Source organism: Nocardioides marinisabuli, from assembly GCF_013466785.1.
GTDB lineage: Bacteria > Actinomycetota > Actinomycetes > Propionibacteriales > Nocardioidaceae > Nocardioides > Nocardioides marinisabuli.
Map to the genome: position 1 here is coordinate 57,672 of NZ_CP059163.1, position 114,504 is coordinate 172,175.

97 protein-coding genes, 1 tRNA gene, 6 pseudogenes and 3 riboswitches (2 of these 107 running past the window's edge) are annotated in these 114,504 nt (G+C 73.7%); of the genes and pseudogenes, 46 read left to right on the top strand and 58 right to left on the bottom strand.

All coding sequences use genetic code 11. The annotated features are described in order from the left end of the window. The 4 genes in view from H0S66_RS00275 to H0S66_RS00290 are tightly spaced (at most 3 nt apart) and all read left to right on the top strand, a layout consistent with a single transcriptional unit that may run on beyond the window. On the top strand, positions 1–227 hold the 3' portion of the coding sequence (locus H0S66_RS00275) for an IclR family transcriptional regulator (RefSeq protein WP_179616969.1). It extends 634 nt beyond the left edge of the window; 227 of the gene's 861 nt are visible here — the last part of the coding sequence; its start codon lies off the left edge, out of view; it ends in the stop codon at positions 225–227. Continuing rightward, positions 220–1,086, top strand: coding sequence for an isocitrate lyase/PEP mutase family protein (locus tag H0S66_RS00280; protein WP_179616970.1), 867 nt, complete (start codon positions 220–222; stop codon positions 1,084–1,086). Before H0S66_RS00275 ends, H0S66_RS00280 begins: the two co-directional genes overlap by 8 nt. A 3-nt stretch (positions 1,087–1,089) precedes the next feature. Further along, positions 1,090–2,355 (top strand): 3-isopropylmalate dehydratase large subunit, encoded by a 1,266-nt coding sequence (locus H0S66_RS00285; protein WP_179616971.1) that lies wholly within the window; start codon positions 1,090–1,092, stop codon positions 2,353–2,355. Next, on the top strand, positions 2,352–2,918 hold the full coding sequence (locus H0S66_RS00290) for a 3-isopropylmalate dehydratase small subunit (protein WP_218876391.1): 567 nt from the start codon (positions 2,352–2,354) through the stop codon (positions 2,916–2,918). The genes H0S66_RS00285 and H0S66_RS00290 overlap by 4 nt, the downstream gene beginning before the upstream one ends. 122 nt (positions 2,919–3,040) lie before the next feature. Here the strand turns inward: H0S66_RS00290 and H0S66_RS00295 are convergent, their stop codons facing one another. Together H0S66_RS00295 and H0S66_RS00300 are read right to left on the bottom strand one after the other, a co-directional pair. After that, complete coding sequence (locus tag H0S66_RS00295) at positions 3,041–5,188, bottom strand: PhoX family protein (RefSeq protein WP_179616972.1); 2,148 nt, start codon at positions 5,186–5,188, stop codon at positions 3,041–3,043. A 44-nt stretch (positions 5,189–5,232) separates the two neighbouring features. After that, the gene (locus tag H0S66_RS00300) at positions 5,233–6,267 is read right to left on the bottom strand and encodes an AraC family transcriptional regulator (protein ID WP_179616973.1); all 1,035 of its coding nucleotides are present in this window, start codon (positions 6,265–6,267) and stop codon (positions 5,233–5,235) included. Positions 6,268–6,337: 70 nt separating this feature from the next. On the opposite strand from H0S66_RS00300, the gene H0S66_RS00305 reads away from it, so the two are divergent. The 4 genes from H0S66_RS00305 (at position 6,338) to H0S66_RS00320 (ending at position 11,235) form a co-directional block, all read left to right on the top strand. After that, positions 6,338–7,849, top strand: a complete 1,512-nt coding sequence (locus H0S66_RS00305) for a flavin-containing monooxygenase (protein ID WP_179616974.1) — start codon at positions 6,338–6,340, stop codon at positions 7,847–7,849. Positions 7,850–7,929: 80 nt separating this feature from the next. Further along, positions 7,930–8,069, top strand: a riboswitch (cobalamin riboswitch). Between the two features lie 72 nt (positions 8,070–8,141). Next, entirely contained in the window at positions 8,142–9,044 is a 903-nt protein-coding gene (locus tag H0S66_RS00310; protein ID WP_179616975.1) for a nitrite reductase, read from the top strand. After that, positions 9,041–9,706, top strand: a complete 666-nt coding sequence (locus H0S66_RS00315; RefSeq protein ID WP_179616976.1) for a precorrin-8X methylmutase — start codon at positions 9,041–9,043, stop codon at positions 9,704–9,706. The genes H0S66_RS00310 and H0S66_RS00315 overlap by 4 nt, the downstream gene beginning before the upstream one ends. Further along, positions 9,703–11,235 (top strand): precorrin-2 C(20)-methyltransferase, encoded by a 1,533-nt coding sequence (locus H0S66_RS00320; RefSeq protein ID WP_179616977.1) that lies wholly within the window; start codon positions 9,703–9,705, stop codon positions 11,233–11,235. The genes H0S66_RS00315 and H0S66_RS00320 overlap by 4 nt, the downstream gene beginning before the upstream one ends. Here the strand turns inward: H0S66_RS00320 and H0S66_RS00325 are convergent. Further along, a complete protein-coding gene (locus H0S66_RS00325; RefSeq protein ID WP_179616978.1) occupies positions 11,217–12,530 on the bottom strand; it encodes an HNH endonuclease in 1,314 nt (437 codons plus the stop codon). The two genes, H0S66_RS00320 and H0S66_RS00325, sit on opposite strands and share 19 nt — an antisense overlap. 268 nt (positions 12,531–12,798) lie before the next feature. Here H0S66_RS00325 and H0S66_RS00330 point away from each other — a divergent pair, with 268 nt between their 5' ends. Beyond that, positions 12,799–13,344: a hypothetical protein gene (locus tag H0S66_RS00330; RefSeq protein ID WP_218876392.1), complete on the top strand. Its 546-nt coding sequence runs from the start codon at positions 12,799–12,801 to the stop codon at positions 13,342–13,344. Positions 13,345–13,391: 47 nt separating this feature from the next. On the opposite strand, the gene H0S66_RS00335 is transcribed toward H0S66_RS00330, so the two are convergent. Continuing rightward, positions 13,392–13,565 (bottom strand): hypothetical protein, encoded by a 174-nt coding sequence (locus tag H0S66_RS00335; RefSeq protein WP_179616979.1) that lies wholly within the window; start codon positions 13,563–13,565, stop codon positions 13,392–13,394. A 743-nt stretch (positions 13,566–14,308) separates the two neighbouring features. Here H0S66_RS00335 and H0S66_RS00340 point away from each other — a divergent pair. Beyond that, positions 14,309–15,199 carry a tyrosine-type recombinase/integrase gene (locus H0S66_RS00340; RefSeq protein ID WP_258017030.1) on the top strand — a complete coding sequence of 297 codons (891 nt, stop codon included), beginning with the start codon at positions 14,309–14,311 and terminating at the stop codon, positions 15,197–15,199. 75 nt (positions 15,200–15,274) lie between these two features. After that, positions 15,275–15,769 carry an NUDIX domain-containing protein gene (locus H0S66_RS00345; RefSeq protein ID WP_179616981.1) on the top strand — a complete coding sequence of 165 codons (495 nt, stop codon included), beginning with the start codon at positions 15,275–15,277 and terminating at the stop codon, positions 15,767–15,769. An 81-nt stretch (positions 15,770–15,850) separates the two neighbouring features. Here the strand turns inward: H0S66_RS00345 and H0S66_RS00350 are convergent, their stop codons facing one another. Both H0S66_RS00350 and H0S66_RS00355 read right to left on the bottom strand, forming a co-directional pair. After that, positions 15,851–16,066 (bottom strand): hypothetical protein, encoded by a 216-nt coding sequence (locus tag H0S66_RS00350; RefSeq protein WP_179616982.1) that lies wholly within the window; start codon positions 16,064–16,066, stop codon positions 15,851–15,853. A 1,130-nt stretch (positions 16,067–17,196) separates the two neighbouring features. After that, the gene (locus H0S66_RS00355) at positions 17,197–17,346 is read right to left on the bottom strand and encodes a hypothetical protein (RefSeq protein WP_179616983.1); all 150 of its coding nucleotides are present in this window, start codon (positions 17,344–17,346) and stop codon (positions 17,197–17,199) included. Positions 17,347–18,483: 1,137 nt separating this feature from the next. On the opposite strand from H0S66_RS00355, the gene H0S66_RS00360 reads away from it, so the two are divergent. Further along, positions 18,484–18,906, top strand: a complete 423-nt coding sequence (locus H0S66_RS00360) for a hypothetical protein (RefSeq protein WP_179616984.1) — start codon at positions 18,484–18,486, stop codon at positions 18,904–18,906. Positions 18,907–18,974: 68 nt separating this feature from the next. On the opposite strand, the gene H0S66_RS00365 is transcribed toward H0S66_RS00360, so the two are convergent. Genes H0S66_RS00365 through cbiE form a run of 3 tightly spaced genes read right to left on the bottom strand, consistent with a single transcriptional unit; the run spans position 18,975 to position 21,486 of the window. Next, positions 18,975–19,445, bottom strand: coding sequence for a hypothetical protein (locus H0S66_RS00365; protein ID WP_179616985.1), 471 nt, complete (start codon positions 19,443–19,445; stop codon positions 18,975–18,977). 53 nt (positions 19,446–19,498) lie between these two features. Beyond that, the gene (locus H0S66_RS00370; RefSeq protein WP_179616986.1) at positions 19,499–20,245 is read right to left on the bottom strand and encodes a cobalt-precorrin-4/precorrin-4 C(11)-methyltransferase; all 747 of its coding nucleotides are present in this window, start codon (positions 20,243–20,245) and stop codon (positions 19,499–19,501) included. Further along, a complete protein-coding gene (cbiE, locus tag H0S66_RS00375) occupies positions 20,242–21,486 on the bottom strand; it encodes a precorrin-6y C5,15-methyltransferase (decarboxylating) subunit CbiE (RefSeq protein WP_179616987.1) in 1,245 nt (414 codons plus the stop codon). Before cbiE ends, H0S66_RS00370 begins: the two co-directional genes overlap by 4 nt. 26 nt (positions 21,487–21,512) lie before the next feature. Next, positions 21,513–21,671, top strand: a riboswitch (cobalamin riboswitch). Positions 21,672–21,694: 23 nt separating this feature from the next. On the opposite strand from cbiE, the gene H0S66_RS00380 reads away from it, so the two are divergent. The 7 genes and pseudogenes from H0S66_RS00380 (at position 21,695) to H0S66_RS00405 (ending at position 29,266) form a co-directional block, all read left to right on the top strand. Continuing rightward, entirely contained in the window at positions 21,695–23,746 is a 2,052-nt protein-coding gene (locus tag H0S66_RS00380; protein ID WP_179616988.1) for a magnesium chelatase subunit D family protein, read from the top strand. A 23-nt stretch (positions 23,747–23,769) separates the two neighbouring features. Continuing rightward, on the top strand, positions 23,770–24,390 hold the full coding sequence (gene bluB / locus H0S66_RS00385) for a 5,6-dimethylbenzimidazole synthase (protein ID WP_179616989.1): 621 nt from the start codon (positions 23,770–23,772) through the stop codon (positions 24,388–24,390). A 2-nt stretch (positions 24,391–24,392) separates the two neighbouring features. Next, a complete protein-coding gene (gene cobO, locus H0S66_RS00390) occupies positions 24,393–25,007 on the top strand; it encodes a cob(I)yrinic acid a,c-diamide adenosyltransferase (RefSeq protein ID WP_179616990.1) in 615 nt (204 codons plus the stop codon). Next, a pseudogene (locus H0S66_RS20885) lies at positions 25,001–27,446 on the top strand (cobyrinate a,c-diamide synthase). Before cobO ends, H0S66_RS20885 begins: the two are co-directional and overlap by 7 nt. After that, entirely contained in the window at positions 27,443–28,243 is an 801-nt protein-coding gene (locus tag H0S66_RS00400) for a nicotinate-nucleotide--dimethylbenzimidazole phosphoribosyltransferase (RefSeq protein WP_258017033.1), read from the top strand. Before H0S66_RS20885 ends, H0S66_RS00400 begins: the two are co-directional and overlap by 4 nt. Continuing rightward, positions 28,186–28,506, top strand: coding sequence for a nicotinate-nucleotide--dimethylbenzimidazole phosphoribosyltransferase (locus tag H0S66_RS20215; RefSeq protein ID WP_258017034.1), 321 nt, complete (start codon positions 28,186–28,188; stop codon positions 28,504–28,506). The genes H0S66_RS00400 and H0S66_RS20215 overlap by 58 nt, the downstream gene beginning before the upstream one ends. Then, positions 28,499–29,266 carry an adenosylcobinamide-GDP ribazoletransferase gene (locus tag H0S66_RS00405; protein ID WP_179616991.1) on the top strand — a complete coding sequence of 256 codons (768 nt, stop codon included), beginning with the start codon at positions 28,499–28,501 and terminating at the stop codon, positions 29,264–29,266. The genes H0S66_RS20215 and H0S66_RS00405 overlap by 8 nt, the downstream gene beginning before the upstream one ends. 5 nt (positions 29,267–29,271) lie before the next feature. Here the strand turns inward: H0S66_RS00405 and cobU are convergent, their stop codons facing one another. Further along, positions 29,272–29,808 (bottom strand): bifunctional adenosylcobinamide kinase/adenosylcobinamide-phosphate guanylyltransferase, encoded by a 537-nt coding sequence (gene cobU / locus H0S66_RS00410; protein WP_179616992.1) that lies wholly within the window; start codon positions 29,806–29,808, stop codon positions 29,272–29,274. Positions 29,809–29,840: 32 nt separating this feature from the next. Here cobU and H0S66_RS00415 point away from each other — a divergent pair, with 32 nt between their 5' ends. Next, on the top strand, positions 29,841–30,764 hold the full coding sequence (locus H0S66_RS00415; RefSeq protein ID WP_179616993.1) for a cobalamin biosynthesis protein: 924 nt from the start codon (positions 29,841–29,843) through the stop codon (positions 30,762–30,764). On the opposite strand, the gene H0S66_RS00420 is transcribed toward H0S66_RS00415, so the two are convergent. The 9 genes and pseudogenes from H0S66_RS00420 to H0S66_RS00460 form a co-directional block, all read right to left on the bottom strand. After that, complete coding sequence (locus tag H0S66_RS00420; protein WP_179616994.1) at positions 30,712–31,434, bottom strand: cobalt-precorrin-6A reductase; 723 nt, start codon at positions 31,432–31,434, stop codon at positions 30,712–30,714. The genes H0S66_RS00415 and H0S66_RS00420 overlap by 53 nt on opposite strands. Next, positions 31,431–32,885: a cobyric acid synthase gene (locus H0S66_RS00425; protein WP_179616995.1), complete on the bottom strand. Its 1,455-nt coding sequence runs from the start codon at positions 32,883–32,885 to the stop codon at positions 31,431–31,433. Before H0S66_RS00425 ends, H0S66_RS00420 begins: the two co-directional genes overlap by 4 nt. Beyond that, positions 32,885–33,466, bottom strand: coding sequence for a 2'-5' RNA ligase family protein (locus H0S66_RS00430; RefSeq protein ID WP_179616996.1), 582 nt, complete (start codon positions 33,464–33,466; stop codon positions 32,885–32,887). The genes H0S66_RS00425 and H0S66_RS00430 overlap by 1 nt, the downstream gene beginning before the upstream one ends. Next, entirely contained in the window at positions 33,463–34,239 is a 777-nt protein-coding gene (gene cobF, locus H0S66_RS00435) for a precorrin-6A synthase (deacetylating) (protein WP_258017035.1), read from the bottom strand. Before cobF ends, H0S66_RS00430 begins: the two co-directional genes overlap by 4 nt. Further along, on the bottom strand, positions 34,232–37,843 hold the full coding sequence (gene cobN / locus H0S66_RS00440) for a cobaltochelatase subunit CobN (RefSeq protein WP_179616997.1): 3,612 nt from the start codon (positions 37,841–37,843) through the stop codon (positions 34,232–34,234). The genes cobF and cobN overlap by 8 nt, the downstream gene beginning before the upstream one ends. 29 nt (positions 37,844–37,872) lie before the next feature. After that, a riboswitch (cobalamin riboswitch) is annotated at positions 37,873–38,007 on the bottom strand. A gap of 135 nt (positions 38,008–38,142) precedes the next feature. Next, positions 38,143–38,688, bottom strand: a pseudogene (locus tag H0S66_RS20890) ((2Fe-2S) ferredoxin domain-containing protein); the annotation flags it as partial. 38 nt (positions 38,689–38,726) lie between these two features. Next, positions 38,727–39,482 carry an ABC transporter ATP-binding protein gene (locus tag H0S66_RS00450; protein ID WP_180923721.1) on the bottom strand — a complete coding sequence of 252 codons (756 nt, stop codon included), beginning with the start codon at positions 39,480–39,482 and terminating at the stop codon, positions 38,727–38,729. A 58-nt stretch (positions 39,483–39,540) separates the two neighbouring features. Beyond that, a complete protein-coding gene (locus H0S66_RS00455) occupies positions 39,541–40,515 on the bottom strand; it encodes a FecCD family ABC transporter permease (protein WP_179617584.1) in 975 nt (324 codons plus the stop codon). Positions 40,516–40,580: 65 nt separating this feature from the next. Continuing rightward, positions 40,581–41,606 carry an ABC transporter substrate-binding protein gene (locus H0S66_RS00460; protein WP_180923723.1) on the bottom strand — a complete coding sequence of 342 codons (1,026 nt, stop codon included), beginning with the start codon at positions 41,604–41,606 and terminating at the stop codon, positions 40,581–40,583. 248 nt (positions 41,607–41,854) lie between these two features. On the opposite strand from H0S66_RS00460, the gene H0S66_RS00465 reads away from it, so the two are divergent. From H0S66_RS00465 to H0S66_RS20900, 3 genes and pseudogenes are all read left to right on the top strand, one after another. Continuing rightward, entirely contained in the window at positions 41,855–42,178 is a 324-nt protein-coding gene (locus H0S66_RS00465) for a putative quinol monooxygenase (RefSeq protein WP_179616999.1), read from the top strand. Positions 42,179–42,471: 293 nt separating this feature from the next. Beyond that, a pseudogene (locus H0S66_RS20895) lies at positions 42,472–42,663 on the top strand (FAD-binding oxidoreductase); the annotation flags it as partial. Between the two features lie 402 nt (positions 42,664–43,065). Next, positions 43,066–43,560 (top strand): annotated as a pseudogene (locus tag H0S66_RS20900) (FAD-linked oxidase C-terminal domain-containing protein); the annotation flags it as partial. A gap of 183 nt (positions 43,561–43,743) precedes the next feature. Here H0S66_RS20900 and H0S66_RS00475 read toward each other — a convergent pair. From H0S66_RS00475 to H0S66_RS00500, 6 genes and pseudogenes are all read right to left on the bottom strand, one after another. After that, a tRNA-Ala gene (locus H0S66_RS00475) sits at positions 43,744–43,816 on the bottom strand. A 77-nt stretch (positions 43,817–43,893) separates the two neighbouring features. Beyond that, positions 43,894–44,514 (bottom strand): histidine phosphatase family protein, encoded by a 621-nt coding sequence (locus tag H0S66_RS00480; RefSeq protein WP_179617001.1) that lies wholly within the window; start codon positions 44,512–44,514, stop codon positions 43,894–43,896. Beyond that, complete coding sequence (gene rsfS / locus H0S66_RS00485; RefSeq protein WP_179617002.1) at positions 44,511–44,903, bottom strand: ribosome silencing factor; 393 nt, start codon at positions 44,901–44,903, stop codon at positions 44,511–44,513. Before rsfS ends, H0S66_RS00480 begins: the two co-directional genes overlap by 4 nt. Beyond that, positions 44,900–45,508 carry a nicotinate-nucleotide adenylyltransferase gene (gene nadD / locus H0S66_RS00490; RefSeq protein WP_179617585.1) on the bottom strand — a complete coding sequence of 203 codons (609 nt, stop codon included), beginning with the start codon at positions 45,506–45,508 and terminating at the stop codon, positions 44,900–44,902. The genes rsfS and nadD overlap by 4 nt, the downstream gene beginning before the upstream one ends. A 37-nt stretch (positions 45,509–45,545) precedes the next feature. Next, complete coding sequence (locus H0S66_RS00495) at positions 45,546–45,710, bottom strand: hypothetical protein (protein WP_179617003.1); 165 nt, start codon at positions 45,708–45,710, stop codon at positions 45,546–45,548. 42 nt (positions 45,711–45,752) lie between these two features. Further along, positions 45,753–47,008, bottom strand: a pseudogene (locus tag H0S66_RS00500) (glutamate-5-semialdehyde dehydrogenase). A gap of 56 nt (positions 47,009–47,064) precedes the next feature. Between H0S66_RS00500 and H0S66_RS00505 the strand changes: the two are divergent. After that, the gene (locus H0S66_RS00505) at positions 47,065–47,607 is read left to right on the top strand and encodes an SGNH/GDSL hydrolase family protein (RefSeq protein ID WP_179617005.1); all 543 of its coding nucleotides are present in this window, start codon (positions 47,065–47,067) and stop codon (positions 47,605–47,607) included. 203 nt (positions 47,608–47,810) lie between these two features. Here H0S66_RS00505 and H0S66_RS00510 read toward each other — a convergent pair whose 3' ends face one another. The 4 genes from H0S66_RS00510 to H0S66_RS00525 all read right to left on the bottom strand — a co-directional run bounded on the left by H0S66_RS00510 (position 47,811) and on the right by H0S66_RS00525 (position 50,947). Beyond that, the gene (locus tag H0S66_RS00510) at positions 47,811–48,764 is read right to left on the bottom strand and encodes an electron transfer flavoprotein subunit alpha/FixB family protein (protein WP_179617006.1); all 954 of its coding nucleotides are present in this window, start codon (positions 48,762–48,764) and stop codon (positions 47,811–47,813) included. Between the two features lie 12 nt (positions 48,765–48,776). Continuing rightward, positions 48,777–49,556: an electron transfer flavoprotein subunit beta/FixA family protein gene (locus H0S66_RS00515; RefSeq protein ID WP_258017037.1), complete on the bottom strand. Its 780-nt coding sequence runs from the start codon at positions 49,554–49,556 to the stop codon at positions 48,777–48,779. A 172-nt stretch (positions 49,557–49,728) separates the two neighbouring features. Then, positions 49,729–50,127: a hypothetical protein gene (locus tag H0S66_RS00520; protein WP_218876395.1), complete on the bottom strand. Its 399-nt coding sequence runs from the start codon at positions 50,125–50,127 to the stop codon at positions 49,729–49,731. Between the two features lie 31 nt (positions 50,128–50,158). Further along, a complete protein-coding gene (locus H0S66_RS00525) occupies positions 50,159–50,947 on the bottom strand; it encodes an enoyl-CoA hydratase/isomerase family protein (protein ID WP_258017038.1) in 789 nt (262 codons plus the stop codon). Positions 50,948–51,044: 97 nt separating this feature from the next. Between H0S66_RS00525 and glgX the strand changes: the two genes are divergently transcribed. Then, positions 51,045–53,228: a glycogen debranching protein GlgX gene (glgX, locus tag H0S66_RS00530; RefSeq protein WP_258017039.1), complete on the top strand. Its 2,184-nt coding sequence runs from the start codon at positions 51,045–51,047 to the stop codon at positions 53,226–53,228. Between the two features lie 55 nt (positions 53,229–53,283). Here the strand turns inward: glgX and glgP are convergent, their stop codons facing one another. Further along, positions 53,284–55,887 (bottom strand): alpha-glucan family phosphorylase, encoded by a 2,604-nt coding sequence (gene glgP, locus H0S66_RS00535; protein ID WP_179617009.1) that lies wholly within the window; start codon positions 55,885–55,887, stop codon positions 53,284–53,286. Between the two features lie 136 nt (positions 55,888–56,023). Here glgP and H0S66_RS00540 point away from each other — a divergent pair, with 136 nt between their 5' ends. Further along, a complete protein-coding gene (locus H0S66_RS00540) occupies positions 56,024–59,485 on the top strand; it encodes a M36 family metallopeptidase (RefSeq protein ID WP_179617010.1) in 3,462 nt (1,153 codons plus the stop codon). Between the two features lie 115 nt (positions 59,486–59,600). On the opposite strand, the gene H0S66_RS00545 is transcribed toward H0S66_RS00540, so the two are convergent. Beyond that, the gene (locus H0S66_RS00545) at positions 59,601–59,936 is read right to left on the bottom strand and encodes a GIY-YIG nuclease family protein (RefSeq protein WP_258017040.1); all 336 of its coding nucleotides are present in this window, start codon (positions 59,934–59,936) and stop codon (positions 59,601–59,603) included. A 992-nt stretch (positions 59,937–60,928) separates the two neighbouring features. Between H0S66_RS00545 and H0S66_RS00550 the strand changes: the two genes are divergently transcribed. The 5 genes from H0S66_RS00550 to H0S66_RS00570 all read left to right on the top strand — a co-directional run bounded on the left by H0S66_RS00550 (position 60,929) and on the right by H0S66_RS00570 (position 69,440). Further along, on the top strand, positions 60,929–62,914 hold the full coding sequence (locus H0S66_RS00550; RefSeq protein ID WP_179617012.1) for an alpha-1,4-glucan--maltose-1-phosphate maltosyltransferase: 1,986 nt from the start codon (positions 60,929–60,931) through the stop codon (positions 62,912–62,914). A 62-nt stretch (positions 62,915–62,976) separates the two neighbouring features. Then, the gene (gene treS / locus H0S66_RS00555) at positions 62,977–64,725 is read left to right on the top strand and encodes a maltose alpha-D-glucosyltransferase (RefSeq protein ID WP_179617588.1); all 1,749 of its coding nucleotides are present in this window, start codon (positions 62,977–62,979) and stop codon (positions 64,723–64,725) included. Then, on the top strand, positions 64,722–66,224 hold the full coding sequence (locus tag H0S66_RS00560) for a maltokinase N-terminal cap-like domain-containing protein (RefSeq protein ID WP_258017042.1): 1,503 nt from the start codon (positions 64,722–64,724) through the stop codon (positions 66,222–66,224). Before treS ends, H0S66_RS00560 begins: the two co-directional genes overlap by 4 nt. Next, positions 66,221–68,437, top strand: a complete 2,217-nt coding sequence (gene glgB, locus H0S66_RS00565; protein ID WP_179617013.1) for a 1,4-alpha-glucan branching protein GlgB — start codon at positions 66,221–66,223, stop codon at positions 68,435–68,437. The genes H0S66_RS00560 and glgB overlap by 4 nt, the downstream gene beginning before the upstream one ends. A gap of 43 nt (positions 68,438–68,480) precedes the next feature. Then, positions 68,481–69,440 (top strand): NUDIX hydrolase, encoded by a 960-nt coding sequence (locus H0S66_RS00570; protein ID WP_258017044.1) that lies wholly within the window; start codon positions 68,481–68,483, stop codon positions 69,438–69,440. A 35-nt stretch (positions 69,441–69,475) separates the two neighbouring features. On the opposite strand, the gene H0S66_RS00575 is transcribed toward H0S66_RS00570, so the two are convergent. The 5 genes from H0S66_RS00575 to H0S66_RS00595 form a co-directional block, all read right to left on the bottom strand. Continuing rightward, on the bottom strand, positions 69,476–70,747 hold the full coding sequence (locus H0S66_RS00575; RefSeq protein WP_179617014.1) for a hypothetical protein: 1,272 nt from the start codon (positions 70,745–70,747) through the stop codon (positions 69,476–69,478). A 49-nt stretch (positions 70,748–70,796) separates the two neighbouring features. Further along, entirely contained in the window at positions 70,797–71,915 is a 1,119-nt protein-coding gene (locus tag H0S66_RS00580; protein WP_180923727.1) for a GNAT family N-acetyltransferase, read from the bottom strand. Further along, the gene (locus H0S66_RS00585; protein WP_179617016.1) at positions 71,908–72,993 is read right to left on the bottom strand and encodes an ATP-grasp domain-containing protein; all 1,086 of its coding nucleotides are present in this window, start codon (positions 72,991–72,993) and stop codon (positions 71,908–71,910) included. The genes H0S66_RS00580 and H0S66_RS00585 overlap by 8 nt, the downstream gene beginning before the upstream one ends. A gap of 198 nt (positions 72,994–73,191) precedes the next feature. Then, on the bottom strand, positions 73,192–73,959 hold the full coding sequence (locus H0S66_RS00590) for an EI24 domain-containing protein (protein WP_179617017.1): 768 nt from the start codon (positions 73,957–73,959) through the stop codon (positions 73,192–73,194). Between the two features lie 14 nt (positions 73,960–73,973). Further along, positions 73,974–74,945: a co-chaperone YbbN gene (locus H0S66_RS00595; RefSeq protein ID WP_179617018.1), complete on the bottom strand. Its 972-nt coding sequence runs from the start codon at positions 74,943–74,945 to the stop codon at positions 73,974–73,976. Positions 74,946–75,036: 91 nt separating this feature from the next. On the opposite strand from H0S66_RS00595, the gene H0S66_RS00600 reads away from it, so the two are divergent. Continuing rightward, on the top strand, positions 75,037–76,767 hold the full coding sequence (locus H0S66_RS00600; protein WP_180923730.1) for an AfsR/SARP family transcriptional regulator: 1,731 nt from the start codon (positions 75,037–75,039) through the stop codon (positions 76,765–76,767). A 1,402-nt stretch (positions 76,768–78,169) separates the two neighbouring features. Continuing rightward, positions 78,170–79,594 carry an FAD-binding oxidoreductase gene (locus tag H0S66_RS00605; RefSeq protein WP_179617020.1) on the top strand — a complete coding sequence of 475 codons (1,425 nt, stop codon included), beginning with the start codon at positions 78,170–78,172 and terminating at the stop codon, positions 79,592–79,594. 213 nt (positions 79,595–79,807) lie between these two features. Here the strand turns inward: H0S66_RS00605 and H0S66_RS00610 are convergent. Then, positions 79,808–80,944, bottom strand: a pseudogene (locus H0S66_RS00610) (UDP-glucose dehydrogenase family protein); the annotation flags it as partial. Between the two features lie 158 nt (positions 80,945–81,102). On the opposite strand from H0S66_RS00610, the gene mptB reads away from it, so the two are divergent. Together mptB and H0S66_RS00620 are read left to right on the top strand one after the other, a co-directional pair. Beyond that, positions 81,103–82,230: a polyprenol phosphomannose-dependent alpha 1,6 mannosyltransferase MptB gene (gene mptB, locus H0S66_RS00615; protein ID WP_180923732.1), complete on the top strand. Its 1,128-nt coding sequence runs from the start codon at positions 81,103–81,105 to the stop codon at positions 82,228–82,230. Beyond that, a complete protein-coding gene (locus tag H0S66_RS00620; protein WP_180923735.1) occupies positions 82,161–82,517 on the top strand; it encodes a hypothetical protein in 357 nt (118 codons plus the stop codon). Before mptB ends, H0S66_RS00620 begins: the two co-directional genes overlap by 70 nt. Here the strand turns inward: H0S66_RS00620 and H0S66_RS20220 are convergent. From H0S66_RS20220 to H0S66_RS00640, 5 genes are read right to left on the bottom strand one after another with little or no spacing between them, the layout of a single operon-like run. Then, complete coding sequence (locus H0S66_RS20220) at positions 82,459–82,887, bottom strand: glycosyltransferase (RefSeq protein WP_258017201.1); 429 nt, start codon at positions 82,885–82,887, stop codon at positions 82,459–82,461. The two genes, H0S66_RS00620 and H0S66_RS20220, sit on opposite strands and share 59 nt — an antisense overlap. Beyond that, the gene (locus tag H0S66_RS20225) at positions 82,857–83,615 is read right to left on the bottom strand and encodes a glycosyltransferase (RefSeq protein ID WP_258017045.1); all 759 of its coding nucleotides are present in this window, start codon (positions 83,613–83,615) and stop codon (positions 82,857–82,859) included. The genes H0S66_RS20220 and H0S66_RS20225 overlap by 31 nt, the downstream gene beginning before the upstream one ends. 2 nt (positions 83,616–83,617) lie before the next feature. Beyond that, the gene (locus tag H0S66_RS00630) at positions 83,618–84,736 is read right to left on the bottom strand and encodes a glycosyltransferase family 4 protein (protein ID WP_179617023.1); all 1,119 of its coding nucleotides are present in this window, start codon (positions 84,734–84,736) and stop codon (positions 83,618–83,620) included. Positions 84,737–84,796: 60 nt separating this feature from the next. Further along, complete coding sequence (gene meaB, locus H0S66_RS00635) at positions 84,797–85,762, bottom strand: methylmalonyl Co-A mutase-associated GTPase MeaB (protein WP_179617024.1); 966 nt, start codon at positions 85,760–85,762, stop codon at positions 84,797–84,799. Continuing rightward, complete coding sequence (locus H0S66_RS00640) at positions 85,746–86,936, bottom strand: acetyl-CoA C-acetyltransferase (RefSeq protein WP_179617025.1); 1,191 nt, start codon at positions 86,934–86,936, stop codon at positions 85,746–85,748. The genes meaB and H0S66_RS00640 overlap by 17 nt, the downstream gene beginning before the upstream one ends. A gap of 180 nt (positions 86,937–87,116) precedes the next feature. Here H0S66_RS00640 and mce point away from each other — a divergent pair, with 180 nt between their 5' ends. The 4 genes from mce to H0S66_RS00660 all read left to right on the top strand — a co-directional run bounded on the left by mce (position 87,117) and on the right by H0S66_RS00660 (position 91,688). Continuing rightward, a complete protein-coding gene (mce, locus tag H0S66_RS00645) occupies positions 87,117–87,596 on the top strand; it encodes a methylmalonyl-CoA epimerase (RefSeq protein ID WP_179617026.1) in 480 nt (159 codons plus the stop codon). Between the two features lie 128 nt (positions 87,597–87,724). After that, positions 87,725–89,062 (top strand): crotonyl-CoA carboxylase/reductase, encoded by a 1,338-nt coding sequence (ccrA, locus tag H0S66_RS00650; protein WP_179617027.1) that lies wholly within the window; start codon positions 87,725–87,727, stop codon positions 89,060–89,062. Positions 89,063–89,322: 260 nt separating this feature from the next. Further along, positions 89,323–90,555: a hypothetical protein gene (locus H0S66_RS00655; protein WP_179617028.1), complete on the top strand. Its 1,233-nt coding sequence runs from the start codon at positions 89,323–89,325 to the stop codon at positions 90,553–90,555. Then, on the top strand, positions 90,552–91,688 hold the full coding sequence (locus H0S66_RS00660; RefSeq protein ID WP_179617029.1) for an AI-2E family transporter: 1,137 nt from the start codon (positions 90,552–90,554) through the stop codon (positions 91,686–91,688). The genes H0S66_RS00655 and H0S66_RS00660 overlap by 4 nt, the downstream gene beginning before the upstream one ends. Before the next feature lie 75 nt (positions 91,689–91,763). On the opposite strand, the gene H0S66_RS00665 is transcribed toward H0S66_RS00660, so the two are convergent. The 3 genes from H0S66_RS00665 to H0S66_RS00675 are packed head-to-tail and all read right to left on the bottom strand — an operon-like array spanning position 91,764 to position 94,211. After that, positions 91,764–92,165: a GNAT family N-acetyltransferase gene (locus H0S66_RS00665; RefSeq protein WP_179617030.1), complete on the bottom strand. Its 402-nt coding sequence runs from the start codon at positions 92,163–92,165 to the stop codon at positions 91,764–91,766. A gap of 33 nt (positions 92,166–92,198) precedes the next feature. Next, positions 92,199–92,480, bottom strand: a complete 282-nt coding sequence (locus H0S66_RS00670) for a hypothetical protein (RefSeq protein ID WP_179617031.1) — start codon at positions 92,478–92,480, stop codon at positions 92,199–92,201. A 54-nt stretch (positions 92,481–92,534) separates the two neighbouring features. Next, positions 92,535–94,211 (bottom strand): insulinase family protein, encoded by a 1,677-nt coding sequence (locus H0S66_RS00675; protein WP_179617032.1) that lies wholly within the window; start codon positions 94,209–94,211, stop codon positions 92,535–92,537. 347 nt (positions 94,212–94,558) lie between these two features. Between H0S66_RS00675 and H0S66_RS00680 the strand changes: the two genes are divergently transcribed. Continuing rightward, entirely contained in the window at positions 94,559–95,839 is a 1,281-nt protein-coding gene (locus H0S66_RS00680; protein ID WP_180923737.1) for an HNH endonuclease signature motif containing protein, read from the top strand. On the opposite strand, the gene H0S66_RS00685 is transcribed toward H0S66_RS00680, so the two are convergent. After that, the gene (locus tag H0S66_RS00685; protein WP_179617034.1) at positions 95,832–96,803 is read right to left on the bottom strand and encodes an EamA family transporter; all 972 of its coding nucleotides are present in this window, start codon (positions 96,801–96,803) and stop codon (positions 95,832–95,834) included. The genes H0S66_RS00680 and H0S66_RS00685 overlap by 8 nt on opposite strands. Positions 96,804–96,866: 63 nt before the next feature. On the opposite strand from H0S66_RS00685, the gene H0S66_RS00690 reads away from it, so the two are divergent. From H0S66_RS00690 to H0S66_RS00700, 3 genes are all read left to right on the top strand, one after another. After that, complete coding sequence (locus tag H0S66_RS00690) at positions 96,867–97,382, top strand: CGNR zinc finger domain-containing protein (protein WP_218876396.1); 516 nt, start codon at positions 96,867–96,869, stop codon at positions 97,380–97,382. A gap of 65 nt (positions 97,383–97,447) precedes the next feature. Beyond that, positions 97,448–99,364: a S8 family peptidase gene (locus H0S66_RS00695; RefSeq protein ID WP_179617036.1), complete on the top strand. Its 1,917-nt coding sequence runs from the start codon at positions 97,448–97,450 to the stop codon at positions 99,362–99,364. A gap of 81 nt (positions 99,365–99,445) precedes the next feature. After that, a complete protein-coding gene (locus tag H0S66_RS00700) occupies positions 99,446–99,805 on the top strand; it encodes a response regulator (RefSeq protein WP_179617037.1) in 360 nt (119 codons plus the stop codon). Here H0S66_RS00700 and H0S66_RS00705 read toward each other — a convergent pair. The 4 genes from H0S66_RS00705 to H0S66_RS00720 all read right to left on the bottom strand — a co-directional run bounded on the left by H0S66_RS00705 (position 99,802) and on the right by H0S66_RS00720 (position 104,579). Further along, the gene (locus tag H0S66_RS00705) at positions 99,802–100,551 is read right to left on the bottom strand and encodes a hypothetical protein (RefSeq protein ID WP_179617038.1); all 750 of its coding nucleotides are present in this window, start codon (positions 100,549–100,551) and stop codon (positions 99,802–99,804) included. The genes H0S66_RS00700 and H0S66_RS00705 overlap by 4 nt on opposite strands. A gap of 78 nt (positions 100,552–100,629) precedes the next feature. Next, the gene (locus H0S66_RS00710) at positions 100,630–102,450 is read right to left on the bottom strand and encodes a 3-hydroxyacyl-CoA dehydrogenase family protein (protein ID WP_246305188.1); all 1,821 of its coding nucleotides are present in this window, start codon (positions 102,448–102,450) and stop codon (positions 100,630–100,632) included. A 90-nt stretch (positions 102,451–102,540) separates the two neighbouring features. After that, positions 102,541–103,092, bottom strand: coding sequence for a GNAT family N-acetyltransferase (locus tag H0S66_RS00715; RefSeq protein WP_218876397.1), 552 nt, complete (start codon positions 103,090–103,092; stop codon positions 102,541–102,543). Next, complete coding sequence (locus H0S66_RS00720; protein ID WP_179617039.1) at positions 103,026–104,579, bottom strand: alanine/glycine:cation symporter family protein; 1,554 nt, start codon at positions 104,577–104,579, stop codon at positions 103,026–103,028. Before H0S66_RS00720 ends, H0S66_RS00715 begins: the two co-directional genes overlap by 67 nt. Positions 104,580–104,673: 94 nt before the next feature. Here H0S66_RS00720 and nucS point away from each other — a divergent pair, with 94 nt between their 5' ends. Next, positions 104,674–105,351 (top strand): endonuclease NucS, encoded by a 678-nt coding sequence (gene nucS, locus H0S66_RS00725; RefSeq protein ID WP_179617040.1) that lies wholly within the window; start codon positions 104,674–104,676, stop codon positions 105,349–105,351. Between the two features lie 37 nt (positions 105,352–105,388). Beyond that, the gene (locus H0S66_RS00730) at positions 105,389–105,928 is read left to right on the top strand and encodes a DUF952 domain-containing protein (RefSeq protein WP_218876398.1); all 540 of its coding nucleotides are present in this window, start codon (positions 105,389–105,391) and stop codon (positions 105,926–105,928) included. On the opposite strand, the gene H0S66_RS00735 is transcribed toward H0S66_RS00730, so the two are convergent. The 8 genes from H0S66_RS00735 to H0S66_RS00770 form a co-directional block, all read right to left on the bottom strand. After that, entirely contained in the window at positions 105,925–106,389 is a 465-nt protein-coding gene (locus H0S66_RS00735; RefSeq protein WP_179617041.1) for a hypothetical protein, read from the bottom strand. The two genes, H0S66_RS00730 and H0S66_RS00735, sit on opposite strands and share 4 nt — an antisense overlap. 8 nt (positions 106,390–106,397) lie before the next feature. Next, positions 106,398–107,105, bottom strand: coding sequence for an ABC transporter ATP-binding protein (locus H0S66_RS00740; RefSeq protein ID WP_179617042.1), 708 nt, complete (start codon positions 107,103–107,105; stop codon positions 106,398–106,400). After that, positions 107,102–107,944, bottom strand: coding sequence for an ABC transporter ATP-binding protein (locus tag H0S66_RS00745; protein WP_179617043.1), 843 nt, complete (start codon positions 107,942–107,944; stop codon positions 107,102–107,104). Before H0S66_RS00745 ends, H0S66_RS00740 begins: the two co-directional genes overlap by 4 nt. Continuing rightward, positions 107,931–109,073: a branched-chain amino acid ABC transporter permease gene (locus H0S66_RS00750; RefSeq protein WP_179617044.1), complete on the bottom strand. Its 1,143-nt coding sequence runs from the start codon at positions 109,071–109,073 to the stop codon at positions 107,931–107,933. Before H0S66_RS00750 ends, H0S66_RS00745 begins: the two co-directional genes overlap by 14 nt. Beyond that, entirely contained in the window at positions 109,070–109,981 is a 912-nt protein-coding gene (locus H0S66_RS00755; protein ID WP_179617045.1) for a branched-chain amino acid ABC transporter permease, read from the bottom strand. The genes H0S66_RS00750 and H0S66_RS00755 overlap by 4 nt, the downstream gene beginning before the upstream one ends. Continuing rightward, positions 109,978–111,450, bottom strand: coding sequence for an ABC transporter substrate-binding protein (locus tag H0S66_RS00760; protein WP_179617046.1), 1,473 nt, complete (start codon positions 111,448–111,450; stop codon positions 109,978–109,980). The genes H0S66_RS00755 and H0S66_RS00760 overlap by 4 nt, the downstream gene beginning before the upstream one ends. After that, on the bottom strand, positions 111,447–112,697 hold the full coding sequence (locus tag H0S66_RS00765; protein WP_179617047.1) for a hypothetical protein: 1,251 nt from the start codon (positions 112,695–112,697) through the stop codon (positions 111,447–111,449). Before H0S66_RS00765 ends, H0S66_RS00760 begins: the two co-directional genes overlap by 4 nt. 183 nt (positions 112,698–112,880) lie before the next feature. Next, positions 112,881–113,798 (bottom strand): FAD-dependent oxidoreductase, encoded by a 918-nt coding sequence (locus H0S66_RS00770; protein WP_179617048.1) that lies wholly within the window; start codon positions 113,796–113,798, stop codon positions 112,881–112,883. Between the two features lie 111 nt (positions 113,799–113,909). Between H0S66_RS00770 and H0S66_RS00775 the strand changes: the two genes are divergently transcribed. Next, positions 113,910–114,504: the 5' portion of an alpha/beta fold hydrolase gene (locus tag H0S66_RS00775; RefSeq protein WP_179617049.1), read on the top strand. It continues 482 nt past the right edge of the window; 595 of the gene's 1,077 nt are visible here — the first part of the coding sequence; it begins with the start codon at positions 113,910–113,912; its stop codon lies beyond the right edge, outside the window.

Consider the following 114,504-nt stretch of genomic DNA (forward strand, 5'->3'; position numbering starts at 1 on the left):
TCGCCGTGGTCAGCGCCCCCGTCTTCGACCGGGGCGGCGAGCTGATCTGCACCCTCAGCCTCGGCGGTGCCGCCGCCGGCTTCGCCGGGGCGCGTCTCGACGAGGTCGTCTCGGCCATCGTCAACGCCTGCGCAGGTCTCTCCTCGCGCCTGGGCGCACCCGCCTCGCTCGTCTCAGACCTGTGGCCCGACGCCACCCATACCGACAGACAGGACTCCCATGAATGACTTCCGCCAGCAGCTCGCCGAGGACCTCGTCTTCGCGCCGGGCGTCTGGGACGGGCTGACCGCACGGCTGGCCGAGCAGGCCGGCTTCCGGGCGCTGTGCGCCAGCGGCTTCGCCATCTCGGCGAGCCTGGGCCTCCCCGACGCCGAGCTCTACTCCATGAGCGAGAACCTCGACGCCGTGCGCCGCATCCGTGGCGCCTCGCGCCTGCCTGTGGTCGCCGACATCGACACCGGGTACGGCAACGCCGTCAACGCGGCGCGCACCGCGCGGATGTTCGCCGATGCCGGGGTCTCCGCGGTGTTCATGGAGGACCAGATGGCGCCCAAGCGGTGCCCCATCTGCGTCACAGACGCCCCGGACCTCCTGCCGATGGGCGAGGCCGCCGGCAAGATCCGGGCGGTGCGCGACGAGGTCGGCGACCAGCTGGTCCTGATCGGTCGAACCGACGGGATCGGCGACGACGCCATCCGTCGGGCGGTCGCCTACGTCGAGGCCGGCGCCGAGATGATCATGCCGATCTCGCGGGGCTTCCCGGACGCCGAGTCGTGGGCCCGCCTGCGCCGCGAGTGCGGGGTCCCACTCATGTGCAGCCAGACCGCCTGGACCTGGGTCGCCGAGCAGTTCACGCCCGAGGTGATGCGCGAGATCGGGATCGGCCTGGCCCTGCTGCCCACCCAGATCCTCCTCGCGGCCACGACCGCCATGCAGGACTCGCTGCGCGCCCTGGCCGCCGGCACCCAGCCCTCGCAGGTCAGCGCCGACTACATGGAGCACCGCGAGTTCCTCGAGGTCATCGGCTTCGACGAGGTCATCAGCCGCCAGGAGAAGTACATGCCCGCCACCCTGCAGGAGGACTGAGCCATGGGCCAGACCATCACCCAGAAGATCCTCGCCCGGGTCGCCGAGCGCGAGCACGTCGGACCCGGCGAGAACCACGCCGTGCGACCCGACTACATGATCGCCTACGACTTCCCCGGCTACACCGACCGGTTCTTCCGCCAGATGGAGGAGGACTTCGGGATGACGCAGGTGGCCGAGCCGGACCGCTACGTGCTGTTCGTCGACCACATGCTCACCAACAACGACGCCCGCGAGGCGGAGGTGCACAAGGTCACCCGCGACTGGGCGCACAAGAACGGTGTGCACTTCCACGAGAACGAGGGCATCGGGCACCAGGTCGCCGCCGAGCTCGGGTACGCCCGGCCCGGCACCTTCCTCATCCACTTCGACGGCCACATCTCCAGCCTCGGCGCCTTCGGTGCCCTGGGCATGGGCGTGCGCCGCGACCTGCTCGAGGGCTGGGTCACCGGCGGCATCCACCTCGACGTGCCGGCCAGCACCCGCTTCCACCTCACCGGCGGCTTCGCGCCGGGTGTGGAGAGCCGCGACCTGATCCACCAGATCATCTCCGACATCGGCGCCGACGGCGTCGCCTTCCAGGTGATGGAGTACACCGGTCCCGGGGCGGAGTCGATGCCGCTGGGCCACCGCCAGTCGCTGTGCGGCATGGCGATGTTCGCCGGCGGGGTGTCGGCGATCTTCAACCCCGACGAGATGAGCCTGGAGTACAGCCGCGGGGTCACCGACCGCGACCTCGGGCCGCTCTACAGCGACCCCGACGCCGTCTACACTGCGCGCCACGACTACGACCTCGACCAGCTGAGCCCGCAGGTGGTGCTGCCGGGCTCCGCGCGCTCCTCGCACACCGTGCCGGTCGGCGACGTCGCCGGGCAGAGCATCAACCGGGCGTTCATCGGCTCCTGCGCGAGCGGGCGCATCGAGGACATCCGCGCGGCGGCAGAGATCCTGGAGGGCAAGAAGGTCGCGTCGGGCATCGAGCTCAACGTCGTCCCGACCTCGAAGCGGATCTACGACCAGGCCGAGTCGGAGGGCCTGCTCACCGTGCTCCGCGACGCCGGCGCCCAGGTCGTCGACTCCTCCTGCGACTTCTGCTTCGGCTACGCCAAGCCGCTGGCGGCCGGGGAGTCCTGCGTGTCCACCGGGGTGCTCAACATCTCCGGACGGATGGGCAGCCCCGACTCCGAGATCTACATGGGCTCGGCCTCGACCGTGGCCGCCAGCGCCCTGGCCGGCCGGCTCACCGACCCGCGGGAGGCAGTGCAGTGACCACCGGGACGACCACGACGTCCGGCACCCCGAGCAGCTCCGGCTCGGCCCTGCCGGACGTGATGACCGGGCGCGTCGCCTGGATCTTCGGCGACGACTTCGACATCGACCTGATGATCGGCGTCGCGAACATCAAGTACACCGACCCCGAGAAGCTGCACGCGGTGTGCATGAAGGCCTATGAGGAGGACTTCACCGACCACGTCCGAGCCGGTGACTGGCTCGTCGGCGGGCGCAACTTCGGGTACGGCCACCCGCACTACGTCGCGATGACCGCGATGCGCAACGAGGGCATCGTCGGGGTGCTGGCCGAGTCCTTCTCCCCCGGCTTCTGGCGCGGGGAGATCTCCAACGGCATGCCGCTGCTCAGCGTCCCGGGCATCTCGACCGCCGTGGAGCGCTGGGACGACCTCGAGGTCGACTGGCGCGCCGCGACCGTGCGGGTGCCGGGCAAGGACCTCGTGCTGCAGGGCGAGGTCCTCAACGAGCGCTACCTGACGATGCTCGCCGCCGGCGGCCGCTACCAGCTGCTGCTCGAGGAGCACCGGCAGCGCACCCGCTAGGTCCGGGCGCCACCGCCGGGCACGGCCGGGGGACCCGGACCGCAGGACCGGCCTGGTGGCCTTGACAGCACGCGGCGCCCGGTCTTCCCGGGCGCCGCGGCGTGTAGAGGTCGAGCCGGGGCTCAGCGGTCCCGGAAGGCGACGACGACCGAGGGCCGCGGGAAGTCGTCGCTGTGCGGCCAGGTGGAGGCCTGCTTCTCGAAGGTGGCCCCGTCGACCTCGCCCGGGTGCTGCACGGCGACCCACAGCGAGCGGTTGTCGTCGGTGACGAGCGGCCCGCAGGCCTCCGCACCCCGCGGCACCGTCAGGAACTGGGTCACCCGGCCGCGCTCGGCGCCGGCGACCGGCACCCGGAAGACGCCGTCGTTGGAGCCCAGCGCGTTGCCGTCGGTGGAGATCCACAGGTTGCCGCGGTCGTCGAAGGCCACGTTGTCGGGGCAGGAGATCGGGCTGACCTGCGACTTGTCGAAGCCCGCGAAGTAGCTCTCGGGCGCCTCCGGGTCGCCGCAGACCAGCATCAGGTCCCAGGTGAAGGCGAGGGCCGCGTGGTCACCGCCGGCGGGGGTCAGCTCGAGCACGTAGCCGTTGCGGTTGCCGGAGGCCTGGGTGAGCGGGGCCCCGATCGAGGAGCGCACCATCGAGGAGGTCAGCGGGTTCGCCTCGTCGGGCGGGAAGGTGCTGCCGCGCTGGGAGTTGTTGGTCAGCGCGACGTAGACCCGGCCGTTGACGGGGTTGGGCTCGACGTCCTCGGGCCGGTCCATGCGGGTGGGCGCGACCTGGTCGGCGGCCAGGCGGGTCCACAGCAGCACGTCGGCGACGCTCATGCCGGGCACGAACGAGGTGGTCTCGTCGCAGAGCGGGATCCACTCGCCGGTGCCGTCGTGCTGCCCGTCCTCGGTGCCGTCGCCGACGAGCTTGGCCACGGACAGGGTGCCGGCGGTGAGCAGCGTCTTGTTGTGTCGGCGCGCCTTCGCCGAGGGCCCCTTCCGCATCGCGTCGCGGGAGACGAACCGGTAGAGGTAGTCGCCGCGCTCGTCGTCGCCCATGTAGGCCACCACGTGCCCGTCGTCGGTGAGCGCGACGTTGGCGCCCTCGTGCTTGAAGCGGCCCAGCATCGTGTGCTTGACCGGCGCCTCGTCGGGCTCGTAGGGGTCGAGCTCGACGATCCACCCGAAGCGGTGCGGCTCGTGCGGGTCGGCGGCGAGGTCGAAGCGGTCGTCGACGGCGCTCCAGCCGCGCCCCGACCCGGTGATCCCGTAGCGGGCGTAGGCCTCGGTGTAGCGCGGGTCGAGGCTCTGGCCCTCGGGCAGGTCGAAGTACTGGTTGAAGTTCTCCTCGCCCGACAGCACGGTGCCCCACGGGGTGTGGCCGCCGGCGCAGTTGTTCAGCGTGCCGAGCACGGTGGTGCCGCTCGGGTCGGCGCTGGTGCGCAGCCGCTCGTCGCCGGCCGCGGGACCGGTCAGCGTGAACGGGGTGTCGATGTGGACCCGGCGGTTGTAGCGGGCCTTCTTGAGGCTCTTGACCCGGCGCCAGGAGCCGGCGCGCGAGCCGCGGCGGATCTCGACGACCGACATGCCGTGGTTGGCCATCGCGATCGCGGCGACCTCGGTGTCGCTGTAGAGGCCCGTGGGGAACATCAGGGCCTCGTCGGTGTACTCGTGGTTGACCACGAGCAGCGAGCGGTCCTTGCGGTCGCGCTTGGCGTCGCGCAGCGGCAGCACGCCCACGTAGTCGCAGTTGTAGCCGAACTGCTGCTTGGCAGCCTCGGGGGTCTGGCGGCGCACGTCGAAGGCGGGGGCGCCGGCCACGACGCCGTCGCCCCAGCGGATCACCACGTCGTGGGCGAAGCCCGAGGGGGTCACGACCGCGTCGCGCTTGTTCGGCGGCACGGGGGTGAACGCGGCGCGGGCCAGGTCGCCGGAGACCGGGCGGCCCGCGGCGGCGGGCCCGGCGGGCTCGGCGGCGGCCGGGGCCACCGCCACGGCGGCGAGGGTGCCGCCGAGCACCATCACGCCACCGCCGGCGACCGCGCCGCGCAGCACGGCGCGACGGGCGACGGCCTTGGTGATCTCGTCCTGCACGTGCCCGTGGCCGGTGCGGTTGGGCTCGGGGTGGTCGCAGGCGTTGCCGCAGCGGTACTGGCAGGTCATGAAGCTCCGGCCGCCGTGGCGCAGGCCGGTGGGGGCGAGCGGCAGCAGCGTCCGGGCGCCCGGGGAGGTGGCCGGGGAGGCGCCCGGGGAGACGGCGGGGCGGGCGGGGGTGCAGGTCATGGCGGGTGGCTCCTGGGTCGTGGGGGTCCTACGCGCCAGCGAACCTAGGGACGCTGCGGGAGCCCGCCGCGACGGTGCGGTGACGCGTCGCCGTCGGCCGGGTGAACGCCGGGTGCCGGGCCGCGGCGCGCCGCGCCGGGTGGGCGCCCGGTCCAGCGGCGGTGGGCGTGCACGAGCGCCGCGGGCTCGGCGTACCCCAGGCGCGCGGCGACCTCGGCGACCGGCAGGCCGGCGCGGAGCAGGTCGGCGCCCAGCGATCGGCGCACCTCCTCCAGCAGCGCGCGGTACGACGTGCCGCCGGCGGCGAGCTGGCGGCGCAGGGTCCGGTCGGTGCGGCCCAGCGCCGCGGCCACCACCGGCATCGGCGCCCCGTCGGCGAGCCGCTGGGTGATCAGCACCCGCACCTCCTGGGGCAGCCCGGTGGCGCTGCGCCGGTCGGCGGCCAGGTCGCGGCACACCGCCTCGGCGAGCTCGCGCCGGCGGGCGTCGCCACCGGCCAGCGGCCGGTCGAGCTCGGTGGCCGCGAAGCGCAGCACGGCCCGGTCGGGGCCGACCTCGAGGTGGGCGCCCACGCCACCGGGCACCAGCGAGTCGAGCACGGTGCGCACCGCCGTCGCGTCGCGGGCCACCAGGAAGGCGCGCACGTCGCGGGGCAGCGAGGAACCGTCGAGGAACGCCACGACCTCGTCGTCGACCAGCTCGACCCGCAGCACCACGAACGCGTAGCTGAGGTCGAAGAAACGCTGCGTCACGTCGGCCACGTCGAGCACGGTGCGGCTGGTCATCAGCGCGAAGCCCAGCGCGCCGAACGAGCCGACGTCGTACGACGCCCCGACGACCGCGCCGTCGTCGGGGACCCGGTGGCGCAGCGCCCGGACCACGCGCAGCTCCTGCGCCGCGGTCACCTCGCGCACCCCGCCGGGGCCCAGGTCGTCGAGGTGCAGGCCGGTGCCGACCAGCAGGGCGGCCGGGTCGAGGCCCCTGGCCCGCGCGTGCCGCAGCAGGTGGCGCACGCCGTCGGCCGAGCGGGGCACGTCCCAGCCGGCCAGCCGGTCGGGCGACGGCGAAGTCGACGACATGTCCGCGATTATCAAGTCTCTTGCGGCCGATGTCTCCCCCGCCCGCCTCGACCGACCTAGCGTCCAGGGCATGAGCCCGTCATCCTCCCCGGCCAGCCCGTCCCCCGCCCCCACCGCCCGGTCGCCGCGCGTCGTCGTGGTCGGCGCCGGCTTCGGGGGGCTGGGCGTCGTGCACGCCCTGCACGAGCAGGGCGTCACCGACGTGACCGTGCTCGAGCGGGCCGACGAGGTCGGCGGGGTGTGGCGCGAGAACACCTACCCCAACGCCGCCTGCGACGTGCCCTCGCCGCTCTACTCCTGGTCGTGGTCGCCCAACCTCGCCTGGGGCCGCCGCTACTCCCCGCAGCCGGAGATCCTCGGCTACATCCGGCGCACCGCTGCCGAGCACGGCCTGCTCGACGCGGTGGTCACCGGCACCACCGTCACCGGCGCGCGCCACGACGGCGAGGCCTGGCGGGTCTCGACCGAGGTCGCCGGCGCGGCGGGGCCGACGTACGACGCCGACGTGCTGGTGCTGGCCACCGGCCAGCTCTCCGAGCCGGTGGTGCCGGACCTCCCGGGCCGTGACGACTTCGCCGGGCCGGCCTTCCACTCCGCGCAGTGGCGCCACGACGTCGACCTGCGGGGCAAGCGGGTCGCGGTCGTGGGCACCGGCGCCAGCGCGATCCAGTTCGTGCCCGGCATCGCCGACGACGCCGCGGCGATCACGGTCTTCCAGCGCTCGGCGCCGTACGTCGTGCCCAAGCCCGACCAGGCCTACTCGAAGCGCCACCACGCACTCTTCCGGCGCCTGCCCGGCACCCTGGCCGCCGAGCGGCGCGCCGTCTTCTGGCTGACCGAGCAGCTCAACGGCGCCCTGGCAGGCGAGAGCCGGATGTCGAAGCCGCTGACCCGGGCGCTGGAGGCGGCCTGGCGCGCCCACCTGCGCCTCACCGTCAAGGACGCCGGCCTGCGCGCGCGGCTGGTGCCCGACTACCCGCTGGGCTGCAAGCGCCTGCTCTTCTCGAACCAGTGGTACCGCACCCTGGACCGCGACCACGTCGACGTCGTCACCGGCGCCGTCGAGCGCGTGGAGGCCGGCGGGGTGCGGACAGCCGACGGCACCCTGCACGAGGCCGACGTGCTGATCTGGGGCACCGGTTTCGCGGCCACCGACTTCCTGCGCGGCCTCGACGTCGTGGCCCCCGACGGGCGCAGCCTGGGCGAGGTGTGGGCCGACGGCGCCCGTGCCCACCTGGGCATGGGCGTGCCCGGGTTCCCGAACCTGTTCAGCATCTACGGGCCCAACACCAACCTCGGCGGCAGCTCGATCATCGCGATGATGGAGGCCCAGGCCGGGTACGTCGCGCAGGTCGCGCGCCGCCTGGCCGACGGCGGCGCCCGCGCGCTCGCGCCGCGCCCGGAGGTCTGGGAGGCCTTCGACGCCGAGATGCAGTCGCGCCTGGGCGACAGCGTGTGGGCGGGCTGCACCAGCTGGTACACCGACGGGCCGCGGATCACCACCAACTGGCCGGGCCTGGTGGCCGAGTACCAGCGCCGCACCGCCACCGTCGACTGGTCGGAGCTGGAGGAGGTCGGCTGACCGGCAGCCGAGCGGCCCGCGCACCCGCCGGTCGGGGTTGGTACGGTCCACCTGCCAGTCACGCCTCCCCCGGGAGGCTCAGGGAACCCGGTGCGACTCCGGGACTGACGCGCAGCGGTGTGGGTGACGGGCGGGACACGTGGCACCTCCGGGTGCCGCAGCCACTGGGCTCCGGCCCGGGAAGGCGTCCTGGCCCGGTCGAACCCGAGTCCGAAGACCTGCTGGCCCTCACGGCAGCCGCCGGGAGGTCACCCACGGGCTCCGCGCACGGGCCCCGACCTCGAAGGAACCGATGGTCGACGTCGCCGTCCCCCAGACCCACTCCCCCGCCTCCCCCCGCTCGCGAGCAGACCGGTGCCCCGGGGTGTCGCGCCCCTGGCCCGCCGACGACGGCGCCCTGGTGCGGGTGCGCCTGGTCGGCGGGCGCGTGCCCGCCGCCGCGCTGCGGGCGCTGAGCCGGGTCGCCCAGGAGCACGGCGACGGCCGGCTGCACCTGACCGGCCGGGCCAACCTGCAGCTGCGCGCCCTGCCGTCGTACGACGTCGGCGCGCGCCCGGCGCTGCTGCCCGAGGTCGTCCACGCGATCCGGGCGACCGGTCTGCTGCCGGCCCCCGCCCACGACCTGGTGCGCAACATCGTGGTCTCCCCGCAGACCGGGCTGGCCGGCGGCCGCGCCGACCTGCGCCCCGTGGCCGCGCGCCTCGACACCCTGCTCTGCGCCGACCCGGCCCTGGCCGCGCTGCCCGGGCGGTTCCTGCACGTGCTCGACGACGGCCGCGGCGACGTGGCCGGGCGCGGCTGCGACCTGGGGTTGGTGGCGCTCGACGACCGCACCGCCCAGCTGCGGGTCGGTGACGCGTGGGGCGAGGTGCTGCCCCTCGACGACGCCCCCGCCCGGCTCGTCGACCTGGCCCGCGCGTTCCTCGCCACCCGCGGCAGCGGCCCCCAGGCGGCCTGGCACGTCAGCGAGCTGGCGCGCCCGCTGGCCCCGCCCAGCCCGCCGGACGAGCGGGCGCTGGTGCGCAGCGCGCCGCCGGCGTACGGCGTGGTGGCCGGCGGGTGGCACCAGGAGGCGGTCGACGGCGTGCTGGGCGCCGCCGACGTCGACGCCCTGGTCGAGCGGGCGGGCGGCCCTGACTGCGAGCTGGTCATCACCCCGTGGCGCGGCGTGCTGGTGCCGGAGGTCGCGCGATGAGCCCGCTGGTCGCGCCGCCGCGGCGCTACGACTACATCAGCGACGGCCCGGCGATCTACGTCGACTCCTTCGCCACGATCCGTCGCGAGGCGGACCTGACGGGTGTGCCGGCCGACGCGGAGAAGCTGGCCGTGCGGATGGTGCACGGCAGCGGCCAGGTCGACCTGGTGCCCGACCTGGTCATCCACCCTGGCCTGGTCGCGGCCGCCCGTGACGCGCTGGCGGCGGGCGCCCCGGTGCTGTGCGACGCGCGGATGGTGGCGATGGGCGTCACCGCGAGCCGGCTGCCCGCCGGCAACGAGGTGCTGTGCCACCTCACCGACGCCGAGGTGCCCGACCTGGCGCGCCGGTGGGGCACGACGCGCACCGCCGCGGCGGTGTCGCTGTGGGAGCCGCGGCTGGAGGGGGCGGTGGTCGCGATCGGCAACGCCCCGACGGCGCTGTTCCACCTGCTCGAGATGATCCTCGACGGTGGTCCGCGGCCCGCTGCCGTGATCGGCTGCCCGGTGGGCTTCATCGGCGCCCGGGAGTCGAAGGAGGCCTTGGCCGCCTTCGGCGACGAGCACGGCATCGACCTGCCGTTCGTGACCGTCCGCGGCCGCCGCGGCGGCTCGGCGATGGCCTCCTCGGCCGTCAACGCGCTGGCCCAGGAGCAGGAGTGAGCGGGCGGCTGTACGGCGTCGGGCTGGGGCCCGGCGACCCGGAGCTGGTGACGCTGAAGGCGGCCCGGCTGATCGGGGCGGCCGACGTGGTGGCCTACCACGCGGGGGTCGGCAAGCAGTCCAACGCACGACGCATCGCCGCCGACCTGATCCCGGCGGGCGCGGTCGAGGAGGAGCTGCGCTATCCCGTCACGACCGGCGCGACGAGCCACCCGGGCGGGTACGCCGGCGCGCTGGCCGACTTCTACGCCGAGTGCGGCGAGCGGCTGGCCGCCCACCTGGAGGCCGGGCGCGACGTGGTGGTGCTCGCCGAGGGCGACCCGTTGTTCTACGGGTCGTTCATGTACCTGCACGACCAGCTCGCGGAGCGCTTCGAGACCGAGATCGTGCCGGGGGTGCCGGCGTTCGCGGCCGCCACCGCGGCCACGGCCACGCCGCTGGTGCGCCAGACCGACGTGCTCACGGTGCTGCCGGGCACGCTGCCGAAGCCCGAGCTGGCGCGCCGGCTCGCCGACACCGACGCGGCGGTGATCATGAAGCTCGGGCGCACCTTCCCGGCCGTGCGCGAGGCGCTCGCCGAGGCCGGGCGCCTCGACCACGCGCTGTACGTCGAGCGCGCGGCCATGCCCGAGCAGCGCTGGCTGCCGGTCGCCGACGTCGACCCCGCGACCGTGCCGTACTTCTCGCTCGTGGTGGTGCCCGGCGACTCGCTGTCGGGCCAGGGGCGCCGGGCGCCGCGGGTGGCGTCGGAGGTCGTGGCCGACCGTGCGGCGCCGACTGCGGAGCTGCTGGTCGTGGGCCTGGGGCCGGGGCCGGGGCGGTGGCTGACCCCGGAGGTCGAGTCGGCGCTCGCGGAGGTCGACCACGTGGTCGGCTACGCGCCGTACGTCGCCCGGGTGCCGCAGCGCCCCGGCCTGACCCGGCACGCCTCGGGCAACACCGTCGAGGTCGACCGGGCCAGGTTGGCGCTCGAGCTGGCCTGCCGCGGGGAGCGGGTGGCGGTGGTCTCGGGAGGTGACGCGGGCGTCTTCGGGATGGCCTCGGCGGTCTTCGAGGCGGTCGACGCCGACCCGGCGCTGGCCGACGTGCCGGTCAGGGTGCTGCCCGGTGTCTCGGCCGTGCAGGCCGTGGCGGCCCGCGCCGGTGCCCCGGTGGGCGCCGACTTCGCGGTCGTGAGCCTGTCGGACCGGCTCAAGCCCTGGTCCGTGGTCGAGAAGCGGCTGCGCGCGATCGCGGAGGCCGACCTGGTCCTCGCTGTCTACAACCCCGCCAGCCGATCGCGCACCGACCAGGTGGTGACGATGCAGAAGGTGCTCCTCGAGCACCGCTCACCCGACACCGTCGTGGTCGTCGGGCGCGACGTGGGCCGCGCCGAGGAGTCGCTCGAGGTGACCACCCTGGGCGCGCTCGACCCCGAGAGCATCGACATGAAGTGCCTGCTGCTCGTCGGGGCGACCTCGACCCGCGTGGGCGCCGGCGGCGCGGTCTGGACGCCCCGGTACGTCGACGATCAGGCGGCGGGCGTGTAGTCGTCGAGGACGACCTGCAGGCGCGGGTGGACGACGTCGACCCTTGGTCGTGAGGGTTCGGGTGTGACCGGTGGGTCGCCGGGTGGGAGGTCGGGTGCGCGGGAGCGGACCTGCTGTCCGGTGGGGGTGGTCGTGACGACGGCGCTGCCCACGGTGGCGGCGGTGAAGCCGGGGGCCTCCTTGGCCTGGTTGCAGGCCTCGCACAGTCCCTGTCCGTTGGTGGCGCTGGTGGGGCCGCCGGCGTGGTCGGGGACCACGTGGTCGCGGTGCCGGATGGGTGCGTCGCACCACGGGGTACGGCACGACCGGTCGCGCAGGTCGATGAAGAAACCCAGGCTGGCGGGGAAGGCGCGGGCCCGGGAGTCCATCGCCACGAGCGCCCCGGCGCTAGTGGTGTAGAGCCGCCGCAGCGTCGCCTGCGCGTCAGCGATCGCGGTGGCGACCAGCTCGCGGGCGAACCCGGCCGGCACCGGCCCGTAGCCGGTCACCCAGCCCGGCTGGTGGCCGCCGCCGAGGAGGGTGGCGTCGGAGACCGTCAGGTTCACCGCCACCGGGACCGCGGGAACTGGCGCCGGCTCGGCGGACCGGGTGAGCACGGAGGTGACGAGGGTGTCGGCCATGACCTGCCCGCGGGAGCGCTCATCACCGTCGGCGCGGGCAGAGTCGGCGGCCCGGGTCAGCGCGGCGTACGCTGCGACGCCCTGGGCGACCGGGAGCAGCGCGGTCAGCCAGGTCATCGTGTCCGGTGCCGGTCGCAGCGACACGTACCGCTCACCCTCGGCCTTCCTCGACCGCTTCAACGCGGCGTGCGGATCGAGCTCGTAGGCACGAGCCCGCGCAGCAGCCGCCAGCCGCTTGTCACCCCACCCCTCGGTGGTCTCGGGGTCGGCCATCAGCTCCGCATCGACACGGCGCCGGTCCTCCAGCGACAGGCACGCGGTCTCGCGGGCCAACAGGGTGGCACGCCACTCACCGCACCAACCCGCGCGCATCGCAGCCAGCGTGTGCGGCATCTCAGCCACCAGGACCTTCGCCAACCCCAGGTGGCGGGCACCCCGGTTCGGCGACTCCCGCCGCGCCAGCCCGACCTGCGAGGCCACCCCCGCGCCCTGCCGATCGACGGGCAGCCCGGCCGCGGCGTGCCGGCGGCGTACGACCTCGTCGAGACGAGCCGCCAGCTCCACCTGCAGCGCGTCCAGCCGGCACTTCTGCTCCTCCGCCGCCCGCAGCGCCTCGACCAGTTCGACCTCAGTGAGGTCGGCCGGGTCGAGACCGGCAGTCGGAATGGGAACCATGACGACACCTTACTCGAACACACGTTCGACATCAAGAGGTGCTGCACAGCGAGATGGGCTCCTCCCGCCGCTTGCGGCCCGCGTGGCTGACGGACACACGCGCGCCGTACAGGACCACCACCCCGACACCCTGTAGCTCGGGCCCGCTTCTAGGGGGCCGGGACATCTTGGCGCTTACTTGGCATGTCCTGTTTCCCATTCATCGAGGCCCGCGAGAAACGCACTCTCATGCCGATGTCCGGGCGGATGGAATCACTACGCTGAGGGCGTGTTCCGGGACCTCATGCGTGACAAAGCCAAGACCATGCCGACCGATCCGGATGCTGCCGACGTCACGGCGCTTCGGGTCTGGCACTGCAACTACGCGTCACTCGCGCTGGTGACGCAGTACCAACACCTGAGGACCCTCGTAGTCGCTACCTACCCTGACGCCGACCTCGAACCCGTCGCCTCGTTGGAGGACCTGGAGTACCTGAGCCTCCTGCACCTGCCGGGTGTGACCGACTTGGCCCCGCTGGCGCGGTTGACGAATCTCCGCACGCTCCGACTCTCGACACTGCCGAGTTGGGACTCGTCGGGCAAGGTGACCCAAGTGGACTCGCTGCGACCGCTCGCCATGCTTCCCAAGTTGACTCGCCTGGAGCTCTTTGGGGTACGGCCCGCGAGCAAGTCGCTAAGCGACCTGGAGGGTTCGACAAGTCTCGTCAGTGTCCGGGTCTCGAAGTACCCCAAGGCAGAGGTCGCGCGTTTCCGCGACGTGACAGGTCTTTCGGATGAGTTCGCACCGGCGCCCGGTGTCGCTGACTGGAACTGACTCGACCGGACATGCCGCATTGTGCGCGGTCGTGCCGAGGCGGTCGGCTACCGAGTTGAGGGGCGATTGGTGTACACGAAGAGTGCAGAACGGACTCCGAGCGCGACGGCGGCCACGGCGATGACGCCGCCAACAATCCGCATCCATGTCGGCCCATCCGTCTCCAATGCAGTGGCAAGGGCCAAGAAGAACACGACAGCATCGAGCACGAGCAGGGTCATGCTCGGTTCTGACCTGAGGCGGACGGGAAGCACCTGCACACGCTAGTCGAGCGGCGGGCCGATATACGCACGCTCTTGCCGCGAAGCGCTCGGCCGTGCCGAGATCCGGGCTTCTGGTCTCGTGAGTCAGGAACGCGTCTTGAACAGCCGAGAAAGGGCCACGGCAAGAGCACCCACGAGCAGCCCAACTACTGCGACGACGGCTAAGACGATTAGCACATTCCCGACGAACGCCACCGCCGACACGTCCGTTGGGTGTTCCCATGGCGAGGACAGGCCCAGCCGGTACGGCAAGGGTGAGTCCAGCGAACTCTGGTTCTGGTGAATCCAATCGAACGGCCAACCCAGATCGACGCTCCGCTGGCCCCCTCGCGTAGCGACAAGGTCCGTGTCACGAAGCGCTGCCACGAGGACGACACCGAGTGAGACCGCGAAGGCGGGGATCGCCCCGAACGCCGTCGCCATGACCGCCCAACGTCGACGGCCACGAGGAGTCGCGTCCGAGACGTCGCTGGACGAAGTCACCAGTTGCTGCACCCACGAAGTAGACCATCCGGATCTGCCGCGATCCGCGCGGTTTCGACGACCAGCGGACGGGGCAGCTATTGCTGCTGTTCAAGTACTTGCCTGCCACCAGTGTCAGATCCCACCGCCGCCAGTGACCAGCATCTGTCCGCCACGGCGTTGACGGCTTCACGATGCAGGTTCTTGCTGAAGTGATGACTGCTGACGCCGCACTCCCCGTGACTATCGACATCAACGACCAGGTCCTTCATCTGGCTGTTGCCGCACACCTCGCCCGCTACAAGGGCCAGAGCCGCACCCACACCGCCTCCGACCTGAACACCTACCTGGCGTGGTGCCGCGACCACGGCCTCTTGCCGCTGCAGGCCACTCGAGCTCACATCGAGCTCTTCCTGCGATGGATGCAAGAAGTTCGGCAGCTCAAGCCCTCCACGGTGTCCCGACGCCTGTCGGTCCTGACGGGCTTCTACCGGACCTGCGTCATCGACGGCGTCCTCGAGCACTCCCCAGCCGAGCACGTCCGCCGACCGAAGGTGACCCCCGAGTCGCCCACACTTGGGCTAAGCCACCTGCAGTTTGAGGCGATGCTCACCGCTGCTCGCGACTCCAGTAACGTCAACGACTTTGCTCTGGTCGCCATGTTGGGTTTGCTCGGACTACGCATCTTCGAGGCCACCGGTGCCGACATCGAAGCACTCAGCGAAGTCCGCGGCCACCGAGTGCTCCGCGTCCATGGCAAAGGCGACAAGGTCGTCCTGGTGCCACTCTCACCCGCGGTAAGCCGAGCCATCGATCGAGCTGCCGGACACCGCGAAAGCGGCCCGCTGCTACTCAACCGCGAAGGCCGACGCATGGACCGTCACGCCGCGACCCGTCGGCTACGAAGACTCGCCAAGACGTCTGGCATCACCATCGAGCGCATGCATCCCCACATGCTCAGACACACCTTCGTCACCACCATGCTCGACGCCGGAGTCGATCTGCGCGACGTCCAGATAGCTGCCCGCCACGCCGACCCCCGCACCACCATGCGATACGACCGAGCACGCACGAACCTCGATCGCCACCCCAACTACATCCTGGCCGCCTACATGGCCTCGGCTACCTGACCAGGTCCGTAACAAGCCTCGCGCGCTCGTGCCGAGAGCCGGACGTGCGGGCGCAGACGCGATTACCCTCGCTAGGTGCAACCGCCGAGACTGCGGCACTCTGCCCGCGCCCTACTCCTCGACGAGGACGACCGTCTTCTACTGGCAAGGCACGACCTCACGACTCGGCACATTGGCAGTGTCATTTGGGCGCCGCCCGGCGGCGGCTTGGAGGTCGGGGAGACGCCACTCGAAGCCGTCGTGCGCGAGTTGGCGGAGGAGGTGGCGCTGTCCGTGCCGATGGACGGCCCCCGCCATGTCTGGCATCAGCAGGTGGTGTCTTCGGCTTACGCGAGGGGCTGGGATGGGGCTGTCTTCGACTACTTCCTCGTCAAGTGCGACGCCTTATCTCTCCCCTCAACTTCCAACGATCGGTTGTTGAGAGACGAAGGCATAACCGAGTTTCGCTGGTGGACGATCGACCAACTTCACGACGCATCGGGCAGCGGTCTACTCCGCCCGCACCACCTGGCCGCGTTGCTCAGCGACCTACTGACTGAATCAGCAGAGTCGTATCCCATCGCCATCTGACATGCTCGGTGGCGCCGGTGAACGGCGCGTCGGCTATTGACGATCTACCCGCGTGCGCTCCTGGTGCAGCGCTACCTCGGGTCACTTCTGTCGTTGCCGCAGGGAGATCCCCGAGTTGCGCGCGCCGCGCGCGGCCCCGCGTTGGAGGGCAGTCCAGCCAGACGCCCCCATGATGATCGCAAGAACCACCATGACCGACACCCCTGGAGAGAACGGAAGCGGATCGGCCACGAGAGCGACGACAACGCCGATCAGGCAGGCTACCGCTAGGCACACGAGCCACCACTTCGCGTTCATGCGGCTCACCTTAGAGGGCGCGCAGCGTGCGCCCGCGATCATCCGGAACTGCCGCGTCAGCGCGCGAACATCTGCCGCAGGTCGCGCCTACTGACGGTCGGTGATCCGACGAACGATCAACTTCCCAACTCCGAGCGCCAGTAGCAGTGCCAGCGGCAGAACGAGTGCAGGGTGCAAGTCAACAGCGCGACCGGCCCAACTGAAGATGACGATGAGCAAGAGGGTGCATAGCCCTACCGCGACAAACGGGCTCACCGCTCGTAGGTCTGTTCGCGTGGTCACGATCTGCTCAACGAACTTCGGATCGGGTGGCTACGCGTCGGCTGCCGCGTAGCGTGCGCGTCAGCGCGCGCTCATCTGCCGCGTTGAGGGCGGAGAGATGAGCGGCAAGATCAAGTTGAGGCCGATGCGGTCCCCATCCTTCGGGACTGCTGCTCGACGCGCGCCTCAGGCTTTCGTCCTCCTAGGTCGTCACAAAGAACAAAAGGCTAGAGAGTACGCACGCGATCCCCGCCCCGTAGAGAGCCAGAGTCACCTTGGGAAGCGGCTGGTCGCCGCTCTGTAGCGCACGAAAGATGGAACGTGGAGCGTGAGTGGTTGCGTGATAGCGGGAGTTCCACGCCAGCAGTCCGAGCATCCCGACAATCGTCAGCGGCAAGCCGCCGACGAGCAGCAAGAAGGAAAGATCCCGAGTGTCCACCTGGAGCACTCTAGGCAACGCTTACTCGCTGCACCCTGCCCTCGGCTGACGAAGCCGGGACGACGCACATGGAATGCGCGCTCGTGCCGCGATCCGCGCGGTCGTGCCGATGAGCGGACGTCCCACCTATCCTCGAATCGTCGACGCGTGCCACCGCCCCGAGCAAGGGAACTGATTCTTGAAACTGAAACTTGTGAACGACGGTGAGGCCTTCCGTGACGTCTATGGAATCGTCGCTGGTGGCGCAGTAATTATTGCGGCAATCAGTGCGGTGCAGGGTGGTTGGCGCGCAGCAGTTGTCTTTGTTTGCCTCGCGCTGATTCCCGGAGCCATCTGGCTTCGCGCTCGGTCCAGTAGTCGCCACCGACGTTAGGAAGCCACGTTGAAGACTCGGGCCACCGCACGCACGTGCCGATGAGCGTGCGCACGCCTACCGGGGTCTGCCGAACCTGAACCCGCGCTTCTTCTGCCTCTCCCGTTCGGGAGAAAGGTGCGTGAGAGCGAACTCCAAAGCCAACCCCTTGGTCTGGCCATCGTCGAAGTCGATCCAGACCAAGGGCACGTCCTTGTAGGTGCCCACGCGTCCAACGCTCCCCGGCCCGAAGGTGCTGTGCAGAACTCGGGCCCCTTCGACCAGCCACGGGGGCGGCTCGACGCTGAAGTCTGGATGATCCCACTTGGGCATGGGCAGAGTATGAGTCACCAGCCTGGGGCTTGCGACCGCTCATGCCCCGTAGCGCGCCCTCAGAGACGCTCGCTCATGCCGCCGACAGCGCGCGGTCGTGCCGATGAGCGCGAGGCGCTTGTTGGCGATCTACCGGCGTGCGCTTCTGGGTGCAGCGCTACCTCGGGTCATTCCTGTCGATGCCGGAGGGGCGACCCCGAGTCGCACGCGCTCCCCGCGCTGCAGCGATCATTGCGCCGATCAGGTGTCTGGGTGACCGGGGCAGGGTCGATAGCGTGCCGCGAGCTGCGTGTTTACCGGCGGAGCTCGGTGCGTAACCTCGTCGCGAACGGCGGCCAGTGCCGTCGTGGACTGGGACGATCGAATTCTTTCCATGTCCACACAGTGAATCCCGAACCGCCCATGAGCGATAGTACTGCCAGAATCACTAGTGTTCGATATTGCAGCGTTATGGCCAGAGTGGTGAAACCCATTGCGAAGGCCATGCAAAGTGCTGACAGTGACGCAGGGAACAAGCAGAATCCCAATTTTGCCCGCCACAGCGCCTCGCGTCGACTTCTAAAATTGTCAACACCGGCTTTGCCGAAACCGCGATGAAACCATCGATGTTGAACCCACAGCACACCCGCGGCCAAAAAAAGGCCGATGGAGAGGGCCAGAGAGAACAGCATCTCGCCAAGATGCGGATTAGACATCGCCTTCACCACAGAATTTCGGCGAGCTCAAGTATGGCGAAGTTCACAAATGCCCAACTACTGGCCCCAGCCCCGAAGGGATGACGAGTAGGACTGTGTCGACTATGGCAGGTGGCAAGGTCGTGAGCAGGGACCGGCTCCTGGTCATGTCTGAGGCGTCATCCACGGCAGGACGGTATCCCGCCCGCGTAGCGTGCGCCCGCGGCCATCCGGTTCTGCCGCTAGTGGTGCGCCCTCGGAGCGAGATACGTGCGTTCCTACGCGGGCGCACGAACCTCGACCGTCGAACCTGGCTGACGTTAGTTCGTGGATCACGATCACGGGCGATACTCCGAGCATGAGCATCTCGGAACGGTCGACTATCGAAGAGACGCACGCGTCCGGGACCAGGGCAGGATGGACAACTCGACGCGTCGTTCTCGCTGCCGTTCTCGCACTGCTCCTCGTATCGCTCGGCTACGTCGGCGGTGCTCGTTCGCCGTGGATGGCTCACCATCCTTCTGTCGTCAGCGGCACCGCGGAAAGGGTTCCAGCGAACGTTCCCTACGCTTACTTCCAGCCGGACGACGGTGACAAGTTCGCCTTCCGACTCGACGACGTCGCGTGGGAATCCGGGGACAGGGTCGGCTCTGGGAACATCCCGCCCTGCCTGCGAGAAGCCGGTGAGAGCGTGGCCGTGCACGCGGGGGTCATCGAGGTGGCCCGCCCCTATGGTTCCGGTTCCTATCGGCAGGTCCTGTCAGTGACGTGCCTCGACTGACCGACTCCGCCGCGATGCGCTGAACGGATGCAGGAGGCACGCAGCCAACCCGGCGTGGGACCGCTCGCTCAGTCCCGGGCCGCCCGGTAGCCCCACTCGAGGGCGCTCTCGCGCGAGCGCGCCCGACCACGCAGCCGGATGGTCGCCCGCGGCCCGCCCTTCGTACCGCCCCCGGCGGCCCGACGGGCCCCGGCGACGACGTGCACGCGCTGCGCGAAGACCACGTAGCGAGCGTCCTCCTCGGGGCTCCCCGCCGGGGTCACGTCCACCGCGAGCCACAGCCCGTCCGGCTCGAAGCCGACGACGGCCTTGCCCGTGCCGGGGCGCTCCCTGCTCACGGCGGAGGAGGTGAGCTGCAGGTCGAACTCGACCGCCCGGGCGTGCGCCCCACGGGTCCTGCGCAGCAGCTGCGTCGCCTCGACGAACGCCCGCTCCTCCGAGGAGATGACGCCGGCCGCGATCCACGGCGCCCGTGGGCCCGCGGCGTCGATCCCGGGTCGAACCTTGTCCCCGTTGACCCAGACGTCTCCCCAGCTCATCCACGCATCCTCGCACTGGCCCCGGCCCGGTCCGGAGGAGGTGCGGTCGAGGCCTACGACGTCGTCCGCTCCCGCGCCGCGTCGTAGAGGTACGACTCCCCGCCGTCGCGCGCCAGCGCCCGCCCGACCAGGATCACCGCGGCCTGGCGCAGCCCGGCCTCCTCGACCCGGTCGGCGATGTCGCCGATCGTGCCGCGCAGCAGCAGCTCGTCGGGCTGGCTGGCCCGGTGCACCACGACGACCGGGCAGTCGCTGCCGTAGTGCCCCTCGACCTCGGCCATCAGCTCGCGGGTGCGGGTGATCGCCAGGTGCAGCACCAGCGTGGCGCCGGTGGCGGCGTAGGCGGCCAGCGACTCGCCCTCGGGCATCGCGGTCGAGCGGGCCTGGGTGCGCGTCAGCACCACCGACTGCGCGACCAGCGGCACCGTCAGCTCGCGCCCAGCCAGCGCAGCCGCGGCGGCGTACGCCGGGACGCCGGGGGTGACGTCCCACTCCACGCCGGCCGCGTCGAGACGCCGCGACTGCTCGGCCACCGCGGAGTAGAGCGACGGGTCGCCCGAGGTCAGGCGCACCACGTCGAGGCCGTCGCGGGTGGCGGCCACCATCTCGGCGACCATCGTGTCGAGGTCGAGGTGCTGGGTGTCGACCAGGCGCGCGCCGTCGCGGGCGTGGGAGAGCACGGCGGCGTCGAGGTAGGTGCCGGGGTAGAGCACCACGTCGGCCGCGCCGACCAGCGCCGCGGCGCGCAGGGTGATCAGGTCGGCGGCGCCGGGCCCGGCGCCCACGAAGTGCACGGTCACGATGGCTCCTGGCTGGTCGGGAGGGGCTTGGTCCACGCCCACTGGGTCACGGCCCGGGCGGGGGTCCAACCGGTGAACGAGCCGAGCGCAGCGGCGTGCTCGACCGAGGTGCGGGTCAGCTCACCGCCGTGCGCGGCGTACGCCGCCGCGAGCACCTGCTCGCTCTCGAGCGTCACGCCGTGCACCACCAGCCGCCCACCCGGGCGCAGCCGGTCGCGGCACAGGTCGAGCAGGCCGCGCGCGGTGGCGCCGCCACCGACGAAGACCGCGTGCGGGTCGGGGAGGTCGGCCAGCGCGTCGGGGGCCCGCCCCGGCACCACCTCGAGCCCGGGGACGCCCAGCCGCGCGGCGTTGCGCACCACCCGCTCGGCACGGGTGCCGTCGGCCTCGACCGCGAACGTGCGGCAGGTGGGGTGGGCGCGCATCCACTCGATGCCCACCGAGCCCGCGCCCGCACCGACGTCCCACAGCAGCTGGCCGGGCTGGGGCGCCAGCCGCGCCAGGGCGGCCGCCCGCAGGTCGCGCTTGGTGAGCTGGCCGTCGTGCTCGAAGGCATCGTCGGGCAGCCCCGTGGCCCACGAGCCGACCACGGGCCCGCGCAGGTCGAGGGCGACGACGTTGAGGGCCGGGACGTCCGGCGGATCGGCGGCCCAGGCCCCGACGGTGGCGTCGACCCGCGCCTCACGCTCGCCGCCGAGGTGGCTCAGCACGCTGATCCCCGAGCCGGCGTACCCCCGCTCGACCAGCAGCCGCGCCAGCACCGACGGCGTGGTGGCGTCGGAGGAGAGCACCAGCAGCCGGCGGCCGGGCGCGAGCTCGCGCAGGACGGTCTCGGGCCGGCGGCCCACCACGGAGACGACCTCGACCGTCTCGGCCGGCCACCGCATCCGGGCCCGCGCCAGCGCCACCGACGACACGGCCGGGTGCACCTCGACCGCCTCGGCGCCGAGCAGGCCGACCAGGGTGCCGGCGATGCCGGAGACGAACGGGTCGCCGGAGGCCAGCGCGACGACGCGGCGCCCGTCGTGCTGCCACAGCAGCGCGGGCAGCCCGTCGCGCAGCGGCGAGGGCCAGGCCACCCGCAGCTGGTCGACGTCGGTGGGCAGCATCGCCAGGTGGCGCTGCCCGCCCAGCACCACGTCGGCCTCCAGCACGGTGCGGCGCTGCGGCTCGGGGAGCCCCTCCCAGCCGTCGTCGCCGACGCCGATCACGACGACGGTGGACGGGCTGGGTGGACTCACGGGCGCTGACGCTATCGTGACGCCGAAGCCACGAGGTGCCCCGAGGCCCGGTCGAGACAAGCCGACGCGGAGGGGAGAATCTGGGAAGCCGGTGAAAGTCCGGCACAGGCCCGCTGCGGTGACCTGGAGGGTGCGAGAGCACCGGTCCAGGAAGTCCGAAGACCGGCCTCGAGGCGCCTATCCGATGGCGGACGAGCGGGAGCCTCCCATGCCACAGCAGTACCCCTTCTGCGCCGTTGTCGGCGCTGACGACCCCGACGGTCCCTTCGGCGAGATGGCCCTCGCCCTCCTCCTCACCACGATCTCCCCCGAGGTCGGCGGCGTGCTGGTGCGCGGCGAGAAGGGCACCGCCAAGTCCACGATCGTGCGGGCGCTGGCCGAGGTGCTGCCCCGCATCGACGTCGTCGCCGGCGACCGCTTCTCCAGCGACCCGCGCGACGACACCCACCTCTCCCCCGACGGCCCCTTCGCCGCCGACGCGCCCGTCGAGTCGCGCCCGGTGCGCCTGGTCGAGCTGCCGGTCGGCGCCACCGAGGACCGGGTGCTCGGCTCGCTGCACCTCGAGCGCGCCCTCTCCGAGGGCCGCACGGAGTACGAGCCCGGCCTGCTGGCCCGCGCCCACCGCGGCCTGCTGTACGTCGATGAGGTCAACCTCCTGCACGACCACCTCGTCGACGTGCTCCTCGACGCCGCCGCGATGGGGCGCGCCACCGTGGAGCGCGACGGCGTCTCGCTGACCCACGCCGCGCGCTTCGTGCTGGTCGGGACGATGAACCCCGAGGAGGGCGAGCTGCGCCCGCAGCTGCTCGACCGCTTCGGGCTCAGCGTCGAGGTCGCCGCGCCCCGCGACCCGGCCGTGCGCGCCGAGGTGGTGCGGCGCCGGATGGCCTTCGACGCCGACCCGGCCGGGTTCACCACGTCGTACGCCGCCGCCCAGGCCGCGCTGACCGAGCGGGTGCGCACCGCCCAGGAGCTGGTGGCCCACGTCGAGCTCACCGACGCCGGGCTGCTGAAGATCGCCGAGGTCTGCGCCGCCTTCGACGTCGACGGGCTGCGCGCCGACATCGTCACCGCCCGCACCGCCGTCGCGCACGCCGCCTGGCAGGGCCGCGACCGGGTCGTCCTCGACGACATCCGCGCCGCGGCCCGCCTGGCGCTGCCGCACCGGCGCCGCCGCAACCCCTTCGACGCGCCCGGCATGGACGACGACCTGCTCGACCAGGTGCTCGGCGACGACCTCCCCGAGCCGCCCGAGCCGCCCGAGCCCGAGCCGGACCCCGACGGCCCCGGCGACCCCGGCGACCCCGACAGCCCCGACAGCCCCGGCGGCCCCGACGGCCCCGACGGCCCCGACGGCCCCGACGGGACGTCATCCGCTGGGGACGAGGGGACGTCCCGCCCGGATGACGTCCCGCAGGACCCCGCGCCCAAGGGCGACTCCCAGGCCGGCGCCGGCTCCACCGTGGCCTCGGGCCAGCCCTACCGCACGCGCCTGCTCACCGCCCGCGGCACCGGGGCGGGCGAGGCCGGGCGTCGCAGCCGGGCCACGACCGAGCGCGGGCGCCGGGTCGGCTCCTCGACCACCGGCAGCGGGTCGGTGCACCTGCTGGAGACCCTGCGCGCCGCCGCGCCCCACCAGGCGGCCCGGGGCCGCGACGGCGGCCGGCTGCTGCTGCGCCCGCCCGACCTGCGCTTCGCGACGCGGGAGGGCAAGGAGTCCAACCTGGTGCTCTTCTGCGTCGACGCGTCGGGCTCGATGGCCGCGCGCCGCCGGATGGAGGAGGTCAAGACAGCGATCCTCTCGCTGCTCCTCGACGCCTACCGCCGCCGCGACAAGGTGGGGCTGGTGACCTTCCGTGGTGCCGCCGCCGAGCTGGCGCTGCCGCCCACGCACTCCGTCGACGTCGCCGCCCGGCGCCTGGAGGAGCTGCCCGCCGGCGGGCGGACCCCGCTGGCCGAGGGACTCCTCGAGGCCGGCCGGGTGCTCGCCGTCGAGCGGCTGCGCGACCCGCGGCGCAGGCCGCTGCTCGTGGTGGTCACCGACGGCCGCGCCACCAGCGGCCCCGACGCGGTCGACCGCTCGCGCCGGGCCGCCGACCTGCTCGCCGCCCAGGGGCTCTCGAGCGTGGTCGTCGACTGCGAGAGCGGGGCGATGCGCCTGGGCCTGGCGGGCGTGCTGGCCGGCCACCTGGGTGCCGAGCACCTGCCGGTGGGCGAGGTGAGCGCCGAGGCGCTCGCCGACGTCGCGCGCGCCGCGTGATGGCGGCGCCCGAGCCCTCCCCGATGTCGCTCTACGAGGCGATCGAGCGACGCCGCGACGTGCGGGCCGAGTTCACCGGGGAGCCGCCCGACGACGAGGCGCTGACCCGCGTGCTGGGCGCCGCGCACCGCGCCCCCAGCGTCGGGATGAGCCAGCCCTGGGACTTCGTCGTGGTCCGCGACCCCGCCACCCGCGAGCGCTTCGCGGCCCACGTCGCCGACGAGCGGGCGTCGTACGCCGCCGGGCTTGACGACAAGCGCGCCGCGACCTTCGCCGGGATCAAGGTCGAGGGCATCCGCGAGGCCGGCCTCGGCGTGGTCGTCACCCACGACCCCGACCGCGGCGGGCCACAGGTGCTCGGCCGGGCCACCATCGACGACACCGGCCTCTACTCGACCTGCCTGGCCGTCCAGAACCTCTGGCTGGCCGCCACCGCCGAGGGGCTGGGCGTCGGCTGGGTCTCCTTCTACCGCGAGCAGCACCTGCGCGACCTGCTGGGCATCCCGCCCCGGGTGCGCCCGGTCGCCTGGCTCTGCGTCGGCCGCGTCAGCGGCCTGCACGACGTCCCCGACCTCGAACGCCACCGGTGGCGCAGCCGCCGCCCGCTGGCCGAGGCCGTCCACCACGAGAGATACCGGAGCTAGACATGCCGCAGGGCCGACCCACGACCGTCCCCGACGACGGGCTCACCACCGCGCAGCGCCGCTCGCTGCCGCTGCTGATGGTGCACACCGGCGACGGCAAGGGGAAGTCGACCGCAGCGTTCGGCGTCGCGCTGCGCGCCTGGAACCAGGGCTGGGACGTCGGCGTCTTCCAGTTCGTGAAGTCCGCCAAGTGGCGCATCGGCGAGCAGACCGTCCTCGAGCGCCTCGGCGAGCTGCACGAGCAGACCGGCGAGGGCGGGCCGGTGACCTGGCACAAGATGGGCGCCGGCTGGTCGTGGAGCCGCAAGGAGGGCTCGACCGAGGACCACGCCGCCGACGCCGCCGAGGGCTGGGCCGAGGTGAAGCGGGCGATCGCCGAGGAGCGCCACGACCTCTACGTGCTCGACGAGTTCACCTACCCGATGGAGTGGGGCTGGGTCGACGTCGACGACGTCGTGTCCACGCTGCGCGACCGCCCCGGGCGCCAGTACGTCGTGGTGACCGGGCGCCGCGCGCACCCGGCGCTGGTCGAGGCCGCCGACCTGGTCACCGAGATGACGAAGGTCAAGCACCAGATGGACCGCGGCCAGAAGGGCCAGCGGGGCATCGAGTGGTGAACGAGCCCGCCTCCTCGCGCCTCCCCCGCGTCGTGGTCGCCGCCCCCGCCACCGGGGCCGGCAAGACCACGGTCGCGACCGGGCTGATGGCCGCGCTGGCCCGGGCCGGTCACGAGGTCTCGGGCCACAAGGTCGGCCCCGACTACATCGACCCCGGCTACCACGCGCTGGCCTGCGGGCGGCCCGGCCGCAACCTCGACCCGCACCTGGTCGGCGAGGACCTGCTCGCGCCGCTGCTGCTGCACGGCGCCCGGGGCGCCGACGTGGCGGTGGTCGAGGGCGTGATGGGCCTGTACGACGGCCGGGTCGGCACCGACGGCTTCGCCTCCACCGCGCACGTCGCGGGGCTGACCCGCTCCCCCATCGTGCTCGTGGTCGACATCTCGCGCTCCTCGCGCTCGATCGGGGCGGTGGTGCACGGGATGGCGACCTACGACCCGGGCGTGCAGGTGGCCGGGGTCGTCCTCAACAAGGCCGGCTCCCCGCGGCACGCCCGCGAGGTGGTCGACTCGATCGCGCCGACCGGCATCCCGGTGCTCGGCACCATCGGCCGCGACCAGGCCGTCGAGGCGCCCTCGCGCCACCTCGGGCTGGTGCCGGCGGCCGAGCGGGGCCTGGCCGCCGAGTCGCTGGACCGCCTGGCCGCCCAGGTGGCCGAGCAGGTCGACCTCGAGGCGGTGCTCGCGATCGCGCGCAGCGCCCCCGACCTCGCGGCCGCGCCCTGGGACCCCGCCGCGCAGGTCCGGCCCCCCGCGGGCGCCACACCCACCGGTCGACCGGTCGTGGCCGTGGCCGGCGGGCGCTCGTTCACCTTCCGCTACACCGAGACCGACGAGCTGCTGCGCGCCGGCGGCTGCGAGGTGGTCACCTTCGACCCCGCCACCGACACCGCGCTGCCGGACGGCACCCGCGGCCTCTACCTGGGCGGCGGCTTCCCCGAGGTGCACGCCACCGCCCTGGGTGACAACGCCGCCCTGCGCGCCGAGGTCGCGGCCGCCGTGGCCGCCGGGGTGCCGACGGTGGCGGAGTGCGCCGGGCTGCTCTACCTGTGCCAGAGCCTCGACGACGTCCCGATGGTCGGCGCGGTGCCGGCAGCCGCGTCGATGACCGAGCGGCTGACGCTGGCCTACCCCGAGATGACCGCCGCCTCCGACTCGCTGCTGACCCGCGCCGGCGAACGGGTCACCGGCCACGAGTTCCACCGCACCCACGTCGAGCCGGCCGCCGGGCCCGCGCCGGCGTGGAGCGGCGAGGGGCACACCGTCGGCTTCACCAGCGCCAGCCTGCACGCGGCGTACCTGCACGTGCACTGGGCCGGGCACCCGCACCTCGCGCAGCGCTTCGTGGACGCGGTGCACCGTGGCTGAGGCGCTGCCCACCGATCCGCTGCGCCACCACGGCGACGTGGAGGTGCGCGGCAGCGACCTGCTCGACCTGGCCGTCAACGTCTACCCCGGCCCGCGGCCGGGGTGGCTCGACGCCGCGCTGCGCGCCAGCCTCGACGACGTCGGTGCCTACCCCGACCCGACGCGCGCCGAGCGGGCCGTCGCGGCCCGGCACGCCCGCCCGGCCTCAGAGGTGCTGGCCACCGCGGGCGCCGCCGAGGCGTTCTCGCTGGTGGCCCGGCTGCGGCCCTGGCGTCGCCCGGTGGTGGTGCACCCCCAGTTCACCGAGCCGCACGCGGCGCTCGAGCAGGCCGGCCACCGGGTCACGAGCGTGCTCACCCGGGCCGCCGACGGATTCGCCCTCGACCCCGCAGCGGTGCCGGACGACGCCGACCTCGTCGTGGTCGGCAACCCCACCAACCCGACCGGGCGGCTGCACCCGGTCGACGACCTGCTCGCCCTGCGGCGCCCGGGCCGGCTGGTGCTCGTCGACGAGGCGTTCATCGACACCGTGCCCGGCGAGGCCGGGACCCTGGCCGGGGCACCGGCGGAGGGCCTCGTGGTGCTGCGCAGCCTGACCAAGCACTGGTCGATCCCGGGCGTGCGGGCCGGGTACCTCCTCGGCACGCCCGACGTGGTGGCCGCGCTGCGCCGTGGGCAGGTGCCGTGGTCGGTCTCCACCACCGCCGCGGCCGCGATCGAGGCCTGCTGCACGCCGCTCGCGCTGGCCGAGGCGGAGCGTCGGGCCCGCACGATCGCGGGCTGGCGGACCCACCTGGTCGACTCGCTCACCGCCCTGGGCACCACCACCCTGCCCTCGCGGACGTCGTTCCTGCTCGCCCGGCTCGGCGAGGGCGGGCGCGAGCGGCTGCGCGCGCAGGGTGTCGCCGTACGCCGCTGCGACACCTTCCCCGGCCTCGACGCCGGGTGGGCGCGCGTCGCGGTGCGGCCCCCCGACGTCACCGACCGGCTCGTCGCCGCCCTGCGCGCCGGCCCCGCCGCTCCAGCCCCCGCTCCAGCCCCCGTCCAGCCCCGAGTCCAGGAGGACCCGTGACCGCTTCCCTGCCCGTCCCCGCGCCGCACGCCCCGAGCGCCCGGGCCGCCGCCGAGCGGCTGGCCGGGCTGGCCGTCCCGGCCGGTGCCCTGGGCCGCCTCGGCGAGCTCGGCACCTGGCTGAGCGCCGTGCAGGGCCAGGTGCCGCCGCGCCCGCTCGACGACGTGCGCCTGGTCATCTTCGCCGGCGACCACGGCGTCGCCCGGCACGGCGTCTCGGCGTACCCGCCCGAGATCACCGCCGCGATGGTGCGCACCTTCGTGGCCGGGCGCGCCGGCGTCAACGCCCTGGCCGGCGCCCACGGGGTGCGGGTGCGGGTGCTCGACCTCGGCGTCGACGACGACCTCGACGGACTGCCCCCGGAGGTCGGCGAGCACAAGGTCCGCCGCGGCAGCGGCGCCATCCACCTCGAGGACGCCCTGACCGCCGCCGAGACCGCGCAGGCGCTGGCTGCGGGCCGGCGGGTGGCCGAGCGCGAGGTCGCCGACGGGGCGCAGCTGCTGCTCAGCGGCGACATGGGCATCGGCAACACCACCCCCGCCGCCGCGCTGGTGGCGGCCGGCCTGGGTCTCGGCGCGGGCGACGTGGCCGAGGTCGCGGGCCGGGGCACCGGCGTCGACGACGCGGGCCTGGCCCGCAAGCGCGAGGTGCTGGGTGCCGCGCTCGAGCGGGCCGGGAGCGGGCCGCCGACCCGGTCGAGACGCTCACCGCGCTCGGCAGCGCCGACCTGGCCGCGAGCGTGGGCTACGTCGTGGGCGCCGCCGAGGCCGGGGTGCCCGTGCTGCTGGACGGGCTGATGTCGGTGGCCTGCGCGCTCACCGCCGAGCGGATCGCCCCCGGCACCGCCGCCTGGTGCGTCGCCGGGCACCGCTCCCCCGAGCCGGCCCAGACGCTGGCGCTGGCCCGCCTGGGGCTCGACCCGCTGCTCGACCTCGGGATGCGGCTGGGCGAGGGTAGCGGCGCGGTCGCGGCGGTGCCGCTGCTGCGCAGCGCGGTCGCGCTGCTCAACGACGTCGCCCTGCTGAGCGACCTGGGCGACCTGGTGCCCACGGATGCCTGACTCCTGGCGGCTGGCGCTCGGCACCCTGACCGTGCTGCGGGTGCCCCCGCCGCGCGCCGTGACTCCCGTGGTCGCCGGTCGGGCGATGCTGCTGGCTCCGCTGGCGGTCCTCCCGCTGGGTCTCGTCGTCGCCGTGGTCGGCCTGGTCGGCGCCCGGCTCGAGCTGCCCCCGCTCGTCGTGGCACTCCTCGCGGTGGGCGCGCTCGCCGCCGGCAGCCGGGCCCTGCACTGGGACGGGCTCTCCGACGTGGTCGACGGACTCACCGCCTCCTACGACCCGGCGCGCTCCCTCGAGGTGATGAAGTCGGGCACCTCCGGACCGGCCGGCGTGGTGGCGACGGTGGTGGTGCTGGGCGTGCAGGCCGCTGCGCTGGCGCCGCTGCTCACCACCGCCCGCGGGGCGCTGGTCGCCGGGCTGCTGGTCTGCGTCTCCCGGGCCGCGCTCGGCTGGTGCTGCCTGCGCGGGGTCCCGGGTGCGCGCCCCGACGGTCTCGGGGCGGCGTACGTCGGCACGGTCGGGCCGCTGCCCGCCGCAGCCGTGTGGCTGGTCGCGGCCCTGCTCCTGACGCTCACCGCGGGCTGGTCGGGCCTGCTGGCCGCGGTCCTGGCGGCGCTGGTGGTCGCGGCGCTGCTGCACCGCGTCGTGCGCCGGCTCGGCGGGGTGACCGGCGACGTGCTGGGCGCCGCCGTCGAGCTCTCCCTGGCGGCCCTGCTCGTGGGCGTGCTCGTCGGAGGGCCGCCGAGCGGAGGCGTCGGGTGAGCCCCTCAGAGCCGCAGCACCCGGCCGGCCACCACCAGGTGCACCTCGTCGCAGGCCTCGGCGACGCGCTGGTTGGCGAGGCCGAGCAGGTCGCGGAAGAGCCGGCCCGACCGGTGCGCCGGCACCACGCCCAGCCCCACCTCGTTGGTCACCAGCACCACGTCGTGCGGGCAGTCGCGCAGCGCCGCCACGACCGCGGCCAGCCGGGCCTCCACCAGCGCGACGACGTCGTCGGAGGAGCGCTCCCACGCCTGCTCCTCGTCGAGCAGACCGGTCACCCAGGTGCCCAGGCAGTCGACCAGCAGCGGGCGGTCGGCGCCGACCAGCGCGCCGGCCAGGTCGCGGGTCTCGAGCGTGCTCCACGACGCCGGGCGCCGCTCGCGGTGGGCCGCGACACGCGCCGCCCAGTCGGGGTCGTCGTCCTTCGGCACCGGGCCCGGCGCGACGTAGGTGACGGGGGCGGTGCCCACGAGCGACCCCACGAGCGACTCGGCGTGCCGGGACTTGCCCGAGCGCACGCCGCCGGTGACCAGGACCTTCACGAGAGCCTCCAGTGCTGAGCAGATCGGTGGGGATGGTGCTGGGGGTCGGCCTCGACCGCGCCCTGGCCGACCCCGCACGATGGCACCCCGTCGCCGGCCTCGGCACCCTGGCCGCCCGCCTCGAGCAGACGACGTACGCCGACCGGCGCGCGGCGGGCGCCGCCCACGTGTTGGTGCTGGTCGGGGGCTGCGTGGCGCTGGGGGCCGTCGCCGAGCGCGCCACCCGCGACCGGCCGGTGCCGCACGCGCTGGTCACCGCGGCCGCGACCTGGACCGTGCTGGGCGGCACCACCCTGGGCCGGGAGGCCGCCGAGGTGGCGCGGCTGCTGGAGGCCGGGCGGCTCGACGACGCGCGCACCCAGGTGGCGCGGCTGGTGGGCCGTGACACCCGCACCCTGGAGGCCACCGACGTGGCCCGGGCCGCGCTCGAGTCGCTGGCCGAGAACACCTCCGACGCGGTGGTCGCCCCGCTGGTGCTGGGCGCGGTGGCCGGGGTGCCGGGGCTGCTCGGCTACCGGGCGGCCAACACCCTCGACGCGATGGTCGGGCACCGCAGCGCCCGCTACGCCCGCTTCGGCTGGGCAGCGGCGCGCCTCGACGACGTGCTCAACCTGCCCGGGGCGCGGCTCACCGCGGCCCTGGCCACCGTGCTCGGCGCCGACCCGGCGGCGAGCGTGCGGGCCTGGCGGCGCGACGCCGGCGCCCACCCCAGCCCCAACGCCGGCCCGGTGGAGGCCGCGTTCGCGGGCGGGCTGGGCGTCCGCCTGGGCGGGCGCACCGTCTACGGCACCGGCGCCGAGGCCCGGGTCGAGCTGCGTCCGGTGCTGGGCGACGGGCGCGCCCCGGCCGCTCACGACGTGGCCCGGGGGCGCCGGCTGGCCGACCGGGTCGGGGTCGGTGCGCTCATCGTGACGGCAGCCGTCGCAGCCAGGCCAGCGCGCCGTCGACGTCGCTGACCGTGGGCACGCCCGGCGGCGGTGCCGGGCGGCGCACGACGACGGTGGCGACCCCGAGGTCGGCGGCGGCCTGCATCTTGGGCCAGGTCAGCGCCCCGCCGGAGTCCTTGGTGACCAGCACGTCGGCGCGGTGCCCGCGCAGCAGGTCGCGCTCCCCCGCCTCCTGGTAGGGGCCGCGGCTGCGCAGCAGCGTCCAGGTCGCGGGCAGCGGCACGTCGGGCTCGTCGACCACCCGGGCCAGCACCGTGTGCTCGGCCAGCGGACCGGCGAAGGCGCCGAGCTGCTGGCGGCCCACGGTCAGCACCGGGCGCCGCCCGAGCCGCGCGGCCGTGGCGGCCGCCTCGTCGTGGCCGTCGACCCAGTGCCAGCGCCCGGTCGGGTCGCTCCAGCCGGGGCGCTGCAGCCGCAGCAGCGGCACGTCGACCGCGGCGGCGTGCGTCGAGATGGTGGCCGCGAAGGGGTGCGTCGCGTCGACCACGGCGTCGTGCGCCGCGGCGTACGCACGCAGCGCCTCGGCGCCCCCGAAGCCGCCGATGCGCACCCGGCCCACGGGCAGGCGCGGCCGCACCACCCGCCCGGCCAGCGAGGACTCGACGTCGACGCCGGCCTCGACCAGGGCGGCGGCCAGGGCCCGCGCCTCGCCGGTGCCGCCGAGCAGCAGCACCCTCACGGCTGGGCTCCCGGCGCTCCCGGCGGCAGGAACGGCAGCCCGGCGGGCGCCCCGTCGAGGGCCAGCGCGAGCAGCGCGTCGACGTCGAGGTGGGTCTCGACGAGCTCGCCGAGCAGGTCGAGCCGGCGCTCGCGGGCGGCGGGGAACGACGCCGTCGACGCCACGCCGAGTGCCCGGCGCAGGTAGGCGGCGCGGTGGGCGTCGTCCTCCAGGGCACCGTGCACCATCGTGGCCGTCACCGCCCCGTGCTCGCGCTGGCCCTCGAGGCGCCCGTGGTGGATCTCGTAACCCGCGGGCTCGTGGCGGCGCAGCACCTTCGCGGGGGTGAAGGCGGTGACGGCGTCGAGCAGCCCCAGCCCCTCGACGTCGGCGCCCGCGGGCCCCTCGACCCCCTGCGGGTCGCGGATCCGCCGGCCGAGCATCTGGGCGCCGCCGCAGATCCCGAGCAGCGGGCGACCCGCCGCGACGTGGGCCTGCAGGGCGGTGTCGAGGCCGCGCCCGCGCAGCCAGGCCAGGTCGGCGAGCGTGGCGCGGGTGCCGGGCAGCACCACCAGGTCGGCGTCGGAGAGCGCCTGCGGGGTGGAGGCGAAGACCACGTCGAGGCCGGGCTCGAGGCCGAGCGCGTCGACGTCGGTGAGGTTGGAGATCCGCGGCAGCCGCACCACGACGACCCGGGCGGTCGACTCCCCCGCGCCGGCGCCGCGGCGGGCCCGGCGCCCCTCCAGGTCGAGGGCGTCCTCGGAGTCGAGCCACAGGTCCGGGCTCCAGGGCAGCACGCCGTAGGTGCGACGACCGGTCGCGGCCTCCAGCTGGGCCAGGCCCGGGCGCAGCAGCTCGAGGTCGCCGCGGAACTTGTTGACCACGAAGCCCGCCAGCAGCGCCTGGTCCTCAGGTGCGAGCAGCGCGACCGTGCCGAGGAACGCGGCGAAGACCCCGCCCCGGTCGATGTCGCCGACGACGACCGTGGGCAGGTCGGCGTGCCGGGCCAGGCCCATGTTGACGTAGTCGCCCGCGCGCAGGTTGATCTCGGCCGGGCTGCCTGCCCCCTCGGCGACCACGACGTCGTGGCGCCCGGCCAGGTCGTCGTACGCCGCGTGGGCGGCGCGGGCCAGGTGGGCGCGCCCGGTGGTCCAGTCGCGCGAGGACACCTCGCCGGCGGGCCGGCCCAGCACCACCACGTGGCTGCGCCGGTCGCTGCCGGGCTTGAGCAGCACCGGGTTCATCGCCGGCTCCGGCTCGACCCGCGCGGCCAGCGCCTGCACCCACTGGGCGCGGCCGATCTCGGCGGTGCCCCCGTCGGGGTGGGCCACGACCATCGAGTTGTTCGACATGTTCTGCGCCTTGTACGGCGCCACCGCCACCCCGCGGCGGGCCAGGGCGCGGCACAGCCCCGTGGTGACCACGCTCTTGCCGGCGTCGGAGGTGGTGCCGGCGACCAGCAGGCCGCCCATCAGGCGACCGCCTCGGCGGCGAGGGGGAAGGAGTGCAGCAGCCGGCACCCGTCGGCCTGCCACCACTGCAGGTCGACCCGGTCGACCCGGGTGCGCACCGGCAGGCGCCCGGAGAGGTCACCGGCCACGGAGCCGACCGTGACCCGCTGGCCGACCTGCTGGCCGACCCGGGTGGGGCCGGGCCCGACCTGGTCGAGGCTGAGGTGCGGCTCGACCGCGCCGTACCTGCCCTCGTAGGGCGGGTGCTGGGGGTAGGCCTCGGCGAGCAGGCCGGTCAGCGCCGCGAACCGTCCGTGCGGCTCGGGGCGCAGGTGCACCAACCCGTTCGGGAAGACGTCGACCTCGCCCAGCCGGGCCTCGAAGGTCGGCACCGAGGCGAGCAGGGCCGCGACCCGCCCGAGGTCGGCGTCGTCGGGCGCCGGCACCCACGGCGCCAGCACGGTGACGTGGGCGTGCACGAACGCCGGGTCGCTCGAGACCCACGCCGGGTCGTACTCGTGGGTGCGGGCCCGCACCCAGTCGTCGAGCGCGGGCACCGGCACGGCGAGCACGGTGTGACCGCTGGTGGGGTGCCCGCTCACGGGGCGTCCCCGGCCGGCGCCCGCAGCAGGTGCAGGTCGAGCACCCAGCCGTCGTGGGCGCGGGCCCGCTCGCGGGCGGCCTCGATGTCGGCGAGCACCTCACCGACCCGCCCGGCGACCAGCTGCTCACCGGGGGCGCCGAGGTTGGCCCCCCACCAGATCGACCAGTCGGCGAGCGCGGGGTCGGCCAGCGCGTCGAGGCGACGGTTGAGCACGACGACGACGTTGCGCTGCCCCTGGGCGAGCGCCTCGGCGAACCGGCGGGCGGTGGTGACGTGCAGCGGGGCGCCGACGTCGTGCAGCACCAGCCGGTGCCGGGCGGCGAGCAGCTGGAGGCTGCTGATGCCGGGCACCACCTCGACGGCCAGCGGCAACCGCTCCTGGAGCCGGTCCAGCAGCCGCAGCGTGGAGTCGTAGAGGCTCGGGTCGCCCCACACCAGCAGCCCCACGTCGCCGGGGTGCGTGGCCAGGGCGGCCTCCCACGCCTCGGCCCGCGCGGCGTGCCAGGCGTCGACCGCCGCGTCGTAGTCGACGTCGTCGTGCCGCGCGCGCGGCGGGTCGTCGAGCACGACCAGCTCGACGCCGTGCAGGTCGCAGACCTCGCGGCGCACCGCGAGCAGCGGGTCGTCGGCGGACTTCACGAAGGCGAGCACCACGTCGACGGAGCCGATCGCGGCCGCGGCCTCGACGGTCACGTGCTGCGGACCCATCCCGATGCCGACGACGACCACCCGGCGGGCCGCCGTGGCGGTCCCGCCCGGCGCCTCAGCCACCGGCGCGGTCCTCCAGGTCGCCCTCGAGGTCGAGGTAGACCGCCTGCATCCGCGCCAGCGTGTCGGCGTCGGGCGACTCCCACAGCCCGCGGTCGGCGGCCTCGTGCAGCTTCTCCACGATGCCGCGCAGCGCCCACGGGTTGGAGCGGCGCATGAACTCCTGGTTGGTCTCGTCGAGCACGTACTCCTGGGCCAGCGACTCGTACATCCAGTCGTGCACGACCCCGGCGGTGGCGTCGAAGCCGAAGAGGTAGTCGACGGTGGCGGCGAGCTCGAAGGCGCCCTTGTAGCCGTGGCGCTGCATGGCGGTGATCCAGCGCGGGTTGACCACCCGGGCGCGGAAGACCCGGTTGGTCTCCTCCTGCAGGGTGCGGGTGCGCACCGCGTCGGGGCTGGTGGAGTCGCCGACGTAGGCCTTCGGGTCGGAGCCGGTGAGCGCGCGGACGGTGGCGACCATCCCGCCGTGGTACTGGAAGTAGTCGTCGGAGTCGGCGATGTCGTGCTCGCGGGTGTCGATGTTCTTGGCCGCGACCTGGATGCGGCGGTAGGCCGTGCGCATGTCGTCGGCGGCCGGGGCGCCGTCGAGGCCGCGGCCGTAGGCGAAGCCGCCCCAGGCGGTGTAGACCTCGGCCAGGTCCTTGTCGTCGCGCCAGGAGCCGGACTCGACGACCTGCAGGATGCCGGCGCCGTACGAGCCCGGCTTGGAGCCGAAGACCCGGGTGGTGGCCCGGCGCCGGTCGCCGTGCTCGGCCAGGTCGGTCTCGACGTGGGCGCGCACGAAGTTCTGCTCGGCCGGCTCGTCGAGGTCGGCGACCAGCTGCACGGCGTCGTCGAGCATCGCCACGACGTGCGGGAAGGCGTCGCGGAAGAACCCCGAGATCCGCACGGTGACGTCGATGCGGGGTCGGCCGAGGTCCTCCAGGGGGACGACCTGCAGCTCGGAGACGCGGCGCGAGGCCTCGTCCCAGACCGGGCGCACGCCCAGCAGCGCGAGCACCTCGGCCACGTCGTCGCCGGAGGTGCGCATCGCGCTGGTGCCCCACACCGACAGGCCCACCGAGGTCGGGTAGGCGCCGGTGTCGTCGAGGTGGCGCTGGAGCAGCGAGTCGGCCATCGCGACGCCGGTCTGCCAGGCCAGCCGGCTGGGCACGGCGCGCGGGTCGACGGTGTAGAAGTTGCGCCCGGTGGGCAGCACGTTGACCAGCCCGCGCAGCGGGGAGCCGGAGGGGCCGGCCGGCACGAAGCCGCCGTCGAGGGCGTGCAGCACCGCGTCGAGCTCGTCGGTGGTGCAGGCCAGCCGGGGCACGACCTGCTCGGCCGCGAAGCACAGCACCCGGCGCACCTCGGGGTCGTCGTGCAGTGCTGCGACCGCGGCCGGGTCCCACCCGGACTCCTCCATGGCCAGCACCAGGGCACGGGCCTGCTGCTCGGCGGCGTCGACGGCGCCGGTGTCCTCGTGCCCCTCCTTCAGCCCCAGGGCGACTCGCAGGCCGGGCACCGCCGCGGACTCGCCTCCCCACACCTGGGAGGCACGCAGGATCGCGAGCACCAGGTTGACCCGGGCCTCCCCGTCGGGCGCCTGGCCCAGCACGTGCAGGCCGTCGCGGATCTGGGCGTCCTTGATCTCGCAGAGCCACCCGTCGACGTGCAGCAGGAAGTCGTCGAACTCCTCGTCGTCGGGGCGCTCGTCGAGACCGAGGTCGCGGTGCATCTCCGCGGCGTGCATCAGCTGCCAGATCTCGCCCCGCACCGCCGGCAGCTTGGCCGGGTCCATCGCGGCGATGTTGGCGTGCTCGTCGAGCAGCTGCTCCAGGCGCGCGATGTCGCCGTAGGTCTCGGCGCGCGCCATCGGCGGGATCAGGTGGTCGACGATGGTGGCGTGGGCGCGCCGCTTGGCCTGCGCGCCCTCCCCCGGGTCGTTGACCAGGAACGGGTAGACCAGCGGCAGGTTGCCGATCGCGGCGTCGGTCGCGCAGGAGGCCGAGAGGGCCGCGTTCTTGCCGGGCAGCCACTCCATCGACCCGTGCTTGCCCAGGTGCACGACCGCGTGCGCGCCGAACCCGCCGGACTCCGGCGACGCCTCCAGCCAGCGGTACGCCGCCAGGTAGTGGTGGCTGGGGGCCAGGTCGGGGTCGTGGTAGATCGCGACCGGGTTCTCCCCGAAGCCGCGGGGCGGCTGGATGAGCAGCACCACGTTGCCGGCGGTGATGGTGGCCAGCACGATCTCGCCGGCGGCGTTGGTGAAGAGGGTGCCGGGCGCCGCGCCCCACGCGTCGGTGATCTGCGCGCGCAGGTCGGCGGGCAGGTCGGCGGTCCACGCGTCGTACTGCGCCGGGGTGATCCGCACGTGCGCGTCGCTGAGCTGGGCGTGGGTCAGCCACTCCTCGTCCTGCCCGCCGGCCGCGATCAGGGCGTGGATGAGGGCGTCGCCGGCCTCGGTGTCGTCGTCGAGCTCGAGACCCGGGATCTCGCCCGGCGCCCCGAGGTCGTAGCCGGCCTCGCGCATCCGGCGCAGCAGGCGGATCGTGGAGACCGGCGTGTCCAGGCCCACCGCGTTGCCGACCCGGGAGTGCTTGGTCGGGTAGGCCGAGAGCATCAGCGCGACCTTGCGCTCCGCGGGCGGCGTGCTCCGCAGCCGGGCGTGGTTGACCGCGGTGCGGGCCACCCGGGCGCAGCGCTCGGCGTCGGCGACGTAGCGCGGCAGCCCGTCGGCGTCGACCTCCTTGAAGGAGAACGGCGCGGTGATGATCCGCCCGTCGAACTCGGGGATCGCGATCTGGGTGGCGGAGTCGAGCGGGGTGACTCCGTCGTCGCTGGCCTCCCACTCCGCGCGGCTGCTGGTCAGGCACAGGCCCTGGAGGACGGGGATGTCGAGGGCCGCCATCCGCTCCACGTCCCAGGCCTCGTCGTGCTCGCCGGCGCTGGCCGAGGCCGGGGTGCTGCCGCCGGCGGCGAGCACGGTGACCACGAGGGCGTCCAGGGTGCCCAGCGCGTCGTAGAGCGCGTCGGGGGCCGCGCGCAGCGAGCCCGCGAAGATCGGGACGCCGACCGCGAGCCCGGTCGCGTCGACGGCGTCGGCCAGCGCGTGGGCGAAGGCGGTGTTCCCGCTGGCCTCGTGGGCGCGGTAGTAGAGGATGCCGACCCGCGGCAGGTCGCTGTCGACGTGCGGGCGGGCCCACCCCCACTGCGGCAGCGCGACCGGGGGCTCGAAGCCCTCGCCGGTGAGCAGCACGGTGTCGGAGAGGAACGCGTGCAGCTGGGCCAGGTTGGCCGGGCCGCCCTCCGCGAGGTAGCGGTGCGCCTCGGCGGCCACGCCCATCGGCACCGAGGAGAGCTCCATCAGCTCGGCGCTGGGCTGCTGCTCCCCGCCCAGCACGACGGTCGGCACGCCGGTCGCCGCCACGCGGGTGAAGCCCGAGCAGAGGTCCTGGGGCGAGCCCAGGACGCGTCCGACCACCAGGTCGCAGCCCTCGATGGTCTCGGCCATCGACTGGTGACCCGGCCGGGCCGGGTTGGCCACGACGTAGTCCGCACCGCTGGCGCGGGCCGAGAGGAGGTCGGTGTCGGAGGTGGAGAGCAGCGCGATGCGCGCGCGTCGGTTCATCGTGTTTCTCCTCGGGGTTCTCGCCCCTGGTCGGCGGAGGTCCCGTGGCCAGTGTCTGGCTTCACCCGCTGCTCTCGCAGCGGGCTCACAGTGGCGGAACCGCCCCGGACTTCGGCATCGCTGCCGGCACCGGGTTCCTGGTCACCACGAGACGTGTGCGACCACCCTAGTCCCCTCGCCGGGCCACGGCGCCGCGGCAGCCGCTGCTCGGTCACGGGCGCGCCCGCGACGAGGTGCTGCGCGACGACCCGGGTCGCCGCGGCGTCGTCCACGCGGCCGTACCAGACGTCGTCGGGCTGCACCGCGACCACCGGGGCGTGGTTGCAGGGGAACAGGCAGCCGGTCTGGGTGACCAGCACGTCGTCGTCGCCCTGCCCGTGCTCGACCAGGGCCCGCGACAGCGCGGCCGCGGTGGCGTCGGAGCCGCGCGCGGTGCACCGCGGCCCCCGGCACACCAGGACCTGGTAGCGGTGGCCCGGCACGTCCTGCCAGGCCGCGGAGGCCAGGCCCGCCTCCCGACCGGTGACCGGGCGGACCGCGCGCCCCAGCACCGTGGGCAGCTCGCCGTCATGACGCAGCAGCTGGGCGGCCACGGTGATCTCGGGCCGGTGCCCCGACCGCTCGCGCCACCAGTGCCCGGCGACCCGGCGCAGCCACGACGCGCCGGGGCCGCTCGCGCCCAGCCGCACCCCGACCAGCGCCACCCGCCCGGTGCCGAGGTCGGCCAGGCGGGTCAGCTCGCGCGAGAGCGACGGGTCGCCCACCTGCAGGAACGCCACCGTGGCCAGCCGGTCGCCGGCCAGCCGCGCGACCCGGTCGGCCAGCGCCACCTCGTGGGCCGACATCCCCACCAGCACCAGGTGCTCGGCCCGGTCGTCGACGCTCACCGGGCCTCCCCCACGGGCCGGGCGGCCCCGAGCACGCCGTTCCACCGCACGTGCGGTGCCGGGCGGCGGGGGTGGTCCTCGACGTCGACGTCGACCCCGTAGACGTCGGCGACCAGGCCGGGCGTGAGCACCTCGGAGACCGGCCCGGCGGCCCGCACCTGCCCGTCGTCGAGCACCACGACGTCGTCGCAGTAGGCCGCGGCCATCTCGAGGTCGTGCAGGGCGGCCACCGTGGTCAGGCCGCTCGCGCGCACCCGCTCGAGGAAGTCGAGCTGGTGGCCCAGGTCGAGGTGGTTGGTCGGCTCGTCGAGCAGCAGCAGCGACGGCTCCTGGGCCAGGGCCCGGGCCAGCTGGGTGCGCTGCCGCTCACCGCCGGAGAGCCGGTCCCACCCGCGCTCGGCGAGGTGCTCGACGCGCACCGTCCGCATCGCCTGCTCGACCGCGTCGGCGTCGGCGCCGCGCAGCGGCCCCGCGCCCCACCGGGAGCGGTACGGCGTCCGCCCGAGGCCCACGACCTGGCGCACCGTCAGCGACAGGGCGGTCTCGGCGTGCTGCTCGACCAGGGCGATCCGGCGGGCCCGGAGCCGCGCGGGCATGAGGTGCACGTCGGCGCCGTCGAGGCGCACCAGTCCGTCGTCGGGGCGGCGCAGCCCCGCGACCAGGTGCAGCAGCGTCGTCTTGCCCGAGCCGTTGGGGCCCAGGAGGCCGGTCACCCGGCCCGGGCGGCAGCGCAGGTCGACGGCGTCGAGCACCGGCGCCCCGCCCCCGGCACGCGCAGGCCCACGCCGAGCGCCTCGAGCGCCGGCGCGCTCACGCCGCCACCCGGGTGCGCCGCAGCAGGTAGGCGAAGAAGGGGGCGCCGACCAGCGCCGTCACGACCCCGATCGGGATCTCCTGGCCCTGCACCAGCGAGCGGGCCAGCGTGTCGGCCCACACGAGCAGCACCGCGCCGAGCAGCGCCGCGAGCGGCAGCAGCAGCCGGTGCTGCGGCCCGGTCACGAAGCGCACCACGTGGGGCACCACCAGGCCCACGAAGCCGATGGCGCCCGAGAAGGCCACCAGGCAGGCCGTCACCAGGGCGGTGACGACCATCAGCACCCAGCGCAGGCGCTCCACCTCGATGCCCAGCGAGCGGGCCGAGGACTCCCCGAAGGCCAGGGCGTCGAGCTGGCCGGCCATCGCCACGAAGACCACGGTGGAGACGACGGCGACCACGCCCACGGTCAGCGCGGTGCCCCAGCGCAGGCCGGCCACCGACCCCAGGGTCCAGGTCAGCACCCGGCGGGCCGCGTCGGAGTCCCCGGCCAGGATGACGACCATCGAGGTGTAGGCGCCGCACACCTGCGCCGTGGCCACGCCGGCCAGGACGGTGCGTCCGGGCGAGAGGCTGCCGCCGCGGCCGGCGGCCAGCACCAGCACCAGCACCAGGGCCCCGAGGGCGCCGGCGAACCCGGCCGCGGCCACGGCGGCCGAGCCCACCAGCCCCACGACCGAGACGCCGAGCACGATGACGGTGACCGCCCCGACCGCGGCCCCGCTGGAGATCCCGAGCAGGTAGGGGTCGGCCAGGTCGTTGCGGGTCAGCGCCTGCAGCACCGCGCCGCAGCAGGCCAGCGCCGCCCCGATGGCGGCGGCCCCGAGCACGCGCGGCATCCGCAGCTGCCAGACGATCTGGTCGTCGAGCAGCCGCACGTCGAGGCCGTCCGCGCCCAGCCGGCGCGCCACCACCTCGACGACCGTCGACAGCGGGACCGGGACCGCCCCGATGCCCAGCGCCGCGGCCATGCTCAGCAGCAGCAGGGCCGCCGTGGTCAGCAGCGCGAGGGTCGAGAGGGCCGGTCGGCCCCGCCTCACGAGGCGTCCAGGCCCGCCAGCTGGGCGGCCACCGAGACGGCACCGTCGACCAGCCGCACCCCGGCGGTCGACTCGGAGAACGCGACGGTGACGAAGCGCTGCTCACGCACCGCCCGCAGGGTGCTGAGCACCGGGTCGGCCTCCAGGTAGGCGATCTTCTCCTCCGCACTGGACCAGGAGGCGTCGGCGAGCACGACGACGTCGGGGTCGGCGGCGACGACCTCCTCCCAGCTGGCCTCGACCCAGCTGCCCGGCTGGTCGGCGAAGACGTTGCGCGCACCCACGGCGTCCAGCACCAGCTGCGGCCCGCCCGCGCCCGCCCCGACGTACGGCGCGCGGTCCCCGGAGTCGTACCAGAGCACGTCGAGCCCGGCCCCCGCCTCCTCGGCGGCGAGCCCGGCCAGCCGCTGCTGCTGCTCGGCGCGCAGCGCCTCGGCCCGCTCGGGCACCCCGAACGCGGCCGCCACGGAGTCGACCTCGTCCCACACCGCCTCGAACGACGCGTCGGGACGCAGGTTCTGCTCCTCGCAGCCGAACGGCGAGAGGTAGGCGGCGGTGCCGGTGCGCTCCAGCTCGGCCCGGCTCCCGGCCGCACCGGGGTCGAAGGCGCTGGCGTAGGCGCCGTACACGAGGTCGGGCTCCACCGCGAGCAGCTCCTCGCGGGTGGGGTACTCCGGGGACAGCACCGGCACCGCGTCGTACGCCGCCGCCCAGCGCTGCGGCACGGCGTCGTCGAGGTAGGCGGTGCCCGCCAGCCGGTCCTCGACGCCGAGCGCGAGGGCGACCTCGGTGGCGCCCTGGTTCATCGTGACCGCCCGGTGCACGGGGCTCGCGATCGTGCTGGTGTGCCCGCAGCTGGTGATCTCGACCGGGAACCCGGTGGCCTCGGCCGCGGCGCTCGCCGGCGGCTGCGGGGCACCGGCGCACGCGGAGGTCAGCAGGGCCAGCGCGAGAGCGGCCGTGGCCGCCAGCGGGCGCCGGCTCGTCGTGGGGTGGGTGGACACGGACCGGCAGGGCCTCATGGGTTTCTCCTCGGGGTTCTCGCCCCTTGCTCGACGGAGGTCCCGTGGCCAGTGTCTGGCTCGCCCGCGGTGCTGCTGCGGGCTCACAGTGGCGGAACCGCCCCGGACTTCGGCATCGCTGCCGGCACCGGGTTCCTGGTCACCACGAGACGTGTGCGGGCAGCGTAGCGCCGTGGCGCCTAGGCTCGGCGCGGCAGGTCCACGCAGCGGTCGACCTCGACCGTCCGTCCCCCCACGAGGAGAGTCTCTTGATCTTCATCACCGCCCGGTTCCGCATCAAGCCCGAGCACGCCGAGGCCTGGCCCGAGATCTCGCGCGAGTTCACCGAGTCGACCCGCGCCGAGCCGGGCTGCCTGTGGTTCGACTGGGCGCGTGCGCTCGACGACAGCGACGAGTACTTCCTCACCGAGGCCTTCGCCGACGGTGACGCCGGCGCGGCCCACGTGCAGTCCGAGCACTTCCAGAAGGCCACCCGCGAGCTGCCGGCCTACCTCGTCGAGACCCCGCGCATCGTCAGCACCGAGGTCGAGGGCACCGGCTGGTCCGAGCTCGGCGAGATGCGGGTCGGCTGAGGCTCGAGCGGCACCGATGAGCACTCCGTTCGACACGCTCGGTCCCGACCTGGTCACCACCGACCCTGACCTCGTCGCGTCGTACGCACGCGACGAGACGGCCCTCGGGGTGAGCGGCGGGGCCGGGCCGGTCGCCGTCGTCAGCCCCCGCACCACCGCCGACGTCGCGGCGGTGCTCGCGATCGCCCACGAGCACCGGGTGCCGGTGTGGTGCGCGGCGCCGGCAGCGCCTGTCCGGCGCCGCCAGCGCACCCGAGGGCTCGGTGGTCCTCTCCACCCGGCGCCTGACGCGGGTGCTCGAGGTCGACCCCGACGAGCGGCTGGCCGTGGTGCAGCCCGGGGTCGTCACCGGCGACCTGCGCGCCGCCGTCGCCGAGGTCGGCCTCTTCTACCCGCCCGACCCCGGGTCGGTGGCCTTCTCCACCATCGGCGGCAACGTCGCGACCAACGCCGGCGGCATGTGCTGCGTGAAGTACGGCGTCACCGGCGACTTCGTGCTCGGCCTCGAGGTGGTGCTGGCCGACGGCACCGTGACCCGCACCGGTCGCCGGACCGCCAAGGGCGTGGCCGGCTACGACCTCACCGCGCTGCTGGTCGGCTCCGAGGGCACCCTCGGCGTCGTCACCGAGATCACGCTGCGGCTGCTGCCGGCGCCGGCGCCGGCCCGCACGCTGGTCCGCGACGTTCCCCGGCCTGGCCGCCGCCGGCGCGGCGGTCGCCGCCGTGACCCGGGCCGGGCTCGACCTGTCGATGCTCGAGATCATGGACCGCACCACGCTCGACGCCGTCGACGAGCTGACCGGGATGGGCCTCGGCGCCGACGGCACCCGGCGGCGATGCTGCTGGCCCAGTGCGACGGCGAGGACGCGCCCGCCGTGCTGGAGCGGATGGCGGCGCTGTGCGAGGACGCCGGCGCCGAGGACGTCCGTGGCGGCCGACGACGCCGCCGAGGCGAGGCGCTGCTCGAGGCGCGGCGCCAGGCGCTGCCGGCGCTGGAGCGGCTCGGCGACTGGGTCCTCGACGACGTCTGCGTGCCGCGCGGACGGGTGGTCGAGCTCCTCGAGGCCGTCGAGCGGGTGGCCGAGCAGGAGGCGCTGACCATCGGCGTCTTCGGGCACGCCGGCGACGGCAACATGCACCCCACGATCGTCCACGACGCCGCCGACCCGGCCTCCGTGGCCGCCGCGACCCGTGCCTTCGACGCCATCACCGCTGCCGCTCTCGAGCTCGGCGGCACCATCACCGGCGAGCACGGCGTGGGCCGGCTCAAGCGCGACTGGCTGGCCCGCGAGCTCGACCCCGGCGCGATGGCGATGTCGCGGGCGGTCAAGGGGGCGCTGGACCCGCTCGGCATCTTGAATCCTGGGGCTGTGCTGGCCTGAGGCAGTTGCCCGGCGTGCGGTGGCCCGGCACCTCACGCTTCGCTCCGGGATCGCCGAGTCGTCGCTTCTTCCCGTCCCCCGCTTCGCTCCTCCCGGGAAGGAGCGACGACTCGGCTCCTCTGCACAACGAAGAAGACCCCCGGCTCAGCGCTCTCGCGCTGTGCCGGGGGTCTGTCTTCGTTGTGGAGCTGAGGGGACTCGAACCCCTGACCCTCTGCATGCCATGCAGATGCGCTACCAGCTGCGCCACAGCCCCAACTCGTCTGCCTCCCCGTTGCCGGTGAGCGACCTGCGGAACATTAGCCGACGCCCACGACGATGTGAAATCGGGGGTCAGGACACCGTGCGGTTGTAGGCCTCGAGGCGCAGCACGCCGTCGCCGGCGTGCTCGCGGAAGACCACCCAGCCGCAGTTCCCGACTCCCTGGAGGGTCGCGAACTGCTGCTCGGGCCACCCCAGCAGCGCCCCGGTGGCGACGCGGATCGCCGCCCCGTGCGAGACCGCCAGCGCGGTGCCGCCCGCGGGGGTCGCCCGCAGCAGCTCGCCGAGCGCCTCGCCCATCCGCAGGCCCACCTCGGCGGCCTTCTCGGCCCCCGGCACCACGTCGTAGTCACCGGCCCGGAACGCCGAGAACTCCGTCGCGTCGAGCGCGCGGTACTCGTCGTGGGTGAGGCCCTGCCGCTCGCCGAGGTGGAACTCGCGCAGCCGTGCGTCGTACGACGCCCACGACGGCTCGCGGCCCAGCTCGCGCAGCACCGGCGCGACGGTGGCCCGGGCACGGGCCAGGTCGGAGCACCACACGACGTCCGGGCGCAGCGCGGCCACGACGGGCGCGGTGCGCGCCGCCTGCTCGCGGCCGGTGTCGTCGAGGTCGACGTCGAGCTGGCCCTGGATCCGCCGCTCGCGGTTGGAGGCGGTCTGGCCGTGCCGGAGCAGGACCAGGGTGCGGCTCACGCCGGGTCGCGGGGAGCGCTGGGACCCGTGGCGTCGGCCGGCAGCTCGATGACCGGGCAGTCGCGCCACAGCCGCTCGAGGGCGTAGAACTCGCGCTCCTCCTCGTGCTGGACGTGCACCACGATCTCGCCGTAGTCGATGAGGACCCAGCGCCCGTCGCGCTCGCCCTCCCGGCGGATCGGCTTGGCGCCGATCTCGCGCAGCTTGTCCTCGACCTCGTCGACGATCGCCTTGACCTGGCGGTCGTTGGAGGCGGAGACGAGGAGGAAGGCGTCGGTGATGGCCAGCTGCTCGCTGACGTCGTAGGCGAGGAGGTCCTGGCCGAGCTTGTCGCCGGCGGCGCGCGCCGCGGCGTGCACGAGCTCGATCGCGTGGTCGGTGGCGGTCATGAGTCTCCGAGGTGGGTCGTGGCGGCGCCGGGAGCGCCTGGGTAGAGGTCGTGCTTGGCGATGTACTGGACGACGCCGTCGGGCACGAGGTACCACACCGGCTCGCCACGCTGCGTGCGCGCACGGCAGTCCGTGGACGAGATGGCCAGTGCGGGGATCTCCACCATCGTGACACGGTCGGCCGGGATCGACCGCAACGTCTCCTCGTCCATCTCGTAGCCGGGCCGGGTGCAGCCCACGAACTGGGCGAGCTCGAAGAGCTCGTCGGCGTCGCGCCAGGTGAAGATCTCGGCCAGCGCGTCGGCGCCGGTGATGAAGTAGAGGTCGGCGTCGGGCAGCCGCTCACGCAGGTCGCGCAGGGTGTCGATCGTGTACGTCCGCCCGCTGCGGTCGATGTCGACGCGGCTGACGTTGAAGCGCGGGTTGGCCGCGGTCGCGATCACCGTCATCAGGTAGCGGTGCTCGGCCTCGGTGACCTGCCGGTCGGCCTTCTGCCAGGGGTCGCCGGTGGGGACGAAGACGACCTCGTCGAGGTCGAACCACGCCTGGACCTCCGAGGCCGCCACGAGGTGCCCGTGGTGGATGGGGTCGAAGGTGCCGCCCATGACGCCGACCCGGCGTCGACGCGTCACGAGCCGAGGCTCAGCTGTGCTCGCGGCCGTTGCCGAACCCGAGCAGCGCGGCGAGCAGGCCCAGCATGATCACCAGGACCAGCAGTCCGACGCCGTAGGACACCAGGTGGTCGACCTCGTGCTCGGCCTCGGAGGCGAGGACGACGGTGCTCTGCAGGATCTGGGCCGCGGTCATGGCCACAGACTACCGCCCGCGCCGCCCCCGCCCGGCACCGCCTCAGCGCACGTGCCCCTCGCCCGTGACGACGTACTTGGTCGAGGTCATCTCGGGCAGCCCCATCGGGCCGCGGGCGTGCAGCTTCTGGGTGCTGATCCCGATCTCGGCACCGAAGCCCAGCTCTCCCCCGTCGGTGAAGCGGGTGCTGGCGTTGACCAGCACCGCCGCCGAGTCGACCGAGGCCACGAAGCGGCGCGCGGCCGACTGGTCCTCGGTGAGGATGGCCTCGCTGTGGGCGCTGGAGTGGCGGCGCACATGCGCGATCGCGGCGTCGATCGAGTCGACGACGGCCACGGCCAGGTCCAGGGAGAGGTACTCGGCGTCCCAGTCGTCGTCGGTGGCAGGCACGACGCCGGGCAGCGCCGCGGTCGCGGCGTCGCCGTGCACGGTCACCCCGGCCTCCTGCAGCGCGGTCACGACGCGGGGCAGGAAGGTCTCGGCGAGGTCGGCGTGCACGAGCAGCGTCTCGGCGGCGTTGCAGACGCTGGGGCGGTGGGTCTTGGCGTTGAGCACGACCGCCAGGGCCTTGTCGAGGTCGGCGGCGCGGTCGACGTACACGTGGCAGTTGCCGACCCCGGTCTCGATGACCGGCACCGTCGAGCCCTCCACCACGCTGCGGATCAGCCCCGCTCCCCCGCGCGGGATCAGCACGTCGACGCGCCCGCGGGCGCGCATCAGGGTGGTGACGCTCTCGCGGGAGTCGGCGGGCACCAGCTGTACGACATCGGGCTCGAGGCCGGCCCCGGCCGCCGCTCCGCGCAGCACCTCGACGATCGCGGCGTTGCTGGCCGCGGCGCTCGAGGAGCCGCGCAGCAGCACCGCGTTGCCCGACTTCACGCAGATCCCGGCGGCGTCGGCCGTGACGTTGGGCCGGGCCTCGTAGATCATCGCGACCACGCCGAAGGGCACCCGCACCTGGCGCATCTCGAGGCCGTTGGCCAGGGTGCTGCCGCGCACCACCTCCCCCACCGGGTCGGGCAGGCCCGCGACGTCGCGCAGCCCCTGGGCCATCGCCTCGACGCGCTCGTGGGTCAGGCGCAGCCGGTCGACGATGCCGCGGGCGTGCCCGCCTCCTCCGCCCGGCGCACGTCGTCGGCGTTGGCGCCCAGCACCGTGTCGGCGGCCGCGACGAGCGCGTCGGCCATCGCGTGCAGCGCCGCGTCCTTGGTGGCGCGCGTGGCCTGGGCGAGGCCGTGGCTGGCCTCGCGGGCACGGTCGGCCAGGACGAGCACGGGGTCGGTGGGGGCGTCGCTCATGACGCGATCGTAGAGGCCGCGCCGGGGCCGGCCCCGCGGCCTCCTAGGCTGCGGACATGCGCATCGTGCTGCTCGGCGACAGCCACCTCGACCGGGTCCGCCGCGACCTGCACCGGCTGGCTCCCGAGCCCGGGGTCGAGGTCGTCAACGCCGCCGTGGGCGGCTCGTTCGCGTTCGAGCTGCGCGGGCAGGCCGACGGGGTGCACCTGCGCCCCGAGGACGCCGTGGTCGTCTCGGTCGGCACCAACGACGCCGCCCCCTGGAAGGCGGTGCCGCCCTACGACTTCGAGACCAACCTGCGCGAGCTGCTCGACCACCTGGCCGACCTCGGCACCACCCGCCTAGGCCGCCTGGTCTACGTCACCCCGCCCGGGGTCGACGAGGCCCGGCTCGGCGGCCCCGGCGACCGCACCAGCGCCGTCGTGGCGTCGTACGCCGCCATCGGCGCCCGGCTCACCACCGAGGCCGGCGGCCGCGTCGTCGACGCCCTGGCCCTGCTCGCCCCGCTCGGCGCGGCGGCGTACCTCGACGACGGCGTGCACCTCACCGGCGCCGCCTACGACCTCCTGCTGCCCGCCGTCGCCGACGCCCTGCGCTGAGACCGGGTCGTGGCCTGAGTCGTGGTCCGGGTCGTGGCCTGGGTCGTGGCCTGAGTCGTGGCTCGGGTCGTGGCCTGTGGCCGCGCCATGGCGCGTCCTCGACCACACGACCGGGACCACGACCCGGACCACGACCCGGACGCGGACGCCGAAGGGCCCCGACCACGTCGTGGTCGGGGCCCTCGGTGAGGTGAGCCGGGGGCTCAGCCCTTGCGCTGGTTGATCTTCTCGGTGGCGGCCGGGAGCACGTTGTGCAGGTCGCCGACGACGCCGAAGTCCACGAGCTCGAAGATCGGGGCCTCCTCGTCCTTGTTGACCGCGACGATCGTCTTCGAGGTCTGCATGCCGGCGCGGTGCTGGATCGCACCGGAGATGCCGTTGGCCACGTAGAGCTGCGGCGAGACGACCTTGCCGGTCTGGCCGACCTGGAAGCTGTGCGGCATCCAGCCGGAGTCGACGGCGGCACGCGAGGCACCGACCGCGGCGCCGAGCGCGTCGGCCAGGCCCTCGATCGGGGCGAAGTCGCCACCGGTGCCACGACCGCCCGAGACCACGATCGCGGCCTCGGTCAGCTCGGGGCGGCCCGAGGCCTTGCGCGGCTGGGCGGCCACGATCTGGGCCTTCTTGGCCGAGTCGGAGATCGTCGCGGCGAACTGCTCGACGGTGCCGGCACCGGCGGTCTCCTCGGGCGCGGCCGAGTTGGGCTTGACCGTGATGATCGGGGTGCCGTGGGTGACCTTCGCCTTGACGGTGTAGCTGCCGGCGAAGACCGACTGGGTGGTCACGCCACCCTCCTCGACGTCGACGGCGTCGGTGATCAGGCCCGAGCCGGTCTTGATCGCCAGGCGGGCCGCCACCTCCTTGCCCTCGTAGCCGGAGACCAGGAGCACCGCGGCGGGGCTGGTCTTCTCGACCAGCTGCTGCAGGGCCTCGGCCTTGGGGGCCACCAGGTAGCCCTTGATCTCCGCGTCGTCGACGACGTAGATCTTCTCGGCCCCGAAGGCCGTGAGCTTCTCGGCCGCGGCCGAGGCCGCCTCCGAGCCGCCGAAGACGACGGCGCTGGGCTCGCCGAGGCGCTTGGCCAGGGCGAGGAGCTCGAAGGTGGGCTTCTTGACTGCGCCGTCGACGTGGTCGACGACAACCAGGACTTCAGACATCTCGGACGCTCCTCAGATGAACTTCTTGGAGGCGAGGAAGCCGGTGAGCGCCTCGGCGCCCGACCCGTCCTCGTCGGTGACGATCTCGCCGGCGGTGCGCGGCGGGCGGGCGGCGGTCTCCTCGACCTGCGACCACGCCACGGACAGACCGACCTGGTCGGCCTCGACGCCGATGTCGGCCAGCGACCAGGTCTCCATCGGCTTCTTCTTGGCCGCCATGATCCCCTTGAAGGAGGGGTAGCGGGCCTCGCCGGTCTGGTCGGTGACCGAGAGCACCAGCGGCATCGTCGCGCCGATGACCTCGGTGGCGGTGTCGCCGTCGCGCTTGATCCGCACCTGGTCGCCCTGGGCCTCGATGACCGAGGCGAAGGTGACCTGGGGCAGGTCGAGACGCTCGGCCAGCATGGCCGGGACGACCGAGCCGGAGGCGTCGGTCGAGGCCATGCCGCACATGACGAGGTCGACGGGCTTCTCGGCGCCGGCCTTCTCGACGGCCTTGGCCAGCACCAGCGACGTGGCGATGTAGTCGGAGCCGGCGATGGCCTCGTCGGAGACGTGGATGCCCTTGTCGGCACCCATCTGCAGTGCCTTGCGCACGGCGTCGACGGCCTTCTCGGGGCCCACGCACAGCGCGGTCACCTCGGTGTCGTCGCCGGCCTTCTCCTTCAGCTGCAGCGCCTGCTCGACGGCGTACTCGTCGAGCTCGGACAGCAGGCCGTCGACGCCCACGCGGTCGACGGTGTTGTCCGACTCGAACTGGCGGTCGGCGGTGGCATCGGGCACGTACTTCACACAGACAACAATGTTCATGGGATCTGGCCCGGTCAGGGCCCCTCCTGTGCACTCGGTGGTCTCGGCGAGGTTACCCGCGAGTCGGGGGTCCGCGGTACAGCGTCCGCGGTTGGGTATCTCACATGTGTGACAGCGGCGCTGTCACGGTCGGGCCGGCTGCTGGGCCGGTGGGTCAGGGCTTGACGACGCGCTCCACGAGGCGGCCGACGACCAGGTAGGCCACCGCCCCGAGGCCCCAGTTGAACAGCGCGTTCTTGGTCTCGGCGTTGGAGCCGTCGAACTCGCGGATGCCGTTCTCGCGGGAGAAGACGCCCAGGTCGACGCCGTCGGCGAGGTCGAGCACGAAGGAGACCAGGCCGTTGTCGCGGTTGGCGTCGATCGCGATCAGCAGTGCCCCCACGGCCAGCACCATCGCGAGCAGCACGAAGACCGCCCACAGGGCGGTGGCCACCTTGGCGCGCACCACCGCGGTGCTCGTGCCCCCGCGTCCGCGCTTGGCGGGCGCGGCCGCCGCGGTCGTGGTGTCCTGCTCGGCCACCTCGGCGCTCTTCTTCGATCTCTTCAGTGCCACGCGGCGCTCCTTGGAGGTCCGACCCTGACGCTCAGCTCCCGGTGAACTGAGCCTTGCCCGGTCCGTTCTCGACGAAGGATGACATACCGACGGTCCGGTCCCGGGTGGCGAACAGCGACGCGAACTGCATCCGCTCGATCTCCAGGCCCGTCTCGAGGTCGACCTCGAGGCCGCGGTCGATGCACTCCTTGGCCGCGCGCACGGCGTACGACGCCGCGCCGGCGAACTGGCGCGCCCAGGCAGTCGCCTCCTCCAGGACGCTCTCGTCGGGCACCACCTTGTCGACCAGGCCGATGGCCAGCGCCTCGTCGGCCTTCACGAAGCGGCCGGTGAAGATGATGTCCTTGGCCTTGCTGGGCCCGACCAGGCGCGAGAGCCGCTGGGTGCCGCCGGCGCCGGGGATGATGCCGAGCAGCACCTCGGGCTGGCCCATCACGGTGCGCTCCCCCGCGACCCGGATGTCGGCGGCCAGCGCGAGCTCGCAGCCGCCGCCGAGGGCGTAGCCGTTGACGGCCGCGACCACCGGCTTGGGGATGCGCGCCACCGCGGTGACCGCGGCCTGCAGCGGCCCGGAGCGCTTGACCATGTCGGTGTGCGACATGCCGGCCATCTCCTTGACGTCGTTGCCGGCCGCGAAGACCCGCTCGCCGCCGGTCAGCACGACGGCCTTGACGTCGTCGCGCTCGACGACCTCGGCCACCACCGCGGTGAGCTCCTGCTGCACCTGGATGGAGATGGCGTTCATCTTCGGGCGGTCCAGGCGGATGGTGGCGACGCCGTCGGCCACCTCGAGACGCACGAACTCGGCTTGGTCGGCCACGGGCACAACCTCTCTGGTCGGTGAGGATCGATGCTGTGCGCGGTGCGCACCCGGGCATCGTGCCACTGGCGCGACCGGTGCTGGGAGACTGGTGCGTGTGACTCCTTCGACGTGGACCCACCTCGGCCAGACATCCCAGGTCTGGCCCGGGCGCAACTGGCCCCTGGGGGCGACCTGGTCGGCCGAGTCGACCAACTTCGCGGTCTACGCACCGGCGGCCACCGAGGTGTGGCTGTGCGTCTTCGAGGAGGCGCCCGACGGCGGCGAGGTCGAGGTCCGCCACCAGCTGACCGAGCAGTCCCTGGGCATCTGGCACGGCGCGCTGCCCGGGGTCCGCCCCGGCACGGCGTACGGCTACCGCGTCGACGGGCCGTGGAAACCGGCCGAGGGCCTGCGCTTCAACCCCGCCAAGCTGCTGCTCGACCCCTACGCGCAGGCCACGACCGGTGACCTGGTGCCCGAGCAGCCCGCCTTCGCCTACGTGCTGGGCAGCCCCGAGGTGCGCGACGACCACGACTCGGCCGGCCACGTGCCGCGCGGCGTGGTCGTCGACCCGTCCTTCGACTGGCAGGGCGACGTCCCGATGCGCCGCCGCTGGCGCGACACCGTGATCTACGAGGCGCACGTCAAGGGGCTCACCGCCCTGCACGACCGGGTGCCCGAGCACCTGCGCGGCACGTACGCCGGGCTGGCGCAGCCGGCCGTGACCGACTACCTGCGCGACCTCGGGGTGACGGCCGTCGAGCTGCTGCCGGTCCACCAGTTCGTCTCGGAGCCGTCGCTGACCGAGCGCGGCGCCACCAACTACTGGGGCTACAACTCCATCGGCTACTTCGCCCCGCACGCGGCGTACTCCTCCTCCGGCGAGCGCGGTGAGCAGGTCACCGAGTTCAAGGAGATGGTGCGCGCGCTGCACCGCGCCGGCATCGAGGTGATCCTCGACGTGGTCTACAACCACACCGCCGAGGCCGGCCCGCTGGGCCCGACGCTGAGCTTCCGCGGCCTCGACGACCGCGGCTTCTACAAGCGGGTGGCCCCGGTGCCCGACCCCAAGACCGGCGCGGTGACCTTCGACGACACCTACTGGGACGTCACCGGCTGCGGCAACACCGTCGACTCCAACAACCCGCTGGCGCTGCGGATGATCCTCGACTCGCTGCGCTACTGGGTCACCGAGATGCACGTCGACGGCTTCCGCTTCGACCTGATGTCGGCGCTGACGCGCACCGGCTACGACATCGACATGAACTCCGACCTGCTCGTCGCGATCGGCCAGGACCCGGTGCTGCGCCACGTCAAGCTCATCGCCGAGCCGTGGGACGCCTCGATGGACGGCTACCTGGTCGGCGGCATGCCGCCGCCGTGGGTGGAGTGGAACGACCAGTACCGCGACGCGATCCGGGACTTCTGGCGCAACCACAACCACGGCACCCACGCGGTCGCGACCCGGCTGGCCGGCTCCTCCGACCTCTACGCCGACGACGGGCGCTCGGCGTACGCCTCGATCAACTTCGTCACCGCCCACGACGGGTTCACGGTGCGCGACCTGGTCAGCTACGAGCACAAGCACAACGAGGCCAACGGCGAGGACAACCGCGACGGCACCGACAACAACCGCTCGTGGAACCACGGCGTCGAGGGCGAGACCGACGACCCGGCACTCCTCGCGGTGCGCCGACGCCAGGCCGCCAACATCATGGCCACGCTGTGCCTGTCGAACGGCGTCCCGATGATCACCGCCGGCGACGAGCGCGGGCGCACCCAGCGCGGCAACAACAACGCCTACTGCCAGGACAACGAGCTGTCGTACGTCGACTGGCGCCCCGACGACGCCTGGCTCGACGTCTACGAGGTGACCCGGGCCGCGCTCCGGCTGCGCCGCGAGCACCCGGCGCTGCGCCAGCGGCACTGGTTCGAGGGCCGGCCCACGATCCGCGGCGGCCCGAAGGACCTGGCCTGGCTGCACCCGAGCGGGCGCGAGATGACCCCCGACGACTGGCACGACCCCGAGCTGCGCACCGTGGGGATGTTCGTCTCGGGCTCGCCGCTGCGCGCGCCCGGCCCGCGCGGCGAGCAGCAGGTCGACGCCTCGTTCATGGTGTGGTTCGGCTCCGGCTGGCTGCCCCAGCGGGTCTCGCTGCCCGAGAACGACTGGGTGCAGCGCGGCGAGGTGGTGCTCTCCACCGACGCGCGGCTGGCCGTGGGCACCGTGGTCGAGGCCGGCGGCGAGCTGACCGTCGGGCGGCGCAGCGTCGTGGTGCTGCGCAGCACCGCCCCCTGACGGCGGGTCGTGCCCCCGGGCGTGGTCCGGCGACCACGCCCGGGGGCACGACTCGTCAGAGCGGCAGCGCGACGACGCCGAGCTCGGCGTCGGAGGCCAGCAGCGGGTGCTGCGGCAGCACCCGCACGGTGTAGCCGAACGCCCCGGCGTGGGCCAGCGACACGTCGCCGTCGAAGCGGAAGCGCCCGCCGCCGTAGGTCTCGGCGAGCGCGAGCTCCGCGCGCTCGGCGTCGAGGATCGCGTCGTCGGCGTCGGCGCGGCCGTGCACCAGCTGCACGGTGACGTCGTCCGGGTCCAGCTCGCCCAGCGAGACGAAGGCCCGCGCCGAGAGCACCGAGCCGACCTCGGGCGAGTCGCCCACGCCGCTGCTCTCGACGTGCTCGACGCGCACCGAGGGCCAGGCGGCCAGCACCCGGCGCTTCCAGGCCGCCAGCTCGACGGCACCCGCGTAGTCGCTGTTGAGCGCGCGGGCGTGGCCGGTCGCGGGCGCGTAGAGCTCGCGCACGTAGTCGCGCACCATCCGGGTCGCGAGCACCTTAGGGCCCAGCGACCTCAGCGTGTGGCGCAGCATCTCGACCCAGCCGGTCGGCACGCCCGCCTCGTCGACGTCGTAGAAGCGCGGTGCGACCTGGTTCTCCAGCAGGTCGTAGAGCGCCGAGGCCTCGAGGTCGTCGCGGCGGTCGGCGTCGTCGAGCCCGTCGGCCGACGGGATCGCCCAGCCGTTGCCGCCGTCGTACCACTCGTCCCACCAGCCGTCGAGGATGGAGAGGTTGAGGCCGCCGTTGAGCGCGGCCTTCATGCCCGAGGTGCCGCAGGCCTCGTAGGGCCGCAGCGGGTTGTTGAGCCACACGTCGCAGCCGGGGTAGAGCGGCTGGGCCATCGCGATGTCGTAGTTGGGCAGGAAGACGATGCGGTGACGCACCTCGGGGTCGTCGGCGAAGCGCACCATCTCCTGGATCAGCCGCTTGCCGCCGTCGTCGGCGGGGTGCGACTTGCCGGCGATGACCAGCTGCACCGGCCGCTCGGGGTCGAGCAGCAGCCGCTTGAGGCGCGCGGGGTCGCGCAGCATCAGCGTGAGGCGCTTGTACGACGGCACCCGGCGCGCGAAGCCGATGGTCAGCACGTCGGGGTCCAGCGCGGAGTCGATCCAGCCGAGCTCGGCCGGGGCCGCGCCCCGCTCGACCCACGAGCGGGCCAGGCGGGCCCGGGCGTCCTGCACCAGGCGCAGGCGCAGCTCGCGCTTGACCGCCCACATGCGCCCGGCGTCGACGGTGTCGGCGGCGGCGAAGAACGCACCGGTGTCGTCGGAGTCGGGGTCGGCCCCGTCGGCCAGCCCGAAGACCTCGCGCGCCACCCAGGTCGGGGCGTGCACCCCGTTGGTGATCGAGGTGATCGGCACCTCGGCCTCGTCGAAGGCCGGCCACAGGCCCTGGAACATGCCGCGGGAGACCTGCCCGTGCAGCAGCGAGACGCCGTTGGCCCGCTGGGCCAGCCGGAAGCCCATCACGGCCATGTTGAAGACGCCGCTGTCGCCGCCGGCGTAGTCCTCGGCGCCCAGCGCCAGGATCCGCTCGAGCGGGACGCCCGGGGTGGCGCCGGCCTCGCTGAAGTACTGCTCGACCAGGGTGCGGTCGAAGCGGTCGATGCCGGCGGGCACCGGGGTGTGGGTGGTGAAGACGGTGGAGGCCCGGCCGACCTCGAGGGCGGTGTCGAAGTCGAGCCCGGGCCCGTCGGCCGCAGCGGTCAGCTCGCGGATCCGCTCCAGGCCCAGGAAGCCCGCGTGGCCCTCGTTGGTGTGGAAGACCTCCGGCTCGGGGTGCCCGGTCAGCCGCGAGAAGACCCGCAGCGCACGCACGCCGCCGACGCCGAGCAGCAGCTCCTGGCGCAGGCGGTGCTCGGAGGTGCCGCCGTACAGGCGGTCGGTGACGTCGACGTAGTGCTCGGGGTTGCCCTCGACGTCGGTGTCGAGCATCAGCAGCGGCACCCGGCCCACCGCGGCGACCCAGATGCGCGCGACGAGGTCGGGCCCGCCGGGCATCGCGATCGAGATGGTGGCCGCGGCGCCGTTCTCCTCGCGCAGTAGCGAGATCGGCAGCTCGTCGGGGTCCAGGACGGGGTAGGTCTCCTGCTGCCAGCCCTCGCGCGAGAGCGACTGGCGGAAGTAGCCGTGGCGGTAGAGCAGCCCGACACCGATGATCGGCACGCCCAGGTCGCTGGCGGCCTTGAGGTGGTCGCCGGCCAGGATGCCGAGGCCGCCGGAGTACTGCGGCAGCACCGCGGTGATGCCGAACTCCGGGGAGAAGTAGCCGATCGCGCGGGGCGCGGCCCCGCCGGTGGGCCCGGTCAGGGTGCCGGCGGCGACGCGCTTCTGGTACCACCGCTCCCCCTCGACGTACGCCGCCAGGTCGGCACGCGCCGCCTCGAGCCGCGCCACGAACGACGCGTCGGCGGCCAGCTCGTCGAGCCGCTCGGCGCCGACCGAGGCCAGCAGGCGCACCGGGTCGTGCCCGGTCGACTCCCACAGCTCGGCGTCGACGGCCGCGAAGACGTCCTGGGTCGGCGGGTGCCAGGACCAGCGCAGGTTGCCGGCCAGCTCGCTGAGGGCGCCCAGGCGGGCGGGGAGGACGGGGTGGACGGTGAATCGTCGGATCGCGCGCACCCGCTGACGCTAGCGCCTCGTGGAACGATCCAAAAAGCCTCTGCGCCGTATTTCTTCCCGGTCACGAACCTGTCACGGCGTCAGGTTCGTGGGCCACCACGCATAACCGCCGGCACCCGGTGGCGTTGAGAGGGCCATGACCACGAACCCCGTGCGCAGACGCCGCCGCAGGACGGCGGCGTTGGCCCTGGCGACCGCCACCTTGGTGCCCGGCCTCGCGCAGCTCCCCGCCCTCGCCACCAGCGGCCCTGCCGCCCCGAGCACCTTCTCCCTCGACGACGTCGTGACCATCGGCGACTCCGTGCCCGGTCTCTCCGACCTCGACGCGCGCGGCACCGCCCTGCCCACCCTGGCCCAGCGCCGGGTCGCCGACGCCCTGGGCGCCGTCAGCGTGCGGTGGAACGACTTCGGGACCCCCGCCTCGATCCTGCCCGCCGACGGGGTGCTGGCCCGCGCTGCCTTCCCGGGCGCCGGCGCGGCGAACGCCGAGAAGTCGGCGCGCGCCTGGCTCGAGGCCAACGCCGCCGTCTTCGGGATGGACGCCACCCAGATGCGCGGCCTCGAGCTGGTCAACACCCAGGAGCTCGCCGTCTACGACGACGCCCCGCACCCCGGGTACGCCGTGCTGCTGCGCCAGCGCTTCGGGGACCTCACCCCCGCCCTCGGCTCGATGGTGACCGTCGGGGTCGCGCGCGGCGAGATCGCCTACGTCTCCTCCTCGCTGGTGCGCTCCGGCACCGAGCTCGACGCCTCCGCGACGAAGCTCAGCCCCCAGCAGGGCTGGCTGGCCGCCGCCCGCAACGTGGGCCGCGACCTGACCGCCTCGGCCGTGGCCGACATCGTCCGCGACGTCACCGAGGACTGGACCGTGCTGACGGTGCCCGGCTTCGCCCAGCCGCAGCAGGTCCGCCTGCGCGCCCTGGCCAAGGCCGACGGCACCGTGCGCCCGGTGCTGGAGGCCAACGTCGTCGACAGCGACGCGGGCGACGCGTTCGCCTACACGCTGATGGTCGACGCCCTGACCGGCGAGGTGCTGCACCGCGAGAACAAGGTCGAGCACGACCAGGTCAACGACGTCTTCACCGGCGCCTTCACCGGCGACCAGTGCGGCCCCGTGCACGACTTCGAGCTGGCCGACGACAAGACCCGCACCATCAACGCGCTCGGCCTGAGCACCCCCGCCGACGACATCACCGTCAAGATCTTCGGCCCCGGCAAGGAGCTGCTCTTCACCCAGGACCTGCTCACCAGCCCCGAGCTGGCGACGTACTCCTCGGACAAGCTGAAGGCCGGCATCTACGGCGTGCAGGTCTGCCCCTTCGACTCCGCCTCCGCGGTGAGCGGCACCTACTCGCTGCTGCTCTCCACCAGCGACCAGGGCGCCCCGTCGACCGGCGGTCAGCTCTTCTCGCCGGCGTGGCGCTACTTCGCTGCCAACCCGGCGATGAGCTCGGTCAACAACGACTCGACGCCCACGAACTCGGTCATCGGCTGCTGGATCGCCGGTCCCGAGTGCACGCTGCCCAGCGGCCCCTTCAAGAACGTGGCCGCCACCTACCCGTGGGACGCGCTGGACGCCACCGGCACGACGACCGCGACCACCGTCGGCAACAACGCCAACACCCACGAGGCGTGGGCCAGCCCGCTGACCCCCGGCGGCCTGCTGCAGGCCCCGGTCTCCCCCACGCGCCAGTACACCGGCGAGTTCACCGACGCCTGGAACAACTCCGGGTGCAGCCCCAGCGAGCTGGTGCCCGGCGGCAACGACATCGAGTTCTCGACGCAGAACCTCTTCGTCTCCCACAACCGGATGCACGACTACAGCTACTACCTGGGCTTCACCGAAGCCAACTACAACCTGCAGCTCGAGAACTTCGGGCGCGGCGGTGTCGAGGGCGACCAGGAGATCGGCAACGTGCAGGCCGGCGCCCTCAGCGGCGGCCAGCCGACGTACCTGGGCCGTGACAACGCCAACCAGATCACCCTGCAGGACGGCGTGCCCGGCATCACCAACCAGTACCTCTTCCAGCCGATCGCGGGCGCGTTCTACGCCCCCTGCACCGACGGCGGGCTCGACATGGGCATCGTGGGCCACGAGTACACCCACGCCATCTCCAACCGCATGGTCGCCGGGCCCGACGAGGGCCTGACCTCCGCGCAGGGTGGCGCGATGGGCGAGTCGTGGGGCGACCTGGTCGCCGCGGAGTACCACTTCAGCCACGGCTACAAGAACGGCGGCAACGTCTGGGCCGTCGGCGTCTACGCCACCGGCAACAAGCGCACCGCGATCCGCGACTACGCCATCAACAAGAACCCGCTGAACTACAGCAACGTCGGCTTCGACACCACCGGCCAGCAGGTCCACGCCGACGGCGAGATCTGGAGCGGCACCCAGTGGTCGGTGCGCCAGGCCCTGGTGAAGAAGCACAACCGGCAGTTCCCCTACAAGGACAAGGCGCTGCAGCTGCGGTGCGCCCAGGCCACCGAGGACGCCAGCCCGCTGGCGCCCCAGTTCTGCCCCGGCAACCGCCGCTGGGTGCAGCTGATGTTCGACGCCTTCCTGCTCCAGCAGGGCGCCACCTCGATGCTCGACGCACGTGACGCGATGCTGGCCGCCGACCGGATGCGCTTCGGCGGCGAGGACACCAAGGTGATGTGGAAGGCCTTCGCGCAGCGCGGCATGGGCAAGGACGCCTCGACGCCCGACGCCGACTCCGAGCACGTCAAGGGCGGCTTCGCCTCCCCGAAGCAGCGCAACGGCACGGTCACCTTCAAGGCCTCGCGCGGCGCCGGCAAGATCTACGTGGGCGACTACCAGGCCCGGGTCACCCCCGTCGCCGACACCTCGCCGAAGTCGAAGCTCGACGCCACCGTCTCGATGGTCCCCGGCACCTACCGGATGCTCTACACCTCCGGCAAGGGCGGCTTCAAGCGGTTCACGCTGCGGGTCAAGGCCGGCGAGCGCAAGACCGTGCGGCTGACCAAGCAGAAGAACCTGGCCGCGGCCGCGAACGGCGCGAAGGTCATCGACGCGACCCCCGGCTCGCTCAACACCGCCCACCTGATCGACGGCAAGGAGTCGACCAACTGGGGTGCCGTCACCGAGACCAACGTCGACGAGTCGAAGCCCTTCGTCTCCGTCGACCTGGCCAAGGGCACGCACACGATCCGTCGCGTGCAGGTCAGCGCCCTGCTGACCCCCGCGCCGGCCTCGGGCGACACGATCCCGCTGGCCACCGACGAGGACCCGGCCTCCGGCTCGCGCTTCACCGCGCTGCGCCGCTTCGCCATCGAGGTCTGCACCAGCGGCTGCGAGTCGGACAAGGCCACCTGGAAGCGCGTCTTCACCTCGAAGGCCGACGCCTTCCCGGCCGGGCGCCCCCGCCCGGTCGCGCCCGACCAGACGATGCGCTCCTTCAAGATCGGGAAGACCAGGGCCGCCGCGGTGCGCCTGGTGACCCTGGAGAACCAGTGCACCGGCACCCCGGGCTACTCCGGTGAGCAGGACAACGACCCGCTCAACGACACCGACTGCGCCACGGCCTCCGACCGCGGCACGATCGTGCACGCCTCGGAGCTGCAGGTCTTCTCCCGCTGACCCGACGCTCCACCGCACCACCGCCGAGCCGGCTCGTTCGAACGAGCCGGCTCGGCGCTTTTCGTAGGTCGAGCAGCGAGGGCCGGAGGCTCGAGCGTCGCCGAGACCCCTTGAGTCACGGCACGTCCTCAGCCAGGGGACGCCGACACCGGCCCCGCGCGAGCGCGGGCAGGTCCTCGTACCGTCCCTCGATCAGGGCGATCCGCTTCGCCCGGCTCCATCCCTGGATCCGCTTCTCACAGGCGTAGGCCTCGTCCCTCCGCTGGAACTGAACCGCCCAGACCAGCCGCACCGGACGACGTCGACTGGGTGTGGTGTACTCAGCTCCCTCTCCGCGGTCGTGTTGGCTGATGCGGCGCTCGAGGTCGGTGGTGCTGCCGACGTAGAACGAGCCGTCGGCGCACTCGAGGATGTAGGTCCAGGCCATGGCATGGACGCTGTCCTGATCCACGGCTGGGCGCTCCGGGTGGCGGCGACGCTCAGGACAGCGCTGAGGCTCAGCGGGGCTGTGCAGGACAGGTGGGCCGGTCACCGGGTCTCGGCGACGCTCCTCGCTGAGGCTCCTGTCCGTCGGTCGAGCAGCGAGGGCCGAAGGCTCGAGCGTCGCCGAGACCCCCGCCACCACACGGCGTACGGCGGGCGCGCCACTCACCGGGTCTCGGCGACGTTCGTCGCTGGCGCTCCTCACTGCTCGACCAACGGCGGGAGTCCTCGTCGTACGCCGAGTGGGCACCTCACCGGGCCTCGACGGGCACACGTCGCTCGCGCTCCCACCCGTAGGTCGAGCAGCGAGGGCCGAAGGCTCGAGCGTCGCCGAGACCCCGCCACCACACGGCGTACGGCGGGCGCGCCACTCACCGGGTCTCGGCGACGTTCGTCGCTGGCGCTCCTCACTGCTCGACCAACGGCGGGAGTCCTCGTCGTACGCCGAGTGGGCACCTCACCGGGCCTCGACGGGCACACGTCGCTCGCGCTCCCACCCGTAGGTCGAGCAGCGAGGGCCGAAGGCTCGAGCGTCGCCGAGACCCCGCAACCACACGGCGTACGGCGGGCGCGCCACTCACCGGGTCTCGGCGACGTTCGTCGCTAGCGCTCCTCACTGCTCGACCAACGGCGGGAGTCCTCGTCGTACGACGAGTGGGCACCTCACCGGGCCTCGACGGGCACACGTCGCTCGCGCTCCCACCCGTAGGTCGAGCAGCGAGGGCCGAAGGCTCGAGCGTCGCCGAGACCCCGCAACCACACGGCGTACGGCGGGCGCGCCACTCACCGGGTCTCGGCGACGCTCCTCGCTGGCGCTCCTCGCTGCTCGACCAACGGTGGAACCGCCGGGGCTCAGACGGCGCTGCCGGGTGGTGCTCGTCACTGCTGGATGCGTGGGTCGTGGGTCTCTCACCCTGGTGGCGGCTTGCAGGTGGGGGCGTGGGCCGGAAGGGTGGAGGCATGGTCGGACGCATCCCTGTCATGGACGTCACGCCGCTGGTCGACCTCGGTCGACAGCCGGCGAAGGCGACCGTCGGTGAACCCTTTCCCGTCGCCGCCACCGTGTTCCGCGAGGGGCACGACAAGCTGTCGGCGGAGGTGGTGCTGACCGGGCCCGACGGACGCCGCGCCGCACCGGTGCGGATGCGCAAGCTGGCCGATCCGCCCGACCGCTACCTCGCCTGGGTGACCCCCGACGCGGAGGGCGCCTGGACCTTCGAGGTGCAGGCCTGGTCGGACCCGCTGGCCACCTGGCAGCACGCGGCGGGCCTCAAGATCCCTGCCGGCGTCGACGTGGAGCTGATGTTCACCGAGGGCCGCCTGCTGCTCGAGAAGGTGCTGGCCGAACTGCCGAGGGTCGACCCCGCCCGCGAGGTGCTGGGCGCCGCGGTCGCAGCCGCCCAGGACACCTCGCGGCCCGCCGAGGCCCGGCTCGCCGCGCTCCAGGACCCCGCCCTGCTGGCGGTGCTCGAGGAGCACCCGATCCGCGAGCTGATCAGCGTCGAGGGCCCCTTCCCGGCGTACGCCGACCGCGAGCGCGCGCTCTTCGGCTCCTGGTACGAGTTCTTCCCGCGCTCCGAGGGCGCCACCCGCGACGAGAAGACCGGCAAGGTCACCAGCGGCACGCTGCGCACCGCGGCGAAGCGGCTCGACGCGGTCGCCGAGATGGGCTTCGACGTCATCTACCTGCCGCCGATCCACCCGATCGGCGAGGTCAACCGCAAGGGCCCCAACAACACCCTGACCCCGGGCCCCGACGACACCGGCTCGCCGTGGGCGATCGGGTCGAAGGACGGCGGGCACGACGCCATCCACCCCGACCTGGGCGACTTCGACGACTTCGACGCCTTCGTGGCGAGGGCTCGTGAGCTCGGCCTCGAGGTCGCGCTCGACCTCGCGCTCCAGGCCGCGCCCGACCACCCGTGGGTCACCGAGCACCCCGAGTTCTTCACCACCCGCGCCGACGGCTCGATCGCCTACGCCGAGAACCCGCCGAAGAAGTACCAGGACATCTACCCGGTCAACTTCGACAACGACCCGGAGGGCATCCGCCGCGAGGTGCTGCGGATCGTGAAGCTGTGGATGTCGCACGGCGTGCGGATCTTCCGCGTCGACAACCCGCACACCAAGCCGGTGGCCTTCTGGGAGTGGCTGCTGGAGGAGGTGCGCCGCACCGACCCCGACGTGATCTTCCTGGCCGAGGCCTTCACCCGCCCGGCGATGATGCGCGGGCTCGGCGCGGTGGGCTTCCAGCAGAGCTACACCTACTTCACCTGGCGCACCGCGAAGTGGGAGATCGAGGAGTACCTCACCGAGCTCGCCACCGAGACCGACCACCTGATGCGGCCCAACTTCTTCGTCAACACCCCCGACATCCTGCACGCGTTCCTGCAGTACGGCGGCCCGGCGGCGTTCAAGATCCGCGCGGTCCTGGCCGCCACCGGCTCCCCGACCTGGGGCGTGTACGCCGGCTACGAGCTGTACGAGCACGTGGCCGTCAAGCCCGGCAGCGAGGAGTACCTGGACTCGGAGAAGTACCAGATCCGCATCCGCGACTGGGAGGGCGCCGAGGCCGAGGGCCGCACCCTCGCGCCGTACCTGACCCGGCTCAACCAGCTGCGCCGCCAGCACCGGGCGCTGCAGCTGCTGCGCACCGTGGTCATCCACGGCAGCGACGACGAGAACGTCCTCGTCTTCAGCAAGCAGGCCGTGGCCGGCGACCCCACCAGCGACACCGTGATCGTGGTGGTCAACCTCGACCCGCACGCCACCCGCGAGACCACGGTGCACATCGACCTGCCGAGCCTGGGCATGGACTGGGGCGACTCCTACGTCGTCCACGACGAGATCACCGGCGAGGCCTGGAGCTGGAGCCAGCACAACTACGTGCGCCTCGACCCCCACCACGAACCCGCTCACGTGCTGAGCGTCAGGAGGACCGCGTGAACGACCCCCACCCCACCTCGCAGGACCACGGGGCGCAGGTCACCCACGCCGACGGGCCGCCGCTGGGCGACGACCCGGTCGTCGACGGCCACACCGACTCCGGTGTCGACGTCGGCCACGCCGCGCACGCGACGCCCGACTGGTTCAAGTCGGCGGTCTTCTACGAGGTCCTGGTCCGCTCCTTCCGCGACTCCAACGGCGACGGCACCGGCGACTTCCGCGGCCTGGTGGAGAAGCTCGACTACCTGGAGTGGCTCGGCGTCGACTGCCTGTGGGTGCCGCCGTTCTTCCCCAGCCCGCTGCGCGACGGCGGGTACGACGTGGCCGACTACACCGGGGTGCTCCCGGCGATCGGCACGATGGAGGACTTCCACTACTTCCTCGACGCCGCCCACGAGCGCGGCATCCGCGTGATCATCGACTTCGTCATGAACCACACCAGCGACCAGCACCCGTGGTTCCAGGCCAGCCGCTCGGACCCCGACGGGCCGTACGGCGACTTCTACGTCTGGTCCGACACCGACGAGCTCTACCAGGACGCGCGGATCATCTTCGTCGACACCGAGCCGTCGAACTGGACCTGGGACCCGGTGCGCCAGCAGTACTACTGGCACCGGTTCTTCCACCACCAGCCCGACCTGAACTTCGACAACCCCGCCGTGCACGACGCGATGATCGAGGCGATGAAGGTCTGGCTCGACATGGGCCTCGACGGGTTCCGTCTCGACGCGGTGCCCTACCTCTACGAGCGCCCCGGCACCGACGGGGAGAACCTGCCCGAGACCCACGAGTTCCTCAAGAAGGTGCGCCGCATCGTCGACGAGGAGTACCCCGGCCGGGTGCTGCTGTGCGAGGCCAACCAGTGGCCCCAGGACGTCGTGGAGTACTTCGGTGACTTCGAGTCCGGCGGCGACGAGTGCCACATGGCCTTCCACTTCCCGGTGATGCCGCGCATCTTCATGGCGGTGCGCCGGGAGTCGCGCTACCCGATCTCGGAGATCCTCGAGCAGACCCCCGCGATCCCGCACAACTGCCAGTGGGGCATCTTCCTGCGCAACCACGACGAGCTGACCCTCGAGATGGTCACCGACGAGGACCGCGACTACATGTGGTCGGAGTACGCCAAGGACCCGCGGATGAAGGCCAACATCGGCATCCGCCGGCGCCTGGCCCCGCTGCTCGACAACGACACCAACCAGATCGAGCTGTTCAACGCGCTGCTGCTGAGCCTGCCCGGCTCCCCCGTCCTCTACTACGGCGACGAGATCGGGATGGGCGACAACATCTGGCTCGGCGACCGCGACGGCGTGCGCACCCCGATGCAGTGGACCTCCGACCGCAACGCCGGCTTCTCCTCGGCCAACCCCGGCCGCCTGGACCTGCCGGTGGTCCAGGACGCGATCTACGGCTACGAGTCGGTCAACGTCGAGGCTCAGATGGAGAACCCCTCCTCGCTGCTGCACTGGACCCGCCGGATGCTCCAGGCCCGCCGCCACCACCCGGCGTTCGGCCTCGGCGAGTTCCACGACCTCGGCGGCTCGAACTCCACCGTGCTGTCCTACGTGCGCGAGCACACCGACGAGGACGGCCACGAGGACGTGATCCTCTGCGTCAACAACCTCTCGCGCTTCCCCCAGCCGGTCGAGCTCGACCTGCGCCGCTTCGAGGGCCGCCGCCCGATCGAGATCATCGGCGGCGTGCCGTTCCCCGAGATCGGCGAGCTGCCCTACCTGCTCACGCTCGCCGGCTACGGCTTCTACTGGTTCCGGCTCACCACGCCGGAGCACCACGAGGAGGGTCAGCTGCTGTGAGCGACCAGACGAGCACCCCCACGAGCGGCGACGGCCTGCCCGCCGCCCCCGACCCGCAGGTCTTCGTCGAGTACCTGGCCCGCACCCGCTGGTTCGGCGGCAAGGGCCGCCCGCTGGCCGTCACCGGCGTACGCCGCGTGGGCACGGTGCCCGGGGCGGTGCCGGGCGGGCCGCTGGTCCTGCTGTGCCTGGCCGAGGTGACCTACGACGACGTGGGGCCCGAGGCCCCCGACAAGGTGGAGCACTACCAGGTGCCGATCGCCCTCTACGGCGAGGCGCAGGAGCGGCTCGAGCACGCCCACATCGCCACCTGGGAGGACCCCGCGCGCGGCCGGCTGCACGGCTACGACGCCCTGCACGACCGCGGGGCGATGGCCTGCTGGCTGCGCTCCTTCGACCGGGCCGCGACCGAGCCCGGCGGCAACCTGGTCGACGACGACAGCTCGCTGGCCTTCCACCGGCTGCCCGGCCACGACCTCGACCTCGAGACCCACTCGACGCTCTTCTCCGGTGAGCAGTCGAACTCCTCCGTGGCCTTCGGCGAGGACGCGCTGATGAAGGTCTTCCGCAAGGTCACGCCGGGGGTCAACCCCGACGTGCAGGTGCACGAGGTGCTGAGCCGGGTCGGCTCCCCCGACGTCGCCGCGCTCTACGGCTGGCTCGACTGGGTCGACCCCGAGCAGCGCGGCGGCGACGACCACACCGACGACCCCGGCTCGGGCGGGGTGATGCAGCTGGCGATGCTCCAGCAGTTCCTGCGCACCGCCTCCGACGGCTGGGACCTGGCGCTCTCGAGCGTGCGCGACCTCTTCCGCCAGCCCGAGCTGCACGCCTCCGAGGCCGGCGGCGACTTCGCCGGCGAGGCCACCCGGCTGGGCCGCACGCTGCGCGAGGTGCACGCCCTGATGGCCGAGCACTTCCCGACCTCGACGGTCCCCGGCGCCGACGTGGCGGCGACCATGGCCGGCCGGCTGCCGCCGGCGCTGGCCGCGGCCCCCGGGCTCGAGGAGCACCGCGCCGGGCTGGAGGCGCTCTTCGCCCGGGTCGGCGACCTGGGCGAGGTCCCGGTGCACCGGGTGCACGGCGACCTGCACCTGGGCCAGACCCTGCGCACCGCGCTGGGCTGGAAGATCGTCGACTTCGAGGGCGAGCCGGCCAAGCCGCTGCACGAGCGGCTGCTGCCCGACTCCCCCTGGCGCGACGTCGCCGGGATGCTGCGCTCCTTCGACTACGCCCCGCGCGTGGTCGAGCGCACCTGGGCCGAGGACGACCCCGAGGGCTCGGAGGTGCGCGCCGCCAAGGCCGCCGAGTGGGCCAACCGCAGCAAGAACCACTTCCTCTACGCCTACGCCGACGGCGACATCAGCGACCAGCAGCGGACCCTGCTCGACGCCTACGTCGCCGACAAGGCCGTCTACGAGACCGTCTACGAGACCCGCAACCGGCCGACCTGGGTGGACATCCCGCTCCAGGCCGTCGCCGAGATCGGAGCACCATGACCCCGGAGCAGCCCGTGAGCACCACCGCCAAGCCCGTCAGCCACGACGAGCTCGACCAGCTCGTGCGCGGCGAGCACGGCCACCCCCACGCCGTCCTCGGCCCGCACCCGCACGACGGCGCGGTCACCGTGCGCGTGCTGCGGCCGCTGGCCTCCTCGGTCACGGTGTGCGGCGAGTGGGGCGAGACCCCGCTCGACCACGAGCACCACGGCGTCTGGGTGGGGGTGCTGCCGGTCGCCGAGGTGCCGGCGTACACGCTCTCGGTCAGCTACGAGGGCGAGCCGTGGGACTCCGACGACCCCTACCGGTTCCTGCCCACCCTGGGCGAGATGGACCTGCACCTGATCAACGAGGGCCGCCACGAGCAGCTGTGGACCGTGCTCGGCGCGCACGTGCACCACTACGACGCCCCCGGCACCCCCGGCGGCAGCGTCACCGGCACCTCCTTCGCCGTCTGGGCGCCCGCCGCGCGCGGCGTGCGGGTCAAGGCCGACTTCAACTCCTGGGACGGCCGCGAGCACCCGATGCGCCAGCTCGGCACCTCGGGCGTCTGGGAGCTGTTCGTGCCCGACGTCGGCAGCGGTACGTCGTACAAGTTCGCGGTGCTGGGCCCCGACGGCCAGTGGCGCGACAAGGCCGACCCGATGGCGGCCTGGGCCGAGAAGCCCGCCAGCACCGCCTCGCGCGTCTTCGAGTCCTCCTACACCTGGGGCGACGACGCCTGGATGACCGCGCGCGCCGAGAAGGCCGCGATCGAGGCCCCGATGAGCGTCTACGAGGTGCACCTGGCCTCGTGGAAGAAGAACTACGACCAGTCGATGTGGTCGTGGGAGCAGATGGCCGACGACCTGGTCGCCTACGTCTCCGACCTCGGCTTCACCCACGTCGAGATGATGCCGGTGATGCAGCACCCGTTCGGCGGCTCGTGGGGCTACCACGTGACGTCGTACTTCGCCCCCGACGCCCGCTTCGGCGACCCCGACGGCTTCCGGCTGCTGGTCGACCGGCTGCACCAGGCCGGCGTCGGCGTGATCCTCGACTGGGTGCCGGGCCACTTCGCCACCGACGAGTGGGCGCTGGCCCGCTTCGACGGCACCCCCCTCTACGAGGACCCCAACCCCCAGCGCGGCTGGCACAAGGAGTGGGGCAGCCACATCTTCAACTTCGGGCGGCGCGAGGTGCGCAACTTCCTCTACGCCAACGCCGTCTACTGGTGCGAGGAGTTCCACGCCGACGGCCTGCGCGTCGACGGCGTGGCCTCGATGCTCTACCTCGACTACTCCCGCGAGGAGGGCGAGTGGAGCCCCAACATCCACGGCGGGCGCGAGAACCTCGAGGCCGTGCAGTTCCTGCAGGAGATGAACGCGACCGTCTACCGCCGGGTGCCCGGCGTGGTGACGATCGCCGAGGAGTCGACCTCGTGGCCGGGCGTGACCCGCCCCACCGAGCACGACGGCCTGGGCTTCGGCTTCAAGTGGAACATGGGCTGGATGAACGACTCGCTGGCCTACATGGCCAACGACCCGGTGCACCGCGCCTACCACCACGGCGAGATGACCTTCTCCCTCGTCTACGCCTTCTCCGAGAACTACGTGCTGCCGATCAGCCACGACGAGGTCGTGCACGGCAAGGGCTCGATGCTGCGCAAGATGCCCGGCGACCGCTGGCAGCAGCTGGCCAACCTGCGCGCCTACCTGGGCTACATGTGGGCCCACCCCGGCAAGCAGCTGCTCTTCATGGGCACCGAGATGGGCCAGGAGTCGGAGTGGGCCGAGGCCCGCGAGCTCGACTGGTGGCTGCTCGAGCACCCCGAGCACCGCGGCGTGCAGAGCCTGGTGCGCGACCTCAACCGCACGTACGCCGACACGGCGGCGCTGTGGGCGCGCGACCACTCCCCCGAGGGGTTCATGTGGCTCGACGGCAACGACGCCGGGCGCAACACCTTCTCGTTCGTGCGCCGGGCCCCGGGCGAGCCCGACCTGGTGTGCGTCTCGAACTTCTCGGCCGTGCCGCACCACGGCTACCGGCTGGCGCTGCCGTCGGTCGGTGAGTGGGACGAGGTGCTCAACACCGACGCCGAGGGCTACACCGGCTCGGGCGTGGGCAACTACGGCGCCGTCACCGCGGTCGAGGGCGAGCACCACGGGCAGCCGGCGCACGCCGAGATCTCGGTGCCGCCGCTGGCGACGGTGTGGCTGCGGGCGCGCGCCTGAGCGCCCGCAGCCGCGGCGCGGGGTGCCTGGCTAGGGTGGCGGCGTGACCCACGAGCACCCCACCCTCACCGACGGCACGGTCACCCTGCGGCCCTCGGCGCCGACCGACCACCCGATGGCCGTCGACAAGGACGCGGCGCTGGCCTTCACGGTCGTCGTCGACGACGAGAGCGTCGGCAGCCTGGTGGTGGTCCGCAAGGACGCCACGACGGTGTGGCTCGAGGGCGGCCTCGACGACGCCCACCGGGGCCGCGGCTACGCGACCCGGGCGCTGCGGGTGCTGGTCGACTGGTCGCTGACCGCCGAGCACGAGGGCGGCCTGGGCGTCTCCCGGGTCGAGTCGCGCATCCCGGTCGACGCCGAGGGCGCCCTGCGGGTGGCCACCCGCGCCGGCCTGCGCCGCGAGGGCGTCGAGCGGGTGGTGCCCGGCGAGAGCACCACCGAGGGGTACGTCGTGCTGGCCCGCCTGGCCACCGACCCGCCGCTGAGCGAGCCCGGGGCCTTCCGCGCGCTGCTCAACTCGTTCCTGCCCCGCAAGCGCGCGATCAGCCAGATGCTGGTGCGCGACCGCGACGGGCGGGTGCTGATGTGCCAGCTGACCTACAAGCAGGACTGGGACCTGCCCGGCGGCGTCGTCGAGGTCGGCGAGTCGCCCCAGGTCGCGGTGGCCCGCGAGGTCACCGAGGAGCTGGCCCTCGAGATCCCCGCCGGCCGGCTGCTGCTCACCGACTGGCTGCCCACCTGGGGCGGTTGGGACGACGCGATCTGCCTGGTCTTCGACGGCGGCGAGCACGACGCCTCGATCACCGAGAAGATCGTCGAGCAGGTCCGCGAGATCCGCAGCGCCCGGTTCTGCACCCTCGCCGAGGTCCACGAGCACGCCGCCGGGTTCACCGCACGCCGCATCGAGGCGGCCCTGGCCAGCGCGGCGGGCTCGCCCGGCGCGGCGGCGTACACCGAGAGCGGGCGCAGCCACCCCGACCCGGCGCATACTTCACGCTGACCCGGCGCATACTTCGCGCCGACCCGGCGCAGATCTCACGCCGACCCGGCGCGAAGCACCTCGGCGAGCACGTCGGTGTCGGCACGTGCGGCATCGACCACCACCACCCCGGCACGCGGCGTGAGCTCGTCGTAGAGGCGGGCCATGGCCTCCAGCACCACGAGCGGCTGGTCGCCCGGCTTGCGTACGGCGGCCGCCCGGGCCTCGACGCGCAGCAGCACCGCCACGTCGGGGCGGGGGAAGCCGCGGCGCAGCAGCCACTCGGCCACCCGGTGGCGCCCGTAGCGCAGGCGCAGGTCGACGAGCGCGTCGAGCAGCCACCGGTCGCAGACCACGTGCACGCCCGAGCGCCGCAGGCGGCCGGCGTGCCGGGCCGCGCGCACGCTGGACAGCGCGACCGCCAGCACCCACACCCCGTCGAGGAGCCCGCCGCGGCGCTCGACGGCCGCTCCCGCAGCCCCGCTCGCCTGCCCGCTCGGCGCCTCGGCGCTCCCGCCCTGCGGGTCCTCGACTGCCACCGACACCGAGCGGTCGCGGCGCAGCAGCCGCCGCGCGATCCGGCCGACGTGCACGAGCAGCCCGAGGTCGGCCCCCACCCGCGTCCAGTGGACCAGGGCGGCCTCGTCGAGCCGCTCGAAGTGGTCGAGCAGGGCCAGTGACGCCGTGGACTTGCCGGCGCCGTCCATGCCGCTGAGGGCGATCATCCGCGGACGCGCGACCGGGGGCGTCGCGGGCCTCGTGACGGGCTCACCGACCAGCCGGGTGCGGGCGGCGCGGCGGGCGCGCGGCGAGCCGGCCAGCGCCCGGGCCACCTCCCCGGCGCCCAGGTGCTCCGCCGTCGCCGGGTCACCCGACCACGCCAGCCCCGCGATCCGGCCCAGGGCCGGGTCGACCGCCCGCGCGGCGGCCAGGACCTCGGCCGCCTCCCCGGAGGCCTCGAGCACCGAGCGCACCCGGGTCGCGCAGCGCGACCACGGGCGTCCCGCCACCGCCTCCGCGGCGTGCACCAGCACCCGGTCGACCGGGGCCGCCACGAGCAGGCCCAGCGTCCCCGGCGCCGCGCGTCGTCGTACGTCGGGCAGCGGCGGGTACATCGCCGGCCACGCGTGGTCGGCCAGCACGTCCACGACCACGTCGAGGTCGGGGAGTCGGCGCCACAGCACCCGGCCGGGGTCCTGGGGCGCCGGGACGAGGCCGGCCGCGCGCAGCGCCCGGGCCACCGGGGCACCGCCGCCGGGCAGGACGACCACATCGAGGTCGTTGCCGGTCAGGTCCTCGCCGCGCCACAGCAGCAGGTGCGTCCCCACGTCGCGAGTGATCCTCGCGAGCACGAGCTCGACCGCTGCCGGGTCCATGTCAGTGCTCGGCCTCGGAGCGCCGGTCGCGCCACCGCATCGTGGCGCGCAGCGCGAGCGCCGGGGCGAGTGCCACGCGACCGCGCAGCGGCACGACCAGCGTGTCGAGCCGCCGGCGGTCGGGGTAGAGCATCGTCGAGGGGCTGGCGGGGTCCTCGACCGAGCCCGAGTCGATCCACCCGAGCGCGGGGTCGTCGTGGAAGGCCTCGAGCACCGCGACCTCGAGCTGCAGCCCGGGCGAGGTCGAGGCGAAGGCCTCGTCGAAGGCGGTCTTGACGTGGAAGGCACCGTCACCGCCGACCAGCACGCACAGCGCCGCCACGACCGTGTCGCCGCCGCGCAGCTCCCACAGCTGGGCCCTGCCGCGGGCTGCGGCCTCGACGAAGGTCTCGGTGAAGGCGGCCCCGCGCGCGGGGTCGGCGGCCAGCGCGGTGCCCGACTCGCCCTTCCAGCCCGCTGCCTCCAGGGCCAGGAAGCGGGCGACGGCGGCCTCGGGGTCCTCGGCGGAGCGCTCCTCCAGCCCGACCGGGGCGCCGAGCTCGCGCTCGAGGCGCCGCCCCCAGCGCCCGAGCCGGCGCCGGCGCGACGAGCTCAACCGCCCGTCGAGGTACGTCGGCTCGGCGCGGCGGTGCACCACGGGCCGGTCGGTGCAGGCCAGCGCCACCGGCGCCGCGCGTGAGGCGAGGGCGCCCTCGAGCGCCGTACGCACCGGGCCGTCGCCGGGCAGCTGCTCGAAGGACAGCCAGCCACTCGCACCGGTGGCGAGCCGGGCGAGGGCGCTGCGCCAGGTGGCCTCGGGGTCGGGGCTGTCGAGCAGCGGGGTCTCGAGGAAGCAGTCGTCGTGGCCCCAGGCCCGGTAGGTCGGCACGGGGACCCGACGGTAGGAGCGCGAGCGGAGCACCGGCAGCGCCAGCTCGACGCGCCGCCCCGCTCGACCACGAGCAGCTCGGCGGTCGGCGCAGGCGGGCAGGTGCCGGGCGGCCGCGAGCACCGGGCCGGGCTCGACGTAGGGGTTGGGCTCGACGGCTCGACCGGCCAGGTCGTGCCAGGCGTCGCGCAGCGCGGTGTCGACGTCGCGCAGCGGCACCAGGCGGGCACGTCGACCAGGTCCGTCAGCCATCGCGCCACCTGTTCCGGAGCACCGCCAGCACCGGCCCCGGGTCGCGCAGCCGGGCGTGCGGGTGCACCGAGCCCGGCGCCTGCGCCAGCGTCGACAGCACGTCGCGGGCCAGGCCCCCACGGCGCTCGACCCGCGCCCGTGACAGGTCCTCGAAGAACGACTGGAAGCGCACCCCCACCCGGCCGGGTCCGGCCGGGGTGACGTCGTCGCCGAGCGCGGCGCGCGCCCACAGGTCGGGCAGGGCGACACCGCTGCCGACGGCCAGCGCGAGGCTGCCGTAGAAGCGGCCGTTGAGGTCGATAAGCCGGGGCGCCCCGCCGGGCGCCGTCATGAACTGCAGGTTCGCCAACCCCCACCAGCCCAGCTCCGCGAGCAGCCGTCGTACGCCGGCGAGCAGGTCGGGGTCGACGGGGACGGTCACGGCCCGCGAGCTGGTGAGCCGGCCCGAGAGCCGCGGGCTCCACTGCTGCACGGCCCCGAGCAGGCGCCCCTGACGGTCGACGACGACGCTCAGCGCCGAGAGCCGACCGTCGACGACCTCCTGCAGCAGCGGCTCGCCGCCGGCCGCGCTCATCAGCCGCGCCACCTGCTGCGCCTCCTCACGACCGGCGCACACCCGGGCCATCAGGTGGCGCGCGCTGCCACCGGCGGTGGGGTCCCAGTGCAGCCGGGCCTTCACCACGACCGGGCCGTCGACCATCTCCAGCGCCTCGGCGGTCGCGGCCACGGTGCGCGGCGCCGCGAGCCCGACGCGCTGGGCCGCCTCGACCAGGGCCAGCTTGTCGACCGCGGCCACCACGTCGGTGTGCTCGCCGTAGGGCACCACGCACCCGATCTCGTCGCGGCGGGCCGAGACCAGCAGCACCTCGATGTCGTCGGCGCCGAAGACGACGTCGTAGCCGTGCTCGGCCACCAGCCGCGCCAGCGCGGCGACGAAGGCGTCGGGGTCGGCCTCGGGGGGCGGCACCTCGTGGTCGCGGCGCACCGCGCGCGAGTACGTCGGCCGCCCGTGCGAGGCGGCCACCCCGACCTCCCAGCCGGCTGCGCTCAGCGAGCGCGCCGCGGCCAGCACGTGCACCCCGCCGCTGTGGACGATGAGGGCACGGCGAACGTCCGGACCGGACGCCCCGGTCCGACCTGAGGAAGGGAGCACGGCGACATCCTTCCAGAACTCCCACCACCCCGGCGCGATCGAGCGCGCTGAGGCCGGGTCGGTGCGACTTCGGGCCGGGTCAGCGCGACATTTGCGACGGGTCAGCGGGAGGTTTGCGACGGGTCAGCGCGAGGTTTGCGCCGGGTCGGCGGGAGATGTGGGACGGGTGAGGAGGTCGCGGGCCAGGACGGTGGCGCCGACGACGGCGGCCGGCATCACCGCCACCGCGCCGAGCGGCACCAGGAAGCACGCCTGGGTGGCCATCCCGAAGCCCAGCACCCGCGCCCGGTGCCCGCGCAGCAGGTCGCGGCGCTGCACCCGGTCCATGCCCCGGGCCTCCAGGGGGCGGGCCAGCAGCTCCCCGGCCAGCAGCCAGCCGGAGACCGCGAGGCCGGCCACGGCGCCGACGACCGCGCCGACGACCGGCAGCAGCCCCACGAGCAGCACGCCCAGGGCGGTCGCCAGCCCGAGCGCGACCAGCACCAGGGAGTCGGAGACCGAGCGCCAGGCCGAGAGCCCCGAGGTCGGCACCGGTCCGCCGAGCCAGGCCTCGGTCTCGCGCCAGATGCGCGCGTAGAAGGGGTCCCCGACCGCCAGCGTGGCGGCGGTGAAGGTGACCGAGGTGAGCACCAGGAAGCCGACCAGCACCAGCAGCCCGAGCCCCAGGCGCAGCAGCCCGCGCAGCGCCTCGGCCCACCCGTCGGCGAACGGCGTGGCCCAGGCGACGAGGTCGCCGAGGTTGACCAGGAGCGCGACCAGCGCCGCCAGGACCACCAGCAGCACCAGCAGGGCGGGCACCGCGCCGAGCAGCATCAGCCCGGGCCGGCGCCGCCAGGTCGCCAGCCCGCGCCCGACGTACGCCGCCCCGGCGACGCCGTCGAGCAGGGCCATGACCTCGGGCCTGCTCAGAAGAGGGCGTTGGCCAGGTTGCCGCGCCCGCGCAGCACCCGCTCGTCGTCGTTGCCGACGGCGGCGAAGAGGCCCAGGAGGTGCTCGCGGGCCTTGGTGCGGTCGTCGCCGCTGGTGCGGCGCACGAGGTCGACCAGGCGGTTGAAGGCGTCCTCGACGTGGCCGCCGGCCAGGTCGAGGTCGGCGCAGAGCGTCTGCGCCTCGACGTCGTCGGGGTTCGCCGCCGCCGCGGCCCGCGCGGCGTGCAGGTCGACGCCCTGGGTGCGCTGCATGACCTTGGCGATCGCCAGGCCGGCGACGGCCTCGGCGTCGGCGGGGTTGGCGTCGACGAGCTTCTGGTACTCCGCGACCGCGAGGTCGATGTCGCCCGAGCCCAGCGCGTCCTGGGCGGCGGCGTAGCGGGGGTCGACCTGCTCGGCCTCGCCCTCGTCGCCGGCCGGGGCGCCCGCACGCGGCTGGTGGCGCCCGGTCATCCCCTGCGCGGTGAGCTGCTGCACGACCTGGGTCAGCGCGCCCCGCAGCTCCTCGAGCGGCACGACGTCCTGCAGCAGCGGCGCCGGGCGGCCCTCGAGCACGGCCACCACGTAGGGCAGCGACTGGACTTGCACCGCCTGGGCGATCTGCGGGGAGGTGTCGACGTCGACGAGGCCGACCAGGAAGCGGCCGTCGAACTCGTCGGCCAGCGTCGCGAGGTCGTCGGCCATCTGGCCGCTCTCGGGCAGCTGGGTGCGCGAGTAGAAGGCCAGCAGCACCGGGGCGGTCATCGACGACTCGATGGTGGTCTGGAAGTTCTGCTCGTCGACCTGCACGGCGTAGGCCCCCGCACCACCGGCACCACCGGCACTGCTGCCGCCCGCGCCGGCACCGGGGGCACCGGGGGCACCGGGCTGGGCGGGCGGCGCCTGGGCGGGGCGCTTGAGGGCGGAGAGGTCGATCGCACCGGGACGGGAGAACGGCTGCTGCGTCATGTCCCCCATGCTAGGGATCCTGTGGCGGCGCGCGCGGACCGGTCCGGGCCCAGGCTCGACGCGGCGGCGTGGGAGGCGCAGTCTCGTAGGCATGCTCCGCGTGCGGGTCCTGGGAGAGCGCAGCGCCGTCGACGACGAGACCGGCGAGGTGCTGACCCGTTCGTCGCGCACGATCGCGCTGATCGCCTACCTCGCGCTGCACCCGGGCAGCCCCCAGCCGCGCTCCCGGATCGCCGAGGCCTTCTGGCCCGACTCCGCTCAGCAGCAGGCCCTGACCAACCTGCGGCGCGAGCTGCACCAGCTGCGCCGGCTCCCCGGCGCCGACGCCTCGGTGGTCGTCACCGCCACCGACCTGACCTGGGTCGGGACCGGGGAGGTCGCGGTCGACCTGGTCGAGCACCTCGCCGGCCGGGCCCGCGCCCTCGACGGCACCCACGACGACCCCGACACGCTGCTCGCCGAGGGCCAGCGCGCCCTCGCGGCGTACGGCGGCGACCTGCTGCCCGGCCTGTACGACGAGTGGGTGCTGACCCAGCGCGCCGGCCTGGTCGACGGGGCCCGCGAGCTGTGCGGCGCGCTGGCCGTGGCCGCCGGCGCGGCGCGACGCTGGGACCTGGCGGTGCGCGCCGCCCGGCGGCGCATCACGCTCGACCCGCTCGACGAGACCGCCTACCGCGACCTGATGCGGCTGCAGGCCGAGCAGGGCGACCGGGCGGGGGCGCTGGCCACCTTCCACCGCTGCGCCGACGTGCTGGAGGAGCAGCTGGGCGTGCGACCCGACCCGGCCACCTGCGAGCTGCGCGACCGGCTGGTGGCCGACCGGGCCGCCGCCGAGCCGGAGCCCCCGGAGCCCACCTCCGTGGGCCTGGTGGGGCGGGCCGACGAGCTCGCGTGGCTCGAGCGGGCGCTGGAGGACGCGGCGCGCGGCTCGGTGCGCACCGTGCTGGTCACCGGCGAGCCCGGCGTCGGCAAGACGCGCCTCGTCGACGAGCTGGTGCAGCGTGCCGCGGCGGCGGGGGCCTGCGTGGCCGGCGCCCACTGCTACGCCGACGCGGCCCCGCTCCCGCTGGCCCCGGTGGCGCAGTGGCTCGCCGAGCCGGCGCTCGAGCCGTGGCTGGCGGCCCTGCCCGCCCCGTGGCGCGAGGAGGTCGACCGCCTGCTGCCCGGCGGCGGGGGCAGCGCCGACGGCGGCGGCGGCCGCGGTGTCGTGGACGCCTGGCGACGCCACCGGTTCTCCCGCGGCCTCGCCGAGGCGCTGCGCCCGCCCGGGCGCGTGGTCGTGCTGGTGCTCGAGAACGCGCAGTGGTGCGACCTCGAGACCCTCGAGCTGCTCGGCCTGCTGCGCAGCGACGACCCGCGGCGCCCGCTGCTGCTGGTGCTGACCGCCCGCAGCGGCGACCTGGGCGCCGGTCCCGGCCTCGACGGCTGGGTACGCCGTGCGCGCGCGGCAGCCCCGGTGCGCGAGCTGCCCCTGCGACCGCTGGGCCCCTCGGCGAGCGCGCCCTGCTGCAGCGCCTGTGCCCCGGGGCCACGACCGAGCAGGCCCGGCTCCTGCACGCCGCGACGGGAGGTTTCCCGCTGCACCTGGTCGAGGCGGTGCGGCGCGACCCGGGGCTGGTCGACCTCGACGTGGCCTCCCCCGACCTCGGCGAGCTGCTGCGGAGCCGCTTCGACGACCTCGACGCCGAGTGCCGGGGCGTCGTCGACCTGGCGGCCGCGGTCGGGCGCGACGTGGCGCTCGACCTGCTCGTGGCCGCCTCCGATCTCTCCCCCGAGGCGGTGGTGCGTGCCGTCGACGAGCTGTGGCGCCGGCGGATCCTGACGGTGCACCGCGAGCGCTACGACTTCTCCCACGATCTCCTGCGCCGCGCGGCGTACGAGCAGCTGACCCCGGCGACCCGCTGGCTGCTGCACCGCCGGGTCGCGGCGGGGCTCGAGGAGCTGCACGCCGGCGACCTCGACCCGGTCGCCGACCAGCTGGCCGAGCAGTACGCCCGGGCGGGAGCCACCCGTCGCGCCTGCGAGCTCTTCCAGCGCGCGGCGCAGCTGGCCGACTCGGTCTACGCCCACGCCGACGCGGCCCGGCTGCACCGCCGCACGACCCGCCTGGTCGCCGACCTGCCGGCGGGCCCGGGCCGCGACCGGCGCGAGCTGCGCGCCCTCTCCGGCCTGGCGCGCTCGCTGAACGCCTCCCGCGGCTACTCCGACCCCGAGCTCGCCGCCACCCTGACCCGGGCGGTCGAGCTGGCCGAGCACGCGGGCCTGCTCGACGCCACCGTCGACGGCCTCGTGGGCCTGTGGGCCGCGCGGTTCGTGCAGGGCGACATCCCCCGCGCGCACGGGCTGGCCCAGCGGGCCCTCGCCCTCGTCGAGCCGGGCCGGCCGGGCGACCCGGACAGCGACCTGCTGCGCTCGCAGGCGCACTTCGCCTGCGCCGGCTCGCTGCTCTCGCTCGGCGCGCCGGGCGAGTCGCTGGTCCACTTCGAGCAGGCCACCACCCTGGGGGCCGACGAGGCGTCGCTCAGCATCGGCAGCCACCCCGCCGTGCACGCCCACGCCTGGTCCGCCCACGCCCACTGGCTGCTCGGCGACGCCTCGTCGGCCGGGCGGCGGGCCGAGGAGGCGGTGGCCCGGGCCCGCGCCCTCGCGCACCCCTACAGCCTGACCATCGCGCTCGGCTACGCCGCCCTGACCCGACAGCTGCTCGGCGACACCGACGGGCTGCTGGCCTGCACCGACGAGCTGGCCGAGCTGTCCGGCCGCCACGGCTTCGCCTACTACGCCGACTGGGGCGAGCTGCTCGCCGGGTGGGCCGCCGACGACGGGGCCGGCACCGCCCGGATGGAGGCGGCCCTCGCCCGGCTGCGCCGCATCGGGGCCTTCACCCGGATGCCCTACTGGCTCGACCTGCTGGCCCAGCGCACCGGCGACCCGCACCGGGCGCTGGCCCTGCTCGACGCGGCCACCGTCAGCGCCCGCACCCACTCCGACGTGTGGTGGCTGCCCGAGGTGCTGCGCCGGCGCGCCGGGCTGCTGGCGCCGGAGCAGGCGACCCCGCTGCTCGAGCAGGCCGCCGCCCTGGCCGCCGAGCACGGCAGCGCCGCCCTGCTCGAACGCTGCCGCGACGCCCTCGCCGCGACGCGAACGCTGGCTGAACGCCCCGCTCCCTAGCTTCGGCCCCGACGGGCACCGGCCCGTCCCGACGACGCACCAGGAGACCCGAGATGACCACGACCGCACCCACCAGCCCCGGCACGCGCGCCGACCGTCCTCCCTGGGAGGAGCTGACGGCCCTGCTGCGCGGCCCGCTCGTGCTGCCCGACGACGACGCCTACGACGAGGTCCGCGCCGTCTACAACGGCATGATCGACCGCCGGCCGGCGGCACTCGCGCGCTGCCGCGACACCGTCGACGTGGTCGCCGCGGTCGGCTTCGCCCGCGAGCACGGCCTCGACCTCGCCATCCGCGGCGGCGGCCACAACGCCGGCGGGCTGGGGGTCTGGGACGACGCCCTGGTCGTCGACCTGTCGCTGATGCGCTCGGTGCGCGTCGACCCGACCACGGCCACGGTGCGCGTCGACGGCGGCTGCACCTGGCAGGACGTCGACCACGCCACGGTCGGCTTCGGCCTGGCCACCCCCACCGGCTTCCTCAGCTCGACCGGCGTCGGCGGCCTGACCCTGGGCGGCGGGGTCGGCTACCTGAGCCGCCGCTACGGACTGACGGTGGACAACCTGCTCTCGGCCGACGTGGTGCTCGCCGACGGCCGGCTCGTCACGGCCGACGCCGAGCACCACCCCGACCTGTTCTGGGCGCTGCGCGGCGGCGGCGGCAACTTCGGCGTCGTCACCTCCTTCGAGTTCCGCTGCCACCCGGTCGGCGAGGGCGGCGTGGTCATCGGCGGCCCGGTGCTCTACGACATCGGTGACACCGCCGAGGTGCTGCGGTGGTACCGCGAGCTGCTGCCCTCGCTGCCCGAGGAGCTCAGCGGCTGGTTCGGGGTGATGACCATCCCGCCGGCCGCGCCCTTCCCCGAGGAGCTGTGGGGCCGCAAGGCCTGCGGCATCGTCTGGTGCTACACCGGCCCGCACGACCGCGCCGACGAGCTGCTCGACCCTGTGCGCTCCTTCGGCGAGCCCCTCGTGGTGGGCATGCACGAGATGCCCTTCAACGTGCTGCAGTCGGCCTTCAACGCCCTCTACCCCGCCGGGCTGCAGTGGTACTGGCGCGCCGACATGTACGAGTCCATCAGCGACGAGGCCGTCGACGTCCACAGCAGGTACGGCGAGGCGCTGCCGACCGGGCACTCCACGATGCACCTCTACCCCATCGACGGGGCGGCGGCGCGGGTGCCGCAGGACGCCACGGCCTTCGCCTACCGCTCGGGCGGCTGGGCGGGGGTGATGGTCGGGGTCAGCCCCGACCCGGCCGACAACGCAGCGATGACCGAGTGGGCCAGGAGCTACTGGTCCGAGCTGCACCCGACCTCGGCCGGCGGCGCCTACGTCAACTTCATGATGGACGAGGGCGAGGACCGGGTCCGGGCGGCCTACCGCGGCAACTACGCGCGCCTGGTGCAGGTGAAGACGGCCTACGACCCGACCAACTTCTTCCACGTCAACCAGAACATCCGCCCGGCCGGGGCCTGACCGGGCGGCGGGCCGCGCCGGGCACCCGGGCGGCCGCTCAGGCGGCGCCCAGGCCCCGGTGGGTCCAGCCCGCGGCCCGCCAGGCGACCGGGTCGAGGGCGCCGCGGGCGTCGACGACCGCACGGCGCTCGACCACCGCGCCGAGCCGGGCCGGTCGAGCCCGCGGAACTGGTCCCACTCGGTCAGCAGCGCGACCACGTGGGCGCCCGCCGCGGCCTCGAGGGCCGAGCCGGCGTACTCCAGCTCGGGGTGGGTGCGCCGGGCGTTGTCGAGGGCCTGCGGGTCGACCACCACCACCCGCGCACCCTCCTCGTGCAGCCGACGGGCCACGTCGAGGGCGGGCGCGTCACGCACGTCGTCGGAGTGCGGCTTGAAGGCGGCCCCGAGCACGCACACGCGCACCCCGCGCAGGTCGCCGCCGGCGGCCTCGCGCACCAGCTCGACGGTGCGCCCGCGCCGGCGCTGGTTGATGTCGTCGACCTCGCGCAGGAACCGCACGCTGTGACCGGTGCCGAGCTCCTCGGCCCGGTGGATGAAGGCCCGGATGTCCTTGGGCAGGCAGCCGCCGCCGAAGCCCAGGCCGGGCTTGAGGAACCGGCCCCCGATCCGGTCGTCGAGGGAGAGCGCGGCCGCGAGCTGGTGCACGTCGGCGCCGGACGCCTCGCACACCTCGGCCATGGCGTTGATGAAGGAGATCTTGGTGGCCAGGAACGAGTTGGCGGCCACCTTGACCAGCTCGGCGGTCGCGAGGTCGGTGACCACGCACGGCACCCCGGCGGCCAGCAGCGGCGCGAACGCCGCCTCCAGCCGCTCGCGGGCGTCGTCGGAGGTGACGCCCAGGACGAGCCGCGAGGGACGCAGGGTGTCCTCGATCGCGTGGCCCTCGCGCAGGAACTCGGGGTTCCAGGCCAGCCCGGCCGCGTCGCCCGCCGGGGCCAGGGCGGCCAGCGTCGCGGCCAACCGCTCGGCCGTGCCCACCGGCACCGTCGACTTGCCCACCACCAGGCAGGGGCGCTCGAGGTGGGGCGCGAGCGCGGTGACCGCGCCCTCGACCTGCGAGAGGTCCGCGCCCATCGAGCCGGGCAGCTGGGGGGTGCCGGTGCAGACGAAGTGCACGTCACCGAAGGCCGCCACCTCCGCGACGTCGTCGGTGAAGCGCAGCCGCCCCGAGTCCAGGGCCTTGCGCAGCATCTCGGGCAGTCCGGGCTCGTGGAAGGGGACCCGACCGCCGGCGAGGGCCTCGAGCCGGTCGAGGTCGCGGTCGAGGGCGAGCACCTCGTGCCCGAGGACCGCCATGCAGATGGCGTGGGTCGCGCCGAGGTAGCCGGTGCCGATCACGGTGAGTCGCATGGACCCCACGGTGGGCACCGGTGCCGACGTCTGCGGAGCGGTCTCGTGGAGGGCCGGTGAACGGGTGCCGAACGCTTGCGGCGCCGGGTCGCCCGTCGTTGCCGCAGCGTTCACCGAGGTGTGCGCCACCGGCCCCCGGGCGCCCCTAGCGTCGGGCCGTGCCCGCCACCACGACCCCTCGTGCGGTCTCCTCCCTCACCACCCTGCGCCTGGGCGTCGTCGGCTCGGTGCTCGTGCTCCTCGGCGGTCTCGTGATCAGCGCCGTCCCCCACAGCTCCTGGGTCGCCGACCTCGCCTGGCGGCACTCGATGCCCGGGCGGATGAGCGGTCTCGTGGTGGTGGTCGGCGGCCTCGGGCTGCTCAGCGCCGCCTGGGTCCGGCTGTGGCGGGCCGCCGGGCACGGGCACGCCGACCTGCACGCCGTGCGCCGCGCCACCGTGCTGTTCGTCCTGCCGCTGCTGGTGGCCCCTCCCCTGTTCAGCCGCGACGGCTGGAGCTACGCGGCCCAGGGCGAGCTGACCCGGCTGGGGCTCTCCCCCTACACCTGGGGCCCCGGCGTGCTCTCCGGGCCGGTCGTCGAGGCCGTCGACCCGCGCTGGCTGGCCACCCCGACGCCGTACGGCCCGCTGCCGCTGCTGTGGGGCTCGGGCACCGCGCGGCTCGTCGACTCCCCCTGGGCGATGGTCGTCGGGCACCGGCTGCTGGCCCTGGTGGGCCTGGCGCTGCTGGCCTGGGCGCTGCCGCGGCTGGCGGCCTGGACCCGCCACGACCCCGCCTTCGTCTCCGCGCTGGTCCTGCCGAGCCCGCTGGTGCTCGCCCATGGGGTCGGCGGCCTGCACAACGACCTGCTGATGGTGGGCCTGGGCGCCGCCGCCCTGGTGGTCGCGGCCGAGCGGGGGTGGGTGCTGGGAGCGGCCACCGGCGGCCTGGCCGCCGCGGTGAAGCTGCCCGGCGGGCTGGTCTGCCTCGGGGTGGTGCTGCTGAGCCTGCACGCCGGGCCGGCCTGCGCGAGCGCCTGGGCCGGGTGGCCCAGGTGGGGCTGGTCAGCGTGGCGGTGCTGGTCGGGGTCGGCGTCGTGGCCGGGACCGGGAGCGGCTGGGTGCACGCGCTCGGGGTCCCCGGCACCGTGCACACACCGCTGGCCCTCAGCGCGACCGTCGAGCTGCTGCTGCCCGGCACCCGGCTGCTCGCCCAGGTCGTGGCAGTGGGGCTCGTGGTGCTGCTGGCGCTGGGCGCGCCCACCGGCGACGGCGCGGCGGCGCTGCGCACCACCGCCCTCGCCCTGACGGCGACGGTCCTGCTGAGCCCCGTCGTGCACCCCTGGTACGCGCTGTGGTGCCTGCCGCTGGCGGCGGCCTGCCACCTGCGGGGGCGGGCGCTGGCGCTGCTGCTGTGGTTCTCCTTCGCCCTGGGGATCACCGCCCCGCTCGACTCCGAGCTGCGCGGCCTGCACGTGGCGATCGCGCTGACCCTGACCATGGTGGTGGGTCTGGCGATCGCGCTGACCTGGGCGGTCAGGCCGTCCGGCCTGCCGGCGCCCCGGCGGCCGGCACGTCCCTCGCTGCCGGCCTGAGGCCGGCGTGCACGGCGAGCATGTCGTGCACGGTCCGGTCCCAGCCGAAGACCTCGGCCCGGGCCCGGGCGGCGCTGCGCACCACGTGCTCGGGCCGGGCGGCGAGCGCCAGCACCGCGTCGGCCAGGTCACCCCGCCCGGGCGGCCCCAGGCGCCGCACACGTCGTCCGACGAGCTCCCGCGCGCCGCCGTACGACGCCGTGACCACGGGGGTGCCGCAGGCCAGGGCCTCGAGGACCGCCAGCCCGAAGGTCTCGCCGGGGCAGACCGAGAGCGCGACGTCGGCGCGGCCGAGCCGCTCGGCGAGCGCGCGGCGGCCCGCGACGTGGCCGTGGAAGGTCACCGGGGCCTCGGCGGCCAGGGCGACCAGCTCGTCGCGGTGCGGCCCGGTGCCGTAGACGTCGAGCGCACCGGCACGCCGCGCCGGTGCAGCTCGACCGCGGCACCGACCGCGAGGTGCGGGCTCTTCTCCCGCGAGAGCCGGCCGGCGTGCACCAGCCGCAGCACCGCTCCGCGCCCGGCGCGGTCGTCGGGTGGTGTGAAGGTCTCGAGGTCGACGCCGAGCGCGACGCGGTGCAGCGTGGTGCCGGCGGCGCCGGCCACCTGCTGCAGCTCGCGGCGGGCGAAGTCGGAGGTCACCACGATCTCGTCGAAGCTGCGCGCCAGCACCCGGTTGAGCACCGAGACCGGGGCGGTGATGCCGGGGCCGCCGACCTCGCGGCCGGTGCGCAGGGAGAGCATCGCGTCGAGGCGCTCGTGGGAGAACAGCACCGAGCGCACGCCGCGCCGGCGGGCCCAGTGCGCGACCGGCCACAGGGTCGCCTTGTCGGAGACCTCCACCGAGGTCGGCGCGAACTGCTCGAGGACCTCGCCGACCCGCCACGGCTCGACGATCAGCCGGTAGCCGCCGCCGACCCTCGGGGCGCGCAGCTGCACCACGTCGCCGTGCTCGGTGGCGGTGCGCCGGTCGCGCGGGCCCGGCACCACGAGCAGGCGTGGCACGCCGGCCGCCGCGTAGCCGGCGCCGAGGGTCTGCACGGCGGTCTTCATACCCCCGGAGGCGGGCCCGACGAAGTTGGCCAGCTGGGCGATCCGCACCCTCAGGCCGCCGATCGGTGCGCGGCGGGGCGCAGCACGGCTCGGTAGTGCTCCTCGACGAGCTGGCCCACGACGGACGCCCAGCTGCGCTGGGCCACCTCGCCGGCGGCCCGGGCGGCCAGGTCGGCGCGCAGGGCGGGGTCGGCGACGAGCCGCGCGACCTGCGCCTCCAGGCCACCCGTGCGGCGCGGGTCGTAGAGCAGCCCGGTGCGGTCGTGCTCGACCAGGTCGAGCGGTCCTCCCGCGGCCACGGCCACCACCGGCACCCCGCTGGCCTGGGCCTCCTGCACGGTCTGGCAGAAGGTCTCCGACTCGCCGGGGTGGACGAAGGCGTCGAGGCTGGCGAAGGCGCGGGCCAGGTCGGCGCCGCCGAGCATGCCGGTGAAGACCGCCCCGGGCATCCGGCGCTCCAGGGCCTCGCGCTCGGGGCCGTCGCCGACGACCACGACCCTCACCCCGGGCAGGCGCGAGACCTCCACCAGCCGACGCACCTGCTTCTCCGGGGCCAGGCGACCGACGTAGCCCACGACGCACTCGCCGTCCGGCGCCCACCGGGCGTGCAGCTCCGCGCTGCGGCGGGCGGGGTCGAAGAGGTCGAGCGAGACCCCGCGGCGCCACAGGTGCAGGTCGCCGACACCCATCGCCCGCAGCTGGGCGTACGACGTCGTCGAGGGCACCAGGGTGCGGTCGACGCGGCGGTGCAGCCGGCCCACCCACGCGCTGGCCAGCAGGTCGGCGCGCACCCGGTAGTGCCGCGCGAAGCCGGCGACGTCGGTCTGGTAGACGGCGACCGTGGGCACCCCGAGGCGGCGCGCGGCGCGCAGGCCCACCGCCCCGAGGGCGATCGGCGAGGCCAGGTGAACCACGTCGGGGCGGAAGTCGGCCAGGGCGCGGTGGACGGCGGCGTCGGGCAGCCCGATCGGGAAGGAGCGGTAGGTCGGCAGCCCCACCGAGCGCACCCGCACCACCGGCACCCCGTCGTACGACGACGGGCCGGGGCCGGGCGCGACGATGATCGCCTGGTGGCCGGTGCGGCGCAGGTGGTCGACGACCTGGCGCACGGTGTTGGTGACCCCGTTGACCTGGGGCAGGAACGACTCGGTGACCACGGCGACGCGCATGGCCCCACCCTCGAGCGCCCGGGTTGACGCAGCAGGAGCGGCGCGGGGGCGGGCGGGTGATCAGTCGGTGAACGCGGAGAGCAGGTCGTCGGCAGCGGTGTAGGGGTCGGTGCCGCCCTGCGCCACGGCGGCGGCGAGCTCGTCGAGCCGCTCGCTGCGCCCGACGTCGGCCCAGCGGCGGCGCAGCGTGGTGACGGCGATCGCCTCCACCTCCACGCGCGCGCGGCGGGCCCGGCGGCGGCCGAGGGCGCCGGTGCGCTCGGACCACTCGCGGTGCCGCTCGATCTCGGCGACGACGTCGTCGACGCCCTGGCCGGCCGAGGCCACGGTCTTGACGATCCCCGGGCGCCACGCGTCGTCGGGCCGCTCGCCCAGCGACAGCATCGAGCGCAGGTCGCGGCGCACCCGGTCGGCGCCCTCGCGGTCGGCCTTGTTGACGACGAAGACGTCGCCGATCTCGAGGATCCCCGCCTTGGCGGCCTGGATGCCGTCGCCCATGCCGGGGGCCAGCAGCACGAGGGTGGTGTCGGCGGCCGCGGCCACCTCGACCTCGCTCTGGCCGACGCCGACGGTCTCGACCAGCACCACGTCGAAGCCGGAGGCGTCGAGCACCCGCACGGCCTGCGGCGTGCTCCAGGCCAGGCCGCCCAGGTGGCCGCGCGAGGCCATCGAGCGGATGTAGACGCCCGGGTCGGAGGCGTGGTCCTGCATCCGGATCCGGTCGCCGAGCAGCGCGCCGCCCGAGAAGGGCGAGGAGGGGTCGACCGCGAGCACCCCCACCCGCTTGCCGGCGGCGCGCAGCGCGCCGACCAGGGCGTTGGTCGAGGTCGACTTGCCCACGCCGGGCGAGCCGGTGATGCCCACGACCTGGGCCCGCCCGGTGTGCGGGGCCAGGGCGGCCATCATCTCGCGCAGGGCCGGGGACTCGTCCTCGACCAGGGAGATCAGCCGTGCGACGGCCCGGACCTCGCCGGCGCGGGCGCGCTCGACGAGGTCCGGGACGACGTGGTCAGCTCGTCGGGACACGCACGATCAGGGCGTCGCCCTGGCCGCCGCCACCGCAGAGGGCGGCCGCACCGACGCCGCCGCCGCGGCGCTGGAGCTCGAGGGCGAGGTGCAGCACCACGCGGGCGCCGGACATGCCCACCGGGTGGCCCAGCGCGATCGCGCCGCCGTTGACGTTGACCTTGGACTCGTCGAGGCCCAGGCTGCGCGCCGACTCGATGCCGACGGCCGCGAAGGCCTCGTTGAACTCGACCAGGTCGAGGTCGGCGGGCGAGATGCCCTCCTTCTCGCAGGCCTTGGCGGTGGCGTTGGCCGGCTGCATCTGCAGCGTCGAGTCGGGGCCGGCGACCATGCCGTGCGCACCGATCTCGGCGAGCCAGGTCAGGCCGAGCTCCTCGGCCTTGGCCTTGCTCATCACGACCACGGCGCAGGCGCCGTCGGAGATCTGCGAGGCGGACCCGGCGGTGATGGTGCCCTCCTTGGCGAAGGCGGCGCGCAGCTTGCCGAGCGACTCGGGGGTCGTCTCCCCGCGCACGCCCTCGTCCTGGGCGACGACGACCGGGTCGCCCTTGCGCTGCGGGATCTCGACCGGCACGACCTCGTCGTCGAAGACGCCGTTCTTCCACGCCTCGGCGGCGCGCTGGTGGGAGCGGGCCGAGAACTCGTCCTGCTCCTCCCGGGTCAGCTTGGTGCCCTGGGCGTTGCACTGCTCGGTCAGCCCACCCATCGCCTGCTGGGTGGCCTGGTCGAAGAGGGCGTCGTAGGCCATCGAGTCGACCAGGGGGACGTCGCCGTACTTGAAGCCCTCGCGGGACTTGGGCAGCAGGTGCGGCGCGTTGGTCATCGACTCCATGCCGCCGGCCACGATCACGTCGGCCTCGCCGGCGCGGATCATCTGGTCGGCGGTCGCGATCGCGTTGAGCCCCGAGAGGCAGACCTTGTTGATCGTGATCGAGGGGACCGAGGCGGGCAGGCCGGCCAGCAGGCCGGCGGTGCGGGCCGGGTTCTGGCCGGCGCCGGCGAGGATGACCTGGCCCATGATCAGGTAGTCGACCTGGTCGGCGCCCACGCCGGCCTTCTCGAGCGCACCCTTGATGGCCACGCCGCCGAGGTCGGCGGCGGTCTGGCTCTTCAGTCCGCCGAGCAGGCGGCCGATCGGGGTGCGAGCACCCGCGACGATGACGGTTCCGGACATGTTTCCTCCAAGGACGACGACTGCGGGCGGGTCGGCAGTGGTGCGGACCACGCCTCCCAGCGACGATACCGACGAGTCACTTCGCTGGGTACCGGCCGCCGACCACCGGTCGTGAGGCACACGTCACAACTGCGCTCGGACCGTTGTCGCGGGGCGGTGCGGCGTACGACCATGCTCGCCATGACCTCCTCCCCTGCCCCGAGCCCCGGCGAGAGCGACGGCCCCCTGGGCGTGCCCGGCCACCTCTTCACCGCCATCGACCACGTCGGCATGGCGGTCCCCGACCTCGACGAGGCCATCGCCTTCTACCGCGACGTCTTCGGGATGCGGCTGGCCCACGAGGAGGTCAACGAGGAGCAGGGCGTGCGCGAGGCCATGATGGCCGTGGGCGACTCCACCTCGTGCGTGCAGCTGCTCGCGCCGCTCTCGCCCGCCTCGACGATCGCGAAGTTCATCGACCGCAACGGGCCCGGCTGCCAGCAGGTGGCCTACCGCGTCACCGACGTCGAGGCCGTCAGCGCGCTGCTGCGCGAGCGCGGCCTGCGGATGCTCTACGACGAGCCGCGCCGAGGCACCTCCGACAGCCGCATCAACTTCGTGCACCCCAAGGACGCCGGCGGCGTGCTCGTCGAGATCGTCGAGCCGGCCGCCGGGCACTGAGCCACCACCGGCCCACGGTGAGCCGTGGGTCACACCGGGTCGACCCCGAGGTTACCCGGCAGTAATCTTCGCGACCAGCACCCCGCACCACCACCCGCGACACCCCGCCCAACCCACCAGGAGCCCACGTGCAGCACATCCTCGACGCGATCATGGCGGGCGACACCGCCCCCGGAGACTTCGCGAACCTCGACCTGCCCGAGTCCTACCGCGCCGTGACCGTGCACGCCGACGAGGTCGACATGTTCGAGGGCGTCGCCACCCGCGACAAGGACCCCCGCAAGTCGCTGCACGTCGAGGACGTGGCGCTGCCCGAGCTCGGCCCGGGCGAGGCGTACGTCGCGGTGATGGCCTCGGCGATCAACTACAACACCGTGTGGACCTCGATCTTCGAGCCGGTCTCGACCTTCGGCTTCCTCAAGCGCTACGGCCGCCTCTCCGAGCTGACCAAGCGCCACGACCTGCCCTACCACGTGGTCGGCTCCGACCTGGCCGGCGTGGTGCTGCAGACCGGCCCGGGCGTGACGAAGTGGCAGCCCGGCACCGAGGTCGTCGCGCACTGCCTCTCGGTCGAGCTCGAGGACGCCGAGGGCCACGACGACTCGATGATGGACCCGCAGCAGCGGATCTGGGGCTTCGAGACCAACTTCGGCGGCCTGGCCCACATCGCGCTGGTCAAGTCCAACCAGCTGATGCCCAAGCCGGCCCACCTGACCTGGGAGGAGGCCGCCTCGCCGGGCCTGGTGAACTCCACCGCCTACCGCCAGCTGGTCTCCCGGAACGCCGGGCAGATGAAGCAGGGCGACAACGTGCTGATCTGGGGCGCCTCGGGCGGCCTCGGCGGCTTCGCCACCCAGTACGCCCTCAACGGCGGCGCCGTGCCGGTCTGCGTGGTCTCCAACGAGGAGAAGGCCCAGATCGCGCGCTCCATGGGCGCCGAGCTGATCATCAACCGCTCGGAGGAGGGCTACAAGTTCTGGAAGGACGAGCACACCCAGGACCCCGCCGAGTGGAAGCGCTTCGGCGCCAAGATCCGTGAGCTGACCGGCGGCGAGGACATCGACATCGTCTTCGAGCACCCGGGTCGCGAGACCTTCGGCGCCTCGGTCTACGTCACCCGCAAGGGCGGCACCATCACCACCTGCGCCTCGACCTCGGGCTACATGCACGAGTACGACAACCGCTACCTGTGGATGAACCTCAAGCGGATCGTCTCCAGCCACTTCGCCAACTACCGCGAGTCGTGGGAGGCCAACCGCCTCATCGCCAAGGGCATGATCCACCCGACCCTGTCGCGCACCTACTCGATGGACGAGGTCGGCCAGGCCTCCCTCGACGTGCACCACAACCTGCACCAGGGCAAGGTCGGCGTGCTGTGCCTGGCCCCCGAGGAGGGCCTGGGCGTGCGCGACACCGAGATGCGCGAGAAGCACATCGACGCGATCAACCGCTTCCGCGGGGTCTGAGCCCCAGCACCACCAGCACCACCAGCCCCGTACGACGCTCGACCAGCGGCCCGCCTGCAGCTCCTGCAGGCGGGCCGCCTGCGTCACGCCGGCGTGAACACCGCGCGGCCTGCGGCACTCACAGCGCCTTCTCAGGCGGATCCGGGGGTGGCGAGGTGTGCTCCGGGGGCGGCATCGGCCAAGATGAGCACCGGGAGCACGCCGACTCGGGCGATGCGTCACCAGTTCCTCCCCCCAGTGCGGCAAGAAGGGTTTTCTCGATGAGCGACCAGGGCCTGTCCATCTTCGACGACGAGCCGGAGCGCCCCGCGGGCGACGCCGACAAGACCCAGGTGATCCCCACCGTCGGCAGCGACGCCAAGAGCGGCGCGAGCGGCGCCGCTCCAGCCCCCCGCAGCACCCCCGCGACCGCGCCCCGCGGGGCCGCCGCGGGCGGCAGCGCCGGCACCGGCAGCAGCGGCGGAGCCGCACGCACCGACACCCCGACCTTCCCGACCGTGCGTCGCGGCGGCTACGACGCCGCGGTCGTCGACACCAAGGTGCGCCAGCTCGTCGGCGAGAAGAGCGGGCTCTCCAGCGCGCTCGCCGAGTCGGAGCGGCGGGTGGCCGAGCTGCAGCGCGAGGTCGCCGCGGCCCGCGAGGAGCTCGCCGAGGCCGAGCGGCCGTCGTACGCCGGGCTGGGCGGGCGGGCCAGCTCGATGCTGCGCCTGGCCGAGGAGGAGGCCGCCGAGATCCGCGACACCGCCGAGCGCGACGCTGAGGAGATCCGCAGCCAGGCCACCCGCGACGCCCAGGCGATCCGGGCCGACGCCTCCCGCGAGGCCGAGGACATGCGGATGGTCCAGCTCAAGGAGCTCGAGGAGCACCGCACCCGCATCCTCGCCGACGCCCAGCAGGAGCTGAGCCTGGCGCGCAGCGAGGCCGCCGACGTGCTCGCGGCGGCGCGCCGCGAGTCCGACCAGCTGCGCCTGGCCGCCGAGCAGGAGTCCACCGAGATGCGCACCTCCGCGCAGCGCGCGGTCGAGCAGGCGCGCGCCGCGGCCGACCGCGAGGTCCAGGAGGCCCGACGCACCCTCGCGGTGGAGAAGGAGCGCCTGGCCCGCGAGGCCACCGACCACCACAACACCGCCATGGCCGAGACCCAGCGCCTGGTCGCCGAGGCCGAGCAGCGCGCGAGCGCGGCCGAGGAGCGCGCCGCGCAGGCCACCGCCCAGGCCACGCAGCACCGTGAGCAGGCCACCAAGGAGTCGGAGGCGATGCTGGGCCGCGCCCGGCGCGAGGCCGAGCAGATCGTGGTCTCGGCCCGCACCCAGTCGGAGTCGATCAGCTCGACCAGCACCGCCGAGGCCGAGCGAGAGCTGGCCAAGGTCCGCGCCGAGGTCGAGCGGCTGCGCAAGCGCCGCGACGGCATCACCGCCCAGCTGGCCTCGCTGGCCGACCTGGTCAACGCCTTCGGCGACGACGAGGAGACGCAGACCGGCTCCACCTCGTGAGCGACGCGGCCGCCGAGGAAGCGCCCGTCGAGGAGCAGGAGCACCACGACGAGGCGTCCGACGACGCGGGCTCCTCGGAGGACCTCGGCACCCCTGGTCCCCCGATCGACCGGCGCGCGCCGTTCTACCTGGGCTTCTTCGGCGGCCTCGGCGCGCTGACGGCCTGGTGGCTGGGCACGACCCTGCTCTCGATCAGCAGCACGCTGCTGCTGGTGGTCGTCGCGCTGTTCCTGGCGGCCGGGCTCAACCCCGCCGTCGAGGCGCTGGTGCGGCGCGGGCTCAGCCGGTCGATGGCCGTGCTGGCCGTCATCGTCGCCTTCCTGGTCGTCGTGGCCCTGTTCACCGTGGCGATCGTCCCGGTCATCACCGACCAGGTCGCGGCCATCGGCCAGAACGCGCCCGGCTGGTTCGACCAGCTGCAGAGCAACGAGCGCGTGCAGCAGCTCAACGACGAGTACCAGGTCGTCGACAAGGCGCGTGACTACGTCGCGGGCGGCGACTTCGTCGGCACCCTCTTCGGGGGCGCGCTGGGCATCGGGCTCGCGGTGCTCGGGGCGCTGTTCAACGCCTTCATCATCATCGTGCTGACCCTCTACTTCCTGGCCTCGATGAAGGCCACCACCGCCGGGCTCTACCGGCTCGCGCCGGCCTCGCGCCGCGACCGGGTCAGCAAGCTCGGCGACCGCGTGCTCGCCGGCATCGGCGGCTACGTGTCGGGCGCCTTCGTCGTCGCCCTCGCCGCCGGGCTGTCCTCCCTGATCTTCCTGTTCATCGTGGGGCTGGGCGAGTACGCCGTCGCGCTGGCCTTCGTGGTGGCGCTGCTCGACGTCATCCCGATGATCGGCGCCACCATCGGCGCGGTCATCGTGACCGCCATCGGCTTCGCCACGGACCCGACCATCGGCCTGGCCTGCCTGGTCTTCTACGTCGTCTACCAGCAGGTCGAGAACTACGTGATCTACCCGCGGGTGATGTCACGCTCGGTCGACCTGCCCGGCGCGGTCATCGTGATCGCGGCCCTGGTCGGTGCCGCCCTGCTCGGGGTCGTGGGCGCCCTGCTCGCCATCCCGACCGCGGCCGCGATCCTGATGCTGGTGCGCGAGGTCTTCATCCGCCGCCAGGACGCCGCCTAGCCGCGAGCCGGCGCCAGTTCCTCGCCGAGCCGGCGCCAGTTCCTTGCCGAGCCGGCGCCGGCTCCCGGCTCGGGGTCAGGCGCCGGGGTAGATCCGGAAGCCCTGCATGCGCGTGTGGCTGAAGGACTCGTAGAGCCCCGAGGCCGAGTCGGTGATCAGATCCATCCGCAGGGTGCCGGTCGCCTGGAAGACCGCGACCACCAGCAGCCGGGCGATGCCGCGGCCGCGGTGGTCGGGGTGCACCGCCACGAACCCGAGGTGCGACTGCAGGACACCGTCGCCGAGCGCCTGCGCCCAGCCCACCAGCTCGCCGTCCACGTCGGCGACGTACGCCTCGGCACCCGGCGCGGTGCAGACCCGGTGCACGACCTCGGCGTCGGTCAGGGAGGGCCACTGCACGGTCGTGGACAGCCGAGCGATCGCCTCGGCGTCGCGGCGGTCCTGGTCGCGGTAGGGGCGGATGTCGGCGGTCGCCATGCCGAGCACCCTAGGCCGCTCGCGTCGACGGCCTCAGCGCTGGTCGCGGTTCTCTCCCCAGCCGAAGCGGCTCTCGGCCACGAAGTCGACGAGGTTCGATCGCAACCGCTCGCGCCACTCCTCGGGGGTCGTGTGGGGCACGTGGCCCTGGACGACGAGATCACGGAAGATCTCACCTTGGACATCGAGACGCAGGACGACCGACCCCTCCAGCTCGTCCGAGAGTCCTAGCTCGAACGAGCGAATCTCGCCGTCGTCGAGGACAGACCGCAGTGCGGGGAGCACGACAGCAGTCGTGGCCTCGAGGAGCGTCATCACGTGGCCGAACCTAGCGTCCCGGGCGGCACAAGATCAGGCCCGCCCGACGGATCAGTGCGTGGAGTCGGGCATGCGCTGCCGACCCCTGTAGGTGCGCTGGTCGTACCTCTTCGCGGCGATGTAGAAGCAGAACCCGGCGACGATGAGTGGCAGACCGATGCCCGAGGCGGAGCCGCTGCTGACGGCACGCACCACGGCGAGCACGACGACCAGGCTTCCCCAGGCGACGAGCGCGTGGTGGCTCCACGGTCGGGTCACGGCGTTCCACCAGCGGCGCGGGAGGTTCGGCAGCCGTGGCGGTGGAGCGGGGTCCCGGTCCGGCATCGGGAGGTGGCGAGCAGGCGGGACCAGAGCATCAAGGAGCTCGACCGCCTTGCGACCGCCACGCCAGTCCTGTGGTTCGACGGTCAAGCCCCACCCGTCGAAGGTGATGAGGTGGCGTCCTCCATCGTCCCAGCGCATCATGCCCGCGATGTCGGACGCGCGGTAGCGGGTGTACTCGTCATTGGCGACGAGGTGGGCCTCGTCCGAGTCGACCACGAGCGCATGGGTGGTCGCTGGCCAGTCGGCCCTGCGGAAACGGTGACCTGTGACGACGCCCGCCTCGAGGGGTTGCGCGACGACAGGGATGTCGGTGGGTGCGGTGGCGTCACCAGGGAGTCCCAGGAGGAGCGAGGAGGCGAATTCCTGGGCGCTGGCTCGGACGTCCTCGGTGGTCGTGGCGTCCAGCTCAGCCAGGACCTCGTCCTGGTCGAGGACGGGCCGCCCACGGAGGTGCTCGTGGGCCGCCCGCATGGCGGACCCGACAAGTGCGTAGGGATCCGTCATGGCCTGGCGCCGCATGGCCTTGACGTCGTCCAGCCACGTCGACTCCGGGCCGTGGTTCCCGAGATCTCGGACAAGCATCCGGGCCTGGTGCGCGAGGGTCGGCATGAGGACACGTGAGGCGTCGGAGCCCGCAATGACCAGGGCGCGCTCGGCGTCCACCGCCTCGTAGGTCGCCCACGGGGCGTAGGACGCAGCAGCCTCGTCGCGGAACTTCACGCGCAGCCCACGCTCGATGATGTCGGGCAGGATCGTCGCTGCGTCGGATCGGGTGACCACGCCGCTGAGGACCAGGCCTTCGTCGACGTACCACGCAGGGAGTCTCTGCTTGCAGGGATGTGCTTGTGCGAAGGGAAGCAGCTCACCGTCGGGGAGGTCCAAGCGCAGACCGGGAGGCACCGGGCCGTCGAGCACGAGCGCGGCGTTGCCCCGCGCGAACACACGGTGCGCACGCTCCTCGAGACCTGCGACCGTGGCACGTCCCAGTCCGGGCTCACCCATCGCCACGACGCCAGGACCGCGCGCCCCGTAGCGCCAGCTGAGTGCCCGGACACTCGGGCCACCGCGCATCTCACCCTCGGCCCGAAGCACGTCACGTTCACGCAACAGCCGATCCGGATCCGGACGGGTCAACGTCGACGTCATCTCGTTGAGGTGCTGCACCACCGCTTCAGTCGGCCCGTGCGCGTCGAATCCGGTCACCAGAGGTGCGACGAAACCGTTGACCTGCAACGCGCCGCCGCCCCGGCCGTGCAGGGCTGAGTGCTCGAGCAGGTGCAGCCAGCCAGACTCGTTCAACGGCTCGTCAGCACTACCGACGCGGAAGAGCAGACGAGCCGTCAGGGTGGGCCGGCCCGAATCGACCCAGAAGCATGGGACACCGTCGACGGTGGTCTGCTGCACGAAGGACCTCTCACATCCGCTACCCGCCCGGTCGGCGGTGGACCGAGAACTCTACGAATCACACGACGCCGGCCCGCAATCGCGATATCGCTCGTCGCCGGCGATCACCCCCCATCGCATCGAACAAGTGTTCGACAATTCGGTCTCCGCGTGGGAGAATGATGGGCATGAGGCTGCTCCAGCACCCCACCAGCGACCGGGCCCCCGGCCCGGGTCCTGGGGTGCCCGCCAGCCTCGCCCCAGCGCCTGAGTCGGGTCCTGTCGCGGCGGCGGTCGCGGCGGCTCGTGCTGCGATGGCCGCGGCACGCGACGGGGATCTGCGTCGGCAGCCGGTCGAGGACCTCGCCGTGCTGGTCCAAGCCCTCTCGGGACTGGAGGCGGAGGCGTCCGCGCTGCTGGGCGAGGTGCTCGGTGAGGCCGAACGACGCCAGGTCGCCGACAGCGAAGCCGCCACCGGTACCGACGCGTGGGCGGCCGCGCTGACCGGCCAGTCCCGGGAGGTGCTCGCCGGTGGTGCCCGGGTCGCGGAGCTGCTCCGCAGCAAGTACCACCACGCCCGTCAGGCATACGCCACCGGCGCGATCACCACCCGCCAGGTCCGCATCATCGTCGCCGCCGCCGAACAAGCACCCCTCCAGACCACCCCCGAACAGCTCGCCGCCGCCGAAGAGGTCCTGGTCAACAAAGCCACCGGCATCGGCACCCGCACCGGGCGCCCGATGAACCCCAAGAGGCTCAGACAGGCCGCTCGGCGGATGCTCGACGTCGTCGACCGCGACCTCGCCGACAAGCACGAAGCGATCATGCTCGGGCGCGAGTCCCGCCGTGCGAAGCACGAGACCTACCTGGCGCTGCACGACAACGGCGACGGCACCTACTCCGGGAAGTTCACCATCCCCGAGCTCCACGGGTCCCTGCTCCGCACCGCCATCGAGACCCTCTCGGCACCCCGCCGCCTCAACAAGGCGCGCACCGGCGCTGATGGTGAGTCGATGTCCGGGTACGACGAGTCCGCCCCCACCGGCCCCGACCACGGCCTGTCCGGCTGGGAGATCGCGGGCAACGCCCTGTGCGAGCTCATCGAGCACCTGCCCACCGACGGCTGGAACGGCGCCAACGCCCTGACGCTCCTGGTCACCATGACCGCCGAAGACCTCACCCGCGACCTCGCCGCCACCGGTGACCTCGACCCCAGCAACTGGCCCGACTGGCAAGGCCCCCACGAGACCGGCACCGCCCGCCTCGACACCGGTATCCGCACCGCCGCCGGCGACCTACGCCGCCTGGCCTGCGAAGCCGGACTCGTCCCCACCGTCCTCGGCGCCCCGCCCGGCACCAACGACTCAGTCCCACTCGACCTCGGCCGCACCCGACGACTCCACACCCACCACCAACGCAAAGCCCTGTTCCTGCTCTACGACACCTGCGCCATCGGCACCTGCGAGAGACCCTTCGCCTGGACCGAGACCCACCACCTCACCCCCTGGGCCCACCACGGCGACACCGACCTCGACGACGCACTACCCCTCTGCTCCTGGCACCACCACCGCGCCCACGACCCCCGGTGGCACCTCACCCAGCACCCACTCCGAGGCTGGGAGCTCAAGGCACGCCGGCGGGTCAGGTGACGACGGGCTCCGGCCGCACGGTGCGCGACTCCCCCAGCTTGACCACGACCACGCCGGCGAGGACCAGCACGCCGCCGACGAGCTGGACGGCGCGCGGGAGCTCGTCGAGCAGCAGCCAGGCGAAGACCACCGCGGCCAGCACCTCGGTCAGCGCCACGAACGACGCCAGCCGCGAGCCCAGGCGCCGGCCGGCGGCGATCCCGCTCGTGTAGGACAGCCCGGCGGTCACCAGGCCCAGCAGCAGCACCGGCACCCACCAGGCGACCTCCCCGACGGCGTACGACGCCGGGGCGGTGCCGGCGGTCATCGGCATCAGCCCCACCAGGCCCAGCGTGCCGAGCACCAGCGAGCCGACGACGAGCCCGCCGGCGGCCAGCGCGAAGGGCGGCAGTCCGTTGTCCTCGTCGGCCGAGATCACGAAGTACGTCGCCGCGCCGACCATCGCCCCGAGGCCCCAGGCGACGCCCGGCAGGCTGATGTCGGCGCCGGAGGCCACGTCGAGCACCAGCACCAGGCCTGCGGCCGCGAGGCCGGCGCCGAGGAGGGTGACCGCACCCGGGCGCTGGCCGTGGCGCAGCCACAGCCAGACCACCACGGCAGCGGGGGCGGTGTATTCGATCAGGAGTGCCGGCCCCACTTGCATGTACTGCACGGCCGAGAAGTAGCAGAACTGGGCACCGGCCACGGCCAGCACGCCGTAGGTCACCACCAGCCCGGTGTTGCGGCGCAGCAGCGCCCAGCGCCCGCGCAGGGACAGGAGACCCAGCGGCAGCACGACCGCTGCCGCGATCGCGACCCTGATGAGCACCGTCGCGCCCGGGCTCCAGCCCGTGTCCAGCAGACCTCGCGCCAGGGCGCCCGAGAGCCCGAAGGACAGGGCGGAGACCAGGGCGAAGGTCAGCCCGGCCCCGAGGCGGGACGTCGCCGCGGCGGGCATCGGCGCGTCATGAGTCAAGGTCGTCATGGGTCATGACGCTAGAGCCTCGTTTGGTAACGTGTCAACGTGGTATTCGCTCATGACACCGAGATGTCCCTGCAGTCCGCCGTGGTCCTGGCCAACACCGCCCTGGAGCCGGACACGCTGACGACGATCGAGGAGCTCGACGACTTCTTCACCTCCTACGAGTACAGCGGTCGCCACGAGCGCACCCTCGAGGAGCTCGAGCAGGTGCGCGCCCTCCGGCCGGTCCTGCGCGCGCTGATGCTGGCCGAGCGCGACGACGCCGTCGAGATGGTCAACACGATGCTCGCCGACGCCGGGGCGGTGCCGCGCCTGGTGCGCCACGAGCCGTACGACTGGCACATCCACGCCTGCGACCCCGACGCCGACCTGGTCACCCGCCTGACCGTCGAGACCGCCATGGCGATGATCGACGTGATCCGCACCGACGAGATGTCGCGCCTGGGCGTGTGCGCCGACGACGACTGCGACGGGATCGTGCTCGACCTCTCCCGCAACCGCTCGCGCCGCTTCTGCTCGACCACCTGCGGCAACCGCAACGCGGTCGCCGCCTACCGCGCCCGGCAGAGCGACACGGCGTGAGCGACACGGCGTAACCGACACCCGCGCACCGCGTTGGAGGGGCGTCCCCACCGAAAGGCTCCTCCATGACGCCCCCGCGCCACCGCCTGCTCGCGCTCACCAGCGCCGCAGTCCTCTCGCTCTCCGTCCTCGGCCCCACCGGCGCCGCGGCCGAGGGCTCCGCCTCCACCACTGCTCGGACCGCTGGCACCGACGCCGCCGTCGAGCGCCTCGCCGCCACGCGGCCCGGCCTGACCCGGCTCGCCGCCACGCCGACCACCACTCGTCGTGAGCGCGCGATCGTCACGTTCGCGACCGTGCCCACCACCGCCCAGGTCACGGCGCTGCGCGCGCTCGGCCTGGTCGTCCAGCCGATGCGCGAGCTGCCGCTCGCCCTGGTCGAGGGCCCGCGCACCGCGCTGCTGGCCAGCGTGCTCGAGGGCGTCGGCCTTGACGTCTACCCCGACGAGCAGCTGAGCTACCACGACACCGCCTCCAGCGACGTCGTCTCCTCGAGCCCGAAGGCCGCCGCCGCCCTGCGTCGCAAGGGCCTGACCGGCCAGGGCGTCACCGTCGGCATCGTGGACTCCGGGTGCGACGGCACCCACCCCGACCTGACCCAGCGGATGGCCTACAACACCATCCTGGTCAGCCCCGAGTACGTGAACGCCGGCACCGACCCGATGCTGGTCGTGCCGACCACCGGCTCGCCCTACGACAACACCGACCTCGGCTCCGGGCACGGCACCCACGTCGCCGGCATCGTGGCCGCCGACGGCACCACCGGCGCCGAGCACATCGGCGTGGCACCCGATGCGAAGCTCGCCTGCTTCGCCATCGGCGCGGTCATCACCACCACCGCCGTGGTGACCGCCTACGACCACATGCTCGCCGACGACGACCTCTTCGACATCGATGTCGTCAACAACTCCTGGGGCAACAGCTTCCGCCAGTACGACCCGGCCGACCCCGTCAACGTCGCCACCCGGGCCGTCACCGAGCGCGGTGCGGTCGTCGTCTTCTCGGCCGGCAACTCCGGCAGCGACGACGCCGAGGCCAGCGTCTCCCCGTTCAACCAGGCGCCCTGGGTGATCTCGGTGGCCGCCAGCGACCTCGACCGCAAGCGCGGGGGCTTCTCCTCCAACGGCCTCGAGCACGACAACCTGCGTGCCGTGCCGATCGGCGAGGACGGCCACACCGTCTTCCGTGGCGACCGCTTCGGCTCCACCTCGCCCGACCTGACGGCGCCCGGAGTGTCGATCTCCTCGTCCTGCGACAGCACGGGCAGCGTCATCGGCCCCTGCCCCCAGGGCGGCAACGCCTCGGCGTCGGGCACGTCGATGTCCTCGCCCCACATCGCGGGCGTGGCAGCGGTGCTCGTGCAGGCCAACCCGCGCCTGAGCCCGCTGCAGGTGCAGGACGCCCTCAAGGCCACGGCCACGCCGGTGACCGGCGACGCCGGCCGGGTGCTGTCGTACCAGATCGGCTACGGCCACGTGAACCTCGACAAGGCCGTGCGCCTGGTCCAGGGCAAGAAGGGCAAGCGGCTCACCCGCGCGATCGCCAAGCGGCTGCGCACCGCCGACCGCCGCCTGGCCCGTGAGGACGCCTGGAGCGTGCGCCGCAGCGACGTGTGGCAGGACGACGCCCCCGTCCTCGCCCTGGGCGGCTCCTACTCCGCCACCCGCGAGGTGACGGTCGGACGTCGCACCGACGCCCTCAAGGTCGCGCTCGTCTACCCGACTCCGGGCACCGCCGCCAACCTCGCGCTCTACACCGCCACCGTGCGGGACGCCGACGGCGAGCAGGTCGCCCAGACCACCACCGAGATCGGCTACAGCACCGGCAGCGCCTCCGCGCTCGTCGAGGACCTGGCGCCCGGGCGCTACACCGTCGAGGTGAGCGGCGAGTACTCCGTCTCAGACCCCGACACGATCGACAGCGACTCGCTGAACGGTCGGGTCGTGTTCCTGCAGGTGGCCCAGCTGCGCGCCCGCGGCTGAGACACGGTCGTCGTCGACGGCGAAACGCCACCACCAGCCCGCCCCCGGTGCCACACTTGGCGCCGGAGAAGGGGGACCCGGATGCGCGTGCTCGTCGTCGACGACGACCCGGACCTGTCGATGCTCATGCAGCTGGTGCTCTCGCGCCAGGGTGGGCACGAGGTCGACACGGCCGGCGACGGCATCGAGGCGCTCGCACTGCTGGGTGCGACGCAGTACGACGTCGTGGTGCTCGACTGGAACATGCCCCGGCTCGACGGGCTGGGCCTCTGCGCGGCCATCCGCGGCGAGATGCGGCGCCCCGACCTGCCGCTGCTGATGGTCACCGCCCTGCCCGACCACGCCACGGCCCGGGCCGCGGGCATCGACCAGGTGCTGGGCAAGCCCTTCAGCACGTCCGCGCTCCTGGGCGCGGTCGACGGACTGGCGCAGCCCGCCTAGAAGTCGAACAGGTCGCCGAAGCCCTCGCCGATCTCGCCCAGCCCCTCGCCGATGCCCTCACCGAGGCCGCCGAGCGCGTCGAAGCCGCCCAGCCCGCTGAAGAGCAGGCCGGCGAACATCCAGTCCATCGGTGAGAACGCGCCGTAGTAGCCCTGCGCGTAGGGCTGGTAGGCACGCCCGCCCTGCCAGTACGGCACCCGGCGGGTGCCCACCATCACCTGGCGCGCGTCCGGCTCGGCGCCGGCCAGCACGCGCTCGGCGTCGAGCGCGCAGGCGGGCACCTCGCGACGGGTGCCACCGGCCGGCGTGAAGGCGACGTCGGTCGTCGACGGCCCGTGGCGGGGGTCGAAGAAGCAGGGCGGGCGCCGGGTCGGAAGCGGCAGCCCGTGCACGCGCGCCTGCACGCAGGCCACGGCGTAGCGCCCGTCCTCGATGATCTTGGTGACGTCCTCGACCTGGCTCGGCTCGGTGATGGCGTCCCCGGCCGTCTTCGCGGCCTCGTAGGCGTCCAGCGCCCGCTGGTAGTCGGCGTTGGCCCCCGCGTCGAGGTGGTGGCCCGCTATCTCGGCGTCGAGGTCCTGCAGCTCGGTGCCGAGCGCGGTGACGTCCTCGAAGACGAGCTGGCGCACCGGCGCCAGCTCGGCGGCCCTGGCCTCCTCGGCGCGGCGGCCGCTGAGCCGGACCACCCACCCGAGCAGGCCGACACCGGCGGCGAGGGCCAGCAGGACGAGCAGCAGGTCGATCATGCGCTCATCCTACGGACCCCGCCACCGGCGGACAGGCCCAGCGAACCGGCCCAGCGGACCGGCCCGGTCAGGAGCTGCTCAGCGCACGCTGTAGTCGCGGAACCCGCGCTTGGTCTTGCGGCCCAGGTAGCCCGCGGTCACCAGGTGCTCCAGCAGCGGGGCCGGGGCGAAGCCGGGCTCGCGGAACTCCAGGTAGAGCTCGCGCTGGATGGCCAGCGACACGTCGTTGCCGACCACGTCGAGCAGCTCGAAGGGGCCCATCGGCAGCGCGCAGCCCTGCTTCATCGCGGTGTCGATGTCGTCGGCCGTCGCGTAGTGCGCCTCGAGCATCTTGACCGCGTCGTTGAGGTAGGGGAACAGCAGCGCGTTGACGATGAACCCGGCGCGGTCGGCGCACGAGACGGCGACCTTGCCGATCTTGGCGCACAGCGCACGCGTGGTCTCGGCGACGTCGTCGTCGGTGGCCACCGTGGAGACCACCTCCACCAGCTTCATGATGGTGGCGGGGTTGAAGAAGTGCATGCCGATGACGTCCTGGGGACGCGAGGTGACCCGGGCCATCTCGATGATCGGCAGCGACGAGGTGGTGGTGGCCAGGATCGCGCCGGGGCGGCAGATCTCGTCGAGGTTCTCGAAGAGCGTGGTCTTGATCGCCAGGTCCTCGGCGATCGCCTCCACGACGAGGTCGACCTGCGCGAGGTCGTCGAGGCTGGTGGTGCCGGTGACGCGGGCCAGCACCTCGTTCTTCTGCTCCTCGGTGGCCCGGCCGCGCTGGATCTGCTTGTCGAAGTTCTTGGTGATCATGGCGCGCACCCCCTCGACCTTGGCCTCGGCCCGGCCCACGCAGACCACGTCGTGGCCGGCCTTGGCGAAGACCTCGACGATGCCGGCCGCCATGGTGCCGGTGCCGACGACGCCGACGGTGCGGATGTCGTGCTTGAGCTGCGGGGCCTGGTCGGCCGACGGGGTGGCGGCGTCCGCGACCACGGTCGGGCTGTCGGGCGCCTCGTAGGTGTAGAAGCCGCGCCCGGTCTTGCGGCCCAGCAGGCCGGCGGTGACCATCTGCTTGAGGATCGGGGTCGGCGCGTGCAGCCGGTCGCGGCCCTGGCGGTACATCGTCTCGAGGATCTCGTAGGCGGTGTCGAGACCGATCAGGTCGAGCAGCGCCAGCGGACCCATCGGGTAGCCGCACCCGAAGCGCATCGCGGCGTCGATGTCCTCGCGGGAGGCGTACTTGCCCTCGAACATGGACGCGGCGTGGTTGAGGTAGCCGAAGAGCAGGGTGTTGGCGATGAACCCCGCCTTGTCGCCACAGACCACCGGGCTCTTGCCCAGCCGCGCCAGCACGTCCTGCACGTCGGCGAGCACGGTGGGGTCGGTGACGACGGTGCGCACGACCTCGACCAGGCGCTGCACCGGCGCGGGGTTGAAGAAGTGGATGCCGACCACGCGACCGGGGTGCGAGGTCGCGGTGGACAGCTCGGTGACCGACAGCGAGGAGGTGTTGGTGGCCAGGATCGTCGTGGGGGCCACGATCGAGTCGAGCTCGCGGAAGATCTGCTGCTTGGTGGCCACCGACTCCACCACGGCCTCGATGACCAGGTCGGCGTCGGTCAGGTCCTTGAGCGAGGTGGTGGTGCGGATGCGTCCGAGCAGGTCGGCGGCCTCCTGCTCGCTGAGCTTGCCGCGCGCCACCGCCCGGCCGGTGGAGGACTCCAGGTGCCGGCGTCCGCGGGCCACGCCCTCGTCGTCGAGCTCGACGCCGACCACGTCGAAGCCGTGGCGGGCGAACACCTCGGCGATCCCGGCGCCCATCGTGCCGAGGCCGACGACCCCGATGGTGGTGAGCTCGCGGGAGGGGGTCTCGGGTGTGGCGCCGGTCTCAGGGGAGGTCGTCATGGGCGGCATCATGGCACGCACTCGGCGTGCGCACCGTGGCGTACTTCACTCGCGAGTAACGTGATGCCGGACACACCGGCGGACGGGTGGTCAGCGGCGTCCCAGCGCCAGCTCCATCACGACCCGCTCCCCCGCCTCGTCGAGCCCCAGCGCCCGTTCGCGCTCCCGGAGCTCGGCCAGCACCCCGGTCGGCTCGACCACCTCGAAGCCCAGGCGCGCGTAGAACGGCGCGTTCCATGCCACGTCCCGGTAGGTGCACAGGGAGAGCCGGTCGAAGCCGCTCCAGCGCGCCTCCTCCGCCGCCGCCGCGACCAGCCGGGCACCGGTGCCGCGACGACCGTGCTGCGGCAGCACCGAGAGCTGCTCGAGGTGCGCGCGTACGCCGTGCCCGTCGGGCAGCAGCACCACGTGGGCGAAGCCGACCACCTCGCCCGCCGACGAGGCGACCAGCAGGTGCCCCGGCTGGTCGGCACGCTCGCCGCCGCTCGGGGCCGGGGACGCCGCCGCGCCGTCCGCCTCCTCCTCGACCCCCGCCAGGTGGCGCAGGTCGGAGGGGCGGGCGGCGCGGACCGTGATCAGGTGGTGGCTCGCTCGTCGCGGGGCACCTCGGAGATCTCGCCGCTGCGGCGACCCTCGCGCCACTTGACGACCTCCTCCTTGACCTTCGGCAGCAGCAGGTAGCAGCCGAGCAGGTTGAAGATCGCGCAGACGAAGAGCATGCCGTCGGCGAAGCTCAGCACCGAGCCCAGGTTGACGACCGCACCCAGCGCGGTGAAGACGCAGAAGATGATCTTGAAGGCGTTCTCCTTGGCGCGGCTGCGGCCCACGAGCGTGGTCCAGGCCTTGAGCGTGTAGTAGCTCCAGGTGATCAGCGTCGAGAAGGCGAACAGCGCGACGGCCACGGCCAGCACGTTGTCGAAGCCGGGCAGGAAGGAGTCGAAGGAGCGCGAGGTGAGCACGACGCCGGTGTCGCTGGTCACCGACTCGCCGTCGGCGGCGCGGGCCAGCAGGTCGTTGTAGAGCGGGACGTCGGCGATGACGATGGTCAGCGCGGTCGCGGTGCAGACCACGACGGTGTCGATGAAGGGCTCGAGCATCGCGACGAAGCCCTCGGAGACGGGGTGCTTGGTCTTGACCGCGGAGTGCACGATCGGTGCCGAGCCGACGCCGGCCTCGTTGGAGAACGCCGCGCGCTGGAAGCCCACGATGAGCACGCCGAGCGCGCCGCCCGTGACGCCCTCGGGGTTGAAGGCGCTGGAGATGATGGTGCCCACGGCGTCGGGGATCTGCGTGACGTTGCCGAAGATCACCAGCAGGCAGGCGCCGATGTAGAGGATGCCCATCACCGGCACCAGCTTGGAGGTGACCCGGGCGATGGAGCGGACGCCGCCGATGATGACGAGGCCGACCAGCGAGGCCAGGATGATGCCGAAGATCAGGGCGGCGCCGTCGGAGGCCAGCCAGCCGTCCTCGCCGCCGGTGATCTCGACCGCCTGCGCGTAGGTCTGGTTGGACTGGAAGGCGTTGCCGCCGAGGGCGCCGAAGAGGATCAGGGCCACGGCGAAGATGCTGACGCCGATCTTGCTGGCCGCGGCACCGAAGCGCTCGAAGGCCACCGGCAGGTACTTGAACGGTCCACCGGTCACGGTGCCGTCCTCGTGCACCTCGCGGTAGCGCACGCCGAGGGTGCACTCCACGAACTTGGTGCACATGCCGAGCAGGCCGGCCAGGATCATCCAGAACGTGGCGCCCGGGCCACCGACGGTGACCGCGACCGCGACACCGGCGATGTTGCCGAGCCCGACCGTGCCGGAGACCGCGGAGGACAGGGCCGCGAAGTGGGTGACCTCGCCGGGGTCGCTGGCCCGCGAGTACTTGCCGAGCACGAGGTCCTTGGCGGTCTTCAGCGAGGTGAACTGGATGCCGCGGAAGTAGATCGTGAAGATGGTGGCCGCGGCCACCAGCCAGAACACGATCAGCGGGAAGGAGTAGTCCCCGAGCGGGACGTTCCAGAAGATCACGTCTGTCACGGCGGTCGCGATGGGCTCGAAGGCGTCGTTGATCGCCTTCTCCACACCGCCGAGGAAACCGTCGGACTCCGCTGCGAGCGGGATCAGCATGGTCGTCATAGCCGTTAACTCAACCCGACCAGACCTGTGAGCGCAATCACCCACACCGCCCGGGCCCGGACCGAGGAGGGACCGGCAGGTAGGTTCTGGGTCCGTGAGACTCGTCGTTGCCCGCTGCCAGGTCGACTACGCCGGTCGGCTCACCGCCCACCTCCCGATGGCGACCCGGGTGCTGATGATCAAGGCCGACGGCTCGGTGCTCGTGCACTCCGACGGCGGCTCCTACAAGCCGCTGAACTGGATGTCGCCGCCGTGCACCCTGACCGAGGGGCACGACGAGGACGGCACCGCCGAGTGGGTGGTGACCTCCACCAAGACCGGTGACAGCCTGCGCATCCTGCTCGAGGAGGTGCACAGCGACTCCTCCCACGAGCTCGGCGTCGACCCCGGGCTGGTCAAGGACGGCGTCGAGAAGCACCTGCAGGAGCTGCTGGCCGAGCACCCGGCCACCCTCGGCGAGGGCCTGGTGCTGGTGCGGCGCGAGTTCCCCACCGCCATCGGCCCCGTCGACCTGATGTGCCGCGACTCCGAGGGCCGGTCGGTCGCGGTCGAGATCAAGCGCCGCGGCGAGATCGACGGCGTCGAGCAGCTGACCCGCTACCTCGAGCTGCTCAACCGCGATCCGCTGCTGGCGCCGGTGCGTGGCATCTTCGCGGCCCAGGCCATCAAGCCGCAGGCACGGGTGCTGGCCACCGACCGGGGCATCTCGTGCGCCGTCGTCGACTACGACGCGCTGCGTGGCATGGACGACCCCGAGGCGCGCCTGTTCTAGGGTCCCGGGCCCGACCGGGCCCCGTAGGGTCGCGGGCGTGCTGATCTTCCACATCGCCACGGCCGCCGACTGGGCCGCCGCGCGGGCCGGCGGGGCCTACACCACCTCGACGCGCGGGCGCACCCTCGAGGAGGAGGGCTTCATCCACGCCGCGCGGGCCGAGCAGTGGCGAGGTGTGCACGCGCGCTACTACGCCGACGTCGACGAGCCGCTGGTGCTGCTCGAGATCGACACCGACCGGCTGCGCAGCGAGGTGGTGCAGGAGCCGGCCGTCCCCGGAGGCGCCGAGACGTTCCCCCACGTCTACGGCCCGATCGAGCCGTCGGCGGTGCTGCGTGCGGTGCCGGTGCGCGACGCGCTCGCGGCGACGTCCTTCAGCGCGCTGTTCCTGCGCGAGCTGATGCGGGCGGCACTGCTGGGCCTGCTGGTGGTCGCCCTGGCTGCGGCCGGGGCGCTCCTGCTCGACGGGACCCTCGGGGGCTGGGGCGTGCTGGTGGGTGCCGTCGCCGGCGCCGGGCTGGGTGTCGCGGTGGCCGTGGCCCTCGGTCGGCGCGACGCGAGGGCCCGGCGCGGCTAGATCCGCTCGAGCCGTCCGAAGGTCGGCGGCTGGCAGACCCGGCAGGCCTGCAGGGTGCTGCCGGCGACGTCGGTCAACGGCACCAGGTGCGCCTCCGCACGCGCCTCGGGCAGCGCGCACTCGACGCGGTGGTAGGACTCGCTGCCGGCGACCACGTAGGAGTCCAGGCCCGCGCCCGCGGCACCCGCGTCGGCCCCCTGGCGCTCGACGGCCAGCGCGACCCGCTCGACGGCGGCCTCGAGCCGGGCCATGTCGGTGCGGAAGTTCTGCACCAGGATCATGGCGGCCCCCACGACCACCACCGCGATGCCGACGATGCCGCCCGAGATCAGGTACGGGAACTGGGCCGGCACGTAGTCGGTGCTCGCGGCACCGTTCCAGCCGAAGAAGATGATCAGCAGGCCGAGGAGGGTGAGCAGCACTCCGAGCTGCCCGCCGAGACGACCGAGGTTGTTCTGCATGGTGGCTCCTAAGCTCCGAGGTAGGCCTCTCGGAGGTTGACGTTGCGGATCTGCTCCCCCACGGCGGTGTGGAGCACGGTGCCCTTCTCCATCAGCAGGGCGCGGTCGGCGAAGGGCAGCGCCCCCGCGTTCTGCTCGACCATCAGCACGGTGGTGCCGCCGTCGCGGATGCGCGAGGTGACCTCCCAGACCGTCGTGGCCAGCGCCGGGCTCAGGCCCAGCGACGCCTCGTCGATGAGCAGCAGGCGCGGGCGCGACATGAGCGCCCGGCCCACGGCCAGCATCTGCTGCTCCCCGCCCGAGAGGGTGCCGGCCAGCTGGTCGGCGCGCTCCACGAGACGGGGGAAGTAGTCGAGCACCAGGTCCTGCTGCTCCCGCACGGCCCGCGGGCTGCGCCGCTGGCTCCACGCCCCCAGGCGCAGGTTCTGGCGCACCGTGAGCCGCGGGAAGACGCGGCGCCCCTCCGGGCACAGCGAGATGCCCTGCTTGACCCGGGCCGAGGGCGAGCGCCGACCCAGCGAGCGACCGTCGAGGCGGACCTCGCCGGCCTGCGGGCGCAGCAGCCCGGCGATCGTGTTGACGGTGGTGGACTTGCCGGCGCCGTTGAGGCCCAGCAGCACGCACACCTCGCCCTCCTCCACGTCGAACTCGACCTGGTGCAGCACCGGGTGCGGGCCGTAGCCGACGACCAGGCCGCGGACCTCGAGCAGGCTCATCGGGGCCCTCCCACCAGGGTCATCGTGTCGGTGTCGGTGTCGGTGTCGGGTTCCGGTGCGGGCGCGGGGTCCGGCTCGGGCTCGGTGCCCAGGTAGGCGCGCGCCACCTCGGGGTGGCGGCGTACGTCGTCGGGCTTGCCCTCGGCGAGCACCTCGCCGAAGTTGAGGCAGTAGACGTAGTCGGAGACCCGGGTCACCAGCGGCACGTGGTGGTCGATCATCACGATGCTCAGGCCGAACTGCTGGCGCAGCTCCAGCAGCGTGTCGCCCAGGGCGTGGGCCTCCTCGGGCCCCATCCCCGAGCCCGGCTCGTCGAGCAGCAGCAGGTCGGGGTCGGTGGCCAGCACGGCCGCGATCTCGACCTTCTTCAGCACGCCGTAGGGCAGGTCGGCGACCCGCTCCTCCCCCACGTGCCGCAGGTCGAGCAGCTCGAGGATCAGGTGGCTGCGCTCGCGGATGCGGCGCTCCTCGCCGAACGTGGTCGGGCCGCCTGCGATGCCTGCCCACGGGTCGTAGGAGACCTGCAGGTGCTGGGCGGTGGCGAGGTTCTCGCGCACCGTGGCGTTCTTGACCAGCCCGACGTTCTGGAAGGTGCGCCCGATCCCGAGCGCGGTCCGCTTGTGCACCGGCAGGCCGGTGATGTCACGGCCGCGGTAGGCGACCCGGCCGGCGGTCGGGCTGTAGAAGCCGGTGATGCAGTTGAAGAGGGTGGTCTTGCCGGCGCCGTTGGGACCGATGATCCCCACGATCTCCCACTCCCCCGCCCTCAGGCTCACGTCGTTGAGGGCGGTGATGCCGCCGAAGCGGATGGTCAGGTTGCTGATCTCAAGCACGGACATCAGTGACCTCCACGTCGTCGACGCGACCGGCGTGCCGGTCGAAGCGGTGCCCGGTGAGCCAGAGCCGGATCGGCGCGACCTGCTGGCCGATGCCCCCGGGGTAGAGCGTGAGCGTCAGGACCAGCAGGACCGGCCCGACCACCAGCGAGACGAACTCGGTGGGCAGCCCCAGCAGGCCCTCGAAGAACCCCTCGAGGCCGAACATCGCGACCAGGGCACCCTCCTCGAGCAGCGCGAAGAACACCGCACCCAGCACGACCCCGGTGCGGCTGCGCAGCCCGCCGACGACGGTCATCAGCACGAAGAGCAGCGCGAGGCGGAAGTCGAACGAGCTCGGCACGATGACCTCGTCGTGGTGGGCCACTAGCGAGCCGGCCACGCCGGCGAAGAGGCCCGAGACGGCGAAGGCCACCAGGATGTAGGCGCGCACGTCGATGCCGTACGACGACGCGACCCGCGGGTTCTCGCGCAGCGCGGCCATGGCGCGGCCGGCCTTCGAGGCCGTCAGGCGCCAGTCGATCCACAGCACCAGCGCCAGGAACGCCAGGCACAGGTAGTAGTAGCGGTAGCCGCTGGTGAAGAAGTCCGGGCGCGGGGCCGGCTTGCCGCCCTCGCCGCCGGTCAGCGAGGTGATCCCGAAGAGGGTCTCCTGCGCGAACGAGCCGTAGGCCAGCGTCACCAGGGCGAAGTAGAGGCCGGTCAGGCGCAGCGAGACCGCGCCGAGCAGCACCGCCTGCACCGCCCCGAAGAGCGCGGCCACCCCGACGGCGAGGAAGAAGCTGAGCTGGAGGTTGGTGACGATGTAGGCGGAGGCGAAGGCCCCGACCCCCACGAAGGCCTGGTGGCCCAGCGAGATCTGGCCGCAGTAGCCGAGCAGCACGTTGAGCGACAGCGCGCCGATCGCGTAGATGACGGCCAGCGAGGCGACGTCGATGTCGGTGACCCCGACCTCGAAGGGCGAGAGGACGTTGAGCGGCAGGGCCAGCACGACCCACGCCAGCACCGCCCAGACCAGGCCACGCGCGGTCCAGCCGGCCCGGCTGGGCCGGAAGCGCGGCTCGGGGGCGGCGACGGGCGTCGTCTCGGGCTCGGCCGGGACGGCCGGCAGCACCTGGGTGGAGTCGCTCATGCCGTCGCCGCCGCTCGGGGGACGAAGATGCCGTGCGGCTTGACCAGGAGCACGACCAGGAGGAAGCCGAAGAGGAGCATCGCCCGGGCGCCGGGGACCTCGATCATCACCGAGAGCGTGCCCATCTGCTCGACCACGCCGACGGTCAGGCCGCCGGCCACGGCACCAGGCATCGAGCGCATGCCCGCGAGCACCGCCGCCATGAAGCCCGGCAGCAGCGCCCGTCCGGCGCCGAAGCTGAGGAAGCCCGCGGTGAAGGTCAGGTTGGGGCCGGACAGGATGCCGGCCAGGCCGCCGAGCAGGGCGGCCATCGCCCAGGTCAGCATCGAGACCCGACGCACGCTGATGCCCACGAGCTCGGCCGCGGTCGGCTCCTGCTGGGCGGCCTGGATGGTCAGCCCCGCGGGCGAGCGGAAGAACAGCGCCAGCAGCACCGAGGCCACCACCAGCACCCCCAGGGTGATCAGCTGCTGCACCGTGACCGGGGCACCGATGACCGGCACCAGGAAGAAGGAGTCGACGATGCGCGGCATGGTCATGATCAGCGTCTCGTTGAACTGCCAGAACTGGATGCCGATGGCGGCCAGCGCCACGCCCGCCGTGCCCACCAGGACCGTGACCCGCGAGGCGTTGCGCAGCGGGTGCACCACCAGCCGCTCGGTCAGCAGCCCCATCGCGACCGCGACCCCGAGGCCGAAGGCGATCGCCCAGGTGTAGCTCCACCCCCACAGCGTCAGGGCGGCGTACGCCGCGAAGAGCCCGGTGGTGCCGAACTCGGCCTGCGCGAAGTTGAAGACGCCCGAGGCCCGGAAGACCAGCACGATGCCCAGCGCGACCAGCGCGTAGACGCAGCCCTGGAGGAGGCCGGTGACGATGGCGACGCCGACCTCCTGGCCCAGCCCGCTCATGGCCGCTCGTTGCGCCGGACGGTGACGAACTCGTTCTTGTTGCAGTCGGCCCGCAACAGGTTCATCGCCGTGCCGCCGAACCGGCTCGAGAAGCTGGTCGGCGGGTAGACGCCGGGGTTGAAGTTCTTGGTGCGGGCGATGGTGCCCATGAACGACTCGCGGGTCAGGTCCTTGCCCGTGGCCCGCAGGATCGCGCCCACCATCTCCTCGGCGCCGTAGATCGCGGCGCCGATGTCGTCGGGGGCCGAGCCGTTGCGCTGCTGGTAGGCCTGCACGAACGTCTTGTTCTGGCGCATCACGTCCATGCCCGGGAAGGGCGAGTAGAACAGCGACCCGCTGACGTTGGGGCAGCCGACCGAGGCCACGATGTTCAGACCGTTGGTCAGGCCGGGGCCGATGAAGGTCACCGAGCAGGCCATCGACTTGAGCACGTTGAGGAACGAGCTGGGGCTGGCGTTCCAGAGCACCACCTTGGCGCCGCTCTGGCAGATCGAGGTGCCGACCGCCGGTGCGTCACTCGTGGTGTTCTTGGGGATCCGGCGCGAGAGCACCAGGTTGCCGCCGGCCACCGACTTCACCGCGCTGTCGGCGCGGGAGTAGAAGTTGTCGAGGCTGTCGTTGTCGGCCACGATCACGCCGACCTTGTCGCCGCCGAACTCGCTCTTGACCAGCTTGGCCAGCAGCGGCACCTGCTGCTCGTAGGTCAGCGACAGCGCGAAGTACGTCGACAGGTTGGCCAGCGGACCCAGGCCGGGGCGGGTCTCGTGGACGCCCGCCGACAGGTAGGGCACCCCCACCGCGGAGGCGTAGCGGGCGCACGCGTCGATCTGGTCGGCGCCGGCGCCCCCGATGAGCAGGAAGACCTCCTCCTGCTCGACCATGGTCTTGCACACCGACCGGGCGCGGTTGGGGTCGAACCCGTCGTCCTCGAAGAGCACCTCGACCTTGCGGCCGTTGATGCCGCCGGCGCGGTTGACGGCGTCGAAGTAGACGCCCACGGCGTTCTCGAAGGAGGCCTGCGGGATCGCGGCCGCACCGGTGACCGGGGCGTGCACGCCGATCTTGATGGTCGAGGAGGTCACGCCGGTGCTGTCGCCGCCGGAGGTGCCGCCGGGCTCACCGGGCTGCGGCGAGCCCTCGTCGCCGGGACCGCCGGAGCCGCCGGTCCCACCGGTGCCGGAGTCCCCCGAGCCGCCGCTGCCGGAGCCGCCCCCGGAACCGCTGCCGGACCCGCCCCCGAAGCCGCCGGACCCGCCGCCCGAGCCGCTGAGGTCACCCCCGCCGCCACCGGAGAAGTCGCCGCCCTCGCCGCCGGGCGCGCCGAAGGCGTCGCCGGCTGCGCCCTGCTGCACCTGGCCGCCGGCGTAGACCGTGCCCACGCCGGCCTTCTGGCCGCAGCCGGTGGCCGTGAGCGCGAGGACGAAGCCCAGCGCGGCGACGCGGCGCGCGCTCGTGCGCCCGCCCCTCATCGGGCGACCTTGGTCAGGGCGAGGGTGCGGGTCTCGCGCAGCCGGTCGAGCGCACGGCTCACACCGCGCCGGTTGGCCGCGGGGTCGGGGCGACCGGCGGGACCCAGCGCGAGCATCATCAGGTAGGCCAGTCCCAGGACCAGCGGCAGCAGCACCACGGTGCTGCGCGGCAGGCCGGAGTACCAGGCCGGCATCGCGGAGACGGGTGCAGCCGCCGCGTCGAGGTCGCCCTCGACGCTGCCGCCCGCACCGTCCGCGCCGGCACCCGGGTCGGAGGAGCCGGGCGCACCCAGGTCGCCCAGGTCGCCACCGCCACCGCCACCGTCGTCGAACCCGCCCAGGCCCTCGGTGCCCGTGGACCCACCGAGGGAGCCGCCACCGCCGTCCGAGGAGCCGGTCGTCCCGCCGCCGTCCGTCGAGCCGCCGTCGGTCCCCTCCCCGCCGGGTACGGCGTCGGGAGCGGTGGTGCGGACATCGAGGCCCACGCCGTCGGCGCCCGGGCCCGCGAAGGAGACGTCGAAGGTGACCGGGGCGTCGGCCTGCTCCACCAGGACCACGGAGCGCGAGCCGACGAAGTCGGTCTCCAGCCACCCGGCGGCCACGTCGGTCAGGTCGAAGCTCCAGCGCCCGTCCTCGTCACGCTCACCGACGGCCGAGGCCAGCTCGCAGTCGTGGGCGGGTCGGTTCTTCCACGCGGCGCCCTGCCCGTCGGCCCAGAAGACCTCCGTCACCGGGCAGGCGACCAGGGCGGCCACCTCGCCGCCGAGCGCCGCGGCGGGCTCGCCCGACTCCTGCAGCACCATCTCGAACCGGTCGATGCTCGAGCCGGGCTCGGCCTCGAAGGAGAACTCGATGGCCGAGAGCTTGGCGGTCTCCCCGAGCAGCGCGGCGACCGGCATCGCGCCGGCCGGCGTGTTCGGAGAGGGCGGTTGCGGGGCCGCGACGACGCCGGTGTCCGGCGGCGGCTCGTTGGCGACGTACCACCACCCGGTCTTGACCACGGCGGCACCGCGCAGGGTGCCCGGCTCGAGGCCGGCCTTCTTCGCGCGCTTCTGCTTCTCGGCCGTGCGGTCCCGGCCCGCGCGGCGCGGGGTCGCCTGCTCGGCGTCCTGGGCCGCGGCGCCGGTGGCGGCGGCCGCCTCGGGCAGCGGTGCGGCACCACCGGGGTCGGCTGCGGCGGCCAGGCCGGGCAGGACGGTGATGACAAGGGCCGGCAGCACCGGCAGCACGAGTCGGGAGAGCGACACGGGAGGCTCCTGGCAAGGGGACGGGGGCGGGGCGACGTCGGGGGACGTCGAGGAGATGAACGACGCCACCCGGGCCGGGTAACGCCCGTCACACCCGGAATCGCCGGATACCGGCCCAGGAGCCGTGGTGGTCCAGACCGTCCACCCCCTGAGACGGCTCTCAGTTGACGGGAGCGCCCCGGGTCAGCCGACGAGCGAGGTGACCTCGTCGGCGCAGCCCCAGCTCAGGGTCACCCCGGCCCCACCGTGGCCGTAGCAGTGCACCACGTCGCCCTCGCGCTCCAGGCGGACCGACGGGCGGGCCGGGCGCAGCCCGACCCGGTGCCCCAGCACCCGCGCGCCCGCCAGCTGCGGCACCAGCCGGGTGGCCCGCGCCAGCACCTGCTCGGCGACCAGCGGGTCGGGGGTGCGGCTCCACTCCCCCTCCTCGGCCGTGCCGCCGACGACGACGTCGTGCTCGCGCGGCACGACGTACGTCGGCCCCTCGCCGTCGATCACCCAGCGCGAGATCCCCACCTGCGCCAGGCGCACGACCTGCCCCTGCACCGGCACCACGGTGCGGTCCGAGGCGAGCAGGCGCGAGCCGATCCCGGCGCACGACACCACGACGTCGACGCCGCTCGCGGGACCGGGCTCGGGCAGCGCGGAGAGGTTGAGGCGGGTCACGGTGCCGCCCAGCTCGTCGACCCGGGCCAGCAGCCACCGCAGGTAGACGGGCATCTCGACCACGGGTGCGGCGAAGGACCACCCGTCGGCGTAGCCCGCGGGCGGCGAGGACAGCCTGGTCAGGTCGGGCACCGCGGAGCGCCACCACGGGTCGGGCGCGGGCAGGCGCACCAGCTCGTCGCCCTCCTGGACGCGCACCCCCGTGCCCGGCACGTCGGCCAGGCGGACGAGCTCGTCAAGGCACGTGGCCGACCAGGCGGTCACCCGCTCCTGGGGCAGTGCCCGGTAGGGGTACCAGATCGCCGCCGCCACGGCGCTGGTCGTCTCCAGCGGCAGGTCGCGAGCCACCACGTCGACGCGGTGTCCCGCCTCCAGGAGCCGCACGGCGCAGCTCAGCCCCACGACGCCGGCACCGACCACGACCACCCTGCCCATGGCAGGAGTCTGGCAGGAAGGCGCTGCCCGCGGGGACGCACAGCGTGACGTCGCACACGTCACATACCGATGGTTTGTGAGCGCGGCTCCTATTGACATACGTTCAACGCCATGAGGCCCACCCTGCGCACCCTGCTCGTCGGACTGCTCGTGGGCGCGCTCAGCGGCGCCGTCGTCGGCGCGCTCGCCGGACAGGCCGCCGCCGACGGCACCGGGGGCTCGACGGTGATCTCGCGAGGGGTGGCCTTCGACCTGGTCAACACCAACGACACCCACCTGCTGTGCCTGCCCGACGGCGACGACTACGTCGTTGAGGCCCGCCTCATCGGCCCCCGCGACGAGGTGCTCGGCCGCGCCGGCTCGCGCCGGATCAACGTGCTCGTGCACGACGCGGGCACCGGCGGCTGGTTCTGGGGCATGGACTCCCCCCGGCGCTACGACTACGCCCGCCAGCTGGCCCGCCGCGGCGAGACGTCGCTGGTGCTGACCCGGCTGGGCTACGACGAGAACGGGCTCGGCTCCGGGCGCGACACCTGCCTGGGCGCCCAGGCCACGATGCTGCACCAGGTCGTGCAGCACCTGAAGTCGGGCAGCTACCGCTTCACCGGCGACGTCGGCACCACGACCCCGCACGCGGGTCACGTCGTGGTGCACGGGCACGGCGTCGGCGCCGCCGTGGCGCAGCTCGAGGCCTCGACCTTCGACG

Bases quoted from the DNA above. Each gene is read 5' to 3' on its own strand.
- H0S66_RS00280 (WP_179616970.1), top strand. From the start codon at position 220: ATGAATGACTTCCGCCAGCAGCTCGCCGAGGACCTCGTCTTCGCGCCG.
- H0S66_RS00285 (WP_179616971.1), top strand. From the start codon at position 1,090: ATGGGCCAGACCATCACCCAGAAGATCCTCGCCCGGGTCGCCGAGCGC.
- H0S66_RS00295 (WP_179616972.1), bottom strand. From the start codon at position 5,188: ATGACCTGCACCCCCGCCCGCCCCGCCGTCTCCCCGGGCGCCTCCCCG.
- H0S66_RS00300 (WP_179616973.1), bottom strand. From the start codon at position 6,267: ATGTCGTCGACTTCGCCGTCGCCCGACCGGCTGGCCGGCTGGGACGTG.
- H0S66_RS00305 (WP_179616974.1), top strand. From the start codon at position 6,338: ATGAGCCCGTCATCCTCCCCGGCCAGCCCGTCCCCCGCCCCCACCGCC.
- H0S66_RS00310 (WP_179616975.1), top strand. From the start codon at position 8,142: ATGGTCGACGTCGCCGTCCCCCAGACCCACTCCCCCGCCTCCCCCCGC.
- H0S66_RS00315 (WP_179616976.1), top strand. From the start codon at position 9,041: ATGAGCCCGCTGGTCGCGCCGCCGCGGCGCTACGACTACATCAGCGAC.
- H0S66_RS00325 (WP_179616978.1), bottom strand. From the start codon at position 12,530: ATGGTTCCCATTCCGACTGCCGGTCTCGACCCGGCCGACCTCACTGAG.
- H0S66_RS00335 (WP_179616979.1), bottom strand. From the start codon at position 13,565: ATGACCCTGCTCGTGCTCGATGCTGTCGTGTTCTTCTTGGCCCTTGCC.
- H0S66_RS00350 (WP_179616982.1), bottom strand. From the start codon at position 16,066: ATGAACGCGAAGTGGTGGCTCGTGTGCCTAGCGGTAGCCTGCCTGATC.
- H0S66_RS00360 (WP_179616984.1), top strand. From the start codon at position 18,484: ATGAGCATCTCGGAACGGTCGACTATCGAAGAGACGCACGCGTCCGGG.
- H0S66_RS00365 (WP_179616985.1), bottom strand. From the start codon at position 19,445: ATGAGCTGGGGAGACGTCTGGGTCAACGGGGACAAGGTTCGACCCGGG.
- H0S66_RS00380 (WP_179616988.1), top strand. From the start codon at position 21,695: ATGCCACAGCAGTACCCCTTCTGCGCCGTTGTCGGCGCTGACGACCCC.
- bluB (WP_179616989.1), top strand. From the start codon at position 23,770: ATGTCGCTCTACGAGGCGATCGAGCGACGCCGCGACGTGCGGGCCGAG.
- cobO (WP_179616990.1), top strand. From the start codon at position 24,393: ATGCCGCAGGGCCGACCCACGACCGTCCCCGACGACGGGCTCACCACC.
- H0S66_RS00405 (WP_179616991.1), top strand. From the start codon at position 28,499: ATGCCTGACTCCTGGCGGCTGGCGCTCGGCACCCTGACCGTGCTGCGG.
- H0S66_RS00415 (WP_179616993.1), top strand. From the start codon at position 29,841: ATGGTGCTGGGGGTCGGCCTCGACCGCGCCCTGGCCGACCCCGCACGA.
- H0S66_RS00425 (WP_179616995.1), bottom strand. From the start codon at position 32,885: ATGGGCGGCCTGCTGGTCGCCGGCACCACCTCCGACGCCGGCAAGAGC.
- cobN (WP_179616997.1), bottom strand. From the start codon at position 37,843: ATGAACCGACGCGCGCGCATCGCGCTGCTCTCCACCTCCGACACCGAC.
- H0S66_RS00455 (WP_179617584.1), bottom strand. From the start codon at position 40,515: ATGGCCGCGGCGCTGGGCATCGGGGCGGTCCCGGTCCCGCTGTCGACG.
- H0S66_RS00460 (WP_180923723.1), bottom strand. From the start codon at position 41,606: ATGAGGCCCTGCCGGTCCGTGTCCACCCACCCCACGACGAGCCGGCGC.
- rsfS (WP_179617002.1), bottom strand. From the start codon at position 44,903: ATGACCGCCACCGACCACGCGATCGAGCTCGTGCACGCCGCGGCGCGC.
- nadD (WP_179617585.1), bottom strand. From the start codon at position 45,508: ATGGGCGGCACCTTCGACCCCATCCACCACGGGCACCTCGTGGCGGCC.
- H0S66_RS00495 (WP_179617003.1), bottom strand. From the start codon at position 45,710: ATGACCGCGGCCCAGATCCTGCAGAGCACCGTCGTCCTCGCCTCCGAG.
- H0S66_RS00505 (WP_179617005.1), top strand. From the start codon at position 47,065: ATGCGCATCGTGCTGCTCGGCGACAGCCACCTCGACCGGGTCCGCCGC.
- H0S66_RS00510 (WP_179617006.1), bottom strand. From the start codon at position 48,764: ATGTCTGAAGTCCTGGTTGTCGTCGACCACGTCGACGGCGCAGTCAAG.
- H0S66_RS00540 (WP_179617010.1), top strand. From the start codon at position 56,024: ATGACCACGAACCCCGTGCGCAGACGCCGCCGCAGGACGGCGGCGTTG.
- H0S66_RS00550 (WP_179617012.1), top strand. From the start codon at position 60,929: ATGGTCGGACGCATCCCTGTCATGGACGTCACGCCGCTGGTCGACCTC.
- glgB (WP_179617013.1), top strand. From the start codon at position 66,221: ATGACCCCGGAGCAGCCCGTGAGCACCACCGCCAAGCCCGTCAGCCAC.
- H0S66_RS00580 (WP_180923727.1), bottom strand. From the start codon at position 71,915: ATGGCTGACGGACCTGGTCGACGTGCCCGCCTGGTGCCGCTGCGCGAC.
- H0S66_RS00590 (WP_179617017.1), bottom strand. From the start codon at position 73,959: ATGGCCCTGCTCGACGGCGTCGCCGGGGCGGCGTACGTCGGGCGCGGG.
- H0S66_RS00595 (WP_179617018.1), bottom strand. From the start codon at position 74,945: ATGACGCAGCAGCCGTTCTCCCGTCCCGGTGCGATCGACCTCTCCGCC.
- H0S66_RS00600 (WP_180923730.1), top strand. From the start codon at position 75,037: ATGCTCCGCGTGCGGGTCCTGGGAGAGCGCAGCGCCGTCGACGACGAG.
- H0S66_RS00605 (WP_179617020.1), top strand. From the start codon at position 78,170: ATGACCACGACCGCACCCACCAGCCCCGGCACGCGCGCCGACCGTCCT.
- H0S66_RS00630 (WP_179617023.1), bottom strand. From the start codon at position 84,736: ATGCGCGTCGCCGTGGTCACCGAGTCGTTCCTGCCCCAGGTCAACGGG.
- H0S66_RS00640 (WP_179617025.1), bottom strand. From the start codon at position 86,936: ATGTCCGGAACCGTCATCGTCGCGGGTGCTCGCACCCCGATCGGCCGC.
- mce (WP_179617026.1), top strand. From the start codon at position 87,117: ATGACCTCCTCCCCTGCCCCGAGCCCCGGCGAGAGCGACGGCCCCCTG.
- H0S66_RS00655 (WP_179617028.1), top strand. From the start codon at position 89,323: ATGAGCGACCAGGGCCTGTCCATCTTCGACGACGAGCCGGAGCGCCCC.
- H0S66_RS00665 (WP_179617030.1), bottom strand. From the start codon at position 92,165: ATGGCGACCGCCGACATCCGCCCCTACCGCGACCAGGACCGCCGCGAC.
- H0S66_RS00670 (WP_179617031.1), bottom strand. From the start codon at position 92,480: ATGACGCTCCTCGAGGCCACGACTGCTGTCGTGCTCCCCGCACTGCGG.
- H0S66_RS00685 (WP_179617034.1), bottom strand. From the start codon at position 96,803: ATGACGACCTTGACTCATGACGCGCCGATGCCCGCCGCGGCGACGTCC.
- H0S66_RS00690 (WP_218876396.1), top strand. From the start codon at position 96,867: ATGTCCCTGCAGTCCGCCGTGGTCCTGGCCAACACCGCCCTGGAGCCG.
- H0S66_RS00695 (WP_179617036.1), top strand. From the start codon at position 97,448: ATGACGCCCCCGCGCCACCGCCTGCTCGCGCTCACCAGCGCCGCAGTC.
- H0S66_RS00700 (WP_179617037.1), top strand. From the start codon at position 99,446: ATGCGCGTGCTCGTCGTCGACGACGACCCGGACCTGTCGATGCTCATG.
- H0S66_RS00705 (WP_179617038.1), bottom strand. From the start codon at position 100,551: ATGATCGACCTGCTGCTCGTCCTGCTGGCCCTCGCCGCCGGTGTCGGC.
- H0S66_RS00710 (WP_246305188.1), bottom strand. From the start codon at position 102,450: ATGACGACCTCCCCTGAGACCGGCGCCACACCCGAGACCCCCTCCCGC.
- H0S66_RS00720 (WP_179617039.1), bottom strand. From the start codon at position 104,579: ATGACGACCATGCTGATCCCGCTCGCAGCGGAGTCCGACGGTTTCCTC.
- H0S66_RS00735 (WP_179617041.1), bottom strand. From the start codon at position 106,389: ATGCAGAACAACCTCGGTCGTCTCGGCGGGCAGCTCGGAGTGCTGCTC.
- H0S66_RS00740 (WP_179617042.1), bottom strand. From the start codon at position 107,105: ATGAGCCTGCTCGAGGTCCGCGGCCTGGTCGTCGGCTACGGCCCGCAC.
- H0S66_RS00745 (WP_179617043.1), bottom strand. From the start codon at position 107,944: ATGTCCGTGCTTGAGATCAGCAACCTGACCATCCGCTTCGGCGGCATC.
- H0S66_RS00750 (WP_179617044.1), bottom strand. From the start codon at position 109,073: ATGAGCGACTCCACCCAGGTGCTGCCGGCCGTCCCGGCCGAGCCCGAG.
- H0S66_RS00755 (WP_179617045.1), bottom strand. From the start codon at position 109,981: ATGAGCGGGCTGGGCCAGGAGGTCGGCGTCGCCATCGTCACCGGCCTC.
- H0S66_RS00760 (WP_179617046.1), bottom strand. From the start codon at position 111,450: ATGAGGGGCGGGCGCACGAGCGCGCGCCGCGTCGCCGCGCTGGGCTTC.
- H0S66_RS00770 (WP_179617048.1), bottom strand. From the start codon at position 113,798: ATGGGCAGGGTGGTCGTGGTCGGTGCCGGCGTCGTGGGGCTGAGCTGC.